The following is an 87,125-nucleotide window of genomic DNA, read 5'->3' as shown; positions in this document are numbered from 1 at the left end:
TCGAGCATTACAACGAGCAGCATCCGCATAGCGCCTTGAAATATCGGTCGCCGCGAGAGTTTAGGCGCTTGGCAGCAGCATCAATTTAACGGGGAGTTGGTGTCCGGTTCGGTAGGGGCAAGTCCAGTTACTGTTCTTAGCATTCCCGTAAAAATAGAAAAGCCCGCCATGTGAGGCGGGCTATCAAGTGTCTCCGAGGGGAGGCCATGGCCAACAAAGTCTCAGAGCAATCCTTCACAGGTTACTCATTTCTCGCGGCCTGTGCCATCGAGAATTGGCAATGACATAGGTAAACCCTGCTAGCTGCGCATCACCTTGTTCCAGTCAATCTCGTAGCCGGCGTCTTGAAGCTCACGGCTCAAGGCTTGTTTCCAACCGTCGTCGTTCATCGATGTCCACACTACGCCAGCAAAGTCGCTAGGAATCTCAACCTCGCCGCGCTTCAGAGCACACACTCGGTCGCGCCCCAGGTAGCCGAGGAAATAGCCAAGCTCCAACAGGACGTTTTGCCTAGCACGAGGCTCCAATTGTCCCCCCTTCACACAACCTTGGTCGTCAGGCGTCATCAGCACCACAGCAAATCCTACGTCTCGGTTACCCTCGATCTTCTCGATTACGGTGCGACCACGGTTGGCCTGTTCATGGAGAATGATCGGCTCAAGACCAAGCTTTTCAAGGAATCGAGCCACCGACTCACGTGCGCCCTCGTCGTGGCCGTGAACAACAAATATTCGATTTGAATGGGCTGTTTGACCCTCAGGTGAAGGCTCAGCCTCAACCTCCGCCGAAGCTGGTAGATCGGCCAAATCTTCTTTTAAGCTCCTCTGCGCTTGCTCAAGCAAAGCAATGGAGTTCAGAACCCTGCGTTGAATTGGAGTGTGGTAGTCAATAATCTGACCGGTAGTGAAGAACATCGGATGGTACGTGAGGTCTGTGGCGGCAACGTAGGAACGGTACGCACTGGTGTCCTCCCCAAAGCATCTGATCAGACTGTCCTTGATGGCCACCTCCATGGCCTCTAGCTCGGGTGTATTCCCACTTCGGACCGTATCGAGATCAAAAGCGCGAAGCTCTGCAATTCGTTCAGACAGCCGAGCAAGGCCACGGTCAATCTCTTGGGATGTCAGCCTCACCTTCGGCTGTGGAGGTACAACAGAGGGGGGTTTTCGTGCCATGGTCTACGCATTCCTTGGTAGCGGTAGGCCATTATTGCTGATCTGAAATGTCTGTTCACCTTTTAGGCCCACGGCCACCTCTTCCTCAAGCGAAACTGACTTATTTATTTTTGCGAGGTGCAAACCCACGTTGGTGGGGTATTCGCCTCTGAAGGTAACCGCGTATTTACCCACAAAGCCGCCCTGTGGGTTCCATCTCCTGGCCATTGCGCGCGGCAGCATCGAGAAACCTTCCTTGTCTCCCGGATCGGCCCTGCAAGAACTTTCGGGCCTCGACTTCCAGGTCTATTTTCATAGACCACTTGCTGGTCTTCACTTTTCGGCGGCCCTTCATTTCATATCCTCGACGTCTAACTGTGGCTCAGCTTGAGCCATCGTCTCACGTCTCGCAGCCCTTGAGCACACACGACAGAACAGCTGAGCCTGTGTCACAGGCGCGAACAATGATCAGCAACAAAGCGTTCGCTTGTCCGACAGCCTCACTCTGCGAGCTACTCGCTGATCTCATCCCGCACGCGATCGATGATTGAGTCCAATGTTGCAGCGTCATCCATCAAAAGGTAGCACTGCATTAAAATTGACATTGGATGAACGCCCATGGCGGAGGCAAGCGCATGCACCATTTCTAGGGATGGTCCCTTGCCTCCACTTTCCAGCTGGCTCAGATAGGTTTGGCTGCTCTGGCCACCGAAGTCCTCCTGGCTGAGATGACGAGATTTCCTCATCAGTCTCAATGCTTTGCCAAATGCCTGTTTCAGCTGCATTTTTTCATCCCTACAAAAGGAATGATGAAGCCGTCTTGATCGCCAGACATCCATTAACTATTGTTAATATTTTGGGGGTTTTTCCATGTTCAAGACGTACAGCCATGCTGAGCTCAGCCCAGCAGCGGTCTTCGGAGAGCTTGGCACCAGTCGATGGCAATTCATTGAGCTGGAGCTGTACCACCCTTGGTTCTACGTGGAGCTGGTGCGTGACTATGGGGACGACATTGTGGGTAGCATGCTGATGATACCGACGGTCCCGATTTTCCAGCAGATGCTCTCGGAGCTGGATGAGCGGTCATGGTTGTCTCAGGCGCATCTCATGTCCCCTGGACACCTTAGAGGAGGGGGGGGCTGGGCAATGGAACAGCTACTTGAGGTAAGTATTGCCGGAGACGGTTCAGGTACGATTGAGGGATACATCTACAAGGTGAAAGGAGGGGCGTGTTATAGCATCGAGCACGCGCCGCTGTGCGATAATCTCAAGGTCAAAGAAATCATTTTCTCGGCCGCGCGGGATCTGCGCTCTAGTGGCTGACCAAGCAGCCGCAAATACTTAGACTTCTTAAGATTCTTGGACGGCAAAACGACCACTCCATCGTCGTCCACGTTCGTCTTAATACATGGTAAGGCTATGGTTTGGTTTGAGAATGTATTTTAGCTAATTCATCCTCCAACGCAGTAATTTGCTTGGCCATATCTAACACGACTCGCTGGACGTGTAAAAGTTGCGAATGTGCTTCATCACGTTGTTGCGTGATGATCTCGATTCTTTTTTTCAGATCAATGCGCTTGTTTTTTAATTTTGATCTTACACTTCTGAGAGAGGGAACCTGAGATTTGTGGATCTCCACGTATGCTTGTATTTCACGGACCAAGGATGGGAAGCGGCTTTTGCGCAGAGCACTGGGATCACACGAGGCTTCTTTGGCTACATTGTTTTGCGAGACTCTAGAGTTAGCGGGCAATACTACCGTAGCACCATTTTTGAGTCTCTCAAAAGCATCTCGAAAACGCTGCTCTGCAGAAGCAGTAGCGATGGTGTCATTCAAGGACATTCAATATTCCCTCCAGCCCTGCAGCTTCTAAGATCATGGCCTTGTAGCGTGGACTGTTTGGATCTAGCGCTTCAATTTCGATACGGATTCTTTGCAACTGAGTTTCAATGCTCTTTCTTTTCTCCCTGTCGAACAGAGCCTTCGTACAAGGAGCTTGGCCATCACCTCCCGCGCAGCGTGAGATAGACTCAATACCGCCGTACTCGCAGGGCTCCCTACTCAAACAAAATCCTACTCTCGTTTCGCGCACATTTATTGTGCCATTTTTTGCAGCCTGGTTAAGGGCTTTGACATCTTTTTCACTGATGAGATCAGTGAGTATTACCTCCTTTTTGCTTTTGCCGAAAGGTGAAGCAAATCTATCTGAAGTTGCAATCTCAAGATTTCTAGCTATCGACTCATACATGGTGCTTATCACGATTTTTGCTACTTCTTCGTTCAGCAATAGCTTGCTGTAACCAGCACCGTAATACAGAGGCATGAATCGAGAAGAATGCTTCAATAACTGCTGCATGCTACTGTCAGATATGATCCCGCTGCAGAACATATTGACGGCCCCGGTTCTTCTAAGCTGATGCCACGCAAGCTTCCAAGTAGAACCCAATGTAAAACTTGAGTTGTCAGTAATCGTTGGGGTTAGCATCCGAGCTATTCTAAGGTCTTCACTAGTTATTCTGAGTTCTTCAATATTGAACAGTTTGTCATAGGTGTCAACAACTATAGAGTAGGAAAGCATTTTCTTTCTAGGGCTATGCCGATTGCATAGCTTTCCGCCCCATGGAGGAGCATAAGAAGATCGTAGATAGGATGTTTCATCAACACCGTCGTTACTTTTGAGATAGGCGGGGTATAGTTTTCGCATCTTGGCAATAGACTGGGCTGCTGTTACAGCTATCTCTACTGCAGGGCTAGTAGGCCATCGGGCGTCTGAGTCATTAACGGTCTTTGACGTTGGTCCACAGATGATAGGTATACGGCCGAGCTTATCGTCATGCTCCCAGATCAAGCAGTCCTCCTTCAGAGAGCCGACTTCTTCACATCGTTGAAGTGTGAAGTTAGCAATGTAGGCGAGGCACGCATACTCAACCAAATTCATATAGGTGTCTAAACATGTAATGGAAAGTCCGCGCGCCGGGACTGAGACCCATTCTTCTATTAAGCTCTTTATTCCGTATTCTTCGGCAATGCCTGCAAATTGCCCATAAAATTTACAACCATTCCTGGCTTGCTCACCCCTGTTCCTCGCAGCGTTAAACGGCTGGTAGATAGGTACTAGTGGAAATTCTCCAAAGCATTCGATGTTTCGGTTGTAAACCTCGCAGCAGAAGTTAAAGCACAGCTCTATGTTTTCTTTGTTCTGATTAAAGTCTTCAATACAGGCCTTTAATCGATTTATCTGGTAGAGCCATATTCTTGGAGGTATGTACGGAGTCTGGTTAACTTCTTTCGGCTGTGTTAAGAATGAAAGCTTAGCAATTGACTCGGCATCTACTATGAAGAAGCCAACTGATTGACGCGCTTCAAAAATTCTGTGCAGTTCCAGTATTAAAGTTCTGAACAGTGATTTTGAGACAAGAGATGGGATTTGTTCAATTAAGTCAGGTCGACTGTTCAGTTCGCTGACCAATATGCCATTGCTACTGCAAAAAAATACAACTTTTCTTAATAGTATGAATGCCGTTCGAATGGACGACACTCCTAGTCCTTGTGTAGATCCCCAGATTTTCCAGGTCATGATTAGACGCAGCAAATCTGCATTTTGTGCATCCATAAGTGATGGATGCTGTCTGTTTTTCCGTTTATATCTATATTCTTCCTGGAAATTGAGGATGAAGGGTACGCCTGCCCACAGGGTAAGATCCCACTTGCTATGACCCCATTCGGAGATTGGATTTCCATCCTGATCCTCGCTGACTGCCCATTCACGTGGTGGCGGCCAACTGGGTGGGCGATATGACGCGCGGGTAGAATCCATCCAAGTCTTCGTTGAACCTAATCTGAGCGAATCGAGTATCATGGTCATAGCTCACCCTCTATAGCGTGGATGGCAGTAATCCAAGACGGGTGATAGTTCCCTTCCTCAATTTTTATTAGCGCTTCGTGGAGCCAGGCCTCGTGTTTAATACTGGATTTTTTAAACCAGTTAAGCTTTTCGGAAAGACGATCTACAACCTTTTGCGCAGGTGTAGGTTGAGTTTGAATCCCAGGTCTCAGCGATTTTGATATCTCAATGATTTTGAGGTGCCGAAAACTAACCAACGCCCAAACGTGGTCTTCGCTATCTACATCACGGTGTTGTTCGCATCCTATGCAACCGGAAGATCGCCGGCAATCTGGCTCTAAATCATAGTCGATATTTTCCGATTTTTTAGGGTGTCCGTTGCATCTTCCGGGTGCGACTGAGGCTAGGCTATGAGTAGTCGGGTCGCAAGTGTTCCAGTATCGAAAAATTTCCACCATTGCCCTTTGTAAGCTTGGGACTTCATATATCGTTAGTAGTGTTTGTTTGGAGTGCTGAGCCATTTCAGCAGTCAAGTCAGGATCTCCGGTTTTTCGCAGCAACCAATTAACTTTGTTATTTCTAAGCACGCTGGGTGGCAAAAAACACTTTCCGGATTTTAAGAGCTGGGGTCGGAGCCGAGATTGAAAATGCCACGACTCACTAGTTTCATCCTCTCGAACGAACGGGAACAGTTTTGGGTGTTCTGGGAATAATACTCGTCTCCAGGCAAGATAACGTTCAAAGTGAGGCTTGTAGGCGGAAAAAATTTCAAAAATTACCTCACCCTTTCGTCGCTCCTTTCGATCCCTTACTTGGTAGCCATCGCTGTAACTGTCATATCGGAATTTGCAGATTGGTAACTTACTTGCTTGTGACCAATTCATAGACGTCTGAGCTACAAATATCAATAGTTCGGCTTCAATGCGTCTATTAATAATCGGGGCCCTGTCTTTATAAGCGGCGTTTTCTTGCCAGTCCTTGAAGGTAGCAGTGTCATCTAAGGCAAGATTCCTACGGTGCAGTTTATCCTTTATTCCGTTATGAATTACGCCTTGACATTCAAAAAATCTCAAAGACGTAGAGCCTTCTTCATCATCGAGGAAAACTTCAATAGGTGACGGACCCTCCATCACCACGTCCAGAGTAAGCATGTCGCTTATCTTAAGTAAAATTTTACCGAAATCGAAGATCTGTTGAAGACTTTGTTTTTCAGCTTGGAGATTAGCATGGCTTTTATCTTTTGAAGGATGGCGAAGCCGTGTCTCTGATATTAGTGGAGTTACTCTTTTCAGGACATCACTCAGAATTATCGAAACGTTTGCACTTCTGCCATACGCGGAGGAAATACTGATTTTTTTATAAACTTCAGCCTCTCTCCATAAATGGTCGCTCCACGCAAAATATGTTTCCTGGATGCTACTTTTATCAAGAGAGAAGCCTTCTTTTTCAGCCCAGGTAAACATGTCTCTTATAAATCGAATTGCCCCTTTTGCAGAAGTTTTGCTCCCGCCTATGGTGAGCTTGTCAATCAATACCTGATGAATTTCAGTGACCAATGTCAAGCGGTCCAGTTCTATATGGGGTAGCGAACCTTCACTTTTGTTCCGCGCGAAAAGCCGTACCTCCGTCGCAGCGCCACCTTTATATAATAAGCAGGACAGGTCCCACGGAGTTTCCCGTCGTGCAAAATCTACATCAGGAAATCCAAAGGAGTAGGGTGTGATTGGATCAAGCTCTATATTTGTTCCAATCTCGGCCTTGCAGTCCGCTGAATGCTTCATAAAACTCCTGCGCAGCTTTTTGTTTACCTGCGGATGATTCCAAGAATTTTACATATTTAAGGGTGGTCGACTCGTGTTTGTGTAACATCGCTGATTTCACAAATTCAATTGCTGCTCCAGTAGTAGTTACTTCTAGAGATATTTTCATCAGCCACGTCCCGTAAGTTGCGCGAGATTGATGAAATTTAAATGACATCATAAATTTTAAACCTGCTTTTACGGCTTCTCGTCTGAGATTGGTCATTAAGACCCCAATAGCCGTTTTGCTATATGGCTTTCCTCTGGATGTAATAAACAGGAGCGCGCTATTTTCTTTGGATGACTTACTTTCTCTCTTTAGTCTACTTGGAGAGTAAGCGTATTTTTTTAGTCGTCTAAGTAATATGCCCGGAATTAGGATGTCACCCTTAACATCGAATTTGGTTTTGACCTTCGTGCCTGGCCCGACACTCAGTAAATACAGATCAGAAATATACTGGTCCTCTCGCGCTAGCTCGAGAGTATTTATGCGCAGGCTAGTTATTGTGCTTAATCTAGCACCCGTAAAAAAACCTATGGTGAGCATAAGATGTAGTTCTTCTGAAGCTTGGCTTCGAGTGTGCTCAATGAGTTCCATCATATGCAATTCACTGAGCGGTGTTAACCCATCTTCTAATCGGTTTCCAGGAGGTGATTTGTTAGGAATGGAGAGATCTGTAGACTGTCCAGTGATACTGCGCTTAAATCCAGTAAGGTCTGTGTAATATGCTTTGAATTCATGCTCGGTCCACATGGCATATTTAGTATCTATTAAGCCATGGTCTTTAGCGAACCGATAAAATTGAATTATGGCTGCCATCCTTGCACTTGCAGTACTTCCGGCGATAGTGCCATCTTTCATGCGCGCAACGAGCTCGCCTCGATACTTGTACACCGACCTGTTTGAGATTCGAGCTGGAAAATAGCGCCAGTCTAAGCCTGAACTTTCTAGGTAAGAAGCATAGGCGTGGAGGTGTTTAAGGAGAGCGTTTACCGTTTCAACATCTCGATGCTGACTTTGGATTTTGTCTAACGCCCACAGATTCACCTCGGACCAGCTCGCACCTGTATCCCAGAAAATTTGCGGTAGGCGTTTGATGTCAGGTAGGCGTAGATGCGGGGCAAAGGTGGAGGGACCACTGGAAGTGGTGGAGGAGACAGGAGAAAGGTGAACGTACTCCAGAAAAGCCATGTGAGCCTCCTCTAAAGAGCTGCCCGAGATGAGCTCGAGCTAGCACTTTACAGATCGACAACCAACCATCGTGTCCATAGGTTGGCACATGATGGTTGGTTGTCAATGAGCGCTCACTATACGTTGAAGCGGAAGTGCATCACATCACCGTCCTTGACGATGTACTCCTTGCCTTCCAACCGCCACTTGCCCACTTCCTTGGCACCGGCTTCACCCTTGAACTGGATGAAGTCGTCATAGGCCACCACTTCGGCGCGGATGAAGCCTTTTTCGAAGTCGGTGTGGATCACGCCGGCAGCCTGTGGCGCGGTGGCGCCGATGCGCACGGTCCAGGCGCGGACTTCCTGAACGCCGGCGGTGAAGTAGGTCTGCAGGTTGAGCAGGGAGTAACCGGCGCGGATCACGCGGTTCAGGCCAGGCTCTTCCAGGCCGAGCGCCTCCAGGAACATGTCCTTCTCTTCACCGTCGTCCAGCTCGGCGATCTCGGCTTCGATCTTGTTGCACACCGGTACCACGATCGCGCCTTCCTCTTCGGCGATGGTCTTGACCACGTCGAGGTGCGGGTTGTCTTCGAAGCCGTCTTCGGCAACGTTGGCGATGTACATGACCGGCTTGCTGGTCAGCAGATGGAAGCCGCGAATCACCACCTTCTCATCGGAGTTCATGTCTTTCATCAGGCTGCGTGCGGGCTTGCCTTCGGTGAAATGAGGGATGAGCTTCTCGAGAATGGCCTTCTGTGCAAGAGCGTCCTTGTCGCCGCCCTTGGCATTGCGCGTGACTTTCTGCAGCTGCTTCTCGCAGCTGTCGAGGTCGGCGAAGATCAGCTCGAGGTCGATGATCTCGATGTCGCGCTTGGGGTCGACGCTGTTGGAGACGTGGATCACGTTCTCGTCTTCGAAGCAGCGCACCACATGGGCAATGGCGTCGGTCTCGCGGATGTTGGCGAGGAACTTGTTACCCAGGCCTTCACCTTTCGATGCGCCGGCCACCAGGCCCGCGATATCGACGAATTCCATGGTGGTGGGCAGGACGCGATTAGGCTTGACGATGGCCGCCAAGGCGTCCAGGCGCGCGTCGGGCATGGGCACGATGCCGCTGTTCGGTTCGATGGTGCAGAAGGGGAAGTTCTCCGCCGCAATACCGGACTTGGTCAGGGCGTTGAACAGGGTGGACTTGCCGACGTTTGGCAGGCCGACGATGCCGCAATTGAAACCCATGGTAATTCCCCTCTAGGTGATATCAGGCCTTTTGGCTGTGCAGTTCGCGCATCGCCTTGGCGAAGTCGCCGGCAAGTACGTCTGGCAGCACGCCAAGGGCAAAATCGATACTGGCGTCGAGCTTCTCCTGCTCGGCGCGCGGCGCGCGGCCCAGGACGAAGTTGGAGACCAGCTTGGCATCCCCCGGGTGGCCGATGCCGAGCCTCAGGCGATGGAAATCATTCTGGTTGCCGAGCTGGGCGATGATGTCGCGCAGGCCGTTGTGCCCACCATGGCCGCCACCGCGTTTGAGCTTGGCAACACCGGGAGGCAGGTCGAGTTCGTCGTGCGCCACCAGGATGGCCGCAGGCGGGATCCGGAAGAAATTGGCCAACGCCGCCACTGACTGGCCGCTGCGGTTCATGTAGGTGGTGGGAATCAACAGGCGAACATCGTTGCCCTGATGGCTGAATTTAGCCGTCAGGCCGAAATACTTGCGGTCAGCGGTCAGTGAGACACGCTGGGCGCTGGCAATGCGTTCAACGAAAAGAGCCCCTGCGTTATGCCGGGTCTGTTCGTATTCGGGGCCGGGATTTCCCAGGCCGACGATCAACTGGATGGCGGTCACGTCAGGGGCTCTTCCTTGGAGTTGGTGGGCTACGGTGCGCGGCACTGTAACCCGATCAACACCGGCGCGCGAGTAGATTACTCGGCAGCGCCTTCTTCTGCTTCTGGAGCAACGCGTGGAGCGTGAACGTTGGCAACAGCCTTGTCGTCGCCGTGGGCCAGGGCCACGAACTCGACGCCTTTAGGAGCTTTCAGGTCCGACAGGTGGATGATGGTGCCGACTTCGGCGTTGGCCAGGTCAACTTCGATGAACTCCGGCAGGTCCTTGGCTTCGCAGGACACTTCGATCTCGGCTTCGACGTGGGAGATCTCGCCGCCTTTCTTGACAGGAGCTTCTTCGTTGATGAAGTGAACCGGAACCTTGGCGGTCAGCTTCTGGCCAGCGACGACACGGATGAAATCGGCGTGCATGATGTAGCCTTTGGCCGGGTGACGCTGCAGAGCCTTGACGATGACGTTTTGCTTGGTGCCGTCGACGTTCAGTTCCAGAACGTGGCTGAAGGCGGCCTCGTTATCGAACAGCCTGGCGATTTCCTTGGCCAGGATGGTCAGGGACTCGGCTTCCTTGTTACCACCGTAGACAACGGCAGGTACGTTCAGGGCGTGACGCAGGCGGCGGCTCGCACCTTTCCCCAGGTCGGTACGCACTTGGGCGTTCAGAGTGAAATTAGTCATTTTGTTTCTCCAAAATAGCCATCACCCGCAGACGTTTGCGACCAGCGTCATACGGGGTGGGCAAAAAAGCCCCGCCCCGACGAGAGGTCGGGGCGGGGCGCGTTTCGTCAACGAATGGCCGCTTAGCGGAACATCGCGCTGATCGATTCTTCGTTGCTGATGCGGCGGACCGCTTCAGCCACAACCGGTGCGATATCCAACTGGCGGATACGATCACAGGCTTGCGCGGCAGCGGACAGCGGGATGGTGTTGGTCACCACCAGCTCGTCCAGCACGGATTTCTCGATGTTCTCGATCGCCCGACCCGACAGGACAGGGTGCGTGCAGTAGGCATAGACCTTGGCAGCGCCGTGTTCCTTCAGGGCCTTGGCCGCATGGCACAGGGTGCCGGCGGTGTCGACCATGTCGTCTACCAGGATGCAGGTGCGTCCTTCGACGTCGCCGATGATATGCATCACTTCGGAGTGATTGGCCTTTTCACGGCGTTTGTCGATGATACCCAGATCGACACCCAGGGACTTGGCTACCGCACGTGCACGCACGACGCCGCCGATGTCGGGGGAAACGATCATCAGGTTCTCGAAACGCTGGTCTTCGATGTCGTCGACCAGTACGGGCGAGCCGTAGATGTTGTCGACGGGAATATCGAAGAAACCCTGGATCTGGTCAGCGTGCAGGTCGACAGTGAGAACACGATCGATACCCACGACAGTGAGCATGTCAGCGACGACTTTGGCGCTGATGGCTACACGTGCCGAACGCGGACGGCGGTCCTGGCGGGCGTATCCGAAGTAGGGAATCACAGCGGTGATTCGGGAGGCTGAGGAGCGGCGGAAGGCGTCGGCCATCACTACCAGTTCCATCAGGTTATCGTTGGTTGGCGCGCAAGTCGGCTGAATGATGAAGACGTCCTTACCACGGACATTTTCATTGATCTCAGTGCTGATTTCGCCGTCGGAGAATTTGCCGACAGAAACATCACCCAGTGGGATATGCAGCTGACGTACGACACGCCGAGCCAGATCGGGGTTGGCGTTCCCCGTAAAGACCATCATCTTGGACACGCGCAGTACCTGAAGGCTGAGGGTATACCTGGATGAGTATAGGAAAATGGCAGGGGCGGCTGGATTCGAACCAACGCATGGCAGGATCAAAACCTGCTGCCTTACCGCTTGGCGACGCCCCTGTATCTGTTGCTTCGAATGCCTGGCACTCGGTTCCTAGAGCAGACTTTGAAGCGTGCGGTGCAACATCGATATGTTGCTTCCTTTGGCTACAAACCCTGTTTGGGTCTCTGAAAGAAGGGCCAGAACTTTATCAGCTTCGGCTTTGCTTGGGAAGGCCCCAAACACACAACTTCCAGTCCCGGTAAGTCGCGCTTTAGTGAATTTGCCAAGCAAATTCAGCGAGTTACGAACTTCCGGGTAACTCTGCTCTACGACCGGTTGGCAGTCATTTCGACTGTTTCCCTCGGGAACGGGGCGCATCTTAAGGGGGAGGGAATCACGTGTCAACAACGAATGCGAAAAAATTTCCGCTGTGCTGACAGACACTTGCGGCACCAGCACGACATACCAGGGCTCTTCGGGATCCACGGGCGTGAGCTGCTCGCCGACACCCTGGGCGAAGGCGGCATGGCCGCGCACGAAGACCGGTACGTCGGCGCCCAGGCCAAGGCCGAGTTCGGCCAGCTGTTCCTCACCGCTACCTAGCTGCCAGAGACGATCCAGGCCCAGCAGGGTGGTGGCCGCGTCGGAGCTGCCGCCGCCGATGCCGCCACCCATGGGCAAGCGTTTGTCCAGCCAGATGTCGGCACCGAGCGTGCAGCCCGAGGCCTGCTGCAGTTTTCTGGCCGCGCGCACGATCAGGTTGCTGTCGTGGGGTACCGTTTCAATCGCTGTGCGCAGGCGAATCTGACCGTCTTCGCGCAAGGCGAAGGTCAGTTCGTCGGCGTGATCGAGGAACTGGAACACGGTTTCCAGCTCGTGATAGCCGTCCGCTCGGCGACCGAGGATATGCAGCCACAGGTTCAGCTTGGCCGGTGCCGGCAGGGTCAGGGTAGTGGCAGTCATCGATCAGTGTCCCAGCTGCCGGGGCTGCCAGTCTTTCACCACCAGGGTGACGTCCAGATCCTTGCCATGCAGTTTCAGGCGCTCGGGCAACCAGTAGCCATTCTGTTCGGTGTAGTTCAGGTACTGCACCTGCCAGCCGTCCTGCTCGAGACTGGCCAGCCTGCTATTGCCGTCCAGGGTCAATTGGCTCTTGGTATCGGGCGCGGGCAGGCCGCGAACCCACCAGACCAGGTGCGAGACCGGCAAGCGCCAGCCCAGTTGTTCTTCGAGCAGGGCCTCGGGGCTGGGTGCCTCGAAGCGGCCCTGGTTGGCCACTTCCAGGACCACGCCTCCCGGGCGACCGGTTAGACGGGCGGCACCACGGCCCAGCGGGCCGGCAAGGCGGATGTCGTAATAGTCCTGGCGCTGCAGCCAGAACAGCGTGCCGCTGCCTGAGTCACGGGGCGCGCGGATGCCGACCTTGCCGTTGATCTGCCAGCCGTCGAGGCTGCTCAATTGTGTCTTGTGGGCGCGCCACTGTTGCGGGTTGCCCTGGCCCTCCAGGGCCTCGCGGGAACCGAAGCCGGCACAGCCGGCCAGCAAGGCGATGAGGACGAAGGTGATGCAATGGCGCAGGATCATGGCGTTAGAGAGTCTCGGATCCGGTCAGGCGCAACACGGTCTTGCGCAAGATAGGGCTGTCGGGTTGGGTTTCGAAGGCCTTGGCCCAGGTCTGGCGGGCCTCGCGGCGCTTGCCATTGGCCCAGAGCACTTCGCCCAGGTGAGCGGCTACTTCGTGGTCGGGGAAACGCTCCAGCGCCTGGCGCAGGATACGTTCGGCCTCGTCGAGGTTGCCCAGTCGATAATTGACCCAGCCCAGGCTGTCGAGCACTGCCGGATCTTCAGGGTTGAGCGCGTAAGCCTTGTCGATGAGCGCCTTGGCCTCGGCATAGCGCGTGGTGCGATCGGCAAGGGTATAGCCGAGCGCGTTCAAGGCCATGGCGTTTTCCGGTTCGCGGCTGATGATGGTGCGCAGGTCCTGCTCCATCTGTTTCAGGTCGTCGCGCTTCTCGGCCAGCATGGCGCGGGTATAAAGAAGGTTCGGGTCGCCCGGGTAGCGCGTGATGGCCTGCTGCAGGACCTGATCGGCCTGGGCGTCGCGGTCGTTGTTGCCCAACGCCTCGGCTTCGATCAGGTACAGCTGGATGGCATAGTCGGGCTGCGCTTCACGCGCATCGGCCAGCAGACGCGATGCCTCGGCGCTGCGTCCATTGGCGATGAGGATGTCGGCCTGGCGCAGCTGGGCAGCCAGATAGTCGTTGCCGGCACTGACCAGCGCGTACTCGCGCAGGGCGCCTTCGGGGTCATTGCGCTCTTCGCGGATACGTCCGAGATTGAGGTGCGCGGCGTCGACATTGCTGTCACGCTCGACCAGCTCCTGCAGGTAGCCCTCGGCTTCGTCCCAGTCCTTGTTCTCAAGGCTGACCAGGGCCAGCGAGTAGCGCAGTTCGTCGTCCTCGGGATACTCCTGGACCAGACTGGCGAATTCGGTCTTGGCTTCCAGCAGGCGGTCCTGTTCCACCAGGGTTCGCGCATAGGTCAAGCGCAGGCGCTTGTCTTCGGGGTTCTCGCGGATCGCCTTCTGCAGCAGCGGCAGGGCTTCCGGGCCGCGATCAAGCGCCTGCAGCAGGCGTGCGCGGAGCAGGATCGGAGCGATCTCGCCGTCCTGTGGCGGATGATCTTCGAGCAGGTCCAGCGCAGCCTGGATATTGCCATCCTGTTGCAGCAGCAGGGCCTTGCCGAAGACCAGTTGTCCATTATCGGGATACTTTTCCAGCAGGCGGTCGAAGCTCTGCTGCAGGCCGTTGCGGGTGCTTTGGTCGGTTTCGATGGCGGACAGGGCGAGGAAGTCGAAATGGGTGTCGCCCTTGCCCTGTAGCACCTTCTCCATGTAGGTCATGGACTCGTCGTAGCGTCCCGAACGTGCCAGCTGGATGGCGGCGGCACGCTGCGCATCGAGATTCTGCGGATCGTTGCGCGCCCAGATGAGGGCCGTGTCGAGGGCCGGCTCGTCGGCGCCCAGGTATTCGGCGATGCGATACGCCCGCTCGGAAACGGCGGCATCCTGAGTCTTCTCGGCTTCCTCGACGTAGGTGGCGAGGGCGATATCGAAGCGGTTGCGCTGACCGGCCAGTTCAGCCACCAGCAGGTTGTACAGGGTGTCCTGGCGAAACGATCCATACACCACCGGCGGCGCCGGTTCGGTCGGCGCGGCCTCGGCAACGGTGGGCTCGGCGTCCGTCTTGTGCGGAGCCAGGCTCTGACAGCCCTGTAGCAGGGCGAGGGCAAGCAGCAGTGCGTAGGATCTGTTCATAAGAGAGGCTTTGGAGGACTAACCGGCGGTCGGGGCAATCATGACACAAGCGTTGTGGCAAGCCCACCAACGATGGCCTTGGTTTATAGAGACAATAGCGAACGGTGGTTGTTCTGAATCCTGCGAAGTAGGACAATTATCGGCTTCCGTCACCATCAGCGACCTTGCATGGCCTTTCTTGCACTCGGGATCAACCATAAGACTGCCTCGGTAGACGTACGCGAGCGCGTGGCGTTTACGCCAGAGCAGCTGGTCGATGCCTTGCAGCAGCTCTGTCAACTGACCGCCAGCCGCGAGGCTGCGATCCTGTCGACCTGCAATCGTAGCGAGCTCTATATAGAGCAGGATCACCTGGCGGCCGACAGCGTTCTGCGCTGGCTGGCCGACTACCATCGGCTGAGCCTGGAAGAATTGCGCGCCAGCGCCTACGTGCATGAGGACCATGACGCAGTCCGCCACATGATGCGTGTCGCCTCCGGGCTCGACTCGCTGGTGCTCGGCGAGCCGCAGATCCTCGGCCAGATGAAGTCGGCCTACGCGGTGGCGCGTGAGGCCGGTACCGTCGGTCCGTTGCTCGGGCGCCTGTTCCAGGCCACCTTCAGCGCGGCCAAGCAGGTGCGCACCGATACGGCCATTGGCGAGAACCCGGTATCCGTGGCCTTCGCCGCTGTCAGCCTGGCGCGCCAGATCTTCAGTGACCTGGGCCGCAGCCAGGCACTGCTGATCGGTGCCGGCGAGACCATCACCCTGGTCGCTCGACATCTGCACGAGCAGGGCGTGCGGCGTATCGTCGTGGCCAACCGCACCCTCGAGCGGGCCAATATCCTGGCCGAGCAGTTCGGAGCGCATGCCGTGCTGCTGGCCGACATTCCCCAGGAGTTGGCGAACAGCGATATCGTCATCAGCTCTACCGCCAGTCAGTTGCCGATCCTTGGCAAAGGCGCCGTGGAAAGTGCGCTGAAGCAGCGCCGCCACAAGCCGATCTTCATGGTCGATATCGCCGTGCCTCGGGACATCGAGCCGGAAGTGGGTGAGCTGGACGATGTCTATCTTTATACCGTCGACGACCTTCACGATGTGGTCGCGGAAAACCTCAAGAGCCGTCAGGGTGCCGCCCAGGCCGCCGAAGAACTGGTAGCGGCAGGGGCCAGCGACTTCATGGTCCGTCTGCGTGAACTGGCGGCTGTGGACGTGCTCAAGGCCTATCGCCAGCAAAGTGAACGCCTGCGCGATGAAGAGCTGTACAAGGCCCAGCGTCTGCTGGCCAACGGCGGCAACCCGGAGGAGGTGCTTGCGCAACTGGCCCGGGGCCTGACCAACAAACTCCTGCATGCCCCCAGCGTGCAGTTGAAAAAGCTCTCAGCCGAGGGCCGCGTCGATGCGCTGGCCATGGCTCAGGAACTCTTCGCCCTCAACGAGGGCTCGACGGACAAGACCCCGCAATGAAAGCGTCGCTGCTGAACAAGCTGGATACCCTCCAGGACCGCTTCGAGGAACTGACCGCCCTGCTGGGCGATGCCGAGGTCATTTCCGATCAGACTCGTTTCCGGGCCTACTCGCGTGAATACGCCGAAGTAGAGCCGGTGATCACTGCTTACCAGGAATGGCGAAAAGTCCAGGATGATCTGGAAGGCGCCCAGGCCTTGCTCAAGGACAGCGATCCCGACCTGCGCGAGATGGCGGTCGATGAGGTGCGCGATGCCAAGGAGCGGTTGATCGACCTGGAGTCCACGCTTCAGCGGATGCTGCTGCCCAAGGATCCCAACGACGGGCGCAACGTGTTCCTCGAAATCCGCGCCGGCACCGGTGGCGACGAGGCGGCGATCTTCTCCGGAGACCTGTTCCGCATGTACTCGCGCTATGCCGAGAAACGCGGCTGGCGCCTGGAAATCCTCTCCGAGAACGAGGGGGAGCATGGCGGCTACAAGGAGATCATTGCCCGGGTCGAAGGCGATAGCGTCTACGGCAAGCTCAAGTTCGAGTCCGGCGCGCATCGCGTGCAGCGGGTTCCGGAGACCGAGTCCCAGGGCCGTATCCATACTTCGGCGTGCACCGTGGCGGTACTGCCCGAGCCGGACGAGCAAGTAGCGATCGAAATCAACCCCGCCGATCTGCGGGTCGACACCTATCGCGCATCGGGGGCCGGTGGTCAGCACATCAACAAGACCGACTCGGCCATCCGCATCACTCACTTGCCTACCGGTATCGTGGTCGAATGCCAGGAAGAGCGTTCCCAGCACAAGAACCGGGCTCGCGCCATGAGCTGGCTGTCGGCCAAGCTCAACGACATCCAGACCAGCGCCGCGCATAACGCCATCGCCAGCGAGCGCAAGCTGTTGGTCGGCTCCGGTGACCGCTCCGAGCGCATCCGCACCTACAACTATCCCCAGGGCCGGGTGACCGATCACCGCATCAACCTGACCCTGTACTCCCTCGACGAGGTCCTGGCCGGTGGCGTCGATGCCGTCATAGAACCCTTGCTGACCGAATACCAGGCCGATCAACTGGCCGCCCTGGGGGATTGAATGACGATCATTGCCAGCCTGCTGCGTGCCGCGCAGCTACCGGATTCACCGACAGAACGACTGGACGCGGAACTGCTGCTGGCCGCTGCCTTGGGCAAGTCGCGCAGCTACCTGCATACCTGGCCCGAACGTATCGTCAGCAGCGAGGCCGCGCATACCTTCTCGGCGTACCTGGCCCGTCGTCGCGCCGGAGAGCCCGTGGCCTACATCCTGGGCCAGCAAGGTTTCTGGAAGCACGACCTGGAAGTGGCGCCGCATACCTTGATCCCACGGCCAGAGACCGAACTGCTGGTCGAGGCCGCCCTGGAGCTGGTACCCGCGACGCCCGCCAGGGTACTCGACCTGGGCACGGGTACCGGTGCCATCGCCCTGGCATTGGCCGGTGAGCGCCCGGCCTGGCAGATCACTGCGGTCGACCGTGTGGCCGAGGCCGTGGCCCTGGCCGAGCGCAATCGCCAGCGCCTGCGTCTGGAGAACGTCCAGGTTCGTGCCAGTCACTGGTTCGAGGCGTTGGTGGACGAACATTACCACCTGATCATCAGCAACCCGCCCTACATCGCCGCCCAGGACCCACACCTGATCGCCGGTGACGTGCGTTTCGAACCCAGCAGTGCCCTGGTCTCGGGCCCCGATGGCCTCGACGACCTGCGCACGATCATCGCCCAGGCACCGGCCCATCTGCTACCCGGAGGCTGGTTGCTGCTCGAGCACGGATACGACCAGGCCGAAGCGGTTCGCGAACTGCTGAGAGCCCATGGTTTCGGCGAATTGACCAGTCGCCAGGACCTGGCGGGCCATCCGCGTATCAGTCTGGGGCGCCTGGCATGCTGAGCGACCATGAACTGTTGCGCTACAGCCGGCAGATCCTGCTTTCACAGGTCGATATCGAGGGGCAGCTGCGCATCAAGCGTGGCAAGGCCTTGATCGTCGGCCTCGGCGGTCTGGGTTCTCCCGTGGCACTCTACCTGGCCGCGGCCGGTGTCGGCGAACTGCACTTGGCAGACTTCGACACGGTCGACCTGACCAACCTGCAGCGCCAGGTGCTTCACGACACTGCCAGCATCGGCATGAGCAAAGTGGATTCGGCCCTGCAGCGCCTGCAGGCGATAAACCCGGACATCACGCTGGTCGCCCATCGCCAGGCGCTTGATGAAGACTCCTTGGCCGCGACCGTGGCCGCGGTCGACCTGGTACTGGACTGCTCGGACAATTTCGCCACTCGTGAAGCTGTCAACGCCGCTTGCGTCGTGGCCGGTCGACCCTTGGTCAGCGGCGCGGCGATACGTCTGGAAGGTCAGTTGTCGGTGTTCGATACCCGACTCGACCACAGTCCCTGCTATCACTGTCTCTACGGCCATGGCAGCGAAGCGGAGCTGACCTGCAGCGAAGCTGGCGTGATTGGTCCGCTGGTCGGGCTGGTAGGCAGCCTGCAAGCATTGGAAGCGCTGAAACTGCTGGCCGGTTTCGGGGAGCCCCTGATCGGTCGTCTGCTGCTGATCGACGCGCTGGGAACGCGGCTGCGAGAATTGCGGGTCAAGCGTGATCCGGGTTGCGCGGTGTGCGCCAACCGCCATGGCTGAAGCCAGCGCACCGGTAGGTGTGATGGACTCGGGGGTCGGCGGTTTGTCGGTGCTCGCCGAGATTCACCGTCTGCTGCCTCGCGAGTCGCTGCTCTACGTGGCCGATTGCGGCCATGTGCCCTATGGCGAAAAATCCCCGGACTACATCCGCCAGCGCTGTCGGCTGATCGCGGCGTTTTTCCGTGAGCAAGGCGCCAAGGCCATGGTCCTGGCGTGCAATACCGCCACGGTAGCCGCGGTCGCGGACCTGCGCGAGCGCTATCCCGATTGGCCGCTGGTAGGCATGGAGCCGGCGGTGAAACCGGCGGCGGCCGCCACCCGCTCGGGCGTGGTAGGGGTCCTGGCCACCACGGGAACCTTGCAGAGCGCCAAGTTCGCCGCGTTGCTCGATCGCTTCGCCAGCGATGTCCGTGTGATAACCCAGCCATGTCCCGGTCTCGTCGAATGCATCGAGGCGGGTGATCTGGAGAGCCCTCTGTTGCGGCGGTTGCTGCAGGGCTACGTGGAGCCTCTGTTACACGCCGGTTGCGATACCTTGATCCTGGGTTGTACCCACTACCCCTTCCTGCGACGCCTGCTCGCCGACATGGTCCCGAAGGACGTGGCCATCATCGATACCGGTTCCGCCGTGGCCAGGCAGTTGCAGCGTCTTCTGGGCAAGCACAACCTGTTGGCCCATGCCTCCCCTTGCACGACACGGTTCTGGAGCAGTGCAGATCCGGACAATCTGAAAAAGATTCTGCCATTGCTCTGGAATAAATCTGACGATGTGCAAAGATTTCAGTTGTAAAAAAAACGTGAAAAATTTCGCGTAGAGCTGAACTATCGTACTACTGCAGATTTCTATTCCTTGCCTGATTGAGGCAGAGATCTAAAAAACAGAATTTGGATAAGGATGTTTCTCATGAAGAAACTGTTTTGCTTGGTAGCGACTGCTGCCTTGACCCTGGGGCAGGCAATTTCGGCGCAGGCTGCGGACGTTTCGCTCTCGGTGGGGCAGACAGGCGATTCGACCATGGTCTACCGGTTGGGGCTGCAGTCGAATTGGGACGTAAGCTGGTGGCAGACCAGCGTTGGTCGCGTCACCGGCTACTGGGATGGTGCCTACACGTTCTGGGACGGTGACGAAACCGCGAGCAACCACAGTCTTTCGTTCGCGCCAGTATTCGTCTATGAGTTTGCCGGCGAGTCGGTCAAGCCGTATATCGAAGCAGGCATCGGCGTCGCTGCCTTCTCCAGCACCGAGCTGGAAAGCAACCAGCTGGGTTCGTCCTTCCAATTCGAAGACCGTATCGGCGTGGGCCTGCGCTTCGCCGGCGGCCATGAGGTCGGCATTCGTGCGATCCACTACTCCAACGCAGGCTTGCAGTCGCCGAACGACGGCGTCGAGAGCTATGCGTTGCACTATCGCATGCCGCTTTGACTCCATCGGCCCCGAACCTGACAGGTTCGGGGCTGGCGCTTAGCGTGGCAGTGGCCAAAGGCTGCTGACACTCATCGCTTCGAGCACCAGCTCTGCCGGACGTTGGGGCAGATACTCCAGAATCTTCCTTGCCGCGGAATCCGGCGTCCATTCCTGGGGTACAGCCTTGGTCGGACTCGCCGGGACCGTCAAAGGTCGTGGGGCCACAAGCGTCAAGCTGATGCCGCGCTCCTTCACTAAGCCTTGTCGATCCCTGAACCACTGCGCGAGGTCGTTGCCGAGCGAAGCCGGCTCATCCTGAGCGCCCAGCTGGCGGGCCGAGTGTCGGCTGAGTATCGCCATGACCTGCGCCGACTTGCCCTTGTCGAGCAAGGGGATGGCGTTATCCAGGCAGTACTCGCTGGCGGCGCGATTGGTGGTGACAAGCGCTTCGAGAAGCTCGTTGTCATCCACATCGTGCGGGAGGTAATCGCAGGTACCCGCATTGATGATCAAGGTATCCAGCCCACCCCACTTGCGCGCTATTTCCCGGGCTGCGTCGACCGCCTGATCCTCTTGGTGCAACGCGCCTGGCAGCAGCAGCAAGCGCGACGAATAGCGTTTTGCCAGGTCACCCAGGCTATCGGCATGTCTTACGCTTGCGGCCACTCGATAGCCCTGCAGGAGCAGGTGTGCCACCAGTGCCATGCCTAGTCCTTCCGTAGCTCCGGTAATCCATGCGCTACGTGGGATATTCGCTGTCATGTCCTCGACTCCTACCAGTCAAGCCCTTGAAGGCTTCAAGGGCTCGCTGGCGACTGCTTCGGAGGTCAACCATTGGCCCCGGATAACTATTTGTAGCAAGGAAACCAGTACTTTTGTACGGGGCGTGTACTGATTTCTTATCCAGTCCTTGCAGTTCTGGAAGCCAGCGGCAAATGAAACGGCCCTCAGGATCGAAGCGCTGGGACTGGGTGACAGGGTTGAAGACCCGGAAGTAGGGTACCGAGTCGGTGCCAGTCGAAGCGCTCCATTGCCACCCTCCGTTGTTGGCGGCCAAGTCGCCATCGATCAGGTGGCGCATGAAATAGCGTTCTCCCAGGCGCCAGTCGATCAGCAGGTTCTTGCTGAGGAACATGGCAACGATCATCCGCAGGCGGTTATGCATCCAGCCGGTCTCGTGCATCTGACGCATTGCCGCGTCGATCAGGGGAAATCCGGTGCGTCCTTCCTGCCACGCATGGAGTTCTTCGGGAGCATTGCGCCACGGCAGGGCTTCGGTATGGCTTCGGAAGGCGCGATGGCGAGAGACCTGGGGATAACCCACCAGGATGTGTTTGTAGAATTCGCGCCACAGCAATTCGTTGACCCAGGTTTGCACACCGTCATTACCGCTATCGAACTCGCCGCGGTTGCTTGATAGCGCGGCATGCAGGCACTGGCGTGGCGAGATCACGCCAGCGGCCAGGTAGGCCGACAGCTGGCTGGTGCCGGGGACCGCGGGCAGGTCGCGCAGGCGCGTGTAGTCCTCGGCGGTCTCGTCCAGGAATCGCTGCAGACGCTGATGCGCCTCTGCCTCTCCTTCGGGCCAGTACTGGCGCAACGTGGGGGAGGGCTGGGCAAAACCGTCGATCCGGTATGGCAGCGGGTCGCTGGAGATCTTCAACGGTGCCTGGGGTCCTACCCGAGGCGCCAAGGCCGGAAGACTGCGATGCAGGTGTTCATGGCAGGCCCTGCGGAACTGGCCGAAGACCTGGAAATAATGCCCGCTGCGGGTCAACACCGTTCCAGGGCGGAAAAGCACTTGGTCGAGATGGCTATGCACCGTCAAGCCCTGCGCTTCGAGCGCATGGCGCGTGGCCTCGTCACGCAGGGTCTCGTTGACACCGTATTCCTCGTTCCAGTGCACGGCCTGGACCTGATGCTGCTGGCAAAGCGCGCGTACGACGTCCGGTGCCTCCTGCCAGGTATCGGCCTTGCGAATGAGTAGAGGGATATTCAGTCCATCGAGGGTCTTGCGCAAGCTGCGCAGGTTGCGCAGCCAGAAGTCGACCTTGCAGGGCGCATCGTCATGCATTTGCCATTGGCTTGGGCTGATCAGCCATAGCGCAAGCGTGGGGCCGCGTTCGCAGGCAGCGGCAAGGGCGGTATTGTCAGCGACGCGCAGATCGTTGCGCAGCCAGATCAGTTGCATGGTCAGGGGTCTCTGCCGTGAGGATTGTCGTGTTCGCTCAGGATTGCTGCAGGCGCTGCAAGGCCATCTGCGGGCTGTCGAACAGGTGCAGGTTTGGTAATTCCAGGGCCTGTAGCTGATCCCGATGCACGGAAAGCGCCGGGCCACCGATCAAGGTTGGAAGCTGCAAGGGTCGCAGGGCGCGCTGCAGTGCTCGCGCATCGATCTTCTGGCCGACGCAGAGCAGTACGGCACTCGGTTTCAACTGGAGTACCGCCTCGTGCAACTGCGCGCCTGAAACCGACCACTCGAGGATCTCGACCGGAAATCCACTGTTGCTCAGCAGCCAGGCACATAGCCAGAGATGACTGTCGAAGGGCTGGTCGTTGTCGCTGGCAAGCAGGACCGCGGGGCCCTCCAGCGAATGATTGTTGTGATGAACCCGTGTACCCAGCTTGCTGCGCAGCCAGGAATGGAAGAAGACCTGCTCGAGCCGGGCATTGAAACGCGTGCGCCAGCGCTCGGCCAACTGGTCCAGCAAGGGTAGCAACAGATGCTCGCAAACCGTGACGGCCGGGTAGAGCGCTACCGCCTGGTTGAACAGATGATCCAGAGGGCGTTGGGCCAGATTGCCGATCGCATCGACCAGTTGCTGGCAACGGGGCTGCCAATCACCTTGCGGAGGTGTGATAGCAGCAGGTTGAGCGTCCAGCAGGCCACGCACCTGGCTGACCGAGGCGCCGCGTTGCAGCCAATGCAATACGGCCTGGACGCGTTCGATCTGTGTCTGCGAATAGAGTCGGTGGCCTTTTTCGGTACGCTGCGGAGTGAGCAATCCGTAGCGGCGTTCCCAGGCACGCAAGGTCACCGGGTTCACCCCGGTCAGCCTGGCCACTTCGCGGATCGGCAGCAAGAGTTCAGATGGCATTACGTAGCCCCAGACGCGCGGGGTGCGGGTGCAAGTAGGCTTGCTGCAATAGATAGGGGTCCGGATGATTGCGCAGATGATGCTTGAGCAGCGTCAAGGGCACGACCAAGGGCACGATGCCCCCCTGATACTGGTTGATCACTTGTTGCAGTTCCGCCTTGTCGTCCCTGTCCAGGACGTTACGGAAATAGCCGCTCAGGTGTTGCAGCACATTGCTGTGCGTGCCACGGCTTGCGCAGCGGCCGAGGGCCGTCATCAACTGGCCGAAATAATGCTGGCCCACTTGCTGGGGATCGTCCTCGCGGCTCATGGTGCCCAGCAATCTACCGATGTCGCGGTAGGCTTGCGGGTTGTTGGCCATCAAGAGGTACTTGTAGCGGGAATGAAAGCCGATCAGCGCGCCGCGGCTCAAGCCATCGGCGAGCAATTGCTGCCAATCGGCATAGGCATAGACCCGGCTGATGAAGTTTTCACGCAGGACTGGATCATGCAAGCGGCCTTCTTCTTCCACAGGCAACTCTGGCCGCAAGGCACAGAACGCGTCGGCATAGGCACCCCGACCCCCTTTGACGGCGGGGTGGCCGTTATCCTGGTAGACCTTGACCCGCTCCAGTCCGCAGGATGGCGATTTTTGCATGAAGATGTAGCCGCAGATGTCGGTCAGCTCTTTAGCCATCTGTGCGCCGTAGGCGCGCAGGGGGCCGGAAACGTTGAGGGTGGAGTTACGGGTGCCCACTACTTCAGGGTTGTCCGGATCACCGACCAGGCGAATCGGATCCCGAGGCGTGCCAAGGCCGATGGCCATCTCAGGGCAAAGGGGCACCCATTCAAAATGTTCTTCAAGCAGCTCGCGGCAAAGGGCAGAGGCCTTGTGTCCACCGTTGTAACGCACGTTACTCCCCATGAGACAGGCGCTGATGCCGATGCGAGGCTTTTCCAATGCGGGTTGCGTGCTCATCGCCTTCTCCAGAATAACTTGTACGGCTGACAATTACTGTACAAGACAATTCCACCAAAGCGACGAACAGATTCAAAAGAATCGAGCGGACGGACTCAGTCCAGGTGTTCGAGAAGACGACGCGCCGCTTCCTGGCCACTGAGCCAAGCACCTTCAACCCGGCCCGAAAGACACCAGTCGCCGCAGGCATACAACCCCTGGTCGGCATCCGCCAGCGCGCCCCATTCGTGGCTGCCGGCGGGGCGTGCATAGAGCCAGCGATGAGCCAGGGAAAACGTCGGTTCGGGCATGACGCAGCCGACCAGCTCGGCGAACTCGCCACGCAGTTGTTCGATGACATCCTCCTTGGGCAGATCGATATGCTGTTTGCTCCAGTTGGAGGAAGCATGAAGCACCCAGGTATCCAGTTGCTCGTTACGGCCGGGCTTGCTGCGGTTGCGGGCCAGCCAGTCGATCGGATTGTCCTGCACGAAGCAACCTTGCATCGGCGTAGCCAGTGGCGTCTGGAAGCCTAGGGCGATGGCCCATGTCGGTTCCATCTGTACGCCTGCCGCGACTGCCGCCAGCTTGGGAGTGGCGACCAGCAGTTGGGTGGCCTGCGGCGCGGGGACGGCGATCACCACGCGGCTGAAGGGCCCGTGGCTGCATCCGTCGGTATCCTGCAGGTGCCAGAACTGCTTGCCGCGGAACACCTCGGCGATACGGCAGCCGAAATTCACTGTCACGTCCTTGAGCAGGCCGCGCGTGATGGCGCTCATGCGTGGCACGCCGACCCAGCGAACCTGCTCATCGGGGGAAGGGGTCAGTTGACCGTTGCGGTAGTTGTAGAGCTGGGGCTTCCATTGCTCGGCCCAGCCTGCGGTGACCCAGTGCTGGACTTCGTCGACGAAGCGGCGGTCACGCGCGGTGAAGTATTGAGCGCCCAAGTCCAGCGCACCGGCCTCGCTGCGCTTGCTGGCCATGCGACCGCCACTGCCATGGCCCTTGTCGAAAAGATGGACGCTCTGTCCGGCCTTCTGCAAGGCCTGGGCGGCGGACAGGCCGGCAATACCGGCACCGATGATTGCAATAGGTACTGTCATAATGGCCTCTTCGAAACCTGGTTGAGTGCAGCGTACGCTGCTTGGCAAACCTGTACAATGCCTAAAACTTGTATAAGGTTATTCCGCTCAATACGACAGGTTGGCCTATGTTTATCGAGAGCGTACGGTCAAAAATCCCTTGCTTTTAAAATAGACCACGAGCGGGCTCCGTGAGGACACACCCATGCATATATTGCTGACCGGTGGTACAGGTTTGATAGGCAGGCATCTCTGCCAGCTCTGGACCCACCAGGGTCACACCCTGACCGTCCTGAGCCGCCGACCCGACCAGGTATCGCGTCTTTGCGCGCGTGGAGCGCGTGGCATCGCGCGGCTCGAGGAGCTGAGGGCGGACGAAACGGTGGACGCCGTGGTCAACCTGGCGGGGGCGCCGATTGCCGATCGGCCCTGGACCGCAGCCAGGCGCAAGGTGCTCTGGGGCAGTCGGATCGCGTTGACCGAGCGTCTGCTGGCCTGGCTTGAGCAGCGCGAGCAGCGCCCCGAGGTCCTGATCTCGGGTTCCGCCGTGGGTTGGTACGGCGATGGCGGCGAACGCGAGCTGAATGAGGGGTCGCCGCCGGTGAAGGAGGATTTCGCCAGCCAACTGTGTATCGCTTGGGAGGAAACCGCGGTCCGCGCGCAGACCCTGGGCATGCGTGTGGTGCTAGTGCGCACCGGCCTGGTACTGGCGGGTGATGGGGGATTTCTGTCACGCCTGCGAGTGCCCTTCAAGTTGGGTCTGGGCGGCCCTCTGGGCAGTGGCCGGCAGTGGATGCCCTGGGTGCATCTGGAAGATCAGATCGCCCTCATAGATTTTCTCCTCAAGCACAAGGATACCAGCGGTCCTTATAATGCCTGTGCTCCCGAACCGGTACGCAACCGAGAGTTCGCCAAGCAGTTGGGAAAGGCCTTGCATCGTCCAGCCTTCCTGCCAATGCCGGCCTTCCTGCTCAAGGCCGGGCTTGGCGAGCTTTCGACCCTGTTGCTGGGCGGCCAGCGCGCGCGTCCCGTGCGCCTGCTCGACGCCGGTTTCACCTTCCGCTACAACGATCTGCAATCGGCCCTGGACAACCTGTCCAGTCGCCTCTGACAAAGGACGCTGCATGACCGATCACGCGCTGTTGCTGGTCAACCTGGGCTCACCGGCTTCGACTTCGGTGCCCGATGTGCGCCGCTACCTCAATCAGTTCCTGATGGACCCCTATGTCATCGATCTGCCCTGGCCGGTACGCAGGCTGCTGGTGTCGCTGATCCTGGTCAAGCGACCCGAGCAGTCGGCCCACGCCTACGCCTCCATCTGGTGGGACGAGGGTTCGCCATTGGTGGTGCTGACGCGTCGCCTGCAGGCTGCCATGGCTGCGCAGTGGCGACATGGACCGGTCGAGATCGCCATGCGCTACGGCCAGCCCGCCTTGCCGGATGTCCTCGCGCGCCTGGCTGCCGACGGCGTGCGTAAAGTGACCCTGGCACCGCTCTATCCCCAGTTTGCCGACAGTACGGTGACCACCGTGGTCGAGCTTGCCAGGCAAGTCATCGACGAGCGTAAGCTGGCGCTGGAGATGAGGGTGCTCAAGCCCTTCTACGATCAGCCGGAATATATCGAAGCGCTGGTCGAAAGCGCGCGGCCGCATCAGCAGCGAGACTTCGACCACTTGCTGATGAGCTTTCACGGGCTGCCCGAGCGTCACCTCAAAAAGCTCGACCCTACGGGTGCTCATTGTTTCCAGAGCCCTGACTGCTGCGCCCAAGCCGGGCCCGAGGTACGTGCGGTGTGCTACCGCGCGCAGTGCCTGGCGACGGCACGCCTCTTCGCCGAGAAGATGGGGCTGCCGGATGGCAAGTGGTCGGTATCGTTCCAGTCGAGGCTGGGTCGTGCGAAGTGGATCGAGCCTTACACCGAGACCCGTCTGGACGAATTGGCCAAGGCCGGCGTCAAGAAGCTGTTGGTCATGTGCCCGGCGTTCGTGGCCGACTGTATCGAGACCCTGGAAGAGATCGGTGATCGCGGTCGCGAGCAGTTTATCGAGGCAGGAGGGGAGGAGCTGGTGCTGGTGCCTTGTCTCAACGATCACCCGCAATGGGCACAGGCCTTGAACGGCTTGTGCGAGAAAGCCTGACCCAGCGGCCCAGGACAGTTGTCCGTCATGCCCTCCAGCATCCTGGCTCGAGGACATGACATCGACTGTCAGTGCATGAGGTCGTCCGGCTTCTTGTTCTTCCAGCCGTCGTTGCCTGGCAACAGCAGATTGAGGACGATGGCGACGATGGCGCACAGGGCGATGCCCTTGAGGCCCCAGTCATCCGGGCCGTCGCCACTGCCAACCAGGACGCCACCGATGCCGAAGACCAGCGTGACCGAGACGATCACCAGGTTGCGGGCCTCGGACAGGTCGACCTGGTGACGGATCATGGTGTTCATGCCCACGGCGGCGATCGAGCCGAACAGCAGGCACAGAATGCCACCCATCACCGGTACCGGGATGCTTTGCAGCAAGGCACCGAACTTGCCGATGAAGGCCAGACCGATGGCGAATATCGCCGCCCAGGTCATGATCTTCGGGTTGTAGCTCTTGGTCAGCATCACCGCGCCGGTCACTTCGGCGTAGGTGGTGTTGGGCGGGCCGCCGAACAGGCCTGCTGCGGTGGTCGCCAGGCCGTCGCCCAGCAGCGTACGGTGCAGGCCGGGTTTTTTCAGGTAGTCACGGCCGGTCACGCTACCGACCGCGATCACGCCGCCGATGTGTTCGATCGCCGGAGCCAGGGCCACGGGCACGATGAACAGGATAGCCTGCCAGTTGAACGCCGGTGCCGTGAAGTTCGGGAGCTCGAGCCAGGGAGCCGCGGCGATCTTGGCTGTGTCGACGACGCCGAAGGAGAACGCCAGGGCGAAGCCCACCAGTACGCCGGAGATGATCGGGACCAGACGGAACATGCCCTTGCCGAATACCGCGATGATCAAGGTGGTCAGCAGCGCCGGCATGGAGATCATCATGGCCGTGCCATACGGCATCAGCACACTGCCGTCGCCAGCCTTGCCCATGGCCATGTTGGCGGCGATCGGTGCCATGGCCAGGCCGATGGAAATGATCACCGGGCCGATCACCACCGGAGGCAGCATGCGATCGATGAACCCCGTACCCTTGATCTTCACCGCCAGGCCCATGAAGGTGTAGACGAAACCGGCCGCCATCACCCCGCCCATGGTCTCGGCAAGGCCGAACTGACCCTTGGCGAGAATGATCGGGGTGATGAAGGCGAAGCTCGAAGCCAGGAATACCGGCACCTGACGTCCGGTTACCAGCTGGAACAGCAAGGTCCCCAGACCCGCGGTGAACAGCGCGACGTTAGGATCGAGGCCGGTGATCAGCGGCATCAGCACCAAGGCGCCGAATGCCACGAAGAGCATCTGCGCGCCCGAGACGACCTGGCGCCAGAGCGGGTCGTTGAAGCCGTCCTGCATGGTCAGGCGTCCTTCTGCTTGGTGCCGAAGATCTTGTCACCGGCATCGCCCAGGCCGGGGATGATGTAGCCGTCGTCGTTGAGGCGCTGGTCGATCGAGGCGGTATAGATCTGTACGTCGGGGTGTGCCTTGTCGACCGCGGCGATGCCTTCCGGCGCAGCGACCAGGACCATGGCGCGGATATCCCGGCAACCGGCTTTCTTCAGCAGGTCGATGGTGGCGATCATGGAGCTGCCGGTGGCGAGCATCGGGTCGATGATCAGGGCCAGGCGCTGATTGATTTCCGGCGCAAGTTTTTCCAGGTAGGTGTGCGCTTCGAGGGTTTCCTCGTTGCGCGCAACGCCAACGGCGCTGACCTTGGCACCTGGAATCAGGCTGAGCACGCCATCGAGCATGCCGATGCCCGCGCGCAGGATCGGTACGACGGTGATCTTCTTGCCGGCGATCTTCTCGACCGGTACCTTGCCGCACCAGCCTTCTATCTCGTAGGTCTCGAGCGGCAGGTCCTTGGTGGCTTCATAGGTGAGGAGGGCACCGACTTCCTGGGAGAGCTCGCGGAAATTCTTGGTGCTGATGTCGGCGCGGCGCATGAGGCCGAGCTTGTGGCGGATCAGCGGATGGCGGATCTCACGGGTAGGCATAGAGGGGGCTCCGGAGGGCGGGCAAAAAAACGGCGCTAGATTAATCTATTCAGTCACCTGTGTCGTGCGTCATTCTGGACGTTAGTCCATAAACGCTTGATCTGGGACCGGCGGATGCGTACCTTTGCCCGCTTTTCTCATTCGCAGCCCCCTTGGAGAGCGCCATGTCCGCCGATCTCGAGCACATCCGTCAAGTCATGCAAGAGGCCGACTGCCTGTACACCGAAGCGCAGGTCGAGGCGGCCATCGCCAAGGTCGGCGAGCAGATCAGCCAGCGCATGGCCGAGACCAACCCGGTCGTATTCTGCGTGATGAACGGCGGTCTGATCTTTGCCGGCAAGCTGCTCACCCACTTGCAGTTCCCGCTGGAGGCGTCGTATCTGCACGCAACCCGCTACCGTAACCAGACCAGCGGCGGTGAGCTGTTCTGGAAAGCCAAGCCGGAAGTGTCCTTCATCGACCGTGACGTGCTGATCGTCGATGACATTCTCGACGAAGGTCATACCCTCAGCGCCATCATCGAATTCTGCAAGCATGCCGGCGCGCGCTCGGTGCACACCGCGGTGCTGATCGACAAGGATCACGACCGCAAGGCCAGCCCTGATCTCAAGGCCGATTTCGTGGGACTGCCGTGCGTGGATCGCTACATCTTCGGTTATGGCATGGACTACAAAGGTTACTGGCGCAACGCCAATGGGATCTTCGCTGTCAAAGGCTTGTAATCAGGCGCCACTCGACGGGCGGCGCATGGTCGTTGCCTGTCAGGTGGGCCGCAATGATGCTGAGATTTATCTTATAGCTTTTGAATCTCTGTGAAGCTGATGGCCTCATCGCGGGACAAGCCCGCTCGCCACCGGGGATGTGTCTTAGCTACACCGGCTGGCGAGCGGGCTTGTCCCGCGATGAGGCCATCAGCTTCACAGATGCCTTAAAAGTTTTAGCATTAAAGTTAAGGATATTTCCTGGCTGTCCGGCATTGGGTCTCCGGTCAGCTCGGCCGATTGCACAGGAACCGTCTTGCCCCGTGCTAGAGTGCCTCTCCATTGCCAATGGAGCTGCCCATGCGTGCGATTCTTCCTTTCTTGCTGACGGTCAGCCTGCCGCTTTGCGCGGCGCCGCTGCACAGTCAGTTCCTGCCGCCGGATGACCTCGCCTTGCGCCAGGAAGCGCCCGAGTCCCAACAGTTGCTGCAGATCACCGATTACTCGGTAGTCGTTGGCGCCCAGCGCACGTCCAACCAGCAACCCATTCCTATCACTTCGTCGCTGGTGATGCGCCTGAAGGGCAAGCCCTTGAGCAAAGGTGCGACGGTAAGCCAGGTGCTGGTCAGTTTCGATGGTGATGGAAGCAAGAGTCTCAAGAAGCCGGTCTACGATGAAAAATCCAAGACCTTGAGCCTCAATTATCCAATTGGCGATTACCGAGTGATCATGGACTTGCTGCGCAACGAGACCTTGTACGTACAGTTCCTGAGCTATCCCAACGGGCATGTCTGGGCTGACCTCCATACAGGAACGGTACGTACGCGTTGAGGCTCGTGGGCGGCGAGGGGTAAACTGCCGGCCTTCGTAACATCCGTGATGGCCTAGTGGAGTCGGCAATGCGTAAAGACAAGAAACAGGTAATTGGTGACGAGATCAGCGACGACTACGTGAAGTCGTTCCTCCTTTACGAGCCTGCCGATGGTGTGACCTCGCCGTCGATGCATAAAATGATCAAAGCCTACCGTGGCCTGCGCATCGATGACTTCGAGCGTTTCATCGGGTTCTTCGTCGAAGCGGGTCTGGACCTGGACGGCAAGGACGAGCATGGCAAGACCTTCGTCGAGGTCATCGGCGACCAGCGCATGGCTCCCGACTACATCGAGATCATCAACAAGGCGCGCGGCTGATCCGTCAGCCAAAAAAAACGCCCCGAGGGGCAATGCCAGTCAGTTAAGCCCCACAATCTGCAATTAAGGCTGCTTCGCATCCCTTCGCGGGCAAGCCCGCTCCCACAAGTTGAGCGCTGAATTCAGGAACTGCGCACTTCTTGTGGGAGCGGGCTTGCCCGCGAAGGGGTGCGAAGCAGCCCCATTGGCCTTAACTGACCAGCATTACCCCAAGGGCGTTTTTGTCGGTGCCGCCTAGGCGTAGTGCTCGGCCGGGCTGCTTTCGACGAGTTCCAGCGCTTCGTCGTTCGCCTCGCTGATTTCGCGGTACAGCGCGGCGTCGGTCGCCAGGATCTTCTCGCGAGCCGGGAAGATTTCCTTGAGCTTGCCGGCCCATGCGCCCTTGGTCTGCTCCGGGAAGCAGCGTTCGATCAGATCGAGCATGATCGATACCGTCACCGAGGCGCCAGGCGATGCACCCAGCAGGGCCGCGAGGCTGCCGTCCCGGGCCGAGACCAGTTCGGTGCCGAACTGCAGGACGCCGCCTTTCTTCGGATCCTTCTTGATGATCTGTACCCGTTGCCCAGCCACTTCCAGACGCCAGTCCTCGGCCTTGGCTTCTGGGTAGAAGCGGCGCAGGGACTCCAGGCGCTGTTCCATCGACTGCATGACTTCGCTGACCAGGTACTTGGTCAGGTCCATGTTGTCACGCGCCACGGCCAGCATCGGGCCGATGTTGCCCAGGCGTACCGAGAGCGGCAAGTCGAGCAGCGAGCCATGCTTGAGGAACTTGGTGGTGAAGCCCGCGTAAGGGCCGAACAACAAGGATTTCTTGCCGTCGACTACCCGCGTGTCCAAGTGCGGCACCGACATGGGTGGCGCGCCCACCGCAGCCTGGCTGTAGACCTTGGCCTGATGCTGCCTGACGATTTCGGGGTTGTCGCAGCGCAGCCACTGGCCGCTGACCGGGAAGCCTCCGAAACCCTTGCTCTCTTCGATGCCGGACATCTGCAGCAGCGGCAGGGCCGCGCCACCGGCGCCGAGGAACACGAAGCGGGCATCGACTTCGCGAGTGCCGCCGCTGTTGATGTCCTTGATGGTGACGGTCCAGCCGTTGGCATTGCGGCTTAGGCCGGTCACCTTCTTGCTGTACTTGACCTGGGCATCCGGGGTGTTGCCCAGATGCTTGAGCAGCTTGTTGGTCAGCGCGCCGAAGTTGACATCGGTGCCCTTCATGACGCGCGTGGCCGCGATGCGCTGGTCCGCGGGACGGCCCGGCATCATCAGCGGCATCCACTGGTTCATCACGGCATTGTCTTCGGTGTATTCCATTTCCGCGAAGGCATGGTGCTGCTTGAGCAGTTCGTAGCGCTTCTTGAGAAAATCGATACCCTTTTCGCCCTCGACGTAGCTCAGGTGCGGGACCGGGTTGATGAACGCGCGCGGCGAGCCGAAGCTGCCCTGACGGCTCAGGTAGGCCCAGAACTGTCGGGAAACCTCGAACTGACTATTGATGAGTACCGCTTTCTTGATGTCGATGCTGCCATCGGCGGCCTGAGGCGTGTAGTTCAGCTCGCACAGGCCGGCGTGGCCGGTGCCTGCGTTGTTCCACGGGTTGGAGCTTTCCGCGGCACCCGAGTCCATCGCCTCGACGACTTCCAGCTTGATCGTCGGGTCGAGCTCCTTGAGCAGTACGGCCAGGGTGGCACTCATGATGCCCGCGCCTACCAATACCACGTCAACTGATTCGTTCTGCGCCATTAACGCGTCTCCACAATCTACAGCACCTAATTGACAGCATAGGACCCCTGGAATATCCGGGATCGCCATGTCCGATACTTCGCAGTTGTTTCACGTTCACGGACATCGCCAACCTGTCTGGGCATTCATCGTATTGAACGCCGTTTGCCGTCGGTGCGGCAATTCGACTTATGGTCAAGGATGGCCGTCATGCGTCAGCCTCAGGCACGCATCCGGGATGAGCGCTGTTGCCAGCTGCTAAGGGCTGTTTGGTACATATCTGTCGCTTTTGCACATGCCAGATTGTTCATTTGCTCGCCACACTCTTGTGAAGTTGTGAAACCCGTTTTTTCACGCTCTTTTGGAGACGTGAACCTCAAAAGGGATTGCGCGTTGGCAATCCACAGGTTCTTGCGTGCAGCAGAAGGCCGGAAATACAGGCGCATCGGCCAAGGCAAGACCTGGAGTGGAAGGCTCTCTGTGGGCGAAGCGGAGGGTGCCGATAGGTTGCAGCGGCGTATAGCAGGGCCCGATCAGGAGACGTCCTTATAATCGGGGGGAGATTATAACGATGTCTCGGGCAGAAAAGGTCGTTATTCGTGCTTTTATTGTCGCTTTTATCAGGCGGGGAGGCTGCGCTGGTGCCATCGGCGCCTTGCGCGAGCGCATACCCGAGCGCTGGCAGGTAGTGGGGCGCCCAGCCAACTGAGCCGGGTTTCGTTGACCTGGACCCAGCCATTGCCGCTCGGCGGCTGGATGCATGCCTTGAAGGCAACGCATTTGCCGTCGGCGTCGAGGCGCGCATAGGCAGTGTGGCGCGAGCGTTTGAATAGCAGCGACCAGAGCGAAGTCATGGCGAAGGGTTCCGTTTGACGTGTCTGTGATGAGGATAAGCGCCCGCGCGTTAAACCATTGTGACAGCGCGCTTGACCCGATGGCTGGTAGGGAGCGGCCTGGGTATACTGTGGCCCTTTGCGGCTTACTCCGGAGAAATGCGCATGTTGCAACGTCTGTTGTTCGGTTTGATCGCGGTGGCCAGTCTGAGTCTGGTCGGTTGTGCCCACAGTCCGCAGCAACTCAGCCCGCAGCCCAAGCTCAACGCCCAGCTGGCGCCGGTCGGTCAGGGGCAGCAGGTGGTCGTGAAGGTAGTCGACGGTCGTCCATCCCCATCACTGGGGACACGGGGTGGCCTGTATCCCGAAACCAGCACCATCTCGGTCTCCGGCAACGACGTAGTGCCCAAGCTGCAGGCGCAGGCCGAGGCCGCGGTACGCCTGCTCGGTTTCACTCCGACAGCGAACGCCTACAATGCGCCGCAACTGACCATCACCCTTGCGGAGCTGAAATATCAGTCGCCCAAGGACAAGATGTACGTGACCGAAGCCACGATCGGCGCCACTTTCCGTGCCGATGTAGCCAATGCCGGTCGTCGCTACAGTGGTCGCTATGGCGCCTCGCTCGACCAGCGCTTCGGCATGGCGCCGAACCAGGAGACCAATACCAAGCTGGTCGGTGACGTACTGAGCGACGCCCTGACCCGCCTGTTCAAGGATCAGACTATCGGCCAGGTCCTTTCCGAGCGCTGAAATTTGCCTGCATGAAAGCCCGCGCCCTGATCCAGGTCGCGGGTTTTTTTATGGTTCTTCATGGATCGCTGGGAAACACCGGGTTCAAGCAGCATCAACCTGAAAACCCAGCTGGCCTGTCGTTAGTCGACTGCTGGTCGCAAAAGGAGGGCGAGGGATCGAGGCTTGGGTAGAATGCCGGGCTTTGCCGTGTCATTCCGAGGTTGTGCGATGTCCTTGCAAGTGCTTTGGGGGCTTCTGGCTGCCCATCCGGCCAAATTGATCAATGTGTTGGCCTTGCTGTTCACCTGCCCGGGCGGTCTGCTCCTGCATAGCGCTCGTCGCCGCGAAGCCGTGGTCCGGCAACACCTGGCAGTCGATGATGCAGTGGTCGACACCTTTGGCCAGCGGGTACCACGCTTCTACTACGTCCTCGGGTTTTCGTGCCTGGCGCTCGCGCTGTTGCTGTCCTGGTTCAGTACTTGGGTGTAATCGTCCGACTGGGTCGTCGTGCGAGGGCGTCAGCCGCCTGTGCAAGCGCCAGGCAGCGGCTCGTGGAAAGATGTTGGAACAGGGATCTTGGGCGGGACGAAACGTGTTCCTGTCCCGCGCGTATCAGGTGTATGCCGCCATGACCATTTCAGGCGGCACACGCCATGAAGCTGCCCTTAGGCGCCCAGACCCTGGGCTTGCTGCGCCTTGACCTGGTATTGATTGCGCACAGGTGTCGCATACTGCTGGATCAAGTACGGGCGATGTTCGGCTGGGCAGAGTTCCAGGCGCCGTTGCCATTCGGCCTTCGCACGCGCGAGCTCGTCGGCGGGAAACAATTGCTCCGCCTTGGGCACCTGCAGTGTCGCGTTCGCTTCGCTCCAGAGCGCATACGCCAGATAATGCACCGGGAAGAGCCGGTAGCCACCGAGGATCTGCTGGTCGATTTCCACGGCCAATTGCTTGGTGTCCTCGAAGAACCGTGTCACTGGCTGGGCGAAATTGATATGCACTCGGCCCTTGTAGCCGGTGATGCCCAACGCAATGCTGTTGTCGTCCTCGCCGGGCGTCTTCTTGTACGTGCCGGTCGTGGCGCGGATATACAACTCGCGGGCCTTGGCCTGATCGCACGGGTCGTATTCATAGCTGATCGATACCGGGGTCAGGTTCAGGCCCTGGATCACCGCGCCGAACGGCTCGTCCTTGCGGCTCATGTGGAACATCTTGAGGATGGCCGAATCGGTCCGGTCGTCGCCGTCCTTGGCCCGGCCTTCGGCCTGGGCGATCCAGATCGAGACGCAGTCGTTGCGGATCGAATGGTTGATGTATGCCGACAGCAATTGATACGCCGCCAGCTTCTCGCGACGTCCGCTGATCGAACGGTGGACGATGAAGCTCTTGTTCAGGCGCATCAGGTCGCTGACGAACGGCTTCTGCAGCAGGTTGTCGCCAATGGCGATACGCGGGGTCGGCAGACCGGCGTGGTACACCGCGTAGTTGACGAACGCGGGATCCATGACGATATCGCGATGGTTGGCCAGGAACAGATAGGCGCTCCCGGACTTGAGCTGCTCGACGCCGGAATAGGTCACGCCGTCGGTCGCGCGATCGATGGTCTGGTCGACGTAATGCTCGACCTTGTCCTGCAGGGTCGAGACGCAACTGACGCCGGCGAACTCCTGGCGCAGGCGCCGTGCGATCAGCGGCTTGAGCAGCCAGCCGAACGCGCCGGCGGCACGCGGGAAGCGGAAGTGAGTGAGGATATCGAGGAATGCCGGGTCGCTGAGCAGGCGTGCCAGAACGGCAGGGACCTCAGCGTCGTCGTAGGGTCGGATGGCATCGAATTCGCCCATCATGCTCTCTTGTTGGAAACGGCTAGGGTAATAAGGTAAGGGCCGGTCCGAAAAGTACGGACACGCCAAGGGCCTGTAAACAGATCGCCGATTATACGCACAAGTCACCGCGGAGGCCGCGATGCTGGAAAACGAGACCTACTATTGTCCTTATTGTGGTGAGCCGGTCGAGACCACGGTCGATCTCTCCGGGGGCGACCAGCAATACACCGAGGATTGCCAGGTCTGCTGCCAACCGATCATCTTCATCCTGCAGGTACAGGGCGACGAGTGGATGCTCGACGTCAGGCGCGAGGATGATGCCTGATGCGGCGGATCTACGAACCTGAAAGCCTCATGGAGGCCGAAGTGTTGATTCTCATGCTGGCCAGCGAAGGTATCCCCGTGCATCTGGTCGGGCGCGACTTGATGGGTGCCATGGGCGACCTGCCATTGCAAGGGGTGCTGGGCCTGGTGGTCGACGACGAGCAGGCCGGGTGCGCACGGCAACTGATCGACGCGTACAATGCCGCCCAGCCACTTGCTGGCGACGAACCGGAGAGTTTTCCCGGAACCCTGATTTGCTAGGTTGTATATCGCCATGTGTGGACGCTACGCCCTGTTTCGCTGGTCCCCGGCCTTTGCTGCATTGCCGGGTTTTCCAGTCGGGCATCAGGCGCAATGGAATATCTCGCCCGGCGCCCAGGTGCTGATCCAGCGCCAGGTCGAAGGCGCGCCGGAGCTGGCCCTGGCCCGCTGGGGGCTGACCCCGCCCTGGTTGACCGACCTCTCGCGCACGCCGGCGCATGCCCGCGCCGAAACCCTTGCCGAGCAACCGATGTTCCGCGAAGCCCTGCGCTTGCGACGCTGTCTGATGCCGGCCAACGGTTTCTACGAATGGCGCGGCAGTGCCCGCAAACGCCCCTACTGGCTGACCCCGGGCGAGGGTGCTTCCCTGTTCTTCGCGGCGATATGGGAGGCTTATCCGGTCCAGGAACAGGTCTGGCTGAGTTGCGCCGTCGTCACCCAGGCCGCGATGAACCAGCGCAGGCCATTGATTCTCGACGAAGCGGCGCAGGCCGCCTGGCTCGATCCGGCGACGCCATTGCCACGAATCCAGGAACTGCTGGCGCGCCCTCCGTCGACTCTTCGGGAACGAGTGCTGGCCAATTTCGTCAATGATCCCAAGCTCGATGGCCCGGAGTGCCTGACTCCGGGTTAATGGATTCGGGTTGGCCCATGGCCGACGGTGTCCTGAAAAGGGCGAGAAATCTTCCTCGTGGTTATAGTCCTGGGTGCAATCTCGGCCTAGGATACGCGGCATGTAAAAAGGAGTGTGTTCATGCGTAAAACATTTTTGGCCGGCCTGCTGGGTGCCAGTGTCGTACTGGGCGGCTGTCAGGCGGTTAATACGACCAGCGGCGGCTCCGTCGGCGTCGAGCGCAAGCAGTACATGTTCAGCATGCTGTCGACCGACCAGGTCAATCAGATGTATGCCCAGTCGTACCAGGAGACCCTGGGAGAAGCTTCGAGCAAGGGTGACCTGGACAAGACCAGTGCCAACGCCAAGCGCGTCCAGGCCATTGCCAACCGCCTGATCGCCCAGGCCCCGCAGTTCCGTCCGGATGCGGCCCAATGGCAGTGGGAAGTGAACCTGATCAAGAGCGACGAGCTCAACGCCAACTGTGGGCCTGGAGGCAAGATCTTCGTCTACAGCGGTCTTATCGAGCAGCTCAAGCTGACCGATGACGAGCTTGCCGCGGTGATGGGGCATGAAATTGCCCATGCCCTGCGCGAGCATGGGCGCGAGGCCATGTCCAAGGCCTATGGTGTGCAGATGGCTCGCCAGGGTGCGGGCGCGTTGCTTGGTCTGGGGCAAGACAGTCTCGCCCTGGCCGATACCGTCGTGCAGTACTCTCTGACCCTTCCTAACAGCCGGTCCAACGAAAACGAAGCCGACCTGATCGGCCTTGAGCTTTCGGCTCGGGCCGGGTACGACCCGAATGCTGCCATCACCTTGTGGAACAAGATGAGCCAGGCATCGGGTGGTTCTCAGCCGGAGTTCATGAGTACTCACCCGGCGTCCTCCAGCCGGATCGCTTCCTTGCAGGCGGCGATACCGAAGGTGATGCCGCTTTACGAGCAGGCCAGGAAGTAAGGTTACGGTTTCACTGGAAGAGCAGGTTGGCGCGCTACACACGAAGCTGCTCTTGCTCTGGCTGTTGATCTGCCAGCCCCGCTCGGCCTGCTGGAATGGGGCGGTAGATCAAGATCTACAGCGACAGCAATAGATCTGGATAACCAGGTCGCTCACGTTTCGGACGAGTCGAGCAGCGCTCTCAACCCACCCAGCCGCTAGCCTGCATCGCCGAATAAACCGCCACTCCCGCCAGAACAAAGAAGGCCGCCGAAGCCAATCGCCGTATCAAGGTAAGCGGCAACTTGTCCGCCGCAAAATTCCCCGCCAGCACGACCGGCACGTTAGCAATCAACATCCCCAGCGTCGTCCCGATAATGACCATGATCAGATCTGGGTACTGCGCCGCGAGCATCACGGTAGCGACCTGCGTCTTGTCCCCGATCTCGGCGAGAAAGAACGCAATCAAGGTCGTCAGGAATGGCCCGAACCGGCGAGCCGCGCCAGCTTCGTCATCGTCCATCTTGTCTGGCACAAGCGTCCAGAGCGCGGTCGCGGCAAAGCTGGCGGCAAGTATCCAGTGCAGCACCGTCGTACTGAAGAAACCACTGACCCAGGCCCCCACCGCGCCCGCCGCTGCATGGTTGGCCAAGGTGGCGGCGACGATGCCGGCAATGATCGGCCAGGGCTTGCGAAATCGAGCTGCAAGAATGAGCGCCAGCAACTGCGTCTTGTCACCGATTTCGGCAAGCGCGACAACTGCGGTTGGGATAAGAAGAGATTCCAGCATCAGGTTTCCTAAAGGGGCGGGTCGACACGGCTATGACACGTACGACCTTCCCGCCCCGGGTAAGGTGTGCGTGTCATAGGTCTTGTCAAACCTGGATCCGTCTGCGCGGACCGCGGGTCGCACGCGCCATGGCCTGTGGGCCAAGTATGTTGACGCGTGCCGGGCGAGCAGGGTGCTCGCGGGAGACTACTCCCCTAGGACGGAGCGGATTCTGCCTAGGCAAATCCGTTTCGGCAAGCCTTGTTTTAAGCGCGTGTCGCCTGGTAAATCCTGAAACCGTTCGCTTCGGCTCGGGTTGTACAGGTTCCCAGCGCGTTTTCGATAAGCGGCTGATAGCGTAGGAAGCTGTTGGCTACGAGTCTTAGTTCACCACCTTTTCGAAGATGATCGCGTGATTTTTGCAGCAGGCTTTCCGAAGCGTGATAGTTGGTATGAACGCCTGTGTGGAACGGTGGGTTACTCAGGATAACGGCCAGCTCGGAGGGCGCCGCATCGATACCGTCGCCACTGATGACCTCTGCTTCCAGGCCGTTGGCGGCAAGTGTCAGGCGACTGCTGGCCACGGCGAACGCATCGACATCCAGCAGGGTGAGCTGACTGTCCGGGTAACGACGCTTGACTGCCGCGCCAAGCACTCCGGCTCCGCAACCGAAATCCAGCACTGGCCCGACCGGCAGGTGATCGAGGTGTTCCAGCAGCAGGGCCGTGCCGCGGTCAAGGCGACCGTGGCTGAATACGCCCGGCAGGCTGACAACCTGCAAGGGGCCATCGATCAGGGGTAGCTCGAAGCGCTCCGCCAGGTCTTCCAGCGCCTTGGGCTCTGGCGCGTGCTCCACCGTGACCTTCCAGAGCTGACAATGACGGGCGCTGTCGAGCTTGCGCGGCGTGCCGAAGGCGTGGAGCTGCTTGGCGGCGCCTTCGATACCTCCGCGCTTTTCGCCCACCAGATACAATTCGCGCCCGCCCAGGCGGGACGCCAGGGCATTGAGCAGGTAGGCCGCGAGATCGCGCGACTTGGGCAGGAACAGCACCGCTGCCTCGAAGGGCACCTCCGGCACGGTCACGCCATGGTGGCTACGACCGGCGAAGCGGCTGTCGAGCTGGGCCTGGTCACCCGCGTGCCAGCTCCAGCCATTGGCGCCCGCCAGGTGCCCGAGCAGGTCATCTGCGGGCAAGCCGGCAAGCAGCAAGGGGCCTTGAAACAGTTCGGCCTGGCGAAGCAGCACTTCACTGCGCGGGTCCATGGGCAGCGCCTCCTGAAAAAAGTGGCGCAGTTTAGCAGAGGCCAGAGGCGTTTAGCTGACCACTCGCCGTGCCTGTCCGGCAAAGAACGCCTGTGCATTCTCGACCAGTTGCCCGACGATGCGTTGGCGAGACTCCACCGCGCCCCAGGCGCTGTGAGGCGTGACGATCAGTCGAGGTACGCTCGCGTCCAGCAGAGGGTTGCCATCGACCGGCGGCTCGACCGTCAGCACGTCCGTAGCGGCGCCACCCAGATGACCACTGCGTAGCGCGTCGGCCAGTGCCTGCTCGTCGATCAGGCCACCGCGAGCGGTATTGACTACCAGCGCGCCTGGCTTGAGCAGCGCCAGCTCGCGCGCGCCGATCATGTGCCGGGTCTGTTCGGTGAGCGGGCAATGCAGGGTCAGCGCGTCGACCTGCGGCAGCAACGCTGCCAGCGGCAGCCGGTCATCGCGGGCCGGGCGACCGGGGATCTGCCCGCTTAGCACGCGCATGCCGAAGGCTTCGGCCAGGCGGGCGACTGCACCACCCAGCTCGCCGTGACCCAGCAGGCCCAAGGTCTTGCCTTCCAGCTCGACGATAGGGAAATCCAGCAGGCAGAACTGGCTGGCCTTTGCCCAACGGCCTTCGGCGACCGCCCGCTGGTAGTCGCACAGGCGCGTGGCCAGTGCCAGCAGCAGCGTCAAGGTGTGCTGGGCGACCGAAGGCGTACCGTAGCCCTGGCAGTTGCACACCGTGATGCCCTGGGCTCGCGCGGCTTGCAGGTCGACGTTGTTGGTGCCGGTGGCAGCGACCAGGATCAGTTGCAATTGAGGGTTCGCCGCTAGGGTTGCGGCATCGAGCATGACCTTGTTGCTAATGACCACTTGAGCATCTTGAACGCGTGCGGCGACCTCGGCCGGGGAAGTCGCCGGGTAGCATTGCAGGCTGTCGAACTGGTTTTCGAGGGCACTGAGGTCGAGATCACCCAGATCGAGGGACTGGTGGTCGAGGAACACGGCACGTCGCGGGCTTGGCATGGGAACTCCGGTGGCAGTGGGAAGACAGACTTCTGTGGCATGGGAGTTTCGCGGGCGCGGGCAAAGAGCGTCAATGTCTTTCCCGAAACGCAATTGGCAGGCAACTGTACCTGTCGCCTTTGGCTACCAAGGGTTAGTCTGGGATGTCTGTATCCAATTATTGCAAGGAGCCTGCCCCATGTACTGGGCTGAATTTCTCACCGTTGCCCTCATTCACCTGCTGGCCGTAGCCAGTCCAGGCCCGGATTTCGCCGTCGTGGTTCGCGAAAGCGTGGCTCATGGGCGACGCGCCGGTACTTGGACCGCCTTGGGCGTAGGGACCGCGATCTTCGTGCATGTCGGTTATTCGCTGCTGGGCATCGGGTTGATCGTGTCCCAGTCGATCGTGCTGTTCAATGCGCTCAAATGGCTGGCGGCGGCCTACTTGCTGTACATCGGTATCAAGGCCCTGCGTGCGGGTCCAGCCAAGGCGGGTGCGGATCAGACAGCGGTAACGGAAACCGCGCGCAGCCCTCGCGCGGCTTATGTTGCCGGATTCATGACCAATGGCCTGAACCCCAAGGCCACATTGTTCTTTCTGTCCTTGTTCACCGTGGTCATCGACCCGCATACCCCTCTGCTGGTGCAGGCCGGCTACGGCGTTTACCTGGCAGTGGCGACCGGCTTCTGGTTCTGCCTGGTAGCCATGCTGTTCAGCCAGCAGCGTGTGCGTGCAGGTTTCGCCCGCATGGGGCACTGGTTCGACCGGGCCATGGGGGCCGTGCTGGTAGGCTTGGGCATCAAGATTGCCTTTACCGAAATGCATTGAAGGTTGCTGGGTTTGGCGGGAGGAAGGCGTCACTTCGTCCGCGCCCACTGATGCCCGACAAGTTCGGGCATGACTCATACCTGCACAAGTCGAATCATTCCTTCGGCTGATTTGGCCTGCTGTGCTCCGCTCTAGAGTAAGGTCCTGATTTGCCACGGCTGTACGCCAGAAAAGGGACTCCCATGCTGCAGACTCGCATCATTGCGCCTACCGAAGGTGCCTATTCCTTTCCCCTGCTGATCAAGCGCCTGTTGATGTCTGGCAGTCGTTACGAAAAGACTCGCGAGATCGTCTACCGCGACCAGCTGCGCTTTAGTTACCTGCAACTGAACGAACGCATCGCCCGCCTGGCCAATGTGCTGAGCGAGGCGGGCGTGAAGGCCGGTGATACCGTGGCGGTCATGGACTGGGACAGTCATCGCTACCTGGAGTGCATGTTCGCCATCCCGATGATCGGCGCGGTGGTCCACACCATCAATGTACGCCTCTCGCCGGAGCAGGTGCTCTACACCATGAACCATGCCGAAGATCGTTTCGTGCTGGTCAACAGCGATTTCGTCGGTCTGTACCAGGCGATCGCCGGTCAGCTGACCACGGTAGAAAAGACCCTGCTGCTGACCGATGGCGAGGACAAGACTGCCGAGCTGCCCGCCCTGGTCGGCGAATACGAGCAACTGCTCGCCGCCGCGAGCCCGCACTATGACTTTCCGGACTTCGACGAGAATTCGGTTGCCACCACCTTCTACACGACCGGTACCACAGGCAACCCCAAGGGCGTGTACTTCACACACCGCCAGTTGGTCTTGCACACGCTGGCCGAGACGTCGGTGACCGGTAGCATCGATAGCGTACGCCTGTTCGGCAGCAACGATGTGTACATGCCCATCACGCCCATGTTCCACGTACATGCCTGGGGCATCCCCTATGCCGCTACCATGCTCGGGCTCAAGCAGGTCTATCCGGGACGTTACGATCCTGAATTGCTGGTCGAGCTATGGCGCAAGGAAAAGGTGACCTTCTCCCACTGCGTACCGACCATCCTGCAGATGCTGATCAACTGCAAGGCCGCGCAAGGGCTGGATTTCGGCGGATGGAAGATCATCATCGGCGGTAGCGCGCTCAACCGGGCCCTCTACGAAACCGCCAAGGCTCGCGGCATCCAGCTCACCGCTGCCTATGGCATGTCGGAAACCTGTCCGTTGATTTCCTGCGCGCACCTCAATGATGAACTGCAGGCCGGGACCGAAGAGGAGCGAATCAGCTACCGCATCAAGGCAGGCGTACCCGTGCCATTGGTCGAGGCCGCGATCATGGATTGCGAGGGCAACTTCCTGCCCGCCGATGGCGAAACCCAGGGCGAACTGGTGTTGCGCGCGCCTTGGTTGAGCATGGGCTACTTCCGCGAACCGGAAAAAAGCCTGGAGCTGTGGGAGGGCGGCTGGCTGCACACCGGTGACGTGGCCACCCTCGACAGCATGGGCTTCATCGACATACGCGACCGTATCAAGGATGTGATCAAGACAGGCGGCGAATGGGTGTCCTCGCTCGACCTCGAGGACCTCATCAGCCGGCACCCGGCGGTCCGCGAGGTGGCCGTGGTGGGTGTGGCGGACCCCCAATGGGGCGAACGACCCTTTGCCCTGTTGGTCGTGCATCCGTTGCAAAGCATCGATGCGCGGGCGCTCAAGGAGCATCTCAAGCCATTCGTCGAGCAGGGCCATATAAACAAATGGGCGATTCCGAGTCAGATCGCCCTTGTTACGGAAATTCCCAAGACCAGTGTCGGCAAGCTGGACAAGAAGCGTATCCGGGTGGACATCATCGAGTGGCAGGCCAGTAACAGTGCCTTTTTGTCGACCTTGTAGCAGTCGGAGACGCGAGGCTGCCTGATAGGCGAAAACCCCATTCCAGACAGTCGCGCGCCTTGTCTAAAAATGAAATTGCGCCATTCTTCCTTGCAGTTGGCCAACAGGTCGACATTTCGGGCAGGGCGGTCACGGAAAGCGCAAATCACACTTTAGAGGGATCTAGCGCATGTGCCCGCTGGCTATAGTCGAGTCAGGGGATTTTCAGGGAGTGGCTTGCCGCCATGCGCGTGCAAGCCGCGTTCGCCAAGGCCTGCTGCCTTGCAGTCGGATGAACGCAGCGTTCCTGGAAGGACTCACTGCCATAACAAAAAGTACATGGAGTAGCGTCGATGACATCTGCAAACCTGTTCTGGCGCCGGGCCAAGCTGCCTCTGGCCGTCAGCCTCGCTTCCACGCTCGCCGGGCCTGCGTTCGGCGTCAGTTTCAACATCGGGGAAATCGAAGGCCAGTTCGACTCGTCGCTCTCCGTGGGCGCCAGCTGGTCGACCGCCAAGCCGAACGAAAACCTCATCGGGGTCAACAATGGCGGCAAGGGCCTATCGCAGACCTCGGACGATGGCCACCTCAACTTCAAGCGCGGCGAGACCTTCTCCAAGATCTTCAAGGGTATTCATGACCTGGAACTCAAATATGGCGATACCGGGGTCTTCGTCCGCGGCAAATACTGGTATGACTTCGAGCTGAAGGACGAGGGCCGCGAGTTCAAGGACATCAGCGATTCCAACCGCAAGGAAGGCGCCCAGTCTTCGGGCGCGGAACTGCTCGATGCCTTCGTCTATCACAACTACTCCATTGGCGATCAGCCGGGCTCCGTGCGCTTTGGCAAGCAGGTGGTGAGCTGGGGTGAAAGTACCTTCATCGGCGGGGGCATCAACTCAGTCAACCCGATCGACGTGTCTGCCTTCCGCCGTCCTGGCGCCGAGGTGAAGGAAGGCCTGATCCCGGTCAACATGTTCTACGTCTCCCAGAGTCTGACCGACAACCTGTCCGCCGAGGCCTTCTACCAGATCGAATGGGACCAGACGATCGTCGACAACTGCGGCACCTTCTTCTCCCAGCCGGATATCGTTGCCGACGGCTGTACCGACAACCTGCGCGTGCTCAACAGCAGCCGTGCCGTTCCTGCCGCGGCCCAGGCGTTCCTGGCCGGTCAGGGGGTCGACCTCAACGAGGAAGGTGTCGGGGTAAGGCGTGGGGCCGACCGCGACGCGCGTGACAGTGGCCAGTTCGGCGTCGCCTTGCGCTACATGTACGAGCCCCTGAACACCGAGTTCGGTGGCTACTTCATGAACTACCACAGCCGCGCGCCGATCTTCAGTGCCACGGGCGCCGCCCCCGGGGTCTTCCGTGGCGTTGCCGCATTACCGGCACAGCTGCGTGCCCTGGCGCCGCTGATCGTCGCGGGCAACTCCGAGTACTTTATCGAGTACCCCGAGGATATCCGCCTGTATGGCCTGAGCTTCTCCACCACCCTGCCTACCGGTACGGCGTGGAGCGGCGAGGTCAGCTACCGGCCCAACGCGCCGGTGCAGTTGAATACCACCGACATCCTGTTCGCCGGGGTGCGACCTCTGGGCGGGGCCTTGAGCAACGCCTCGCTGCTCACAGGCGTGCCTGGCCAGGACCTGCACGGTTATCGCCGCAAGGAGATCACCCAGTTCCAGACCACCCTGACGCACTTCTTCGACCAGGTGATGGGTGCCAGCCGCATGACGGTGGTCGGCGAGCTGGGCGTCACCCATGTCGGCGGCCTGGAGAACGCGCGCGAGACCCGTTATGGCCGAGACCCTGTCTACGGGCCCGGTCCGTTGCCCGCCACCGGTGGCGCGGACACCTGTCTGGCGCTCAATACCAGCACCATCGCGGGCGCCGGTGCCGGTGCGTCCACGGCGAACCTGAGCCGCAAGTGCGAGAACGATGGCTACACCACCAGTACTTCATGGGGCTACAGGGCGCGTGTGATCTGGGACTACAACGACGTCTTCGCCGGGGTCAACCTCAGGCCGAACGTGGCCTGGTCTCACGATGTCTCCGGTTACTCGCCAGGCCCGGGCGCCAACTTCGAGGAAGGCCGCAAGGCGATCAGTCTCGGCTTGGACGCGGAGTACCAGAACACCTATACCGCGAACCTGTCGTACACCAACTTCTTCGATGGGAAGTACACCACCGTGGATGATCGCGACTTCGTTGCGCTCAGCTTCGGCGTGAACTTCTAAGCCCACTGATCCAGGACGACATCAGAATGAATACCACCAAGAGTCTGCTGACCGCCGGTGTGCTGGGCCTGTCCCTGCTGGCATCCAGCGTAATGGCCGCGGTCTCCGCCGACGAGGCGGCCAAGCTCGGTTCCACCCTGACCCCGATGGGCGCGGAAAAGGCCGGTAACGCCGACGGCTCCATCGGCCCGTGGCAGCCGTTGACCAAGACTGCGGGCAGTGCCGATGGCAAAGGCTTCCTCTCGGACCCGTATGGCAGCGAGAAACCGTTGCTGACCATCACCGCGCAGAACGCCGAGCAGTACAAGGACAAGCTGTCCCCTGGCCAGCTCGCGATGTTCAAGCGCTACCCCGAGACGTACAAGATCCCCGTGTACAAGACCCACCGCGGCTCCACCGTCCCGGACGAGGTGTTCGCCGCGATCAAGCAGAACGCCACCGCGACCACGCTGATCGGCGGCGGCAATGGCCTGGAAAACTTCAAGACCGCCGTGCCGTTCCCGATACCCAAAAGTGGCGTGGAAGTGATCTGGAATCACATCACCCGCTACCGCGGCGGCAGCGTGAAGCGCTTGGTGACCCAGGCGACTCCACAGCCCAACGGCTCCTACAGCCTGGTGTACTTCCAGGACCAGTTCGTCTTCCGTGATCGGATGAAGGACTACGACGCGCAAAACCCGGGCAACGTCCTGTTCTACTTCAAGCAGGAGGTTACGGCGCCTGCTCGTCTGGCCGGTACCGTGCTGCTGGTGCATGAAACCCTCGATCAGGTGAAGGAGCCGCGCAAGGCCTGGATCTACAACGCAGGCCAACGCCGGGTACGCCAGGCACCACAGGTTTCCTATGACGGCCCGGGTACCGCGGCGGATGGCCTGCGGACCTCCGACAACCTGGACATGTACAACGGTGCCCCTGATCGTTACGACTGGAAGCTCGAAGGCAAGAAGGAGATGTACATCGCCTCCAACAGCTACAAGCTCGACCAGCCGAGCCTGAAGTACGCCGACATCATCAAGCCAGGCCACATCAATCAGGACCTCGCGCGTTATGAGCTGCGCCGTGTCTGGCACGTGGTGGCGACCCTCAAGTCGGGCCAGCGGCATATCTATGCCAAGCGTGACTTCTACATCGACGAGGATACCTGGCAGGCAGCCGTGATCGACCAGTACGACGGTCGTAATCAGCTGTGGCGTGTTTCCGAGGCTCATTCCCAGGACTACTACAACGCCCAGGTGCCGTGGTACACCCTGGAAACCGTCTATGACCTGCAGTCCGGTCGCTATCTGGCGCTGGGCATGAAGAACGAGGAAAAACGCTCGTATGAGTTCGGTGTCAGCGCCACCAAGGCCGACTTCCAGCCAGCGGCGCTGCGCCAGCAGGGGGTGCGTTGAGGTCTTGGCACTGAAATGAGACGGCATGAGGACCGCTGAGGGCATGCCTTTGGATTTTGCAGCGCCCTCGAGACCGAGCGCCGCCCGCGCGGCGCATCGCGCTATGCCTGTCATGGCTTTTGCAGCGTTCTTGAGATCGAGCGCCGCCCGCGCGGCGCATCGCGCTATGCATGTCATGGCTTTTGTAGCGTTCTTGAGATCGAGCGCCGCCCGCGCGGCGCATCGCGCTATGCATGTCATGGCTTTGTAGCGTTCTTGAGATCGAGCGCCGCCCGCGCGGCGCATCGCGGGACAAGCCCGCTCACCACATTTGTTGCAACGTACCATGGCCTGTGAGACTGGAGTTGTCAGCTTTGGTGCATGACGGAAGACTGCATCAAGGCTGTTTTTAGTCACCTTATCTTGGTCGTACAAACAGAGGCTAAGACTCCGGTCTATCAGGCCATGGCACGTTGCAACAAATGTGGTGAGCGGGCTTGTCCCGCGATGCGCCGCGCGGGCGGCGCTCGATTTCAAAGGCACTACAAATCCAAAGGCATGCACCCGCGATGCGCCGCGCGGGCGGCGCTCGATTTCAAAGGCGCTACAAATCCAAAGGCATGCACCCGCGATGCGCCGCGCGGGCGGCGCTCGATTTCAAAGGCGCTACAAATCCAAAGGCATGCACCCGCGATGCGCCGCGCGGGCGGCGCTCGATTTCAAAGGCACTACAAATCCAAAGACATGCACCCGCGATGCACCGCGCGGGCGGCGTTCGATCTCAAGAACACCACGAGATGTCCCTGCATGCGTCTAGCCGCCATGACACGCCACAAAGACTTACCTTTAGCGCCAATCCCCCTCCATTGTTTCTTTTTGTCGTAGTCTTTTTTACCCGACCCCCCGCCCAACATCTTCTAATACCCCACACTAACCGCTAGTCTCGCCCTTGACGTACTGCCGAAGTTTCCCCATCAGAACGAGCCGGCCATGACCGATTTGTCCCGTACGAATGGATTCTCCAGCCAGGCCCTGGGCTTGCTGGACGGGCGTTTCTACCGGCCGCCGTTGCCGGACGGCCATGTCGCACGAGCGCGCCTGTCCCAGCGTCTGCTCACGGGACTGGGCGGCAGGTTGCTGCTGATCAATGCACCCGCAGGCTTCGGCAAGAGCTCGCTGGCCATCGAATGCTGCCAGAACCTGCCCAGCCACTGGCGCAGCCTCTGGCTCGGCCTGAGCCAGAGGGACAGCGAGCCAGGGCGCTTTCTGGAAAGGTTGCTCGAAGGTCTGCAGCAGTTCTGCCCCGCCCTGGGAGGCCAAGCGCTGGGCCTGCTGAAAATGCGCCAGCATCATCAGCCGTTCGCCTTCGAGGAGTGGCTGGACAACCTGCTCGACGAGCTTTCTCTTTATCTTCACCCCAGCGATCCGGTACTGCTGGTGCTGGACGACTATCACCTGGCTCAAGGCCCGGTGTTGGACCGTTGCCTGCAATTTTTCCTTAACCACCTGCCGCCCGGACTGGTCTTGCTGGTCACCAGCCGTCAGCGTCCCGACTGGCACCTGGCCCGTCTGCGCCTTTCGCGACAATTGGTCGAACTCAACGAACAGGATCTGCGGCTTACCTCCGAGGAAGCCTTGGCCGTTCTCGGCAAGCAGCCGACCGGCCTGCGCGGCCAGGCGCTCGACAACCTGATCCAGCGCAGCGACGGCTGGGTCGCGGGCCTGCGCTTCTGGCAACTGGCGGCCGGCGAATCCGGTGATGATCCGGCCATGCCGCAAGCCTTGCACGGTGGGGAAGGGCTGATCCGCGATTATCTGCTGGAAGAGGTCATCGAAATACTGCCCGCCGACGTGCAAGCGTTTCTGTACGAGACGGCCTGCCAGGATCGTTTCTGCGCGCAATTGTGCGATGCCCTGCGCGAACGCACGGACAGCGACGAGATCCTTCGCTTCCTGCAGGCCCATCAGGTGTTCCTGGTACCGCTGGATGAGCATGGCCGCTGGTTCCGTTATCACCATCTGTTTTCCGATCTTCTGCGCAGTCGCGAATCCGGCCAACCGCTGGCAACCCTGCACCTGCGCGCCTGCCGCTGGTTCCAGAAGCACGAGTTGCTCGACGAGTCGGTGGAGCAGGCCCTGCGTGCCGGGCACCTCGACGTCGCCGCGGATCTGGTGCAGAGCCTTTCCGAAGAGCAACTGCTGGCGGAGCAGAATGTCGGCATGCTCCTGCGCTGGAAAATGGACCTGCCAGACAGCCTGCTGGTCAGCACGCCACGCCTGATCGTCCTGTATAGCTGGGCGCTCGGGCTGGCCTGCCAGCTGGATGCCGCCCAGGAGCTGGCCAGTCACCTCAGCCGCTTTCTGCCCGCGCCGTCGGCCACCGCGCAACGGTCGATGCTCGCTCAATGGCTGGCCCTGAGCGGCATCATCGCCAGGGGGCGTGGCGATCGCGAGCGAACCCTGGCCTGCTGCGGCGAAGCCCTGCAGACCCTGCCGACCAAGCGTTACGGTCAGCGCCTGGTATGCCTGTCGACCTTGTCCAACCTGGCCATCGCCGACGGCGATTTCTGGCGGGCCCGGGGCTGGAACCGGGAGGCGCTCGAGCTGGCCCAGCGCGTGGGCAATCCGCTGTTCGAAGCCCTGGCTCATTATGATCGGGCGCGCGTGCTGCACGCGCGCGGGGAGGTATCACGAGCGCTGGAGGAAGTTCATCGTGGGCTCCAGCGGCTACAGGGATTGCCCCCCCAGCGCTTGTACGCAGTCCGGGCGCGCCTGACCCTGTACGAAGGTTTCCTGCTCGCCGCCCGTCTGCAGTCCGAGCAAGGACGGAGTCGGCTCCGCGCCGGGCTCAGCGAGGCCCGCGCCTGTCGAGACATCAGCGTGCTGATCGGGCATTGCGTCATCGCCACCCTGGACGGTCGCGAAGGCCGCTTCGCCGACGCTTTCGCCGAGCTGGCCGAAGCCGAACGGCTGATGCATATCTGGGACGTGCCGCCCATCTTCTACCTGGCAATGATCACCTTGGTGAAGTGCGAGCTCTGGCTGGCCCAGGGCAGGACCGATCTCGCCGAATCCTGGCTGCTGCGCCTGGGGCAGACTTATGGCGGCGAGCAAGCGGCCCCCGCCCCCGAATTTCACCCACTGCTGCCTTTGCACATCGAGTTGCAACAGGCCTCGCTGGAGCAGAAGCTGGAGCGTCCTGCCCAGGCGCTCGCGCGTCTGGATGCGTTGGCCAGGCGCGGTCAGGCCGGCGGTGGGATGATGTTGTGTGTCAGTGCCCTGTGTCAGTCACTGAGTCTGCTGTTGGCGCAAGGCCGGGAGGCCGAGGCGCGCGGTGTGCTGCCGCAGGCACTGGAGGCGGCTCGGGGCGGTGCGCTGCAACCCTTCCAGCAACTGATCGAAGGGCATTCCCTATGGCTGCGGGAGCAATTGCTGCAACGCCCTGCCTGCGAGGTCCAGGCGACTCTGCTGACTCGTCTGCCACGGGTCCTGGTAGCCCCGACGGGAGCCAGCGAAGCCCTCAGCGGCCGTGAGATGGCGGTGCTCGAACTGATCGCGCAAGGGTGCTCCAACCAGGAGATCAGCGAGCGCCTGTTCATCTCCCTTCACACCGTCAAGACCCATGCCAGTCACATCAACAGCAAGCTCGGTGTCGAGCGTCGTACTCAGGCAGTCGCTCGCGCCAAGACATTGGGCCTGCTTTCCTGAGCTCCGGCTATCCCATGCCAAACGTCGGGTTGATGTCCTTTGGCTATCATTCGGGTCGCGTGGATCGCGCTCATCTTTTTTCGCCTCTGGCCGATACAGGGTTGGGCGTCATCGCCACGGGCATTTTTCCTTCAACCCATGACAGGTCGTGTTGATGCTGCAGTACGGGCAAAAAAGCTTTCTGATCGTCGACGACTACAGCGATTTTCGAACGTCGACGCGTTCCATGCTGCGCGAGCTGGGTGCTCGCGAGGTGGACACCGCCGACAGTGGCGAACAGGCACTGCGCATGTGCGCGCAGAAGCGCTATGACTTCGTCCTTCAGGACTATCACCTGGGCGACGGCAAGAAGAACGGCCAACAGGTGCTGGAAGATCTGATCATCGACAAGCTGATCAGTCATGAGTGCGTCTTCGTCATGGTGACCGCCGAGAGCAGTCAGGCGATCGTGCTCAGTGCCCTGGAGCACGAGCCCGATGCCTACCTGACTAAACCCTTCAACCGCGTCGGTCTGGCCCAGCGCCTGGAAAAGCTGACGCAGCGCAAGACGCTGCTCAAGCCGATCCTCCAGGCACTCGATCGCAGTCGTCCCGCCGAAGTGCTGGCAGCCTGCGCCGAGCTGTGTCGCAAGGATCCACGCTTCGCGCCGTTGTGCCTGCGCTACCGCGCCGACGCGTTGCGCGACCTCAACCGCTTCGACGAACTCGAGAAGTTGCTCACGGCCATTCTGTCCAGTCGACCGCAGCCCTGGGCCTATGCCGCCCTGGGCAGCCTGCTGCACAAGCGCGGCAAGGTCAGCCAGGCGCAGGGAGTCTACGATCAGGCGCTCAAGGCGTTCCCGATCATGCCCGGGCTCTACGACGGCATGGCCCAAGTGCTGGTTGCCCAAGGCGAGTCCAAGCGCGCCCAGAACATGCTCGAAGAAGCCGTGCGGCTATCGCCTCTGGCCGTGCGTCGGCAGTCGATGCTGGGCAAGCTGGCCATGGAGAACGGTGACTTCGAAGGCGCCACCAAGGCTTTCCGCCAAGCGGTCAATCAGGGCAAGAGCTCACGCTACAAGGACCCGGAGTGCAACCTCAACCTGGCCCAGGCGCTGATGAGCAAGAATCAGGGGCATGGCCTGGATGCGCGTACCCGTGTCGAGATCAACACCGTGCTCAGCGAGGTAGCCAAGGACAACGCCGATGACCAGGGGCTGCAGGTCCGTGCGCGGATGATGAAGGCCGCCAGCCTGCAACAGGTCGGCGACCCTGAAACCGCGGGCAAGTTGACCGAGCAGGCCGTCCAGCGGCTGGAAAAGATGGAGCAGTTCTTCTCGGTCGACGCCGCCCTCACCGTCGCCAGGCAGTTGCAGGCGCTCGGTCAGGACGGCGCTGCCGTGTCCATCCTCAAGGGTTGCGTGGAAACCTACGGCGATGATCCCAAGGTCATGGAGAGCGTCTCCAAGCTGACCGACGATCCCGCCGTGCTCAACGCGGTCACCCAGGCGGTGGAGCTCAACCGCCAGGGTGTCCGTAGCTATCAGGGCGGCGACCTCAAGGAGGCGCTGGATATTTTCCGGCGGGCGTTGGCCATGCAGCCGAAGAACATCAGTATCTCCCTCAACACCACACAAGCCTTGCTGCGTATCGCTGGCGACAAGCTTTCCGAAGAGGTCATGCAGGAATGCCGCAAGAGCCTCAACGGTGTCGCCGGCATTCCCGCCAGCGACAATCGCTACGACCGTTACCGTAAACTCCATATCCGAGTCTTTGGCGCATGAACCACGACAACCAGGGGCTGGATTTTTCCACGGTGATCGCCTCCACCGTACACGACATGAAAAATTCCCTCGCCGCGCTGACCCAGGCCCACGGCCAGTGGGTATCGCGCATGCCTCCCGAACTGCGTAGCGCAAGCGAGCAAGGCGTGATCGAGCATGAGTTTTCCCACCTCAACAGCATGTTGGTGCAGTTGCTCGGCCTCTACAAATTAGGTGTCAATCAGCTTCCCGTATGCCCGGACTACCACGAGCTCGACGACTTCATCGAGGCGCAGCTGGCGCAGCATCAAGAGGTATTGGTGCAGCGCGACATCCTGGCCACCTGGCGTATCGATACCGACGCTCCGCTTGGTTTCTTCGATCGCGAGCTGGTCGCATCGGTGGTGGCCAACGTGATCGACAACGCCATCCGGCACGCCGGCCACGCGCTGCTGCTGAGCATCGAGGAAGAAGACGAGCAGTTGATCATCTGCATCAACGACGATGGCCCCGGCTACCCGAAAGTCATGATCGAGCGCCAGGAAGAGTTCGTCCAAGGCATCGACCAGAGCACCGGCAGTACCGGCCTGGGCTTGTACTTCGCGGCCCGGATCGCTGCCTTGCACGAACGTGACGGCATACGCGGGCGGATCGAGATCAGCAATGGCGGCACCTTGGGCGGTGGCCTGTTCAAGCTGTATCTGCCCTGATCGCTTGAGCGCCCACACCGGGCGCTCCCAGCGTGCATCCCATCCATGGGATGCACCTCCCTCGGGGCGGGAATGTCCCTCTTACCCGACTGTTGTCCTTGGACGAAGCGCTGCATCCGAGCTCATTCGTTGATACGAGGGTGTTGTTGCACCAGCGTCTGGCGCTTGTTTTCCAGATCGGAAATCTGCGCATCGATGTCTTCGATCTTCTGTTCGATATTGTCGTGATGCTCTTGCAGAAGCTCGCGCGCTTCTTCGATGTCGGAAGCGGCAGGCGTTGCACCGCGCAGGGGTTTGTTCGCTGTTTCCTTCATGGTGATGCCTGTGACCAGACCGATCACGGCAATGAACATCAGGTAGTAGGCAGGCACGTAGAGGTTGTTGGTAGCCTCGACCAGCCAGGCGGCGATCGTGGGCGTCAGGCCGGCAATCAGTACCGAGATATTGAAAGCACTGGCCAGCGCGCTATAGCGGATATGCGTCGGGAACATGGCTGGCAACGTGGAGGCCATCACGCCGGTGAAGGCATTGAGCAACACGGCCAGGATCAGCAGTCCGGCAAAGATCAGGCCTAGCACATTGCTGTTGATGAGCATGAAGGCCGGGATCGCCAGAACGAACAGGCCGACACTGCCGAAGATGATGAAAGGACGGCGACCATATTTGTCGCTCATCAGCCCCATGATCGGCTGGACGAACAGCATACCGATCATGATGGCGATAATGATCAGCACGCCGCGGTTCTCACTGTAGTGCAAGTTGTGCGAGAGGTAGCTCGGCATGTAGGTGAGCAGCATGTAGTAGGTGACGTTGGTCGCGATCACTACCCCGATACAAGTCAGCAGGCTGCGCCAATGCTTGGTCGCCACCTCCTTGAACGATACCTTGGGGCCGCCGGCAAGGCCTTCGCGATCGCCCTGTTCCAGCTTGTCCACATGCTGTTGAAATGCCGGTGTTTCTTCCAGGGCGTGTCGCAGGTAAAGCCCGATCATGCCTAGCGGAAGCGCGAGGAAGAAGGGCAGGCGCCAGCCCCATTCGAGAAATTCCTCCTCGCCAAGGACAGTGGAAATCAGCACCACGACGCCGGCGCCCAGAACAAAGCCTGCGATCGAGCCGAAATCCAGCCAGCTCCCCAGGAAGCCGCGCTTGCGGTCAGGCGCGTATTCGGCAACGAAGATGGAAGCCCCCGTGTATTCGCCCCCGACGGAGAAGCCCTGCGCCATCTTGGCAAGCAGCAGGAGGACGGGGGCCCAGACGCCGATGGAAGCATAGGAAGGGATAAGTCCTATCGCGAAGGTACTGATGGACATGATCACGATGGTCGCTGCCAAGACCTTCTGCCTGCCGTAGCGGTCGCCCAGGGCACCGAAGAACAGCCCGCCCAGGGGACGGATCAGGAAAGGAACCGAGAAGGTTGCCAAGGCGGCGATCATCTGCACGCCAGGATCGGCGCCCGGGAAGAAGACTTTGCCCAATGCGTAGGCGACAAAGCCATAGACACCGAAGTCGAACCATTCCATCGCATTGCCCAACGCTGCGGCAGTGATGGCTTTGCGCATCTTTGCGTCGTCGACGATGGTGATGTCGTTCAGGCCGATGGGATTGACGTGTTTCCGACGTGATTTCATACAGATTACCTTGTGCGACCATGTCTCGTCGCGGGCTGTCAGCGGCGGGCGAGACCAATGAGGCCAATGGGCGGTGCTCGGTTGTTCGGCAAGGCCGGGACCCGTGACGTTAAGATCCGGTAACACATGAAATAATTCACCCCTCGTCGATTCTTTTCGATTTTAAGGAGACGGCTGGCATGGCAGTTGTTGTCATGGATTCATGCTGTGCATGTCATGGCCGCCAGATGCATGTCGCTTCCGGCGGCCATGGACGACCTTATTTCAGCACGAGCAGACGGTAGACACCGGCTTCGCTTTCGATACCGTGAGTATCGTGAGTGAAGCCAGGGAAGGATTTGTCGAAGCTTTCCAGCGCCTTCAGATAGGCCAGTAATGGCCCATCTGCGGCCCCGGCGTTTTCGCCCGGCATCAGCAGTGGGATGCCGGGTGGATAGGGTACGATGCCAGTGGCCACGATACGCCCGGCTGCTTCTTCCAACGTCACCAGTTCGACGTCGTTGCGGACCAGTTTCTCGTAGGCCTCCACTGGGCTGAACACGGCCTCGGGCAGCATGCCGAAGGCCTTGGCCATGATGGACGTGGTCTTGTGTTCCCTCATGGCGGCGAAGATTTCGTCTGCCAGATCCTTCAGGCCCATGCCGGCGTAGCGGGTCTGGTTGGCTGCCAGCAGGTCCGGCAGGCACAGTTCCAGCTCCAGGTTGTCGTCATAGTCGCGTTTGAAGTCCAGCAGAGCGTTGACCAGGGTGCCCCACTTGCCTTTGGTGATACCGATGGAAAACAGGAAGAGAATGGTGAAGTCGGTGGTCTTCTCGACGATGATGCCCTGGCGTCCAAGATACGCCGAAAGAATACAGGCGGGGATACCTGTGTCGAGCAGGTTGCCATCGTCGCCCATGCCGGGGCTGAGGATCGAGACCTTGATCGGGTCCAGCATGCAATAGCCGTCTTCGATATCGCCGAAGCCGTGCCACACCTCGTTGGGGTGCAGTACCCAGCAATACGGCTCGGTTTTCAGCAGCGTCGGGTCCGCTTCGTGGAAGGGCACCGTGGCGTCGCCCACTTGGACCGTTGGCGGCTGCCAGCAGGTGAAGAACCAGTCTCCGGTGCTTTGCATCTCGCTGTGCATGCGCGAAATGACCTGACGCAGGGCAATGGCTTCCTCGATGGATTCAGTCGTGAGGATCTGCCCGCTGGGCGCTTCCATCATCGCGGAACTGACGTCGCAGGAGGCCATGATCGCGTAGTTGGGAGAGGTCGAGGCGTGCATCATGAACGACTCGTTGAAGCGCCCGTGATGGATCGGGTTACGGCCATGGCGCACGTGAATCATCGAGGCCTGGGACAGAGCCGCGAGCAGCTTGTGCGTCGACTGGGTGGCGAAGACGGTCGGCTTCGATTCATCGTGATCGGCCGGATTGCCATGCATGGCGAAGCGTTCGCGGTACAACGGGTTGAACCGCGCGTAGCCGTACCAGGCTTCATCGAAGTGCAGCCGGTCGACACTCTGCCCCAGCAGCTCCTCGACGCGAGTGACGTTGTAGGTCAGCCCGTCGTAGGTGGAGTTGGTGATGATGGCGTGCACGGGCGTCGGATCGATGCCGTCCTTGACCAGCGGGTTGTTGGCGATGGCCGCCTTCACACCTTCGCGGCTCAATGTCTGCGGCAGGATCGGGCCGATGATGCCGTAGCGGTTGCGGGTCGGCACCAGGTAGGTCGGAAGGGCGCCCGACAAGGTCATCGCATGTTCGGCGGACTTGTGGCAGTTGCGGTCGCACAAGGCGATCTGGTTGCGCGTGACGCTGGCCATGAGGATCACGCGGTTGGACATCGAGGAGCCGTTGGTGACGTAGTAGGTGCGATGGGCTCCGAACACCTTGGCGGCGTAGCGCTCGCCCTGACCGATCGGACCACTGTGATCGAGCAGCGAGCCAAGTTCACCGACCGAGATCGACAGGTCCGAACGCAGCAGGTTCTCCCCGAAGAACTCATAGAACGCGCGGCCCGCGGTACTTTTGAGGAAGGCCGTGCCACCGGCATGTCCTGGGGTATGCCAGGAATACTCGTAGGACCTCGCGAATCGCACCAGCGCGCCGAACATGGGCGGCAAGGCGGCCTGGCGGTAACGTTCGATGGCCGCCAGGATACGTCCGCTGAGGAAACGGCTGGTATCTTCCGGCAGCCAGATGAAGTCATCGGCGTGCTGCATGACCACCAGTGGAATATTCGAAGCGGTGCTGCGATCACTGATCAGGAAGACCGGTACCCGGGTATTGCGTTCACGCAGGCCGGTCAGCAGGTTGATGCAGGCCTCGTGGCCTTCGCTGTCGTCCATCTCCCAACTGAGCAGAATGCACTGGACAGCCGGATCGGTGTGCAGGATCGACCGTGCATCGTTCATCGACTCGGAGGTGAGCACGCTGATGCCACGTTCCTCCACTTCGCTGATCAGTTGATTCAAGGCACGACCGAAGACCGTGCGTTTGTCCGGCGGGCTGCTGACCAGTAGCGTGAGCATGCCGAGCGTATGTCTGTACTGCGTCATGATCTGACCTCCTTCAAGCCTGTTTGCAGATGGTTCACCGGCACCGGCTCGCCGGTGATGTGCTGAGCGCTGACCGTCTGTGTGGGGACGCTGTTGTTGAGTGCTTCCAGCGCGATAAGCCGGTTATTGACGAAGCTGAACAGGGTGTAGCCGAAGATGGTTGCGACGCCGCCGAGCATCAGCGCCTGTTCGCCTGAACTGTAGAGCGCCAGGTAGCTGTAAGCCGTCGCCACCCAGGCGACGATGTTGGTCGCAAGCGCCTTGCCTGGCGTCACGTTGCAGACCTTTTGTATGGTCATCAGCGCCGCCATGGACAGGATGTAGGGCACAAGGTTGGTGACCACCGCGAGGTTGACCAGGGTGTCGAACTGCTTGCTCAGGTCGGGGCTGATGGTGAGCAGCCCGAGTGCCGTTTGACCCGCCAGCAGGATCAGCATGCCGACGATCGGTGTGCCTGCCTTGTTGGCCTTGGCAAATATGGGCAGGAAGTAGCCGGTGTCCGCCGAACTCTTGAAGACCTGGGCAATGGTGAACTGCCAGCCCAGCAACGAACCGATGCAGGCCAGCACCATCCCTGTCATGACCAGGTCACCGACGAAGGGCGAGAACATCTTGGCGAACACCAGGCCGAACGGCGCCGTGGAGGAGGCCAGTTCCGGGTTGTCGACGATACCTGCGATCACGTTGGTCGAGACGATATAGATCACTGCCGCGCCGAGCGTGCCGCCCAGTACGGCGATCGGCACGTTCTTTTCGGGGTTTTCCACCGCGTCGGTGTTGGCGCACGCTGACTCAAGTCCGAGGAACGCCCATAACGTGATGGCCACCGACGCGCCAGCCGCTTCCAGATAGCCCATGTCGTGCGGGTTCCACCCTGCGGCGTAGATGCTGCGGTCAAACCAGAACCATCCGATGGTGGACACCAGAACCACTGGCGCGATGACCCCCCAGACAGTCACGGAGCCGATCCTGCCGGTGATCCGCGCGCCGCCGAAGTTGGCGAAGGTGGTGAGCCACAGCAAGGCGATGGTTGCCAGACCGACTTGCAGCGAGTCGAGTTCCACGCCGAACAGGACCTGGATATAACCGATCGCTGTGATGCTGATCGCCACATTGGCAATCAATAGCGACAGGCCGTAGGTGTAGTTCGTCAGGTAGTTGCCGGCCTTGCCGAATGTATACTCGGCGTAACCTCCCATGCCACCGGTCTTTCGACTGAGCATTCCGCAGCGTGCAAACGCGTAGGCCAAGGCCAGAGACCCCGTTGCCGTCACTAACCACGACAGAATGGAAATGCCGCCGACCTCGGCGAGCTTGCTAGGAAGTAGCACAATACCTGAGCCCAACATATTGACGGCGGTCAACATAGTCAGTTGTCCTACTGTCATTTTCTTCGCCGTTGACATTCTGTGTCTCACCTGATGCCTGGAATGGATACTTATCTATAGCAGATAGTAAGGACGTGGCAAGAAACAACTGCTTTCCGTCTGTTCGTCGGTGCAGCTGGATCGTCGGTGAGACAGGGTTGTTCATGTACAAGTTGGTGGTCTTTAACTTGGCCTTAAACCCGCTTCATGTCAGAGGGCTGTTCCACCTTGCGAGTCAGTTGCCAGGTTGATCACGCTTTTTGTTTTCATAATGCATTGTTTTCAATGCTTTATCACTGAATCGACGACGTTGCGTAGTTGTCGATGCCGCACCGAGAAATACGTGTCAAAAAACCTGAGTCTGCCTGAAAAGGCTGCCTGGTCGACGTCCAACTAGTTGTCGAAGAAAGAAATTTCTACCACCGAAGCAGCGATAATGTAGTCAAGTTAGCATCGGCTATTTCGTTAACGATTAGCTCGCGGCGATGCCTGGGTCCTGATCGCTGCAAAGAATAGATACGGCAACACTTATATGGCTGTTCGCCCAAAATTGAATAATTGAGGGTAGACCCATGTCCACGTCGAACAGAGCAGTTGTCGGCCTCTTCCTGAGCACTATGTTGCTCGGGGGATGTGTCTCTCAAGTGACGGAGTGCGCGCAGTATTCCGGCTTCATACTTGACTACGACAGATTGAAACAGACGACTTCATCGAGCGGGCGCCCTGTGATGCGCTGGATCGATCCGCAATTCAAATCCCGGTCTTACAATGCGATAGTCTTCGACACACTTGAGCTGTATCCATCGCCCAGACCCAACGAGCGCGTCAACCAGCAAACGCTAAAAGACCTGCAAGCGTATGCGAGCGCTACCGCAAGAGAGACCATGGCGCGACGCTATGCTGTGGTGCAGATGCGCGGCAATCCTTTCGTACGTGCTTGAGGCGTCAGGGAATTTTTCCACCCTATGGCAATCCAAGGCTGGTACAGATCCACGATCGATCCGCTGCACTCTTGAATTTCCGTAGGAGCTTTCCATGATGCGTCGTCTGCTTATCGTCGCCACCGCCGCGGCCGTGATGTCCGGTTGTGCCAGCAACAACCCCTATGAAAACCAAGGCCAGGCCCAAGGTTCCACGGGTATGAGCAAGACCGCCAAGTACGGCGGCCTGGGCGCCCTGGCTGGTGCTGTCGCGGGTGCCGCCATCGACCACAACAGCCGTGGCAAGGGCGCGCTGATCGGCGCGGCCGCCGTGGGGGCCGCCGCTGCCGGTTATGGCTACTATGCCGACCGCCAGGAAGCCGCGCTGCGTGAAAGCATGGCCAACACCGGCATCGAGGTTCAGCGTGAGGGTGACCAGATCAAGCTGATCATGCCGGGCAACATCACCTTCGCCACCGACTCGGCCAACATCTCGCCGAGCTTCTACACGCCATTGAACAACCTGGCCGGTTCGTTCAAACAGTTCAACCAGAACACCATCGAGGTGATCGGTTTCACCGACAGCACTGGCAGCCGTCAGCACAACATGGACCTGTCCCAGCGTCGTGCCCAAGCGGTCAGCAGCTACCTGACATCCCAAGGCGTCGATGCATCGCGCGTTTCGGTGCGCGGCCTTGGCCCGGACCAGCCGATCGCCAGCAACGCCGATGCCAACGGCCGTGCCCAGAACCGTCGGGTAGAGGTGAACCTCAAGCCTATTCCGGGTCAGCAGTACCAATAAGCAGCAGGCAGCGGGATAAAGAACGGGGCGAGTCTTGGCGACTCGCCCCGTTCTTCGTTTCAGGTCAGGCAGGTGCGCGGTTGGCCTGGATGGCGGTGAGGGCGATGGTGTGGACGATATCGTCGACCTGGGCGCCACGCGGCAAGTCGTTGACCGGCTTGCGCAGCCCTTGCAGCATCGGGCCGAGGCTTACACAGTCGGCGCTGCGCTGCACGGCCTTGTGGGCGGTGTTGCCAGTGTTGAGATCGGGGAAGACGAACACCGTGGCGCGCCCTGCCACCGGACTGTCGGGTGCCAGCTGACGAGCGATGTCGGGATTGGCGGCCGCGTCGTACTGCAACGGACCGTCGATCTGCAACTCGCGCCCGGCCTTCTGCGCCAGCAGGGTCGCTTCGCGGACTTTCTCGACCTCCTCGCCGCTGGCGGCCGAACCGCTCGAATAGCCGATCATCGCCACGCGCGGAACAATGCCGAAGGCCTGCGCCGAGTCGGCACTCTGCCGGGCGATCTCCGCCAGCTCCGCAGCGCTTGGATGCGGGTTCATCACGCAGTCGCCGTACACCAGCACCTGCTCCGGGAAGAGCATGAAGAACACCGACGATACCAGGCTGCTTCCCGGCGCGGTCTTGATCAGCTGCAAGGCAGGGCGAATGGTGTTGGCGGTGGAATGCACCAAGCCGGAAACCAGGCCATCGACTTCGTCGAGGGCGAGCATCATGGTGCCGATCACCACCGGGTCTTCCAACTGCTGTTCAGCCATTGGCGCGTTCAGGCTCTTGCTCTTGCGCAGGCCGACCATGGGTTCGATGTAGCGGCTGCGAATCAGATCCGGGTCGAGGATTTCCAGGTCTTCGGGCAGGGTGATGCCCTGGGCGCGGGCCACGGCATGGACCTCTTCGGGTTTGGCCAGCAGCACGCAGCGGGCGATGCCGCGCGCCTGGCAGATCGCCGCGGCCTGCACGGTCAGCGGTTCGGCGCCCTCGGGCAGGACGATACGCTTGTTCGCTTGCTGCGCGCGCTGGATCAACTGGTAGCGGAACACGGCCGGAGACAGGCGCAGCTCGCGCGGTGTGCCGCAGCGCCGGTGCAGCCAATCGGCATCCAGGTGGCTGGCGACGAAGTCAGTGATGACTTCCGCGCGCTCACGATCGTCCACCGGGATTTCCCGGTTGAGCTGGTTGAGCTGGTTGGCGGTGTCATAGGAGCCGGTGCTCACCGAGAGAATGGGCAGGCCGGCCTGCAATGCACCGCGACAGAGTTCGAGAATGCGCGGGTCGGGCTTGCTGTCGCTGGTCAGCAGCAACCCGGCCAGAGGTACGCCGTTGATGGCGGCAAGGCTGACAGCCAGGATGATGTCGTCGCGGTCGCCCGGCGTGACCACCAGGGTACCAGGCTTGAGCAGCGGCACTGTATTGGCCACCGTGCGGGCGCAGATGATGATCTTGTTCATGCGCCGTTGTTCGTAGTCGCCGGCATTGAGCACCTGTGCCCCCAGCAGATCGGCCACATCACGAGTTCGAGGAGCATTCAAGTCGGCCTGCCAGGGTATGCAACCGAGCAGCCGGAAATCGTCGCCACGCAGCAGCGGCGAGTGCTCGCGCAGGCGCGTGGCGAACTCGAGCATGCTTTCTTCGGTGCGCACCTTGTTGAGGATGACCCCGAGTACCTTGGGGTCGCGCGGGCCACCGTACAGCTGGGCCTGCAGCTCGACGCGCCCGGAGAGTTCGCTGAGCACCTCGTTCTCGGGCGCCGAGACCAGGATGACTTCGGCATCGAGGCTCTTGGCCAGGTGCAGGTTGACCCGTGCCGCGTAGCTGGCATGACGGGTCGGTACCATGCCCTCGACCACCACCACGTCCTTGCCGACACATGCCTGCTGATACAGGTTGATGATCTCTTCGAGCAGTTCGTCCAGTTGGCCGTCGCCGAGCATGCGCTCGACATGGCCCAGGCTCAGCGGCGTCGGCGGCTTGATGCCGTGTGTGCGAGCGACCAGTTCGGTAGAGCGTTCAGGCCCGGTATCGCCTGGGTGCGGCTGGGCGATGGGCTTGAAGAAGCCGACCTTCAGGCCGGCTCGTTCGAGGGTACGGACCAGGCCCAGGCTGATGGAAGTCAAGCCCACGCCAAAGTCGGTTGGCGCGATGAAAAATGTCTGCATGCGTCCTTCCTGGATAAACGGTGCGAAGGTCAATTGCCAAGGGTAGCGCTATCGACACCCTGCGCGCACCAGCCACACGCAAATGGCTGGCCGATACGTTCGTCGCGCTGGCGCGGGTCGAGTACCCAGGGCCGCGCCTGCCAAGGCGGCTGATGGCGCAGGTGCTGCGTATGGCCGCACGACAGCTCCACCACCCAATGCCCTTCCGCGTCCCGATGGAAGCCCTGCACCCGACTGACGGGCCGCGCATTCTCGGAGGCGCGTTCGCATTCAGGCGATGCCTTGGTTACACTTGTCCGCTCTACATTCTTTTGCAAAGGTCTCGCCCCATGCTGATCGCCGCCAACAAGGCTGTCTCCATCGACTATACCCTGACCAACGACGCGGGGGAGGTCATCGACAGCTCCGCCGGTGGTGCGCCGCTGGTTTACCTGCAAGGTGCCGCCAATATCATCCCAGGCCTGGAAAAGGCGCTGGAAGGCAAGCAGGTTGGTGACGAGCTGGATGTCACCATCGAGCCTGAAGAAGCCTACGGCGAGTACCTGGCGGAACTGGTCAGCACCCTGAACCGCAGCATGTTCGAGGGCGTCGACCAGCTGGAAGTGGGCATGCAGTTCCATGCTTCCGCTCCCGATGGCCAGATGCAGATCGTCACCATCCGCGACCTCGACGGCGACGACGTGACCGTCGACGGCAACCACCCTCTGGCTGGACAGCGCCTGAACTTCAAGGTCAAGGTCGTCGACGTGCGTGATGCCAGCGAAGAAGAGATCACTCACCGTCACATCCACGGCGAAGGTGGCCATCACCACTGATCCTTCTGCGCTAAGCTCAGAGGGTCGCCAGGCGCTCGGGCAAGCCGGACTCGCTCTCACCTGAGAGTGGACGGCTTGGCCGCGCGCCTTTTTAGTGGGCGGGTTTTCGTCCGCTGCGACAACCGTGAACCTGAGAGGGGAGTTCAACATGAGTGCATTTCACGACCTGACATTACAGGCGTTGAACGGTGGAGAACTGCCATTGGCTCCGTTCAAGGGCCAAGTGGTGCTGGTGGTCAACGTTGCCTCGAAGTGCGGTCTGACGCCGCAATACAAAGCGCTGGAAAAGCTCTACCAGTCGTACCGGGACAAGGGATTCAACGTGCTGGGCCTGCCCTGCAACCAATTCGCGGGTCAGGAACCGGGCAGCGACAAGGAGATCGAGGATTTCTGCAGCCTGACTTATGGCGTCAGCTTCCCGATGGCCGGCAAACTGGAAGTCAACGGGCCACACCGGCATTCGCTGTACCGTCTGCTGGCGGGCGAGGGCGCGGAGTTTCCCGGTGACATCACCTGGAATTTCGAGAAGTTCCTGGTCGGCAAGGATGGTCGGGTCCTCGCGCGCTTCGCGCCGCGAACCGCGCCGGATGACTCGACGGTAGTGCACGCCATCGAGAAGGCCCTGGCCTGATCCTTGTTCACGCGTGGGCAGTCGCTTGCCCACGCGGTACCGTTCTACCCACGCGGGGATGTTGCTTCCGGCTTGATCGAGAGAGGACTGTTCTCTGAACGCTCGACCAGCGCGCCGTTATTTCGCGCCGCGCTGTACAAGTGTCCTTCGAACTGCTCGATAATGGCCGACCAGCCCTGGCGGCTGGCATGCCGCCTGGCATTGAGCCGCACCGTACGCAAGGTTTCGTCCTCTGCCAGCAACCAGCTCGCTGCGTCGATGAACGCCGCCTGATCTCCCGGCATGGCCAAGGCTCCGCTGTGTCCATGGCGGATGTGCTGGGCCGCGGCCGCTTCGTCATAGGCCACCACGCCCAGCCCTGACGCAAGGGCTTCCAGTACCACGTTGCCAAAAGTCTCGGTCAGGCTGGGAAACAGGAACAGGTCGCCACTGGCGTAATGTTCGGCCAGCGCTTCGCCGCGCTGCGCGCCGCAGAATACGGCACCGGGCAGTTGCTGCTGGAGCGCGCCGCGCTGAGGACCATCGCCGACGATGATCAGACGCATGTGTCGCTGCGGGTAAGTAGCACGCAGGGTATCGAAGCAGAGGCGCAGCAGGCCGAGGTTCTTTTCCGCGGCAAGGCGTCCGACGTGGATCAAGGCGATATCGTCCGGCCCCAGTCCCCATTGATCGCGCAAGGCCTGGCTACGTCGAGACGGGTTGAACAGGCAGGCATCGACCCCGCGCGCCATCAACGTCAGACGCTCGAAGCCGCGACGCTCCAGTTCCAGGCGTTGGCTGGTGCTTGGCACCAGCGTCATGGCGGTCCGCCGGTGGAACCAGCGCAGGTAATGGGTCAGCGCGCGGGTCAGGAACCCCAGCCCGTATTGTCCGAAATATTGCGTAAAATTGGTGTGAAAGCCACTCACCACGGCAATTCCCAGGCGTCTCGCGGCACGCAGCGCATTGAGCCCCAGCGGGCCCTCGGTGGCGATGTAGAGCACGTCCGGCCTGTGCCGTTGCCAGCGCCGCAGCAGCGTATGCATCGAGACCTCGCCCCATTGCAGACCAGGGTAGCCTGGCAACGACCAGCCCCGGCAAAGCAGCAGCGCATCGCTGTCGCTCTCGCCACGTTCGTGCGCCTGGCGTGGCCGCACCAGTTCGACCTCGTGCCCTCGCAGGCGCAGGCCATCGCTGAGGCGGCCAAGGGTATTGGCCACGCCGTTGATTTCGGGTGGGAAGGTTTCACTGACCAGGGTGATACGCAGGGACGGTATGCTCATGGGAAAAGTCTCCGCCGGCCGGATTGCGATCCAGTGACAAAAGCATGACGTCCTTGTGATCTTTACCGGTCGTCACACGGGTGATCTATCCTCCCAATGGTGTTCAAGAACCCCGTGCCATCAGCCGATGTAGCGGTATCGAATGACGGGTCACGCTCTGGGAGAGCGGCAATGTTCAACAACAGATTGAAGAAAGAAAACCAGCAACTGCGCGAAGACCTTCTCTGCTTGCAACAGGTCAAGTGTAGTCTAGACAGCGAAATGCTGGTCCTGCAGCTTGACCCCCAAGGACGCATCGAGGCGGCCAACGAGAATTTCGAAAAGGAAATGCTCTACCGGGCTGACCAGTTGATCGGCCGAAATATCGAGGACATCGTTCCCGCGCACGTCAGGAAACTGGACTTTCATCAGCGCCTGAGCACGGCCCTCACCCAGGGTAAGCACCTCAACGGTGCCGTCCGGCTTCTGCGCGGTGATGGCCGGGAGGCCTGGCTACGGTCGATCCTGCAGCCGGTCAAGAACACCAATGGGCGGATCAAGTACTTTACCCTGCACTCCAGTGACCTGACCCGTACCATCGAGACTTCTCGAGAGCATGAAAGCCTGATCAAGGCCCTGATGCGCTCGACGGCGGTGATCGAGTTCAATCTCCAGGGCGATGTGCTGACGGCGAACGATCGTTTCCTGCGCACCATGGGCTACACCCTGGAGCAAATACGCGGCAAGCATCATCGCATTTTCTGCGACGCCGCCGAGACCTCGTCACCGGGCTACCAAACATTCTGGGACAAACTGCGCCGGGGTGAATTCGTTGTCGACCGCTTCAAGCGCATCGATGCCCATGGTCGTACCGTCTGGCTCGAGGCCTCCTACAACCCGATCATCGATGCCCATGACAGGCTCTACAAGGTAGTCAAGTTCGCCACCGTGGTGACTGACCAGGTCGATCAGGAAGAGGCAGTGGCGCATGCCGCGGACATTGCCTATTCCACTTCGCTCGACACCGATGCCAGTGCCCGCAAGGCCACGGACGTGGTCACGCAAAGCGTCGAGGTCATGCGTGAGCTGGAAAGGTGCATGCAGCAGGCGGCCGAGGGTATCCAGGCATTGGACCGGCAGTCCAAGGTGATCGGTTCGATCATCAAGACCATCAGCGATATCGCCGGGCAGACCAACCTGCTGGCGCTCAACGCCGCGATCGAGGCCGCGCGTGCCGGCGAGCAGGGACGCGGATTCGCGGTGGTCGCCGACGAGGTACGTCAACTGGCCTCGCGCACCAGTGCCGCTACCGAGGAAATCGCGCGGGTGGTGCAGCAGAACGAACAGTTGGCCCAGGCAGCCGTGGACATCATCGACGACAGCAAGCGCCAGGCCGAGCAGGGCCTGGCGCTGGCCGGGGAAACCGGCACGGTCATCGGCGAAATTCAGGAAGGCGCACAGAAAGTGGTCGATGCGGTGGGCAGGTTTTCCAGCCAGTTGAGCCATTGACGCAGGAGCCCGTGCCTGCCGCGCATCAGGCGTGGCAGGCAAGGGATGGGCTTATTTCTTCTCGCGCACCCAGAACAGCGTCGCCCCGGCTACAGCCGCGGGCATCATCACGATATTGACGAAGGGCACCATCAGCGCCAGGTAGGTGATGCCGCCAAAGCCCAGGCTCTGCCAGCGTTTCTGGCGCAACCAGGCGAGCATGTCCTGCCAGCTCATCTTGTTGTTGTCCGCCGGGTAGTCGATGTACTGGATGGCCATCATCCAGATACCGAAGATCAGCCACAGCGGCGCGGCGATGACGTTGACCACGGGGATGAATGAAAGAATGAACAAGCCCAGGGCGCGTGGCAGGAAATAGCCTAGCTTGCGCATTTCCCGACTCAACGTACGTGGCACCATGGCGAACAGCTCGCCCCAATGGAAAGCGGGAAAGTTGTCTTCACCGCGTACCACTACCTCGACTTTCTCGGCGAGAAACCCATTGAAGGGTGCGGCGATGATGTTGGCGACCAGGGTGAAGGTGAAGAACACCATGAGCACTACCAGCGCCATGAACAACGGCCAGAGAATCCAGGTGAGGAAGCTTAGCCAGTCCGGCAGGCTCGGCATCAAGGTGTCGACCCAGACGCTAAACTGGTGACCGGCAAAATAGATCAGGCCGCCGAACAGCAGCAGATTGATTGCCAGCGGCAGCAGGACGAACAAGCGCAGGCCGGGGCTCAGGACCAGTTTCAATCCTTCGCGCAGGTATTGGGGGCCAGACAGGGCAGGGGCTTGCATCGAGGAGCTCCAGGACAGGGAAACGCGCTGACCTTACCGGGAATAACCAGCGGGCGAAAGCTTGGGACCATGGTCGATACCGCAGGTAACAAAGCTGATGTTTCGAGCTTGCGCATTCGAACGAGTAGATAGAGCGTGGCTATAAGGTGGATTGTCGAAGGATATTTCCTTAATCTCTGCCTCCTCGCTACAGTGCGCACATCTTCTAAACGCCTTCGAATCCTGACTTTCAAGGAGTCTCCATGAGCATTCTGGTCAACAAGCAAGCCCCCGACTTCGACGCCCCCGCCGTACTGGGCGATGGTTCGATCGTCGACAGCTTCAAGTTCTCCTCGCTGCGTGGCAAGTACGTGGTGCTGTTCTTCTGGCCGCTGGACTTCACCTTTGTCTGCCCGTCGGAAATCATTGCCCACAACAACCGCATGGACAAGTTCCGCGAACTGGGCGTGGAAGTGGTCGGCGTCTCGATCGACTCGCAGTTCACTCACTACGCCTGGCGCAGCACGCCGGTCGAGCAGGGCGGTATCGGCCCGGTCGAGTTCACCATGGTTGCCGACGTCAAGCATGAAATCACTCGCGCCTACGGTATCGAGCACGATGAAGGTGTCGCATTGCGTGCTTCCTTCCTGATCGACCAGCAGGGTGTCGTTCAGCACCAGGTGGTCAACAACCTCCCCCTGGGCCGTGAAGTCGACGAGATGATTCGTCTGGTCGAGGCGCTGCAATTCACCGAGCAGCACGGCGAAGTCTGCCCGGCCGGCTGGCGCAAGGGCCAGAAAGGCATGAAGGCCGACGCCAAGGGCGTCGCCGATTACCTGGCCGAGAACGCCACGAACCTGTAAGGCAGATTCACGTTTTCCGGACCCGCGCGTAGTAGCCGTTCAACCGTGCTGCGTGGGTCCTTTTTCTTTCCAGCCGGCGTTGCCGGTTTACCGATGATGGCCTGTACGGACCATCTCGACAGGAGTCCATCATGTCTGAAGTACGCCATTCGCGAGTGATCATTCTTGGTTCCGGCCCTGCCGGCTACAGCGCCGCGGTCTATGCCGCGCGTGCCAACCTCAAGCCGCTGCTGATCACCGGCATGCAGGCTGGTGGCCAGCTCACCACCACCACCGAAGTCGACAACTGGCCGGGCGACCCCCATGGCCTGACCGGCCCGGCCCTCATGCAGCGCATGCAAGAACACGCCGAGCGCTTCGAGACCGAGATCGTCTTCGATCACATCAATGCGGTCGACCTGGCGCAGAAGCCTTACACCCTGCGCGGCGACAGCGGCACCTATACCTGCGACGCGCTGATCGTGGCCACCGGGGCCAGCGCCCGCTACCTGGGCCTGCCGTCCGAAGAGGCGTTCATGGGCAAGGGCGTCTCCGCCTGCGCTACCTGCGACGGGTTCTTCTACCGCAACAAGCCGGTCGCCGTGGTCGGGGGTGGTAACACTGCTGTGGAAGAGGCCCTGTACCTGGCCAACATCGCCAGCAAGGTGACCTTGATCCACCGTCGTGAAACCTTCCGCGCCGAGAAGATCCTGATCGACAAGCTGAACGCACGTGTCGCCGAAGGCAAGATCGAGCTCAAGCTCAACGCTACCCTGGACGAAGTACTGGGCGACAACATGGGCGTGACCGGCGCGCGTTTGAAGAACAACGACGGCAGCAGCGACGAGATCAAGGTAGACGGCGTCTTCATCGCCATCGGCCATACGCCGAACACGTCGTTGTTCGAGGGCCAGCTGACCCTGAAGGACGGCTACCTGGTAGTCAGCGGCAGCCGTGAAGGCAACGCTACGGCTACCAACGTCGAAGGCGTGTTCGCCGCTGGCGACGTCGCCGACCACGTCTACCGCCAGGCCATCACCTCGGCCGGCGCCGGCTGCATGGCGGCCCTGGACGTCGAGCGTTACCTGGACGGCCTGCAGAACGCTTCGTTCTGATGTCGGACTTCGGTGGCCTGGCCTGGATGTACAGGGCCATGCCACCGAGGTCGCTTGGATGGGCACTGCTTGCCAGATTTTCTAAAGATGATCGAGCGGTGCCGATGGCGGGTGTGAAGTGCCGGTTCGGTGTAATGCTGTTCACTCAACACCGTATTGATTTTCTTGGGCCGCTGCACGGCCCATTGCAGGCGGTCCAGCGTGCCGGCAAGCCAGCGCTCACAGTACAACGCTAACTCATTGATGTAGCGAGATCCTGTGGGAGCGGGCTTGCCCGCGAACACCGGCGAGGCCGGTGCCATACACTGCGGTGCCTGCTTCGCGGGCAAGCCCGCTCCCACAAGGTCCTGCTACATCAATGAGTTAGCGTTTGTACTGTGAGCGTTGGCTTGCCGGCACGCCGGACCCTGCGAAGGGCCGCGCAGCGGCCCTAGAATCTCAAGGATGTTGCTTGACCGAACAGCATTACCTTTTACAGGCTTAACCGCATCGACAGATCCACCGCCTTCACATCCTTGGTCATCGCTCCGATCGAAATGTAGTCGACTCCCGTCTGGGCAATCACCAGCAGGGTGGATTCATTGACCCCGCCGCTGGCTTCCAGCTTCGCCTTGCCCGCCGTGAGGCGTACCGCTTCACGCATATCGTCCAGGCTCAACTCGTCGAGCATGATGATGTCCGCCCCACCGGCCAGGGCGGCGCGTAGTTCATCCAGGCTCTCCACCTCGATCTCCACCGGCTTGCCAGGGGCGATGCGATGCGCGGCGGCGATAGCTTCGGCGATACCGCCACAGGCCGCGATATGGTTTTCCTTGATCAGGAACGCATCGTACAGACCGATCCGGTGGTTGTCGCACCCGCCGCAGGTCACCGCGTACTTCTGCGCGAGACGCAGGCCGGGAAGCGTCTTGCGAGTATCGAGCAAGCGCACCTGGGTTTCTGCCACAAGATCGGCCAGAAAGCGCGCGCGGGTCGCCACCCCTGACATCAGTTGCAGGAAGTTCAACGCCGCCCGCTCGCCGCTCAGCAGGGATCGCGCCGGGCCCTCGAGGTGAAACAGCGGCTGGTCTGCCCGAGCCCGATCACCGTCGATCACTCGCCAATGTACCGCCACGCGTGGATCGAGCTGGCGGAACACCGCATCCACCCAGGCAGTACCGCTGATCACGCAATCCTCGCGGGTGATGATGGTTGCCTTGGCCAGGCGCTCGGCGGGAATCAGCTGGGCAGTGATATCGCCGCTGCCGATGTCCTCCAGCAGCGCGCGGCGCACGTTGGCTTCGATTTCGGCGGTCAGGTCGGCGAGACGTAGGTTCGGCATGGTGCGCTCCACAAGCTAGTTGCCGGCGATTATAGGGCAGGGGGGCGGAGTGTACAGCTGTCGTGATGCTGACCTTTGATCAGGACGTGGAACCGTTTTGCCAATCGCAAGGTCTCAACGCAGCGTTTAGAAGTAGCTCAAGAAAGCAGGACTTTTCGTCGAAGTCGATATCCCATTGTTCATCATCATAGTCCTGATGATTCCGTCCCGGTCGTGGGACACCAGCCAAGGAGATCAGGATGTTCAACGAAGGCAAGGTCGTGCCTCTTGCGGGACGTCTGGACGCCTCCTTGCCTGGCTTGCCGGTCATGTTCCTGCAAGTGCGCGACAAGGCCGCACTGCAGTTGCGCCAAGGCTTGCGCGCCCTGTTCGACAATGCTGACGACACGCTCTTCGAAATGTCCGACAAAGCAACCGGCAGCCATGAGCAGAATCTTCTGTTCGAAGCCATGCGCGCCCTGCGGCTCAAGCGCAAGCACATCGAAAGCAGCTTCCTGGATTCCTTTTACGAATCCTTCGCGCGAATCGGCCAGACGGATACGCGACCGCATGCCGCAACCCGCACGGTCGACAGCGTGCGTGATCAGGATCATCTCGAGCGCGCCATCGCGGTCGAGAGCATGGTTGACCGGACCCTGTCACGTCATGGTTTCCCGTTCCAGCAGTTGAACCTGCGGTTCGAAGCCCTGCTCGACCGGCCACTGGACGAACAGCGCAACCCGCTTGGTCCGGCGTCTCTGTGCGGCTATTTCCTGCAGGCGGCGGAGCGTGACCTGGGAGTGAGCCTGAAGGTCAAGCTGATCCTGCTCAAGTTGTTCGAACGCTATGTATTGCGAGATATCGACCTGCTCTATGGAGAAGCCAACCAGATGCTCATCGTGGCAGGTGTATTGCCCGATCTGAAGTTGATCCCTTGCCGCCGCGCCGACGACCGCCGCCGTGCCGGCCAACGCGCGCCGGCCAACCAGATGGTCATCGACGAGCCCCGTAAGAGCGGTGCCAGCCAGGCGTTCATCGACGCGGTACAGCCGCTCCTGGCGCCCTCGCGCACAGGTGGTGCCGACAAGGCGAGTCAGCTGATCGGCACGGCCGACCTGTTGCGCCTGCTTTCGCATCTGCAGCAGCGCGTGCCCAGCAACGACGAGGCGGGCTACTTCGATCCGCGCCAGCAGTTGGACCATCTGCTGGCACGGGTCAGCGCTCGCAGCAATACCCGTCGGCGAGTCGCCCAGGCCGACGCAGACGTGATCACCCTGGTTGGGCTGGTGTTCGATTACATCCGCAACGACGACAACCTGCCGCCGGCGCTGCGCATCCTGATCGCGCGATTGCATATCCCCATGCTCAAGGTGGCGTTGCTCGACAAAGGATTCTTCAGCCGCGCCAGTCATCCCGCGCGGCGTTTGCTCAATGAAATCGCTGCCGCCACCCTGGGGTGGGATGACGCTTGGGATGGGCATGGCGAGCGCCATGCGGATAGCCTCTACCTGCGCATCGAGCGCGTGGTACAGCGCTTGCTCAATGACTTCACCGACGACGCCGGCCTTTTCAAGGACCTGCTCGCCGACTTCATGGCATTCAGTGAAGAGGAGCGCCGGCGCAACGACTTGCTCGAACAACGCACCCGCGATGCCGAAGAGGGGCGTGCCCGCGCGCTGCAAGCGCGCTTGGGCGTCCAGCACGAATTGAACCAGCGCTTGCAGGGGCGGACCTTGCCCAAGGCGGTCGTGGATATGCTGTTGCAAGGCTGGAGCCAGGTGCTGCTGCTGGCCTGGCTCAAGCACGGGGACGCCTCGCAAGCCTGGTCTCAGGCGTTGCAGACCATGGATACCTTGCTGGGCAGTATCGAACCCCACCGCGAGCCTTGCTCGCAGGCCCGTCTGCTGGCGCAGGTACCGGATCTGCTCAAGGCGCTACGCGACGGCCTGGCCGGCATAGCGATGGATTCGGTTGCCACGCGTGATTTCTTCCTGCAGTTGGAGAAGCTGCACATGAGGGCCTTGGCGGGTCACGACCTCGCTGGCGAGGCTCGGGACGATGCCTTGACCCCGGTTCCGGTACTCGACCAGGTGGTGCTCGCCCTGCCCGAAGAGAACGCCTGTGGCCCGCTGCTCGATCTCGACGACCAGGCCTCGACACTGGATGCGCTGGAGCGCCTGCGCGTGGGAACCTGGGTGGAGCTCGTCGAAGATGGCGAGATCCGACGCTGCAAGCTGATCGCTCGGGACGATGACGCGCAGCGCTTTGTTTTCGTGAATCGCAGTGGCATCGATGTGCGCCGCTGGAATCAATGCGGCTTGATCATGGCCCTGCGACATGGCGAATTGCGCCTGCTCGATGACGGCCCGGTCTTCGATCGCGCCTTGCAATCGGTGCTCGATCGTCTACGCCGCCAGCAAGCGCATTGAGTTCGATTTCAACAGGTAGAGCCCTTCTTCCGGTTCTCGATGCAAGCGTCACGGTCACGCGGCATACTGGCCTCCTTACCCCGTGTCACAGGATATGACCATGCGACTGAACCGCGCCACAGGCTGGTTCACCGGTATTACCCATTGCCCTTCGCCGAACTTCAACGACCGTCCGGAAGGCGAAAGCATTTCGCTGCTGGTGATCCATAACATCAGCCTGCCACCGGCGTGTTTCGGGACCGGCAAGGTCCAGGAGTTCTTTCGGAACCGCCTGGACCCCGCCGAACATCCTTATTTCGAAAGCATCTGTCACCTGACCGTGTCAGCGCACCTGTTCGTCGAGCGCGATGGCGCCGCCACCCAGTTCGTGTCGCTGTTGGACCGCGCGTGGCATGCCGGCGTGTCCTGCTTCGAGGACCGCGAAGGGTGTAACGACTTCTCCATCGGCATCGAACTCGAAGGTACCGACGATCAGCCCTACACCGACGCCCAGTACGCCATGTTGGAGCGGCTGACCCGCGCCATTCGCGCAGCCTGGCCCGACATCGGCCCGGCGCGTATCTGCGGACACAGCGACATCGCTCCGACGCGCAAGACCGACCCAGGCCCGGCATTCGATTGGTCGCGCTATCGCGCTGCCCTGCAGAACGAAGAGGATAACGTATGAGCTTCCTGGTGCTGGTATTGGTGCTCTGGATCGAAAAGTTTTCTGCCTTGCGCCGTCGTGTCCAGCGTGACGGTCCGTTCCTGGGCGAACTGGCACGCCTGGAGCGCAGAGGTCGGGTTCACCCCTGGTGGGCCCTGGCCATCCTGGTGCTCGCGCCAGTGCTGCTACTGTCCTTGCTGCTGCATGTGCTGGAGCCAGTGGCCTATGGTCTGCTCGCCCTGCCAGTGCATCTGGGGGTACTGATCTACAGCCTTGGTCGAGGCGATGCCCGGGCCGCGTTGGGTCCGCTGCGTGATGCCTGGCGGCGTGGCGACGAACAGGCGGCGCTGCATGTGGCGGAGCGTGATCTGGGGATAGTCGACGATCAACCTCAAGCCTTGCTGATCAAGATCCAGGGTGATCTGCTGTGGCAGGCGTACCAGGGCTTCTTTGCGGTGATCTTCTGGTATGTACTGCTCGGCCCGGCCGCGGCGCTCGCCTACCGGCTACTTGCCTTGTGCGTCGACAATGGCCGCCAGCCAGCGTTGATCGAGCGTGCCGGAATGTTGCGCCATGCCATGGACTGGCTGCCGGTGCGAGTGCTGGCGCTGAGCTTCGCCCTGGTCGGCAATTTTGTCGCGGTTACCCGCATCATGCTTCACGAACTGCTGAGCTGGAGCATCGAGGCACGGCAGCTGGTAGCCCGGGTCGGACGGATCGCCGACGACATTCCTGACGACGAGACGGGCCAACAAAGCCTGGCTCGGCTGGACAGCTTGTGGGAGTTGGTCCTGCGGGCAACGGTGCTGTGGTACGCCTGCTTCGCGCTGTGGACCGTGCTGGTGTAAGCGTACAGCCTACTACCAGCCGAACAGATCACAGGCATTGCGTGTGCTGGCCTCGGCCAGTTGTTGCGGCGTGACACCCATCACGCCTGCCAGCGCCTCGGCGATCTCGGGCAGATGCTCAGGGCTGTTGCGCTGGCCAGCGAACATGGCAGGGGCCATGTCGGGGGCATCGGTCTCGAGAACGATGCTTTCCAGCGGTAGGCGTGGCAAGGTCCTGCGCAGGCGCAGCGCCTGCGGCCAGGTCGCGGCACCGCCAAGGCCAAGTCGAAAACCCAGCTTGATGTACTCGCGCGCCTCTTCATAGCTACCGGAAAAGGCATGGATGATGCCCGCACGTGGGAGCTTGAAACGCTTGAGCGTGGCGATCACCCGAGCATGGCCACGGCGTACGTGGAGCAGGGCGGGCAACTCGAAGTCGGCAGCCAGCGCCAGTTGCGCTTCGAACAGCGCCTGCTGGGCCTGGGGGTCCGCGTCGGGAATGTAGTAGTCCAGCCCGAATTCGCCCACCGCGCACAGCTGGGGTTCACCGCGAAGGCGCTCGAGCCACTGGCGCAGCTCCACCAGGTGCTCGGGGCGATGTTGCTCGAGATAGACCGGATGCAGGCCCAGCGCGGCATACAGGCACGGATCGCTGCGCACCAGATCCCAGACGCGCTGCCAGTTTTCCTGATAGACGCCCAACACCACCATGCGCTCCACGCCCCGCGCTCGGGCATCGCTCAGCAACCGGTCCCGGTCGCCATCGAACTCCGGAAAGTCCAGGTGCGTATGGGTATCGATCAGGCGCATGGTCAGGCCACGCTGATACGTTGCTTGAAGGTACGATCGATCGCGTGCACACCCGGCTGATAGCGCTTGTCCTCGATGGCAGCCAGCGCCAGCTCCAGTGCGGTGGCGGCGATCAGACCGTGTTGCTGAGCCATGGCGTTGACCGGCAGGGGCAGGAAATCGAGCAACTGGTTGTCGCCAAAAGTGCCCAGGCGCAGGCTGCGCGAACCTTCCGGATGTGCCTGGAGCACATCGAACACGCCTTGCAGCAGCACATAGGAAGTGGTGACCAGCGCATCCGGCAATCCGCCCAGCTCATCGATCAGCTGTTGCATCAGGTGCTGGCCGCATTCGCGGCTGAAGGCTTCGCCATGATAACGGCTGACGTGCCCTGAAAAACGCTGCAAAGCCTGGTCGAAGCCGCCAGCGCGAGCCTGGCTGACACTCAGTTCGGGACGAGCGCCGAGCAGCGCGATGCGCTTGGGCGCGGTGGCCAGCAGGCTGTGTGCCAATTGCTCGCTGGCATGCTGGTCGTCGCTGATCACCGAGCAGAAATAGCGGGGGTCCAGACGCCGGTCGATGGCGATGATCGGCAGGCCGTTGTCCTGCAGTTCGCGGTAACTGTCATCCTCCGGCGGCAGGCAGCTGGCCACGAAAAGGGCATCGCAGCGACGTGCGCGGAAAAGCGTCTGCAACTGCCGCTCGCTTTCGGGCTGGTCGTCGCTGCTGGCGATCAGCAACTGATAGCCACGAGCGCGGGCACGTTGCTCGAGCTGCTTGGCCAGGCGCGCATAGCTGGGGTTTTCCAGATCCGGAAGAATGAACCCCAGGGTACGGGTGTAGCGGCTTCGCAAGCCGGCAGCCTGAGGGTTGGGGGTAAAGCCATGCGCCTCGACCACCGCGCGTACGCGCTCGACGGTGCTGTTGCTGATGCGCTGCTGTTCGGCCTTGCCATTGATGACATAACTGGCAGTGGTCACGGACACACCGGCCAGACGGGCGATATCGCTGAGTTTCACCGAGTTTTCCTTGTTGTTACCAGAGCTGGCTGTAGAGCCTCCTGGAGCGCTGCTCATTTCAGCATTTGCCGCCAGTGCCGGCCCTTTCGCGGGTAAACCCGCTCCCACTGCTTCGCGCCGATCAGAAAACAAGCGTATTGGCTGGCGCCGACCGGTGGGAGTGGGTTTACCCGCGAAAGGGCCAGCACTGGCACTATAGATCTCGAGCAAACACCATTACGACCAACTGGGCTTTTTCAACACCAGATTATCGAGTAACGTGCCTGCCTGTTAAGATTAATCGTTTCAGCAGGCTATTTCTTGCCGTGAGTTTCTGCCTGCCGCGAACCGTTGTACTGGTTCTTCCCAGAAATTTCACAACAATACCTCAGTACCTACCTTGGTACTGCAAAGGAGAAGGTCATGCTCGAGCTCGCCAGAGAGCAGATAGCCATGGGCCAGGTTGCCGCCGACAAGAGCGCTGCACTGCGCCTGCTGGCGGACCAGTTGGTCGCTGATGGATTGGTTGCCGAAGGCTACCTGCGAGGTCTCCAGGACCGTGAGACGCAAGGCTCGACCTTCCTCGGCCAAGGCATCGCCATCCCCCATGGAACGCCCCAGACCCGCGATCTGGTCTACGCCACCGGTGTGCGCTTGCTGCAATTCCCCGAGGGTGTGGACTGGGGTGATGGTCAGATCGTCTACCTGGCCATCGGCATCGCCGCGCGTTCCGACGAGCACTTGCGTCTGCTGCAGCTGCTGACCCGCGCGCTGGGTGAAACCGACCTGGCCGAAGCCCTGCGCCGCGCGAGCTCGGCCGATGCGCTGCTCAAGCTCTTGCAGAGTGCCCCCCAGGAACTGGCATTGGATGCGCAACTGGTCGGTCTGAACGTCGCGGCCGATGATTTCGACGAACTGGCCTGGCGTGGCGCGCGTCTGCTGCAACGCGCCCAGTGCGTGGACAACGGATTCGCCGCCGTACTGCAGCAGTCCGATCCGCTGCCGCTGGGTGAAGGGTTGTGGTGGCTGCACAGCGAGCGCCAGGTACGTCAGCCGGGCCTGGCCTTCGTGACCCCTCAGCAGCCGCTACGCTACCGCGACCAACCGCTCAACGGACTGTTCTGCCTGGCCAGCCTGGGTGCCGCCCATCAGGCCTTGCTCGAACGGCTCTGCGAAGTGCTCATCGAGGGCCGTGGCCAGGCGCTCTATCAGGCGACCAATAGCCGCGCCGTGCTCGAAGTATTGGGTGGAGAAGTCCCGGCCGACTGGCCAAGCGCGCGTATCGTCCTGGCCAACCCCCATGGCCTGCACGCGCGACCGGCCAAGATCCTGGCCCAGTTGGCCAAGGGTTTTACCGGCGAGATCCATGTGCGCGTGGTCGACGGTATCCAGCCCGCGGTGTCGGTGAAGAGCCTGAGCAAGCTACTCAGCCTCGGCGCTCGGCGCGGCCAGGTGCTGGAACTGATCGCCGAGCCCTCGATTGCCGGTGATGCGCTGCCGGTACTGCTGTCTGCCATCGAGCAAGGCCTTGGCGAAGAGGTCGAACCGGTGGCCGCGCCCACCGCGCCCACCGCGATCCCCGAGACGCCCGCGCAAATCCTGGTCGCGCCGCCTGCCGGGAGCAGGATCCAGGGCGTCGGCGCGTCGCCAGGCATCGCCTGCGGACCTGCGCATATACAGGTCCAGCGCGCTATCGAATACCCCCTGCGCGGCGAATCCCCCGCGCGTGAGCGGCTCAAGCTGCAACAGGCACTCGAGGGTGTGAATGGCGAGCTGCAGGCGTTGGTGCAACGCAGCGACAAGGCCATTGGCGAAATCTTCATCACACACCAGGAAATGCTCGCCGACCCTGCGTTGAGCGATGATGTCGAGCAACGTCTGCTCCAGGGAGAGTCCGCGGCAGCGGCCTGGATGGCCGTGATCGAAGCGGCGGCGAGCCAGCAGGAAGCGCTCAAGGATGCTCTGTTGGCCGAGCGCGCGGCGGACCTGCGCGATGTCGGACGCCGAGTGCTGGCCCAGCTGTGCGGTGTCCAGGAGATCGCCGAGCCGCAGCAGCCCTATGTCCTGGTCATGGCCGAAGTCGGCCCTTCCGACGTGGCCCGGCTCGACCCCGCGCGCGTTGCCGGGATCGTTACCGCCCACGGCGGCGCCACGGCGCATAGCGCAATCGTCGCGCGTGCCTTGGGCATACCGGCGGTGGTCGGCGCGGGCGCGGCGGTACTGTTGCTCGACGCCGGAACCCCTCTGTTGCTCGACGGCCAGCGTGGCCGGATCAGCGTCGCGCCTGCCGCGGATGAACTCCATCAGGCCCTCGCCGAGCGCGACCGGCGCGAAGCACGGCTGCAGGCTGCCTGGGCCAATCGCCTGGAACCTGCGATCACGCGTGACGGGCACGCCGTCGAGGTCTTTGCCAACATCGGTGAAAGCACTGGCATCGACAAGGTCGTCGACCAGGGCGCCGAAGGTGTAGGCCTGCTGCGTACCGAACTGATCTTCATGGCCCACCAACAGACACCGGACGTGGCGACCCAGGAGGCCGAGTACCGACGTGTGCTTGACGGCCTCGCCGGACGCCCGCTGGTCGTACGCACGCTCGATGTCGGTGGCGACAAGCCCTTGTCCTATTGGCCGATCGCCCAGGAAGAAAACCCGTTTCTGGGAGTGCGTGGCGTGCGCCTGACCCTGCAGCGTCCGCAGGTCATGGAAGATCAGCTGCGCGCTTTGTTGCGCGCCGCGGACGATCGCCCTCTGCGAATCATGTTTCCGATGGTTGGACAGATCCACGAGTGGCGTGAAGCGAAGGCCATGGTCGAGCGTCTGCGCCAGGAGATCCCGGTCAGCGATCTGCAAGTGGGCATCATGGTCGAAGTGCCTTCGGCGGCCTTGCTGGCGCCTCGACTGGCACGCGAAGTGGACTTCTTCAGCATCGGCACCAATGACCTGACCCAGTACACCCTGGCCATCGACCGCGGCCATCCGAGCCTTTCGGCCCAGGCCGACGGCCTGCATCCGGCGGTGCTCCAGCTGATCGACATGACCGTGCGTGCCGCCCACGCCGAAGGCAAATGGGTCGGCGTCTGCGGCGAGCTGGCTGCCGACCCTCAGGCGGTCGCGGTGTTGCTGGGCCTGGACGTCGACGAACTGAGCGTATCGGCGCGCAGCATCGCCGAGGTCAAGGCACTGGTCCGTGGCATCGATCATCCTACCGCTCGCGTCCTGGCGCGCGAAGCCTTGCAGCAAGACAGCGCCGATGCGGTCCGCGCGCTGGTGGAGAACTACTGATGGCCAAGATCCTTACCCTGACCCTCAACCCGGCGCTGGATGTCACCGTCAGCCTGGACGTGCTGCGGGCCGGGCATGTCAATCGCGCTCAGGCGCAGCACCGCCACGCGGCCGGCAAGGGTCTGAACGTGGCCCAGGTGCTGGCTGATCTGGGCCACGCCATCACGGTCGGCGGCTTCCTGGGGCTGGACAACCCGCAATCGTTCGAGGCGTTGATCGAGCATCGAGGTTTTACCGACTGTTTCATTCGTGTCCCGGGTGAAACCCGGAGCAACTACAAGCTGGTCGAGTGCGATGGCCGGGTAACCGATATCAATGGTCAGGGTCTTGAAGTCGATGAGGCCGCACAGAACGCTTTGCTGCGACGACTGGAACAGGTCGCCGTCGGCCATGACGCCGTTGTAGTGGCAGGCAGTCTTCCTCGCGGTATCAGCCCACAATGGCTGCGCACCTTGCTGCTGCAGCTCAAGGAGCAAGGCCTCAAGGTGGCCCTGGACACCAGTGGCGAGGCCTTGCGGGTCGGCTTGGAAGCCGCGCCCTGGTTGATCAAGCCCAATACCGAGGAACTGGGCGAGGTCCTCGGCCAGCCGCTGACCGCGCGCGCCGATCAACGCGCCGCCGCCGTACGCTTGCTGGCCAAGGGCGTGGGCCATGTCGTGCTGTCGCAGGGCGAGCAGGGCGTGAGCTGGTTTGCCGACAACCTGGCATTGCATGCCTTGCCCCCCAAGGTCCGGGTGGGCAGTACGGTGGGCGCCGGCGACTCGCTGCTGGCAGGCATGGTCCATGGCCTGCTGCAGAATGAGCCCCCCGCGCAGACCCTGCGCCGCGCCACGGCGATTGCCGCCCAGGCAGTGACGCAGCTCGGCTTCGGCATCCATGACCGCGAACAGCTGGCGCAACTGGAAGCAGGCGTGCAACTGACAGAAGAACAAGAGGGTTGCCAATGAACATTGCCATTGTCACGGCCTGTCCCAATGGCCAGGTTTCCAGTGTGCTCAGTGCGCGCCTGTTGTCGGCCGCGGCCCAGCGCCGCGGCTGGGGTACCTGCGTCGAAGTGCAGGACCAGGCGCATCCGGAACGACGCCTGAGCATTGCCGAGATCGAAGCGGCGGACTGGGTGCTGGTGATCAGCACCGGTCCGGTCGACCTGTCGCGCTTTGTCGGCAAGCGGGTCTACCAGAGCACCCCGTCCCAGGCCTTGGCCGATCGGGAAAGCTTCCTGGAAGAGGCGGCGATCAACGCGCGGGTGCTGGAAAGCGCCACGCCGATCTCGGACGCCGCACCCGCCACTGCCCCTAGGATCGTTGCGGTGACCGCTTGTCCCACGGGGGTCGCGCATACGTTCATGGCCGCAGAAGCACTGCAACAGGCGGCCAAGCAACTGGGCTACCAGTTCAGCGTGGAGACCCAGGGCTCGGTCGGAGCGCGCAACCCGCTGTCGGCCGAAGCCATTGCGGACGCCGATGTCGTGCTCCTGGCCGCCGACATCGAGGTACCTACCGCGCGCTTCGCCGGCAAGCGCATCTATCGTTGCAAGACCGGTATCGCCCTTAAACAGGCCCCGGCGATGTTGGACAAGGCCCTTGCCGAGGGCAAGGTCGAGCAGACCGGATCCGCGGCCGCCGACGCTTCGAGCAGTACCGAAAAGGCGGGTGTCTACAAGCATTTGCTGACAGGCGTGTCCTTCATGCTACCCATGGTCGTGGCAGGTGGTCTGTTGATCGCCCTGGCCTATGTCTTCGGCATCGATGCCTACAAGGAAGCCGGCAGCCTGCCGGCGGCGTTGCGACAGATTGGCGTGGATGCGGCGTTCCAGTTGATGGTGCCGTTGCTGGCGGGCTACATCGCCTGGTCGATCGCGGATCGCCCTGGCCTGGCGCCGGGCATGATCGGCGGCATGCTGGCGGGTGTCCTGGGCGCAGGATTCATCGGAGGCATCGTGGCTGGTTTCCTGGCGGGCTACAGCGCCAAGGCGATCATCCGCTGGGTACGATTGCCCGCCAGCCTGGAGTCACTCAAGCCGATCCTGATCATCCCCTTGCTGGCGAGCCTGTTCACCGGGCTGGTCATGATCTACGTGGTGGGCCAACCGGTGGCGGCCATGCTCCAAGGCCTGACCGTGTTCCTCGACAGCATGGGCACCACCAACGCGCTCCTGCTGGGCCTGCTGTTGGGCGCGATGATGTGCGTGGATCTCGGCGGGCCGGTAAACAAGGCGGCGTACGCGTTTTCGGTCGGCTTGCTGGCATCGTCCAGCTATGCGCCGATGGCGGCGACCATGGCCGCCGGCATGGTGCCGCCGATCGGCCTGGGCATCGCCACCTTCCTGGCACGTCGCAAGTTCGCCCAGAGCGAGCGAGAGGCGGGCAAGGCCGCGCTTGTGCTGGGCATGTGCTTCATCTCTGAAGGAGCGATTCCGTTCGCCGCCAAGGACCCGCTGCGGGTCATCCCGGCCAGCGTCGCCGGTGGCGCGTTGACCGGCGCCCTGTCGATGTACTTCGGCTGCAAGCTGGTGTCGCCCCATGGCGGCTTCTTCGTGCTGCTCATCCCCAATGCCATCAACCATGCCTTGCCGTACTTGCTGGCCATCGTTGCCGGCAGTCTGCTGACGGCAGTGATCTACGCCGTGATCAAGCGTAGCGAGCAGGTCGAGATGGTAGTGGCTCCCGCCAAAGGGTAGGACACACAGTCATGGAACTGGCCACGTCGCCCGGCGCGTTCGAGTTGACGGGGTCAGAGTCCATGACGATGCTTGCGACGCAATGGCGCAAGCAGTTCCCCCAGCCCGTTGTGATCGATCTCGTGCATCAAGGCCAACAGGCTTCCCAGCTCCCCCTTGGGAAAACCCTTGCGGGCGAACCATCCCAGGTAATCCCCAGGCAGATCGGCGATCAGTCGGCCCTGGTATTTGCCGAACGGCATCTGCCGAGTGACCAGCAATTCGAGGGTCTGCGGATTCATCGAGGGCACCAGCTGCGTGAAGGGTCCGGGACGATACTGCAATCTGCACGAAGGCCAAAGCGCCGTCATGCAGAACGCAGGACGCCATAGCTTTATTTAAAACTTAACCTGTTGATTTTGCTGAATTAATTTAAATTGAACAAGTTGGCATGAAGGCTGCTCCTATCTCTAGGACTAACACCTGATCCCTGTTCAAGGAGTAAGCATCATGAGCGATCTCAATAAAGACATCATCGAAGTACTGAACGACCTGATCGAAACCAGCAAGGACGGTGAAAAGGGTTTCCGTGAGTCGGCCGACGACATCAAGAACCCCCAGCTCAAGCAATTCTTCGTAGACCGTGCTGCCTCCTGCCGCACTGCCGCTACCGAGCTGCAGTCGGAAGTGCGTCGTCTGGGCGGTGATCCGGAAACCACTACCAGTGTTTCCGCAGACCTGCACCGTGGCTGGGTCAACCTGAAGTCCCTGGTGACCGGCAAGGATGAAGAAGCCATCCTCAATGAAGTCGAGCGTGGCGAAGACGTGGCGCTGAAGAGCTACAAGAATGCCCGCGAGAAGCTGATCAAGCTGAATGTGACCACCGCCGACCCGGTCTACGCGCTGGTTGAAAAGCAGCTGCAAGGCGTACAGCAGAACCACGATAAAGTGAAAGCCCTGCGCGACGCTGCGCGCGCTCGCTCTTAATCGGGCAAGCTCTCCACCCGGTTGCGGCCCATGGCCTTGGCCCGGTAGAGCGCTTCATCCGCGACACCCAGCAGACCGGCCAGGTCCTGCTGGGTGGCCGGTTCACGAATGCCGATGCCTATACTCACGGTAATCGGTGCCGTATCCCCTGAATGTCTAGGTAGTGCGTCCATTCGCGCGCGGATACGCTCGGCCAATAGCAATGCGCCCGCAAGCCCTGTCTGGGCAATACACCTGAAACTCTTCTCCTCCATATCGCGCGGCAACATCAGCCGGCCGACGAATGCACTCGGCACTGGTCAACGCCAATTCGCGCGACGCATGGCCCCCGCCCGCGTGTCCATGGCATTGATTGCACGCCTTGAAATGATCCCCATCGATCATCAACACCGCCATGGTCGTGCGATTACGCTGCGCTCTTGCCCACTCCTGCTTCAACACCTGATCCAGTCGGCGGCGGTTGGCCAGGCCCGTCAAGCTGTCAGTGGCCGCCAGGATCTCCAGGCCACGCTCGGCCTCTTGCCTAGGGCGCAGCTCGCGACCCAGCAGTAGCGTCAGCCAGAACATACCCAGGCACAATGCGCCGGTCGCCACGCTGACAAGCAGGACGGTGCGGCGCCAAGACCGATACACCTCGTCGGAGGACTGTGTGACCAGAACGATCAGCGGCAGCTCTGCCACTTGGCAAAGGTATACAGGCGTTCGCGTCCCAGAGAGGCCGAAGGCGCCGTGAAGCTGCCGTTTCGCTCCCGGCGGATACGCTCGAAGTTGGGGCGCTTGCTGTAATCACTGCCAATCACCGAGTCATGTGCTTCGGCAGGCTGTCGAGCCAGGAGCAAGCCGTCGCTGTTGATCAGGTTGATGCTGCTGTCGGTGCCGATATCCAGACGTTGAACAGCTCAGTGAAATAGGACAGCCGCATCGAGCCGGCAACCAGTCCCGCGAACTCGCCCTTGAGTCCTGAAGTCCGACGGGTGAAGCTGATACACCACTCCGCGAGCACGGCCAGGCAGCTCCCCAGATTGAGGATCAGCTCGGGACGAAACGTGTACAGAGAACGCGGTGGTCGAGTGGGCAACGTCATGCTCGCTACTGCAAATTCTCGAGCCAGGAGGGCAGGGCCTTTACGCGGCGGGGGGATTCTAGGGAGCGTGCCCTGACCGGACAACCGTTTGGCGCGCCGTCCGGCGGAATGAGCCGGCGATGCGCCGGCTCATGTGTCTCGGGATTTGCTGCCGATCAGAAAACGTCGAACGGATAGTCGACGATCACGCGGTACTCATCCACATCGCGATCCACCGCGGAGTAGCCCTGGCTGCCGCGATGGCTGGCCCAGCGCAGCAGGACCGACAGATCCTTGTAGTCGCCTTCGCGCACGACGTACTTGAGGTCGATATCGCGTTCCCAGTGATGTGCGTTCTTGCCGTCCTCCTGGTACCAGCTGCCATACGCCACGCTGGACGCATCCGCCTTGGTCAGGTCGACCTCACCGCGCGAGTAGGCCACCGTCGACGTCAGCCCAGGCACACCGACGCCCGAGAAATCGTAGTCGTACTGCAGCTTCCACGAACGCTCGTTGGGGCCGTTGAAGTCCGAGTACATGCGCGAGTTGTCGAGAAACACGCTGTCGCCCTGGTTGATGTAGTCGAACGGGGTATCCCCGTTTACGCGCTGGTAGGCGGCAGTGACACTGTGATGACCGGCATTGACGGTGAAGTGCAGGCTGTAGGTGTTGTTGTCGATATGGCCGAGCAGTGCCTGGCCGGTATCCTGGGTGTGGTAATAGTGCAGGCCCGGGTTGAGGCTCAGCCAATCGTTGACCACGTGGACGTAGTCGAAGTCGGCGTAGTACTGGTTCCAGACGTCCTTCAGCTCGGCGGCATACAGGCTGGCCACGATGTTTTCGTTACCACTCCAGACCGCGCCCGCCCAGTTCAGATGCTGGCTCTTGGTGCCTTCCGGCAGTTGGGCATAGAAAGTGTCGATGCGCCGATGGCCGCTCTGGTTGTAGGGCTTGGTGAAGCTGGCCTGGCCGCCTTCGAGCAACAGCCCGTCGATGCTGTTGTTGGTCAGGCTGACCCCGCGAAACGTCTGCGGCAGCATGCGCGTCTCGCCACCGGCGATCACTGGATTGCTGAGAAACAGGTCGCCTGCCTTGAGCTCGGTGTCGAACGCCTTGAACTTGATCGCCGCGCCCGCGGTGGAAAACGAGTCAGGCGCTTTGCCCAACTCGCCATCTTCGTTGTAGTGGACAGGCAGGATGCTGCTGCCCGCGTGCCCGCCACCGCCATCGAGCTTCAGGCCCAGCATGGCATGGGCATCAACGCCGACGCCGATCACACCCGGCGTGTAGCCCGATTCGAAACGTGCGATGAAACCCTGGCCCCATTCACGACCATCGCGGTAGCCACGATCGAGCTGATTGCGGTTGAAGTAGGCGTTGCGGGCGTGCAGCTTCAGGGACGAACCTTCGATGAACCCTTCGGCCTGATCTTCGTCGGCCTGGACGGTAAGGGGGATCGTTGCAGTGAGTGCAAAGAACAGCGGGGTAAAACGAAACGCGGAAGGCACCGGTACAAGCTCCTCAAACAGGTGCGTGGCAGTTGT

At 60.6% G+C, this 87,125-nt stretch carries 76 protein-coding genes, 1 tRNA gene, 3 pseudogenes and 1 riboswitch; of the genes and pseudogenes, 40 read left to right on the top strand and 40 right to left on the bottom strand.

From position 1 onward, the window contains the following. Nucleotides 1–299: 299 nt before the first annotated feature. On the bottom strand, nt 300–1,175 hold the full coding sequence (locus tag G7009_RS09430; protein WP_181129725.1) for a TIR domain-containing protein: 876 nt from the start codon (nt 1,173–1,175) through the stop codon (nt 300–302). Nucleotides 1,176–1,666: 491 nt separating this feature from the next. Further along, on the bottom strand, nt 1,667–1,939 hold the full coding sequence (locus G7009_RS09425; protein WP_181129724.1) for a helix-turn-helix domain-containing protein: 273 nt from the start codon (nt 1,937–1,939) through the stop codon (nt 1,667–1,669). 85 nt (nt 1,940–2,024) lie between these two features. Between G7009_RS09425 and G7009_RS09420 the strand changes: the two genes are divergently transcribed. Beyond that, entirely contained in the window at nt 2,025–2,477 is a 453-nt protein-coding gene (locus G7009_RS09420) for a hypothetical protein (RefSeq protein WP_181129723.1), read from the top strand. A gap of 94 nt (nt 2,478–2,571) precedes the next feature. On the opposite strand, the gene G7009_RS09415 is transcribed toward G7009_RS09420, so the two are convergent. The 12 genes from G7009_RS09415 to G7009_RS09360 all read right to left on the bottom strand — a co-directional run bounded on the left by G7009_RS09415 (nt 2,572) and on the right by G7009_RS09360 (nt 14,913). Beyond that, a complete protein-coding gene (locus tag G7009_RS09415) occupies nt 2,572–2,997 on the bottom strand; it encodes a hypothetical protein (RefSeq protein ID WP_181129722.1) in 426 nt (141 codons plus the stop codon). Then, nucleotides 2,984–5,020 carry a hypothetical protein gene (locus G7009_RS09410; RefSeq protein ID WP_181129721.1) on the bottom strand — a complete coding sequence of 679 codons (2,037 nt, stop codon included), beginning with the start codon at nt 5,018–5,020 and terminating at the stop codon, nt 2,984–2,986. Before G7009_RS09410 ends, G7009_RS09415 begins: the two co-directional genes overlap by 14 nt. After that, complete coding sequence (locus G7009_RS09405) at nt 5,017–6,780, bottom strand: hypothetical protein (RefSeq protein WP_181129720.1); 1,764 nt, start codon at nt 6,778–6,780, stop codon at nt 5,017–5,019. The genes G7009_RS09410 and G7009_RS09405 overlap by 4 nt, the downstream gene beginning before the upstream one ends. Further along, nucleotides 6,728–7,990, bottom strand: coding sequence for a tyrosine-type recombinase/integrase (locus tag G7009_RS09400; RefSeq protein ID WP_181129719.1), 1,263 nt, complete (start codon nt 7,988–7,990; stop codon nt 6,728–6,730). The genes G7009_RS09405 and G7009_RS09400 overlap by 53 nt, the downstream gene beginning before the upstream one ends. A 116-nt stretch (nt 7,991–8,106) precedes the next feature. Beyond that, nucleotides 8,107–9,207, bottom strand: coding sequence for a redox-regulated ATPase YchF (ychF, locus tag G7009_RS09395; RefSeq protein ID WP_181129718.1), 1,101 nt, complete (start codon nt 9,205–9,207; stop codon nt 8,107–8,109). Between the two features lie 22 nt (nt 9,208–9,229). Next, nucleotides 9,230–9,814, bottom strand: a complete 585-nt coding sequence (gene pth / locus G7009_RS09390; RefSeq protein ID WP_181129717.1) for an aminoacyl-tRNA hydrolase — start codon at nt 9,812–9,814, stop codon at nt 9,230–9,232. Nucleotides 9,815–9,891: 77 nt separating this feature from the next. Beyond that, a complete protein-coding gene (locus tag G7009_RS09385) occupies nt 9,892–10,488 on the bottom strand; it encodes a 50S ribosomal protein L25/general stress protein Ctc (RefSeq protein WP_181129716.1) in 597 nt (198 codons plus the stop codon). Nucleotides 10,489–10,610: 122 nt separating this feature from the next. Continuing rightward, complete coding sequence (locus G7009_RS09380) at nt 10,611–11,552, bottom strand: ribose-phosphate pyrophosphokinase (RefSeq protein ID WP_099773531.1); 942 nt, start codon at nt 11,550–11,552, stop codon at nt 10,611–10,613. A 47-nt stretch (nt 11,553–11,599) separates the two neighbouring features. Then, nucleotides 11,600–11,674, bottom strand: a tRNA-Gln gene (locus G7009_RS09375). Nucleotides 11,675–11,708: 34 nt separating this feature from the next. After that, entirely contained in the window at nt 11,709–12,560 is an 852-nt protein-coding gene (gene ispE, locus G7009_RS09370) for a 4-(cytidine 5'-diphospho)-2-C-methyl-D-erythritol kinase (protein WP_181129715.1), read from the bottom strand. Nucleotides 12,561–12,563: 3 nt separating this feature from the next. Then, nucleotides 12,564–13,181: a lipoprotein insertase outer membrane protein LolB gene (gene lolB / locus G7009_RS09365; RefSeq protein WP_181129714.1), complete on the bottom strand. Its 618-nt coding sequence runs from the start codon at nt 13,179–13,181 to the stop codon at nt 12,564–12,566. 4 nt (nt 13,182–13,185) lie between these two features. Next, a complete protein-coding gene (locus G7009_RS09360; RefSeq protein ID WP_181129713.1) occupies nt 13,186–14,913 on the bottom strand; it encodes a tetratricopeptide repeat protein in 1,728 nt (575 codons plus the stop codon). Nucleotides 14,914–15,081: 168 nt separating this feature from the next. On the opposite strand from G7009_RS09360, the gene hemA reads away from it, so the two are divergent. From hemA to G7009_RS09330, 6 genes are all read left to right on the top strand, one after another. Then, nucleotides 15,082–16,359: a glutamyl-tRNA reductase gene (gene hemA, locus G7009_RS09355; RefSeq protein ID WP_181129712.1), complete on the top strand. Its 1,278-nt coding sequence runs from the start codon at nt 15,082–15,084 to the stop codon at nt 16,357–16,359. Continuing rightward, the gene (prfA, locus tag G7009_RS09350; RefSeq protein WP_181129711.1) at nt 16,356–17,438 is read left to right on the top strand and encodes a peptide chain release factor 1; all 1,083 of its coding nucleotides are present in this window, start codon (nt 16,356–16,358) and stop codon (nt 17,436–17,438) included. The genes hemA and prfA overlap by 4 nt, the downstream gene beginning before the upstream one ends. Then, nucleotides 17,439–18,269, top strand: coding sequence for a peptide chain release factor N(5)-glutamine methyltransferase (gene prmC / locus G7009_RS09345; RefSeq protein ID WP_181129710.1), 831 nt, complete (start codon nt 17,439–17,441; stop codon nt 18,267–18,269). It abuts the gene before it with no gap. Further along, nucleotides 18,263–19,018 carry a molybdopterin-synthase adenylyltransferase MoeB gene (locus tag G7009_RS09340; RefSeq protein WP_181129709.1) on the top strand — a complete coding sequence of 252 codons (756 nt, stop codon included), beginning with the start codon at nt 18,263–18,265 and terminating at the stop codon, nt 19,016–19,018. Before prmC ends, G7009_RS09340 begins: the two co-directional genes overlap by 7 nt. Then, nucleotides 19,011–19,808, top strand: coding sequence for a glutamate racemase (gene murI, locus G7009_RS09335; protein ID WP_181129708.1), 798 nt, complete (start codon nt 19,011–19,013; stop codon nt 19,806–19,808). Before G7009_RS09340 ends, murI begins: the two co-directional genes overlap by 8 nt. Before the next feature lie 105 nt (nt 19,809–19,913). Then, nucleotides 19,914–20,441 (top strand): acyloxyacyl hydrolase, encoded by a 528-nt coding sequence (locus tag G7009_RS09330; protein WP_181129707.1) that lies wholly within the window; start codon nt 19,914–19,916, stop codon nt 20,439–20,441. A 39-nt stretch (nt 20,442–20,480) separates the two neighbouring features. On the opposite strand, the gene G7009_RS09325 is transcribed toward G7009_RS09330, so the two are convergent. The 5 genes from G7009_RS09325 to G7009_RS09305 all read right to left on the bottom strand — a co-directional run bounded on the left by G7009_RS09325 (nt 20,481) and on the right by G7009_RS09305 (nt 25,561). Next, complete coding sequence (locus tag G7009_RS09325; RefSeq protein ID WP_181129706.1) at nt 20,481–21,185, bottom strand: SDR family NAD(P)-dependent oxidoreductase; 705 nt, start codon at nt 21,183–21,185, stop codon at nt 20,481–20,483. Beyond that, entirely contained in the window at nt 21,163–22,614 is a 1,452-nt protein-coding gene (phrB, locus tag G7009_RS09320) for a deoxyribodipyrimidine photo-lyase (protein ID WP_181129705.1), read from the bottom strand. Before phrB ends, G7009_RS09325 begins: the two co-directional genes overlap by 23 nt. A 37-nt stretch (nt 22,615–22,651) precedes the next feature. Next, entirely contained in the window at nt 22,652–23,521 is an 870-nt protein-coding gene (locus tag G7009_RS09315; RefSeq protein WP_181129704.1) for a MerR family transcriptional regulator, read from the bottom strand. Next, entirely contained in the window at nt 23,511–24,479 is a 969-nt protein-coding gene (locus G7009_RS09310) for a DUF523 and DUF1722 domain-containing protein (protein ID WP_181129703.1), read from the bottom strand. The genes G7009_RS09315 and G7009_RS09310 overlap by 11 nt, the downstream gene beginning before the upstream one ends. A 95-nt stretch (nt 24,480–24,574) precedes the next feature. Then, on the bottom strand, nt 24,575–25,561 hold the full coding sequence (locus G7009_RS09305; RefSeq protein WP_181129702.1) for an NAD(P)/FAD-dependent oxidoreductase: 987 nt from the start codon (nt 25,559–25,561) through the stop codon (nt 24,575–24,577). Nucleotides 25,562–25,745: 184 nt separating this feature from the next. On the opposite strand from G7009_RS09305, the gene G7009_RS09300 reads away from it, so the two are divergent. After that, on the top strand, nt 25,746–26,651 hold the full coding sequence (locus tag G7009_RS09300; protein WP_181129701.1) for a TIGR01777 family oxidoreductase: 906 nt from the start codon (nt 25,746–25,748) through the stop codon (nt 26,649–26,651). Between the two features lie 13 nt (nt 26,652–26,664). Then, nucleotides 26,665–27,678, top strand: a complete 1,014-nt coding sequence (gene hemH, locus G7009_RS09295; RefSeq protein WP_181129700.1) for a ferrochelatase — start codon at nt 26,665–26,667, stop codon at nt 27,676–27,678. 68 nt (nt 27,679–27,746) lie between these two features. On the opposite strand, the gene G7009_RS09290 is transcribed toward hemH, so the two are convergent. After that, on the bottom strand, nt 27,747–29,021 hold the full coding sequence (locus G7009_RS09290; RefSeq protein WP_181129699.1) for a uracil-xanthine permease family protein: 1,275 nt from the start codon (nt 29,019–29,021) through the stop codon (nt 27,747–27,749). Nucleotides 29,022–29,023: 2 nt separating this feature from the next. Beyond that, entirely contained in the window at nt 29,024–29,662 is a 639-nt protein-coding gene (gene upp / locus G7009_RS09285; protein WP_181129698.1) for a uracil phosphoribosyltransferase, read from the bottom strand. Between the two features lie 164 nt (nt 29,663–29,826). Between upp and G7009_RS09280 the strand changes: the two genes are divergently transcribed. The 3 genes from G7009_RS09280 (at nt 29,827) to G7009_RS09270 (ending at nt 31,553) form a co-directional block, all read left to right on the top strand. After that, complete coding sequence (locus G7009_RS09280; RefSeq protein ID WP_181129697.1) at nt 29,827–30,384, top strand: hypoxanthine-guanine phosphoribosyltransferase; 558 nt, start codon at nt 29,827–29,829, stop codon at nt 30,382–30,384. A 339-nt stretch (nt 30,385–30,723) separates the two neighbouring features. Next, nucleotides 30,724–31,194 (top strand): hypothetical protein, encoded by a 471-nt coding sequence (locus G7009_RS09275; RefSeq protein ID WP_181129696.1) that lies wholly within the window; start codon nt 30,724–30,726, stop codon nt 31,192–31,194. 68 nt (nt 31,195–31,262) lie between these two features. After that, entirely contained in the window at nt 31,263–31,553 is a 291-nt protein-coding gene (locus G7009_RS09270; RefSeq protein ID WP_181129695.1) for a PA4642 family protein, read from the top strand. A gap of 234 nt (nt 31,554–31,787) precedes the next feature. Here G7009_RS09270 and mqo read toward each other — a convergent pair whose 3' ends face one another. Then, nucleotides 31,788–33,293: a malate dehydrogenase (quinone) gene (gene mqo, locus G7009_RS09265; protein WP_181129694.1), complete on the bottom strand. Its 1,506-nt coding sequence runs from the start codon at nt 33,291–33,293 to the stop codon at nt 31,788–31,790. Nucleotides 33,294–33,892: 599 nt separating this feature from the next. Continuing rightward, nucleotides 33,893–34,126: a hypothetical protein gene (locus tag G7009_RS09260; protein ID WP_181129693.1), complete on the bottom strand. Its 234-nt coding sequence runs from the start codon at nt 34,124–34,126 to the stop codon at nt 33,893–33,895. A gap of 144 nt (nt 34,127–34,270) precedes the next feature. Between G7009_RS09260 and G7009_RS09255 the strand changes: the two genes are divergently transcribed. Further along, entirely contained in the window at nt 34,271–34,858 is a 588-nt protein-coding gene (locus G7009_RS09255) for a YajG family lipoprotein (protein ID WP_181129692.1), read from the top strand. Nucleotides 34,859–35,068: 210 nt separating this feature from the next. Then, entirely contained in the window at nt 35,069–35,329 is a 261-nt protein-coding gene (locus tag G7009_RS09250) for a hypothetical protein (protein ID WP_181129691.1), read from the top strand. 176 nt (nt 35,330–35,505) lie between these two features. Here G7009_RS09250 and G7009_RS09245 read toward each other — a convergent pair whose 3' ends face one another. Then, nucleotides 35,506–36,681 (bottom strand): 1-acyl-sn-glycerol-3-phosphate acyltransferase, encoded by a 1,176-nt coding sequence (locus tag G7009_RS09245; protein ID WP_181129690.1) that lies wholly within the window; start codon nt 36,679–36,681, stop codon nt 35,506–35,508. 121 nt (nt 36,682–36,802) lie between these two features. Between G7009_RS09245 and G7009_RS09240 the strand changes: the two genes are divergently transcribed. The 4 genes from G7009_RS09240 to G7009_RS09225 all read left to right on the top strand — a co-directional run bounded on the left by G7009_RS09240 (nt 36,803) and on the right by G7009_RS09225 (nt 38,818). Beyond that, a complete protein-coding gene (locus tag G7009_RS09240) occupies nt 36,803–36,988 on the top strand; it encodes a CPXCG motif-containing cysteine-rich protein (protein WP_181129689.1) in 186 nt (61 codons plus the stop codon). Further along, on the top strand, nt 36,988–37,248 hold the full coding sequence (locus G7009_RS09235) for a putative signal transducing protein (protein WP_181129688.1): 261 nt from the start codon (nt 36,988–36,990) through the stop codon (nt 37,246–37,248). Before G7009_RS09240 ends, G7009_RS09235 begins: the two co-directional genes overlap by 1 nt. A 13-nt stretch (nt 37,249–37,261) precedes the next feature. Continuing rightward, nucleotides 37,262–37,882: an SOS response-associated peptidase gene (locus G7009_RS09230; RefSeq protein WP_181129687.1), complete on the top strand. Its 621-nt coding sequence runs from the start codon at nt 37,262–37,264 to the stop codon at nt 37,880–37,882. Nucleotides 37,883–38,002: 120 nt separating this feature from the next. Further along, a complete protein-coding gene (locus G7009_RS09225) occupies nt 38,003–38,818 on the top strand; it encodes a M48 family metallopeptidase (RefSeq protein ID WP_181129686.1) in 816 nt (271 codons plus the stop codon). A 181-nt stretch (nt 38,819–38,999) separates the two neighbouring features. On the opposite strand, the gene G7009_RS09220 is transcribed toward G7009_RS09225, so the two are convergent. From G7009_RS09220 to G7009_RS09210, 3 genes are all read right to left on the bottom strand, one after another. Beyond that, nucleotides 39,000–39,584 carry a TMEM165/GDT1 family protein gene (locus G7009_RS09220; RefSeq protein WP_181129733.1) on the bottom strand — a complete coding sequence of 195 codons (585 nt, stop codon included), beginning with the start codon at nt 39,582–39,584 and terminating at the stop codon, nt 39,000–39,002. Nucleotides 39,585–39,674: 90 nt separating this feature from the next. Continuing rightward, nucleotides 39,675–39,794, bottom strand: a riboswitch (yybP-ykoY riboswitch). Between the two features lie 38 nt (nt 39,795–39,832). After that, nucleotides 39,833–40,831 carry a class I SAM-dependent methyltransferase gene (locus tag G7009_RS09215; protein ID WP_181129685.1) on the bottom strand — a complete coding sequence of 333 codons (999 nt, stop codon included), beginning with the start codon at nt 40,829–40,831 and terminating at the stop codon, nt 39,833–39,835. A gap of 51 nt (nt 40,832–40,882) precedes the next feature. Further along, nucleotides 40,883–41,848: a 2-hydroxyacid dehydrogenase gene (locus G7009_RS09210; protein ID WP_181129684.1), complete on the bottom strand. Its 966-nt coding sequence runs from the start codon at nt 41,846–41,848 to the stop codon at nt 40,883–40,885. A gap of 178 nt (nt 41,849–42,026) precedes the next feature. Between G7009_RS09210 and G7009_RS09205 the strand changes: the two genes are divergently transcribed. The 7 genes from G7009_RS09205 (at nt 42,027) to G7009_RS09175 (ending at nt 54,269) form a co-directional block, all read left to right on the top strand. Next, a complete protein-coding gene (locus tag G7009_RS09205; protein WP_181129683.1) occupies nt 42,027–42,656 on the top strand; it encodes a LysE family translocator in 630 nt (209 codons plus the stop codon). 182 nt (nt 42,657–42,838) lie between these two features. Then, nucleotides 42,839–44,521 (top strand): fatty acid--CoA ligase, encoded by a 1,683-nt coding sequence (locus G7009_RS09200; protein WP_181129682.1) that lies wholly within the window; start codon nt 42,839–42,841, stop codon nt 44,519–44,521. A 332-nt stretch (nt 44,522–44,853) separates the two neighbouring features. Next, nucleotides 44,854–46,740, top strand: coding sequence for a DUF1302 domain-containing protein (locus G7009_RS09195; RefSeq protein ID WP_181129681.1), 1,887 nt, complete (start codon nt 44,854–44,856; stop codon nt 46,738–46,740). A gap of 26 nt (nt 46,741–46,766) precedes the next feature. Next, the gene (locus tag G7009_RS09190; RefSeq protein ID WP_181129680.1) at nt 46,767–48,131 is read left to right on the top strand and encodes a DUF1329 domain-containing protein; all 1,365 of its coding nucleotides are present in this window, start codon (nt 46,767–46,769) and stop codon (nt 48,129–48,131) included. A gap of 969 nt (nt 48,132–49,100) precedes the next feature. Continuing rightward, nucleotides 49,101–51,818 carry a LuxR C-terminal-related transcriptional regulator gene (locus G7009_RS09185; RefSeq protein ID WP_181129679.1) on the top strand — a complete coding sequence of 906 codons (2,718 nt, stop codon included), beginning with the start codon at nt 49,101–49,103 and terminating at the stop codon, nt 51,816–51,818. Between the two features lie 154 nt (nt 51,819–51,972). Beyond that, nucleotides 51,973–53,580, top strand: coding sequence for a tetratricopeptide repeat-containing response regulator (locus G7009_RS09180; RefSeq protein WP_181129732.1), 1,608 nt, complete (start codon nt 51,973–51,975; stop codon nt 53,578–53,580). Beyond that, nucleotides 53,577–54,269 (top strand): sensor histidine kinase, encoded by a 693-nt coding sequence (locus G7009_RS09175; protein ID WP_181129678.1) that lies wholly within the window; start codon nt 53,577–53,579, stop codon nt 54,267–54,269. Before G7009_RS09180 ends, G7009_RS09175 begins: the two co-directional genes overlap by 4 nt. 122 nt (nt 54,270–54,391) lie before the next feature. Here the strand turns inward: G7009_RS09175 and proP are convergent, their stop codons facing one another. From proP to potE, 3 genes are all read right to left on the bottom strand, one after another. Next, nucleotides 54,392–55,897: a glycine betaine/L-proline transporter ProP gene (gene proP, locus G7009_RS09170; RefSeq protein WP_181129677.1), complete on the bottom strand. Its 1,506-nt coding sequence runs from the start codon at nt 55,895–55,897 to the stop codon at nt 54,392–54,394. A gap of 259 nt (nt 55,898–56,156) precedes the next feature. Next, nucleotides 56,157–58,442, bottom strand: coding sequence for an Orn/Lys/Arg family decarboxylase (locus G7009_RS09165; RefSeq protein ID WP_181129676.1), 2,286 nt, complete (start codon nt 58,440–58,442; stop codon nt 56,157–56,159). Next, nucleotides 58,439–59,848 carry a putrescine-ornithine antiporter gene (potE, locus tag G7009_RS09160; protein ID WP_181129675.1) on the bottom strand — a complete coding sequence of 470 codons (1,410 nt, stop codon included), beginning with the start codon at nt 59,846–59,848 and terminating at the stop codon, nt 58,439–58,441. The genes G7009_RS09165 and potE overlap by 4 nt, the downstream gene beginning before the upstream one ends. A 533-nt stretch (nt 59,849–60,381) precedes the next feature. On the opposite strand from potE, the gene G7009_RS09155 reads away from it, so the two are divergent. Together G7009_RS09155 and G7009_RS09150 are read left to right on the top strand one after the other, a co-directional pair. Beyond that, nucleotides 60,382–60,750, top strand: coding sequence for a DUF3313 family protein (locus G7009_RS09155; RefSeq protein ID WP_181129674.1), 369 nt, complete (start codon nt 60,382–60,384; stop codon nt 60,748–60,750). 94 nt (nt 60,751–60,844) lie between these two features. After that, entirely contained in the window at nt 60,845–61,531 is a 687-nt protein-coding gene (locus G7009_RS09150) for an OmpA family protein (protein WP_181129673.1), read from the top strand. Between the two features lie 64 nt (nt 61,532–61,595). Here the strand turns inward: G7009_RS09150 and pta are convergent, their stop codons facing one another. Beyond that, nucleotides 61,596–63,689 carry a phosphate acetyltransferase gene (pta, locus tag G7009_RS09145; RefSeq protein ID WP_181129672.1) on the bottom strand — a complete coding sequence of 698 codons (2,094 nt, stop codon included), beginning with the start codon at nt 63,687–63,689 and terminating at the stop codon, nt 61,596–61,598. A 29-nt stretch (nt 63,690–63,718) separates the two neighbouring features. Further along, nucleotides 63,719–64,050 (bottom strand): annotated as a pseudogene (locus tag G7009_RS09140) (DUF3565 domain-containing protein). Between G7009_RS09140 and G7009_RS09135 the strand changes: the two are divergent. Beyond that, nucleotides 64,019–64,504 (top strand): FKBP-type peptidyl-prolyl cis-trans isomerase, encoded by a 486-nt coding sequence (locus tag G7009_RS09135; protein ID WP_181129670.1) that lies wholly within the window; start codon nt 64,019–64,021, stop codon nt 64,502–64,504. The pseudogene G7009_RS09140 and the gene G7009_RS09135 sit on opposite strands and share 32 nt — an antisense overlap. Nucleotides 64,505–64,652: 148 nt before the next feature. After that, nucleotides 64,653–65,135 (top strand): glutathione peroxidase, encoded by a 483-nt coding sequence (locus G7009_RS09130; protein WP_181129669.1) that lies wholly within the window; start codon nt 64,653–64,655, stop codon nt 65,133–65,135. Nucleotides 65,136–65,179: 44 nt separating this feature from the next. Here G7009_RS09130 and G7009_RS09125 read toward each other — a convergent pair whose 3' ends face one another. After that, a complete protein-coding gene (locus G7009_RS09125) occupies nt 65,180–66,397 on the bottom strand; it encodes a glycosyltransferase family 4 protein (protein ID WP_181129668.1) in 1,218 nt (405 codons plus the stop codon). A gap of 96 nt (nt 66,398–66,493) precedes the next feature. Between G7009_RS09125 and G7009_RS28340 the strand changes: the two are divergent. Beyond that, nucleotides 66,494–67,345, top strand: a pseudogene (locus G7009_RS28340) (PAS domain-containing protein); the annotation flags it as partial. A 108-nt stretch (nt 67,346–67,453) separates the two neighbouring features. After that, complete coding sequence (locus G7009_RS28335) at nt 67,454–67,885, top strand: methyl-accepting chemotaxis protein (protein WP_445677109.1); 432 nt, start codon at nt 67,454–67,456, stop codon at nt 67,883–67,885. Nucleotides 67,886–67,936: 51 nt separating this feature from the next. On the opposite strand, the gene cysZ is transcribed toward G7009_RS28335, so the two are convergent. Beyond that, entirely contained in the window at nt 67,937–68,665 is a 729-nt protein-coding gene (gene cysZ / locus G7009_RS09115; RefSeq protein WP_181129666.1) for a sulfate transporter CysZ, read from the bottom strand. Nucleotides 68,666–68,907: 242 nt separating this feature from the next. Here cysZ and G7009_RS09110 point away from each other — a divergent pair, with 242 nt between their 5' ends. Together G7009_RS09110 and trxB are read left to right on the top strand one after the other, a co-directional pair. Beyond that, nucleotides 68,908–69,507, top strand: coding sequence for a peroxiredoxin (locus tag G7009_RS09110; RefSeq protein ID WP_181129665.1), 600 nt, complete (start codon nt 68,908–68,910; stop codon nt 69,505–69,507). Nucleotides 69,508–69,638: 131 nt separating this feature from the next. Further along, nucleotides 69,639–70,601 carry a thioredoxin-disulfide reductase gene (gene trxB, locus G7009_RS09105; protein WP_181129664.1) on the top strand — a complete coding sequence of 321 codons (963 nt, stop codon included), beginning with the start codon at nt 69,639–69,641 and terminating at the stop codon, nt 70,599–70,601. Between the two features lie 472 nt (nt 70,602–71,073). On the opposite strand, the gene nadC is transcribed toward trxB, so the two are convergent. Next, nucleotides 71,074–71,922, bottom strand: coding sequence for a carboxylating nicotinate-nucleotide diphosphorylase (gene nadC, locus G7009_RS09100; protein WP_181129663.1), 849 nt, complete (start codon nt 71,920–71,922; stop codon nt 71,074–71,076). A 239-nt stretch (nt 71,923–72,161) separates the two neighbouring features. On the opposite strand from nadC, the gene G7009_RS09095 reads away from it, so the two are divergent. From G7009_RS09095 to ampE, 3 genes are all read left to right on the top strand, one after another. Beyond that, entirely contained in the window at nt 72,162–74,330 is a 2,169-nt protein-coding gene (locus tag G7009_RS09095; protein WP_181129662.1) for a DUF1631 domain-containing protein, read from the top strand. Nucleotides 74,331–74,430: 100 nt separating this feature from the next. Further along, a complete protein-coding gene (gene ampD / locus G7009_RS09090) occupies nt 74,431–74,997 on the top strand; it encodes a 1,6-anhydro-N-acetylmuramyl-L-alanine amidase AmpD (protein WP_181129661.1) in 567 nt (188 codons plus the stop codon). Next, entirely contained in the window at nt 74,994–75,824 is an 831-nt protein-coding gene (gene ampE, locus G7009_RS09085) for a regulatory signaling modulator protein AmpE (RefSeq protein ID WP_181129660.1), read from the top strand. Before ampD ends, ampE begins: the two co-directional genes overlap by 4 nt. Nucleotides 75,825–75,836: 12 nt before the next feature. Here the strand turns inward: ampE and G7009_RS09080 are convergent, their stop codons facing one another. After that, nucleotides 75,837–76,613, bottom strand: coding sequence for a TatD family hydrolase (locus tag G7009_RS09080; RefSeq protein WP_181129659.1), 777 nt, complete (start codon nt 76,611–76,613; stop codon nt 75,837–75,839). Nucleotides 76,614–76,615: 2 nt separating this feature from the next. Continuing rightward, entirely contained in the window at nt 76,616–77,611 is a 996-nt protein-coding gene (cra, locus tag G7009_RS09075) for a catabolite repressor/activator (protein ID WP_181129658.1), read from the bottom strand. A gap of 402 nt (nt 77,612–78,013) precedes the next feature. On the opposite strand from cra, the gene ptsP reads away from it, so the two are divergent. The 3 genes from ptsP to G7009_RS09060 are packed head-to-tail and all read left to right on the top strand — an operon-like array spanning nt 78,014 to nt 83,552. Then, nucleotides 78,014–80,872, top strand: coding sequence for a phosphoenolpyruvate--protein phosphotransferase (gene ptsP, locus G7009_RS09070; protein ID WP_181129657.1), 2,859 nt, complete (start codon nt 78,014–78,016; stop codon nt 80,870–80,872). Continuing rightward, the gene (gene pfkB, locus G7009_RS09065) at nt 80,872–81,819 is read left to right on the top strand and encodes a 1-phosphofructokinase (protein WP_181129656.1); all 948 of its coding nucleotides are present in this window, start codon (nt 80,872–80,874) and stop codon (nt 81,817–81,819) included. The genes ptsP and pfkB overlap by 1 nt, the downstream gene beginning before the upstream one ends. Then, nucleotides 81,816–83,552: a PTS fructose-like transporter subunit IIB gene (locus G7009_RS09060; RefSeq protein WP_181129655.1), complete on the top strand. Its 1,737-nt coding sequence runs from the start codon at nt 81,816–81,818 to the stop codon at nt 83,550–83,552. Before pfkB ends, G7009_RS09060 begins: the two co-directional genes overlap by 4 nt. A gap of 53 nt (nt 83,553–83,605) precedes the next feature. On the opposite strand, the gene G7009_RS09055 is transcribed toward G7009_RS09060, so the two are convergent. Beyond that, nucleotides 83,606–83,833 (bottom strand): DUF3820 family protein, encoded by a 228-nt coding sequence (locus G7009_RS09055; RefSeq protein ID WP_181129654.1) that lies wholly within the window; start codon nt 83,831–83,833, stop codon nt 83,606–83,608. A gap of 208 nt (nt 83,834–84,041) precedes the next feature. Between G7009_RS09055 and G7009_RS09050 the strand changes: the two genes are divergently transcribed. Further along, on the top strand, nt 84,042–84,518 hold the full coding sequence (locus tag G7009_RS09050; RefSeq protein ID WP_181129653.1) for a ferritin-like domain-containing protein: 477 nt from the start codon (nt 84,042–84,044) through the stop codon (nt 84,516–84,518). On the opposite strand, the pseudogene G7009_RS09045 reads toward G7009_RS09050, so the two are convergent. Next, nucleotides 84,515–85,512 (bottom strand): annotated as a pseudogene (locus G7009_RS09045) (diguanylate cyclase); the annotation flags it as partial. The gene G7009_RS09050 and the pseudogene G7009_RS09045 overlap by 4 nt on opposite strands. A gap of 245 nt (nt 85,513–85,757) precedes the next feature. Next, nucleotides 85,758–87,089 (bottom strand): OprD family porin, encoded by a 1,332-nt coding sequence (locus tag G7009_RS09040; protein WP_181129652.1) that lies wholly within the window; start codon nt 87,087–87,089, stop codon nt 85,758–85,760. Nucleotides 87,090–87,125: the final 36 nt, after the last annotated feature.

The sequence above is a fragment of the Pseudomonas capeferrum genome, from assembly GCF_013523055.1.
Taxonomy (GTDB): domain Bacteria; phylum Pseudomonadota; class Gammaproteobacteria; order Pseudomonadales; family Pseudomonadaceae; genus Aquipseudomonas; species Aquipseudomonas capeferrum_A.
The sequence above is the reverse complement of the archived record's forward strand: the minus strand, read 5'-3'. Positions and strand labels throughout refer to the sequence as shown.

What these genes read in the sequence shown, in the direction of transcription:
- G7009_RS09215 (WP_181129685.1), bottom strand. Translation starts at nt 40,831, where the DNA reads ATGGACCCGCGCAGTGAAGTGCTGCTTCGCCAGGCCGAACTGTTTCAA.
- G7009_RS09260 (WP_181129693.1), bottom strand. Translation starts at nt 34,126, where the DNA reads ATGACTTCGCTCTGGTCGCTGCTATTCAAACGCTCGCGCCACACTGCC.
- G7009_RS09305 (WP_181129702.1), bottom strand. Translation starts at nt 25,561, where the DNA reads ATGACAGTACCTATTGCAATCATCGGTGCCGGTATTGCCGGCCTGTCC.
- potE (WP_181129675.1), bottom strand. Translation starts at nt 59,848, where the DNA reads ATGTCAACGGCGAAGAAAATGACAGTAGGACAACTGACTATGTTGACC.
- G7009_RS09410 (WP_181129721.1), bottom strand. Translation starts at nt 5,020, where the DNA reads ATGACCATGATACTCGATTCGCTCAGATTAGGTTCAACGAAGACTTGG.
- G7009_RS09195 (WP_181129681.1), top strand. Translation starts at nt 44,854, where the DNA reads ATGACATCTGCAAACCTGTTCTGGCGCCGGGCCAAGCTGCCTCTGGCC.
- murI (WP_181129708.1), top strand. Translation starts at nt 19,011, where the DNA reads ATGGCTGAAGCCAGCGCACCGGTAGGTGTGATGGACTCGGGGGTCGGC.
- G7009_RS09095 (WP_181129662.1), top strand. Translation starts at nt 72,162, where the DNA reads ATGTTCAACGAAGGCAAGGTCGTGCCTCTTGCGGGACGTCTGGACGCC.
- ispE (WP_181129715.1), bottom strand. Translation starts at nt 12,560, where the DNA reads ATGACTGCCACTACCCTGACCCTGCCGGCACCGGCCAAGCTGAACCTG.
- G7009_RS09275 (WP_181129696.1), top strand. Translation starts at nt 30,724, where the DNA reads ATGCGTGCGATTCTTCCTTTCTTGCTGACGGTCAGCCTGCCGCTTTGC.
- G7009_RS09415 (WP_181129722.1), bottom strand. Translation starts at nt 2,997, where the DNA reads ATGTCCTTGAATGACACCATCGCTACTGCTTCTGCAGAGCAGCGTTTT.
- G7009_RS09190 (WP_181129680.1), top strand. Translation starts at nt 46,767, where the DNA reads ATGAATACCACCAAGAGTCTGCTGACCGCCGGTGTGCTGGGCCTGTCC.
- G7009_RS09290 (WP_181129699.1), bottom strand. Translation starts at nt 29,021, where the DNA reads ATGCAGGACGGCTTCAACGACCCGCTCTGGCGCCAGGTCGTCTCGGGC.
- G7009_RS09340 (WP_181129709.1), top strand. Translation starts at nt 18,263, where the DNA reads ATGCTGAGCGACCATGAACTGTTGCGCTACAGCCGGCAGATCCTGCTT.
- ychF (WP_181129718.1), bottom strand. Translation starts at nt 9,207, where the DNA reads ATGGGTTTCAATTGCGGCATCGTCGGCCTGCCAAACGTCGGCAAGTCC.
- G7009_RS28335 (WP_445677109.1), top strand. Translation starts at nt 67,454, where the DNA reads ATGCGTGAGCTGGAAAGGTGCATGCAGCAGGCGGCCGAGGGTATCCAG.
- G7009_RS09310 (WP_181129703.1), bottom strand. Translation starts at nt 24,479, where the DNA reads ATGAGCACGCAACCCGCATTGGAAAAGCCTCGCATCGGCATCAGCGCC.
- phrB (WP_181129705.1), bottom strand. Translation starts at nt 22,614, where the DNA reads ATGCAACTGATCTGGCTGCGCAACGATCTGCGCGTCGCTGACAATACC.
- nadC (WP_181129663.1), bottom strand. Translation starts at nt 71,922, where the DNA reads ATGCCGAACCTACGTCTCGCCGACCTGACCGCCGAAATCGAAGCCAAC.
- hemH (WP_181129700.1), top strand. Translation starts at nt 26,665, where the DNA reads ATGACCGATCACGCGCTGTTGCTGGTCAACCTGGGCTCACCGGCTTCG.
- cysZ (WP_181129666.1), bottom strand. Translation starts at nt 68,665, where the DNA reads ATGCAAGCCCCTGCCCTGTCTGGCCCCCAATACCTGCGCGAAGGATTG.
- G7009_RS09210 (WP_181129684.1), bottom strand. Translation starts at nt 41,848, where the DNA reads ATGCCAAGCCCGCGACGTGCCGTGTTCCTCGACCACCAGTCCCTCGAT.
- ampD (WP_181129661.1), top strand. Translation starts at nt 74,431, where the DNA reads ATGCGACTGAACCGCGCCACAGGCTGGTTCACCGGTATTACCCATTGC.
- ptsP (WP_181129657.1), top strand. Translation starts at nt 78,014, where the DNA reads ATGCTCGAGCTCGCCAGAGAGCAGATAGCCATGGGCCAGGTTGCCGCC.
- G7009_RS09150 (WP_181129673.1), top strand. Translation starts at nt 60,845, where the DNA reads ATGATGCGTCGTCTGCTTATCGTCGCCACCGCCGCGGCCGTGATGTCC.
- G7009_RS09420 (WP_181129723.1), top strand. Translation starts at nt 2,025, where the DNA reads ATGTTCAAGACGTACAGCCATGCTGAGCTCAGCCCAGCAGCGGTCTTC.
- G7009_RS09235 (WP_181129688.1), top strand. Translation starts at nt 36,988, where the DNA reads ATGCGGCGGATCTACGAACCTGAAAGCCTCATGGAGGCCGAAGTGTTG.
- hemA (WP_181129712.1), top strand. Translation starts at nt 15,082, where the DNA reads ATGGCCTTTCTTGCACTCGGGATCAACCATAAGACTGCCTCGGTAGAC.
- pfkB (WP_181129656.1), top strand. Translation starts at nt 80,872, where the DNA reads ATGGCCAAGATCCTTACCCTGACCCTCAACCCGGCGCTGGATGTCACC.
- prmC (WP_181129710.1), top strand. Translation starts at nt 17,439, where the DNA reads ATGACGATCATTGCCAGCCTGCTGCGTGCCGCGCAGCTACCGGATTCA.
- ampE (WP_181129660.1), top strand. Translation starts at nt 74,994, where the DNA reads ATGAGCTTCCTGGTGCTGGTATTGGTGCTCTGGATCGAAAAGTTTTCT.
- upp (WP_181129698.1), bottom strand. Translation starts at nt 29,662, where the DNA reads ATGCCTACCCGTGAGATCCGCCATCCGCTGATCCGCCACAAGCTCGGC.
- mqo (WP_181129694.1), bottom strand. Translation starts at nt 33,293, where the DNA reads ATGGCGCAGAACGAATCAGTTGACGTGGTATTGGTAGGCGCGGGCATC.
- pta (WP_181129672.1), bottom strand. Translation starts at nt 63,689, where the DNA reads ATGCAGACATTTTTCATCGCGCCAACCGACTTTGGCGTGGGCTTGACT.
- G7009_RS09050 (WP_181129653.1), top strand. Translation starts at nt 84,042, where the DNA reads ATGAGCGATCTCAATAAAGACATCATCGAAGTACTGAACGACCTGATC.
- G7009_RS09330 (WP_181129707.1), top strand. Translation starts at nt 19,914, where the DNA reads ATGTTTCTCATGAAGAAACTGTTTTGCTTGGTAGCGACTGCTGCCTTG.
- G7009_RS09425 (WP_181129724.1), bottom strand. Translation starts at nt 1,939, where the DNA reads ATGCAGCTGAAACAGGCATTTGGCAAAGCATTGAGACTGATGAGGAAA.
- G7009_RS09110 (WP_181129665.1), top strand. Translation starts at nt 68,908, where the DNA reads ATGAGCATTCTGGTCAACAAGCAAGCCCCCGACTTCGACGCCCCCGCC.
- G7009_RS09055 (WP_181129654.1), bottom strand. Translation starts at nt 83,833, where the DNA reads ATGAATCCGCAGACCCTCGAATTGCTGGTCACTCGGCAGATGCCGTTC.
- G7009_RS09125 (WP_181129668.1), bottom strand. Translation starts at nt 66,397, where the DNA reads ATGAGCATACCGTCCCTGCGTATCACCCTGGTCAGTGAAACCTTCCCA.
- G7009_RS09325 (WP_181129706.1), bottom strand. Translation starts at nt 21,185, where the DNA reads ATGACAGCGAATATCCCACGTAGCGCATGGATTACCGGAGCTACGGAA.
- G7009_RS09155 (WP_181129674.1), top strand. Translation starts at nt 60,382, where the DNA reads ATGTCCACGTCGAACAGAGCAGTTGTCGGCCTCTTCCTGAGCACTATG.
- G7009_RS09270 (WP_181129695.1), top strand. Translation starts at nt 31,263, where the DNA reads ATGCGTAAAGACAAGAAACAGGTAATTGGTGACGAGATCAGCGACGAC.
- G7009_RS09080 (WP_181129659.1), bottom strand. Translation starts at nt 76,613, where the DNA reads ATGCGCCTGATCGATACCCATACGCACCTGGACTTTCCGGAGTTCGAT.
- lolB (WP_181129714.1), bottom strand. Translation starts at nt 13,181, where the DNA reads ATGATCCTGCGCCATTGCATCACCTTCGTCCTCATCGCCTTGCTGGCC.
- G7009_RS09165 (WP_181129676.1), bottom strand. Translation starts at nt 58,442, where the DNA reads ATGACGCAGTACAGACATACGCTCGGCATGCTCACGCTACTGGTCAGC.
- G7009_RS09245 (WP_181129690.1), bottom strand. Translation starts at nt 36,681, where the DNA reads ATGGGCGAATTCGATGCCATCCGACCCTACGACGACGCTGAGGTCCCT.
- G7009_RS09180 (WP_181129732.1), top strand. Translation starts at nt 51,973, where the DNA reads ATGCTGCAGTACGGGCAAAAAAGCTTTCTGATCGTCGACGACTACAGC.
- G7009_RS09250 (WP_181129691.1), top strand. Translation starts at nt 35,069, where the DNA reads ATGTCCTTGCAAGTGCTTTGGGGGCTTCTGGCTGCCCATCCGGCCAAA.
- G7009_RS09315 (WP_181129704.1), bottom strand. Translation starts at nt 23,521, where the DNA reads ATGCCATCTGAACTCTTGCTGCCGATCCGCGAAGTGGCCAGGCTGACC.
- G7009_RS09240 (WP_181129689.1), top strand. Translation starts at nt 36,803, where the DNA reads ATGCTGGAAAACGAGACCTACTATTGTCCTTATTGTGGTGAGCCGGTC.
- G7009_RS09135 (WP_181129670.1), top strand. Translation starts at nt 64,019, where the DNA reads ATGCTGATCGCCGCCAACAAGGCTGTCTCCATCGACTATACCCTGACC.
- G7009_RS09205 (WP_181129683.1), top strand. Translation starts at nt 42,027, where the DNA reads ATGTACTGGGCTGAATTTCTCACCGTTGCCCTCATTCACCTGCTGGCC.
- G7009_RS09255 (WP_181129692.1), top strand. Translation starts at nt 34,271, where the DNA reads ATGTTGCAACGTCTGTTGTTCGGTTTGATCGCGGTGGCCAGTCTGAGT.
- G7009_RS09280 (WP_181129697.1), top strand. Translation starts at nt 29,827, where the DNA reads ATGTCCGCCGATCTCGAGCACATCCGTCAAGTCATGCAAGAGGCCGAC.
- G7009_RS09175 (WP_181129678.1), top strand. Translation starts at nt 53,577, where the DNA reads ATGAACCACGACAACCAGGGGCTGGATTTTTCCACGGTGATCGCCTCC.
- G7009_RS09060 (WP_181129655.1), top strand. Translation starts at nt 81,816, where the DNA reads ATGAACATTGCCATTGTCACGGCCTGTCCCAATGGCCAGGTTTCCAGT.
- G7009_RS09230 (WP_181129687.1), top strand. Translation starts at nt 37,262, where the DNA reads ATGTGTGGACGCTACGCCCTGTTTCGCTGGTCCCCGGCCTTTGCTGCA.
- G7009_RS09300 (WP_181129701.1), top strand. Translation starts at nt 25,746, where the DNA reads ATGCATATATTGCTGACCGGTGGTACAGGTTTGATAGGCAGGCATCTC.
- G7009_RS09385 (WP_181129716.1), bottom strand. Translation starts at nt 10,488, where the DNA reads ATGACTAATTTCACTCTGAACGCCCAAGTGCGTACCGACCTGGGGAAA.
- G7009_RS09185 (WP_181129679.1), top strand. Translation starts at nt 49,101, where the DNA reads ATGACCGATTTGTCCCGTACGAATGGATTCTCCAGCCAGGCCCTGGGC.
- prfA (WP_181129711.1), top strand. Translation starts at nt 16,356, where the DNA reads ATGAAAGCGTCGCTGCTGAACAAGCTGGATACCCTCCAGGACCGCTTC.
- proP (WP_181129677.1), bottom strand. Translation starts at nt 55,897, where the DNA reads ATGAAATCACGTCGGAAACACGTCAATCCCATCGGCCTGAACGACATC.
- G7009_RS09405 (WP_181129720.1), bottom strand. Translation starts at nt 6,780, where the DNA reads ATGAAGCATTCAGCGGACTGCAAGGCCGAGATTGGAACAAATATAGAG.
- trxB (WP_181129664.1), top strand. Translation starts at nt 69,639, where the DNA reads ATGTCTGAAGTACGCCATTCGCGAGTGATCATTCTTGGTTCCGGCCCT.
- G7009_RS09400 (WP_181129719.1), bottom strand. Translation starts at nt 7,990, where the DNA reads ATGGCTTTTCTGGAGTACGTTCACCTTTCTCCTGTCTCCTCCACCACT.
- G7009_RS09360 (WP_181129713.1), bottom strand. Translation starts at nt 14,913, where the DNA reads ATGAACAGATCCTACGCACTGCTGCTTGCCCTCGCCCTGCTACAGGGC.
- G7009_RS09430 (WP_181129725.1), bottom strand. Translation starts at nt 1,175, where the DNA reads ATGGCACGAAAACCCCCCTCTGTTGTACCTCCACAGCCGAAGGTGAGG.
- G7009_RS09200 (WP_181129682.1), top strand. Translation starts at nt 42,839, where the DNA reads ATGCTGCAGACTCGCATCATTGCGCCTACCGAAGGTGCCTATTCCTTT.
- G7009_RS09130 (WP_181129669.1), top strand. Translation starts at nt 64,653, where the DNA reads ATGAGTGCATTTCACGACCTGACATTACAGGCGTTGAACGGTGGAGAA.
- G7009_RS09225 (WP_181129686.1), top strand. Translation starts at nt 38,003, where the DNA reads ATGCGTAAAACATTTTTGGCCGGCCTGCTGGGTGCCAGTGTCGTACTG.